This window comes from Streptomyces sp. NPDC016562 (assembly GCF_043076955.1).
Classification (GTDB): domain Bacteria; phylum Actinomycetota; class Actinomycetes; order Streptomycetales; family Streptomycetaceae; genus Streptomyces.
The window spans coordinates 233563-314810 of record NZ_JBIBRZ010000008.1 but is presented as its reverse complement, the minus strand read 5'-3'; the positions used below and the strand labels follow the sequence as shown (position 1 = coordinate 314810).

The 81248-nt window shown below is 71.5% G+C and carries 89 protein-coding genes (1 of these 89 running past the window's edge); 56 read left to right on the top strand and 33 right to left on the bottom strand.

Going from position 1 to position 81248, the window contains the following annotated elements; all coding sequences use genetic code 11:
• Window positions 1–201 precede the first annotated feature (201 nt).
• From ACF059_RS28755 to ACF059_RS28720, 8 genes are all read left to right on the top strand, one after another.
• On the top strand, window positions 202–867 hold the full coding sequence (locus ACF059_RS28755; protein WP_392062542.1) for an HAD family hydrolase: 666 nt from the start codon (window positions 202–204) through the stop codon (window positions 865–867).
• A 43-nt stretch (window positions 868–910) separates the two neighbouring features.
• Window positions 911–2131, top strand: a complete 1221-nt coding sequence (locus tag ACF059_RS28750; RefSeq protein ID WP_392062539.1) for an MFS transporter — start codon at window positions 911–913, stop codon at window positions 2129–2131.
• The gene (locus tag ACF059_RS28745; protein WP_392062536.1) at window positions 2082–3251 is read left to right on the top strand and encodes an acetoin utilization protein AcuC; all 1170 of its coding nucleotides are present in this window, start codon (window positions 2082–2084) and stop codon (window positions 3249–3251) included. Before ACF059_RS28750 ends, ACF059_RS28745 begins: the two co-directional genes overlap by 50 nt.
• 96 nt (window positions 3252–3347) lie before the next feature.
• Window positions 3348–4178: a phosphatase gene (locus ACF059_RS28740; RefSeq protein WP_392062533.1), complete on the top strand. Its 831-nt coding sequence runs from the start codon at window positions 3348–3350 to the stop codon at window positions 4176–4178.
• Window positions 4179–4292: 114 nt separating this feature from the next.
• Entirely contained in the window at window positions 4293–4502 is a 210-nt protein-coding gene (locus ACF059_RS28735; RefSeq protein WP_008738568.1) for a helix-turn-helix domain-containing protein, read from the top strand.
• 143 nt (window positions 4503–4645) lie between these two features.
• Complete coding sequence (locus tag ACF059_RS28730; protein ID WP_003948845.1) at window positions 4646–4744, top strand: 30S ribosomal protein bS22; 99 nt, start codon at window positions 4646–4648, stop codon at window positions 4742–4744.
• A gap of 95 nt (window positions 4745–4839) precedes the next feature.
• Complete coding sequence (locus ACF059_RS28725) at window positions 4840–5931, top strand: NAD-dependent epimerase/dehydratase family protein (RefSeq protein ID WP_392062571.1); 1092 nt, start codon at window positions 4840–4842, stop codon at window positions 5929–5931.
• On the top strand, window positions 5931–6923 hold the full coding sequence (locus tag ACF059_RS28720; RefSeq protein ID WP_392062530.1) for a lysophospholipid acyltransferase family protein: 993 nt from the start codon (window positions 5931–5933) through the stop codon (window positions 6921–6923). Before ACF059_RS28725 ends, ACF059_RS28720 begins: the two co-directional genes overlap by 1 nt.
• 102 nt (window positions 6924–7025) lie before the next feature.
• On the opposite strand, the gene ACF059_RS28715 is transcribed toward ACF059_RS28720, so the two are convergent.
• The 3 genes from ACF059_RS28715 to ACF059_RS28705 form a co-directional block, all read right to left on the bottom strand.
• Entirely contained in the window at window positions 7026–8228 is a 1203-nt protein-coding gene (locus tag ACF059_RS28715; protein ID WP_392062527.1) for a DUF5667 domain-containing protein, read from the bottom strand.
• A gap of 233 nt (window positions 8229–8461) precedes the next feature.
• Complete coding sequence (locus ACF059_RS28710; RefSeq protein ID WP_361947983.1) at window positions 8462–9283, bottom strand: ECF subfamily RNA polymerase sigma factor, BldN family; 822 nt, start codon at window positions 9281–9283, stop codon at window positions 8462–8464.
• Between the two features lie 341 nt (window positions 9284–9624).
• Window positions 9625–10650 (bottom strand): HAD family hydrolase, encoded by a 1026-nt coding sequence (locus tag ACF059_RS28705; protein ID WP_392062523.1) that lies wholly within the window; start codon window positions 10648–10650, stop codon window positions 9625–9627.
• Between the two features lie 80 nt (window positions 10651–10730).
• On the opposite strand from ACF059_RS28705, the gene ACF059_RS28700 reads away from it, so the two are divergent.
• The 6 genes from ACF059_RS28700 (at window position 10731) to hemB (ending at window position 17870) form a co-directional block, all read left to right on the top strand.
• On the top strand, window positions 10731–11009 hold the full coding sequence (locus ACF059_RS28700; RefSeq protein WP_366866007.1) for a glutaredoxin family protein: 279 nt from the start codon (window positions 10731–10733) through the stop codon (window positions 11007–11009).
• A 272-nt stretch (window positions 11010–11281) separates the two neighbouring features.
• On the top strand, window positions 11282–12091 hold the full coding sequence (locus tag ACF059_RS28695) for a redox-sensing transcriptional repressor Rex (RefSeq protein ID WP_360901327.1): 810 nt from the start codon (window positions 11282–11284) through the stop codon (window positions 12089–12091).
• The gene (locus ACF059_RS28690) at window positions 12088–13773 is read left to right on the top strand and encodes a glutamyl-tRNA reductase (RefSeq protein ID WP_392062519.1); all 1686 of its coding nucleotides are present in this window, start codon (window positions 12088–12090) and stop codon (window positions 13771–13773) included. The genes ACF059_RS28695 and ACF059_RS28690 overlap by 4 nt, the downstream gene beginning before the upstream one ends.
• Window positions 13770–14738, top strand: a complete 969-nt coding sequence (gene hemC, locus ACF059_RS28685; RefSeq protein WP_392062516.1) for a hydroxymethylbilane synthase — start codon at window positions 13770–13772, stop codon at window positions 14736–14738. The genes ACF059_RS28690 and hemC overlap by 4 nt, the downstream gene beginning before the upstream one ends.
• Window positions 14735–16402, top strand: coding sequence for a uroporphyrinogen-III synthase (locus tag ACF059_RS28680; protein ID WP_392062513.1), 1668 nt, complete (start codon window positions 14735–14737; stop codon window positions 16400–16402). Before hemC ends, ACF059_RS28680 begins: the two co-directional genes overlap by 4 nt.
• 469 nt (window positions 16403–16871) lie before the next feature.
• Window positions 16872–17870 (top strand): porphobilinogen synthase, encoded by a 999-nt coding sequence (gene hemB, locus ACF059_RS28675; RefSeq protein WP_392062510.1) that lies wholly within the window; start codon window positions 16872–16874, stop codon window positions 17868–17870.
• A gap of 6 nt (window positions 17871–17876) precedes the next feature.
• Here the strand turns inward: hemB and ACF059_RS28670 are convergent, their stop codons facing one another.
• Window positions 17877–18221, bottom strand: coding sequence for a hypothetical protein (locus tag ACF059_RS28670; RefSeq protein ID WP_361948015.1), 345 nt, complete (start codon window positions 18219–18221; stop codon window positions 17877–17879).
• Window positions 18222–18348: 127 nt separating this feature from the next.
• Between ACF059_RS28670 and ACF059_RS28665 the strand changes: the two genes are divergently transcribed.
• The 9 genes from ACF059_RS28665 to ACF059_RS28625 all read left to right on the top strand — a co-directional run bounded on the left by ACF059_RS28665 (window position 18349) and on the right by ACF059_RS28625 (window position 24006).
• A complete protein-coding gene (locus tag ACF059_RS28665; protein WP_361948018.1) occupies window positions 18349–18738 on the top strand; it encodes a WXG100 family type VII secretion target in 390 nt (129 codons plus the stop codon).
• Window positions 18739–18760: 22 nt separating this feature from the next.
• A complete protein-coding gene (locus ACF059_RS28660; protein ID WP_366865996.1) occupies window positions 18761–19066 on the top strand; it encodes a WXG100 family type VII secretion target in 306 nt (101 codons plus the stop codon).
• Window positions 19066–20859 carry an RNase A-like domain-containing protein gene (locus ACF059_RS28655; RefSeq protein WP_392062506.1) on the top strand — a complete coding sequence of 598 codons (1794 nt, stop codon included), beginning with the start codon at window positions 19066–19068 and terminating at the stop codon, window positions 20857–20859. Before ACF059_RS28660 ends, ACF059_RS28655 begins: the two co-directional genes overlap by 1 nt.
• Before the next feature lie 16 nt (window positions 20860–20875).
• Complete coding sequence (locus tag ACF059_RS28650) at window positions 20876–21463, top strand: hypothetical protein (RefSeq protein WP_392062503.1); 588 nt, start codon at window positions 20876–20878, stop codon at window positions 21461–21463.
• A gap of 16 nt (window positions 21464–21479) precedes the next feature.
• Window positions 21480–22067, top strand: coding sequence for a hypothetical protein (locus tag ACF059_RS28645; RefSeq protein WP_392062500.1), 588 nt, complete (start codon window positions 21480–21482; stop codon window positions 22065–22067).
• Between the two features lie 18 nt (window positions 22068–22085).
• Entirely contained in the window at window positions 22086–22661 is a 576-nt protein-coding gene (locus tag ACF059_RS28640) for a hypothetical protein (protein ID WP_392062497.1), read from the top strand.
• 12 nt (window positions 22662–22673) lie between these two features.
• Window positions 22674–22973, top strand: a complete 300-nt coding sequence (locus ACF059_RS28635) for an RNase A-like domain-containing protein (RefSeq protein WP_209470104.1) — start codon at window positions 22674–22676, stop codon at window positions 22971–22973.
• Between the two features lie 13 nt (window positions 22974–22986).
• Complete coding sequence (locus tag ACF059_RS28630; RefSeq protein ID WP_392062494.1) at window positions 22987–23643, top strand: contact-dependent growth inhibition system immunity protein; 657 nt, start codon at window positions 22987–22989, stop codon at window positions 23641–23643.
• A 90-nt stretch (window positions 23644–23733) separates the two neighbouring features.
• Window positions 23734–24006 (top strand): DUF1876 domain-containing protein, encoded by a 273-nt coding sequence (locus ACF059_RS28625; protein WP_392062490.1) that lies wholly within the window; start codon window positions 23734–23736, stop codon window positions 24004–24006.
• Window positions 24007–24077: 71 nt separating this feature from the next.
• Here ACF059_RS28625 and ACF059_RS28620 read toward each other — a convergent pair whose 3' ends face one another.
• Both ACF059_RS28620 and ACF059_RS28615 read right to left on the bottom strand, forming a co-directional pair.
• Window positions 24078–24323 carry a DUF397 domain-containing protein gene (locus ACF059_RS28620; RefSeq protein WP_392062487.1) on the bottom strand — a complete coding sequence of 82 codons (246 nt, stop codon included), beginning with the start codon at window positions 24321–24323 and terminating at the stop codon, window positions 24078–24080.
• Window positions 24320–25144, bottom strand: a complete 825-nt coding sequence (locus ACF059_RS28615; RefSeq protein WP_392062484.1) for a Scr1 family TA system antitoxin-like transcriptional regulator — start codon at window positions 25142–25144, stop codon at window positions 24320–24322. Before ACF059_RS28615 ends, ACF059_RS28620 begins: the two co-directional genes overlap by 4 nt.
• A 140-nt stretch (window positions 25145–25284) precedes the next feature.
• Between ACF059_RS28615 and ACF059_RS28610 the strand changes: the two genes are divergently transcribed.
• Entirely contained in the window at window positions 25285–25644 is a 360-nt protein-coding gene (locus ACF059_RS28610) for an ATP-binding protein (protein WP_392062481.1), read from the top strand.
• A gap of 30 nt (window positions 25645–25674) precedes the next feature.
• On the opposite strand, the gene ACF059_RS28605 is transcribed toward ACF059_RS28610, so the two are convergent.
• The 3 genes from ACF059_RS28605 to argS all read right to left on the bottom strand — a co-directional run bounded on the left by ACF059_RS28605 (window position 25675) and on the right by argS (window position 30052).
• Window positions 25675–26481, bottom strand: a complete 807-nt coding sequence (locus ACF059_RS28605; RefSeq protein WP_392062478.1) for a VOC family protein — start codon at window positions 26479–26481, stop codon at window positions 25675–25677.
• Between the two features lie 190 nt (window positions 26482–26671).
• Window positions 26672–28144, bottom strand: coding sequence for a hypothetical protein (locus ACF059_RS28600; protein ID WP_392062475.1), 1473 nt, complete (start codon window positions 28142–28144; stop codon window positions 26672–26674).
• A gap of 147 nt (window positions 28145–28291) precedes the next feature.
• Window positions 28292–30052, bottom strand: a complete 1761-nt coding sequence (gene argS, locus ACF059_RS28595; RefSeq protein ID WP_392062472.1) for an arginine--tRNA ligase — start codon at window positions 30050–30052, stop codon at window positions 28292–28294.
• A 169-nt stretch (window positions 30053–30221) separates the two neighbouring features.
• On the opposite strand from argS, the gene lysS reads away from it, so the two are divergent.
• Window positions 30222–31949: a lysine--tRNA ligase gene (gene lysS, locus ACF059_RS28590; RefSeq protein ID WP_360901274.1), complete on the top strand. Its 1728-nt coding sequence runs from the start codon at window positions 30222–30224 to the stop codon at window positions 31947–31949.
• A gap of 81 nt (window positions 31950–32030) precedes the next feature.
• Here the strand turns inward: lysS and ACF059_RS28585 are convergent, their stop codons facing one another.
• The 3 genes from ACF059_RS28585 to ACF059_RS28575 form a co-directional block, all read right to left on the bottom strand.
• Entirely contained in the window at window positions 32031–33401 is a 1371-nt protein-coding gene (locus ACF059_RS28585) for a DUF2637 domain-containing protein (protein WP_392062469.1), read from the bottom strand.
• A 139-nt stretch (window positions 33402–33540) separates the two neighbouring features.
• A complete protein-coding gene (locus ACF059_RS28580) occupies window positions 33541–34305 on the bottom strand; it encodes a DUF3558 family protein (RefSeq protein WP_366865980.1) in 765 nt (254 codons plus the stop codon).
• Window positions 34306–34490: 185 nt separating this feature from the next.
• Window positions 34491–35363 carry a DUF3558 domain-containing protein gene (locus ACF059_RS28575; protein ID WP_392062466.1) on the bottom strand — a complete coding sequence of 291 codons (873 nt, stop codon included), beginning with the start codon at window positions 35361–35363 and terminating at the stop codon, window positions 34491–34493.
• Between the two features lie 207 nt (window positions 35364–35570).
• On the opposite strand from ACF059_RS28575, the gene ACF059_RS28570 reads away from it, so the two are divergent.
• The gene (locus ACF059_RS28570; RefSeq protein ID WP_392062463.1) at window positions 35571–36764 is read left to right on the top strand and encodes an RtcB family protein; all 1194 of its coding nucleotides are present in this window, start codon (window positions 35571–35573) and stop codon (window positions 36762–36764) included.
• 86 nt (window positions 36765–36850) lie between these two features.
• Here the strand turns inward: ACF059_RS28570 and ACF059_RS28565 are convergent, their stop codons facing one another.
• Window positions 36851–37741: a hypothetical protein gene (locus tag ACF059_RS28565; RefSeq protein WP_392062460.1), complete on the bottom strand. Its 891-nt coding sequence runs from the start codon at window positions 37739–37741 to the stop codon at window positions 36851–36853.
• Window positions 37742–37750: 9 nt separating this feature from the next.
• Window positions 37751–38305 (bottom strand): SigE family RNA polymerase sigma factor, encoded by a 555-nt coding sequence (locus ACF059_RS28560; RefSeq protein WP_366865977.1) that lies wholly within the window; start codon window positions 38303–38305, stop codon window positions 37751–37753.
• A gap of 203 nt (window positions 38306–38508) precedes the next feature.
• Between ACF059_RS28560 and ACF059_RS28555 the strand changes: the two genes are divergently transcribed.
• The gene (locus ACF059_RS28555) at window positions 38509–38655 is read left to right on the top strand and encodes a hypothetical protein (RefSeq protein ID WP_392062456.1); all 147 of its coding nucleotides are present in this window, start codon (window positions 38509–38511) and stop codon (window positions 38653–38655) included.
• Between the two features lie 15 nt (window positions 38656–38670).
• Here the strand turns inward: ACF059_RS28555 and ACF059_RS28550 are convergent, their stop codons facing one another.
• Both ACF059_RS28550 and ACF059_RS28545 read right to left on the bottom strand, forming a co-directional pair.
• A complete protein-coding gene (locus ACF059_RS28550) occupies window positions 38671–39432 on the bottom strand; it encodes an SDR family oxidoreductase (protein WP_392062453.1) in 762 nt (253 codons plus the stop codon).
• 85 nt (window positions 39433–39517) lie between these two features.
• On the bottom strand, window positions 39518–39853 hold the full coding sequence (locus tag ACF059_RS28545) for a YnfA family protein (protein WP_366865974.1): 336 nt from the start codon (window positions 39851–39853) through the stop codon (window positions 39518–39520).
• 117 nt (window positions 39854–39970) lie between these two features.
• Between ACF059_RS28545 and ACF059_RS28540 the strand changes: the two genes are divergently transcribed.
• Complete coding sequence (locus tag ACF059_RS28540) at window positions 39971–40450, top strand: hypothetical protein (protein ID WP_392062450.1); 480 nt, start codon at window positions 39971–39973, stop codon at window positions 40448–40450.
• Between the two features lie 51 nt (window positions 40451–40501).
• On the opposite strand, the gene ACF059_RS28535 is transcribed toward ACF059_RS28540, so the two are convergent.
• A complete protein-coding gene (locus tag ACF059_RS28535; protein WP_361953911.1) occupies window positions 40502–41230 on the bottom strand; it encodes a Mut7-C RNAse domain-containing protein in 729 nt (242 codons plus the stop codon).
• 55 nt (window positions 41231–41285) lie between these two features.
• Window positions 41286–41702: a helix-turn-helix domain-containing protein gene (locus ACF059_RS28530; protein WP_360901241.1), complete on the bottom strand. Its 417-nt coding sequence runs from the start codon at window positions 41700–41702 to the stop codon at window positions 41286–41288.
• A gap of 145 nt (window positions 41703–41847) precedes the next feature.
• On the opposite strand from ACF059_RS28530, the gene ACF059_RS28525 reads away from it, so the two are divergent.
• The gene (locus tag ACF059_RS28525; RefSeq protein WP_392062568.1) at window positions 41848–42759 is read left to right on the top strand and encodes an NADP-dependent oxidoreductase; all 912 of its coding nucleotides are present in this window, start codon (window positions 41848–41850) and stop codon (window positions 42757–42759) included.
• Window positions 42760–42804: 45 nt separating this feature from the next.
• Here the strand turns inward: ACF059_RS28525 and ACF059_RS28520 are convergent, their stop codons facing one another.
• Both ACF059_RS28520 and ACF059_RS28515 read right to left on the bottom strand, forming a co-directional pair.
• Window positions 42805–43353: a GNAT family N-acetyltransferase gene (locus tag ACF059_RS28520; protein WP_392062446.1), complete on the bottom strand. Its 549-nt coding sequence runs from the start codon at window positions 43351–43353 to the stop codon at window positions 42805–42807.
• A gap of 54 nt (window positions 43354–43407) precedes the next feature.
• On the bottom strand, window positions 43408–43845 hold the full coding sequence (locus ACF059_RS28515; RefSeq protein WP_360901694.1) for a hypothetical protein: 438 nt from the start codon (window positions 43843–43845) through the stop codon (window positions 43408–43410).
• A 304-nt stretch (window positions 43846–44149) separates the two neighbouring features.
• Between ACF059_RS28515 and hemL the strand changes: the two genes are divergently transcribed.
• The 8 genes from hemL (at window position 44150) to ACF059_RS28475 (ending at window position 52469) form a co-directional block, all read left to right on the top strand.
• Complete coding sequence (hemL, locus tag ACF059_RS28510) at window positions 44150–45472, top strand: glutamate-1-semialdehyde 2,1-aminomutase (protein WP_360901600.1); 1323 nt, start codon at window positions 44150–44152, stop codon at window positions 45470–45472.
• Window positions 45469–46167, top strand: coding sequence for a histidine phosphatase family protein (locus ACF059_RS28505; protein ID WP_392062442.1), 699 nt, complete (start codon window positions 45469–45471; stop codon window positions 46165–46167). Before hemL ends, ACF059_RS28505 begins: the two co-directional genes overlap by 4 nt.
• A 191-nt stretch (window positions 46168–46358) precedes the next feature.
• Window positions 46359–47585, top strand: a complete 1227-nt coding sequence (locus ACF059_RS28500) for a hypothetical protein (RefSeq protein ID WP_392062565.1) — start codon at window positions 46359–46361, stop codon at window positions 47583–47585.
• A gap of 78 nt (window positions 47586–47663) precedes the next feature.
• Window positions 47664–48308, top strand: coding sequence for a TlpA family protein disulfide reductase (locus tag ACF059_RS28495; protein WP_392062439.1), 645 nt, complete (start codon window positions 47664–47666; stop codon window positions 48306–48308).
• Window positions 48309–48318: 10 nt separating this feature from the next.
• A complete protein-coding gene (locus ACF059_RS28490; RefSeq protein ID WP_392062436.1) occupies window positions 48319–49056 on the top strand; it encodes a cytochrome c biogenesis CcdA family protein in 738 nt (245 codons plus the stop codon).
• 14 nt (window positions 49057–49070) lie between these two features.
• Complete coding sequence (locus tag ACF059_RS28485; RefSeq protein ID WP_392062433.1) at window positions 49071–50840, top strand: cytochrome c biogenesis protein ResB; 1770 nt, start codon at window positions 49071–49073, stop codon at window positions 50838–50840.
• Entirely contained in the window at window positions 50837–51940 is a 1104-nt protein-coding gene (gene ccsB / locus ACF059_RS28480) for a c-type cytochrome biogenesis protein CcsB (protein WP_392062430.1), read from the top strand. The genes ACF059_RS28485 and ccsB overlap by 4 nt, the downstream gene beginning before the upstream one ends.
• 25 nt (window positions 51941–51965) lie before the next feature.
• Window positions 51966–52469, top strand: a complete 504-nt coding sequence (locus ACF059_RS28475; protein ID WP_392062427.1) for an SRPBCC domain-containing protein — start codon at window positions 51966–51968, stop codon at window positions 52467–52469.
• Between the two features lie 25 nt (window positions 52470–52494).
• Here the strand turns inward: ACF059_RS28475 and ACF059_RS28470 are convergent, their stop codons facing one another.
• Window positions 52495–52959 (bottom strand): MarR family winged helix-turn-helix transcriptional regulator, encoded by a 465-nt coding sequence (locus tag ACF059_RS28470; protein ID WP_392062424.1) that lies wholly within the window; start codon window positions 52957–52959, stop codon window positions 52495–52497.
• Between the two features lie 112 nt (window positions 52960–53071).
• On the opposite strand from ACF059_RS28470, the gene ACF059_RS28465 reads away from it, so the two are divergent.
• Entirely contained in the window at window positions 53072–53437 is a 366-nt protein-coding gene (locus ACF059_RS28465; protein ID WP_392062421.1) for a cupin domain-containing protein, read from the top strand.
• A 24-nt stretch (window positions 53438–53461) separates the two neighbouring features.
• Here the strand turns inward: ACF059_RS28465 and ACF059_RS28460 are convergent, their stop codons facing one another.
• A complete protein-coding gene (locus tag ACF059_RS28460; RefSeq protein ID WP_392062418.1) occupies window positions 53462–53803 on the bottom strand; it encodes a PLD nuclease N-terminal domain-containing protein in 342 nt (113 codons plus the stop codon).
• A gap of 90 nt (window positions 53804–53893) precedes the next feature.
• Here ACF059_RS28460 and ACF059_RS28455 point away from each other — a divergent pair, with 90 nt between their 5' ends.
• From ACF059_RS28455 to ACF059_RS28440, 4 genes are all read left to right on the top strand, one after another.
• Window positions 53894–55351: a menaquinone biosynthesis decarboxylase gene (locus ACF059_RS28455; protein ID WP_392062415.1), complete on the top strand. Its 1458-nt coding sequence runs from the start codon at window positions 53894–53896 to the stop codon at window positions 55349–55351.
• Window positions 55348–55821, top strand: a complete 474-nt coding sequence (locus ACF059_RS28450) for a hypothetical protein (RefSeq protein ID WP_392062412.1) — start codon at window positions 55348–55350, stop codon at window positions 55819–55821. Before ACF059_RS28455 ends, ACF059_RS28450 begins: the two co-directional genes overlap by 4 nt.
• Window positions 55821–56747 (top strand): menaquinone biosynthesis prenyltransferase MqnP, encoded by a 927-nt coding sequence (gene mqnP / locus ACF059_RS28445; RefSeq protein ID WP_392062562.1) that lies wholly within the window; start codon window positions 55821–55823, stop codon window positions 56745–56747. The genes ACF059_RS28450 and mqnP overlap by 1 nt, the downstream gene beginning before the upstream one ends.
• Before the next feature lie 107 nt (window positions 56748–56854).
• Window positions 56855–57547 carry a UbiX family flavin prenyltransferase gene (locus ACF059_RS28440; RefSeq protein ID WP_392062409.1) on the top strand — a complete coding sequence of 231 codons (693 nt, stop codon included), beginning with the start codon at window positions 56855–56857 and terminating at the stop codon, window positions 57545–57547.
• On the opposite strand, the gene ACF059_RS28435 is transcribed toward ACF059_RS28440, so the two are convergent.
• Complete coding sequence (locus tag ACF059_RS28435) at window positions 57544–57678, bottom strand: hypothetical protein (RefSeq protein ID WP_360901709.1); 135 nt, start codon at window positions 57676–57678, stop codon at window positions 57544–57546. The genes ACF059_RS28440 and ACF059_RS28435 overlap by 4 nt on opposite strands.
• A gap of 122 nt (window positions 57679–57800) precedes the next feature.
• On the opposite strand from ACF059_RS28435, the gene ACF059_RS28430 reads away from it, so the two are divergent.
• The 5 genes from ACF059_RS28430 (at window position 57801) to ACF059_RS28410 (ending at window position 62294) form a co-directional block, all read left to right on the top strand.
• Entirely contained in the window at window positions 57801–58256 is a 456-nt protein-coding gene (locus ACF059_RS28430) for an Lrp/AsnC family transcriptional regulator (protein ID WP_030009228.1), read from the top strand.
• 70 nt (window positions 58257–58326) lie between these two features.
• Window positions 58327–59490, top strand: a complete 1164-nt coding sequence (gene mqnE, locus ACF059_RS28425; protein WP_360901644.1) for an aminofutalosine synthase MqnE — start codon at window positions 58327–58329, stop codon at window positions 59488–59490.
• A gap of 95 nt (window positions 59491–59585) precedes the next feature.
• A complete protein-coding gene (locus tag ACF059_RS28420; RefSeq protein ID WP_392062405.1) occupies window positions 59586–60110 on the top strand; it encodes a GNAT family N-acetyltransferase in 525 nt (174 codons plus the stop codon).
• A gap of 139 nt (window positions 60111–60249) precedes the next feature.
• Window positions 60250–60522, top strand: coding sequence for a DUF4229 domain-containing protein (locus tag ACF059_RS28415; RefSeq protein ID WP_392062559.1), 273 nt, complete (start codon window positions 60250–60252; stop codon window positions 60520–60522).
• Window positions 60523–60938: 416 nt separating this feature from the next.
• Entirely contained in the window at window positions 60939–62294 is a 1356-nt protein-coding gene (locus tag ACF059_RS28410; RefSeq protein WP_392062402.1) for a dicarboxylate/amino acid:cation symporter, read from the top strand.
• A gap of 165 nt (window positions 62295–62459) precedes the next feature.
• On the opposite strand, the gene ACF059_RS28405 is transcribed toward ACF059_RS28410, so the two are convergent.
• Complete coding sequence (locus ACF059_RS28405) at window positions 62460–63143, bottom strand: maleylpyruvate isomerase N-terminal domain-containing protein (protein ID WP_392062400.1); 684 nt, start codon at window positions 63141–63143, stop codon at window positions 62460–62462.
• 299 nt (window positions 63144–63442) lie between these two features.
• Here ACF059_RS28405 and ACF059_RS28400 point away from each other — a divergent pair, with 299 nt between their 5' ends.
• A complete protein-coding gene (locus ACF059_RS28400; protein ID WP_392062397.1) occupies window positions 63443–64381 on the top strand; it encodes a MerR family transcriptional regulator in 939 nt (312 codons plus the stop codon).
• A gap of 475 nt (window positions 64382–64856) precedes the next feature.
• Here the strand turns inward: ACF059_RS28400 and ACF059_RS28395 are convergent, their stop codons facing one another.
• Window positions 64857–65192, bottom strand: coding sequence for a hypothetical protein (locus tag ACF059_RS28395; RefSeq protein WP_392062394.1), 336 nt, complete (start codon window positions 65190–65192; stop codon window positions 64857–64859).
• Window positions 65159–66112, bottom strand: coding sequence for an RNA polymerase sigma factor SigJ (sigJ, locus tag ACF059_RS28390; protein WP_392062391.1), 954 nt, complete (start codon window positions 66110–66112; stop codon window positions 65159–65161). Before sigJ ends, ACF059_RS28395 begins: the two co-directional genes overlap by 34 nt.
• 202 nt (window positions 66113–66314) lie before the next feature.
• Here sigJ and ACF059_RS28385 point away from each other — a divergent pair, with 202 nt between their 5' ends.
• Complete coding sequence (locus ACF059_RS28385) at window positions 66315–66716, top strand: hypothetical protein (RefSeq protein ID WP_392062388.1); 402 nt, start codon at window positions 66315–66317, stop codon at window positions 66714–66716.
• Between the two features lie 5 nt (window positions 66717–66721).
• Here ACF059_RS28385 and ACF059_RS28380 read toward each other — a convergent pair whose 3' ends face one another.
• From ACF059_RS28380 to ACF059_RS28370, 3 genes are read right to left on the bottom strand one after another with little or no spacing between them, the layout of a single operon-like run.
• The gene (locus tag ACF059_RS28380) at window positions 66722–66943 is read right to left on the bottom strand and encodes a DUF397 domain-containing protein (RefSeq protein ID WP_392062385.1); all 222 of its coding nucleotides are present in this window, start codon (window positions 66941–66943) and stop codon (window positions 66722–66724) included.
• The gene (locus tag ACF059_RS28375) at window positions 66940–67125 is read right to left on the bottom strand and encodes a DUF397 domain-containing protein (protein ID WP_392062383.1); all 186 of its coding nucleotides are present in this window, start codon (window positions 67123–67125) and stop codon (window positions 66940–66942) included. The genes ACF059_RS28380 and ACF059_RS28375 overlap by 4 nt, the downstream gene beginning before the upstream one ends.
• Window positions 67122–67979, bottom strand: a complete 858-nt coding sequence (locus tag ACF059_RS28370) for a helix-turn-helix domain-containing protein (protein ID WP_392062381.1) — start codon at window positions 67977–67979, stop codon at window positions 67122–67124. Before ACF059_RS28370 ends, ACF059_RS28375 begins: the two co-directional genes overlap by 4 nt.
• 154 nt (window positions 67980–68133) lie before the next feature.
• On the opposite strand from ACF059_RS28370, the gene ACF059_RS28365 reads away from it, so the two are divergent.
• Together ACF059_RS28365 and ACF059_RS28360 are read left to right on the top strand one after the other, a co-directional pair.
• A complete protein-coding gene (locus ACF059_RS28365; RefSeq protein ID WP_392062378.1) occupies window positions 68134–68586 on the top strand; it encodes an ATP-binding protein in 453 nt (150 codons plus the stop codon).
• Window positions 68587–68914: 328 nt separating this feature from the next.
• Entirely contained in the window at window positions 68915–69709 is a 795-nt protein-coding gene (locus ACF059_RS28360; RefSeq protein WP_392062375.1) for a helix-turn-helix domain-containing protein, read from the top strand.
• A gap of 144 nt (window positions 69710–69853) precedes the next feature.
• On the opposite strand, the gene ACF059_RS28355 is transcribed toward ACF059_RS28360, so the two are convergent.
• On the bottom strand, window positions 69854–70138 hold the full coding sequence (locus tag ACF059_RS28355) for an alpha/beta fold hydrolase (RefSeq protein WP_392062372.1): 285 nt from the start codon (window positions 70136–70138) through the stop codon (window positions 69854–69856).
• Window positions 70139–70385: 247 nt separating this feature from the next.
• On the opposite strand from ACF059_RS28355, the gene ACF059_RS28350 reads away from it, so the two are divergent.
• On the top strand, window positions 70386–72290 hold the full coding sequence (locus ACF059_RS28350; protein WP_392062369.1) for an AMP-dependent synthetase/ligase: 1905 nt from the start codon (window positions 70386–70388) through the stop codon (window positions 72288–72290).
• 510 nt (window positions 72291–72800) lie between these two features.
• Window positions 72801–74180, top strand: coding sequence for an alpha/beta hydrolase (locus ACF059_RS28345; protein WP_392062366.1), 1380 nt, complete (start codon window positions 72801–72803; stop codon window positions 74178–74180).
• A gap of 24 nt (window positions 74181–74204) precedes the next feature.
• On the opposite strand, the gene ACF059_RS28340 is transcribed toward ACF059_RS28345, so the two are convergent.
• Together ACF059_RS28340 and ACF059_RS28335 are read right to left on the bottom strand one after the other, a co-directional pair.
• On the bottom strand, window positions 74205–75377 hold the full coding sequence (locus tag ACF059_RS28340) for a lipase family protein (protein WP_392062363.1): 1173 nt from the start codon (window positions 75375–75377) through the stop codon (window positions 74205–74207).
• A 186-nt stretch (window positions 75378–75563) separates the two neighbouring features.
• Window positions 75564–76574 (bottom strand): AraC family transcriptional regulator, encoded by a 1011-nt coding sequence (locus ACF059_RS28335; RefSeq protein WP_392062360.1) that lies wholly within the window; start codon window positions 76572–76574, stop codon window positions 75564–75566.
• A gap of 134 nt (window positions 76575–76708) precedes the next feature.
• Here ACF059_RS28335 and ACF059_RS28330 point away from each other — a divergent pair, with 134 nt between their 5' ends.
• Together ACF059_RS28330 and ACF059_RS28325 are read left to right on the top strand one after the other, a co-directional pair.
• Window positions 76709–78451, top strand: coding sequence for an AMP-dependent synthetase/ligase (locus ACF059_RS28330; protein WP_392062357.1), 1743 nt, complete (start codon window positions 76709–76711; stop codon window positions 78449–78451).
• 91 nt (window positions 78452–78542) lie between these two features.
• Window positions 78543–79091: a hypothetical protein gene (locus ACF059_RS28325; RefSeq protein WP_392062354.1), complete on the top strand. Its 549-nt coding sequence runs from the start codon at window positions 78543–78545 to the stop codon at window positions 79089–79091.
• Window positions 79092–79112: 21 nt separating this feature from the next.
• Here ACF059_RS28325 and ACF059_RS28320 read toward each other — a convergent pair whose 3' ends face one another.
• Complete coding sequence (locus ACF059_RS28320) at window positions 79113–79709, bottom strand: dihydrofolate reductase family protein (protein WP_392062351.1); 597 nt, start codon at window positions 79707–79709, stop codon at window positions 79113–79115.
• Window positions 79710–79983: 274 nt separating this feature from the next.
• Between ACF059_RS28320 and ACF059_RS28315 the strand changes: the two genes are divergently transcribed.
• Window positions 79984–81248, top strand: partial view of a PKD domain-containing protein gene (locus ACF059_RS28315; protein ID WP_392062349.1) — the start only. Its footprint extends 1486 nt past the window's final position; only the first 1265 of its 2751 coding nucleotides appear in the window; it begins with the start codon at window positions 79984–79986; its stop codon lies beyond the right edge, outside the window.

Sequence of the window (81248 nt, the reverse complement as noted above, 5' to 3'; positions counted from 1 at the left end):
GGAGAGTAGGACGCCGCCGAACAATCATTGCGGAAGCCCCGCACCAGCCCCCTTTTCGGGGGGTTCGGTGCGGGGCTTTTCTGCGTTTACCGGCCAGGCCGTCCGTCTGGCCGATCGGGACCGCGCGCGGTCGCCCATGTTCAGCCGATCACCAGCACGCGGCTGCCGGGGAGGCGAGCTGACGGCTCGTAGGGTTGGGTCATGGGCTACGACCTCGTCATCTTCGACAACGACGGCGTGCTGGTGGACAGCGAGCCGCTCGCCAACAGCATCCTCGCCGCCTACCTGACCGAGCTGGGTCACCCCACGACGTCCGAGGAGTCGCTCCGTGACTACCTGGGGGCCGCGGCGCCCCGGGTGCGCGAACTCGTCCTGGAGCGGACCGGGGAGCGGTTGCCCGACGACTTCGAGGCGCAGCTGGACGCGCGGACCTGCGCCGCGTTCGAGCAGGAGCTGCGGCCCGTCCCCGGGGTGGAGGAGGTACTGGGGGCGCTGACCGCCAGTGGGATCGCGTACTGCCTGGTCTCCTCGGCGAGTCATGAGCGGATCCGCGTCGGGCACCGGGTGGCCGGGCTCGACGGGTGGTTCGAGGAGGAGTGGATCTTCAGCGCGCAGGACGTGGGTCAGGGCAAGCCGGCTCCCGATCTGTACCTGCACGCGGCCCGGCAGATGGGGGTCGAACCCGCCCGCTGTGTGGCGGTCGACGACAGCCCGCTGGGCATTGAGGCCGCCGCGGCCGCGGGCATCGACGTGTACGCCTTCACCGCGGTGCTGCCCGCCGGCCGGCTCCCCGGCGCCACCGGGCACTTCGGGGACATGAAGCAGCTCACCGCGATGCTGGGCCTGGAAGCCGGACTGGGTATGTGATCTCTCTACCCACGGGTAGTCCGCGGCCCTACGCTGTGCCGCCATGACGGACGATGTGCGGCTACGGCGCGGGCGCGGCGCCCTGGGGTTCAGCTTCTTCGCGCAGGGTGTGGCCTTCGCGCTCCTCGTGACCCGTATCCCGGGCATCCAGGACCGGTACGGGATATCCGATGCGCTGCTGCCCGTCTTCCTCGCCGCCGTGCCGATCCTCGCGGGCGTGGCGAGCGTGGCCACCGAGCACGTCGTCAAGCGGGTGCCTCCCAGTGTGGTGCTGAGGTGGGCTCAGCCGCTGGTGCTGCTGTCGTTGCTGGGGGTGGGGGCCGGCAGCCGGATGTGGCAGGTGGGGCTGGCCCTGGGGGCGTTCGGGCTTTCCGTCGGGGCGCTGGACGCCTCGATGAACATGCTCGGGGTCAGTCTGCAGCGTGCGTACGGGCGCAGCATCATGCTCGGCTTCCACGCCGCCTACAGCCTCGGGGGGATCGTGGGGGCGTCGGCCGCCTGGGCGGGGGCGCACTGGCATCTGGGGCTGTTCGTCTCCTATCTGCCGGCCGTGGCCGTGCTGGCGCCCCTCGTGCTGCTGGCCAGTCGCCGGTACGTCGACCAGCCTGAGCGGCACGATGCGGTGGCGGGGAAGGGGTTGGGGCCCGGCGGGTTCAAGCTGCTGCTGCCGCTGTGTCTGGTGATGGCGTGCGCGTACATCGGGGACTCGACCGTCGCGAACTGGAGTGCGAAGTACCTCCAGGACGTGCTGGGGAGTTCGGAGCAGCTGGCGACCGTCCCGTACAACGTCTACATGGTGACCACCCTCATCGGGCGGGCCGTCGGGGATCTCGGGGTGCGCCGGTTCGGCGCCGTCGCCGTGGTGCGGGGCGGGTCGGTTGTCGCGGCGGGCGGGTTCGCCGTGGTGGCGGCCGCGCCGGGGGCGTGGGTGGGGATGTTCGGCTTCACCCTGCTGGGGATCGGGTTGTGCGTGATCGTGCCGCAGACCTTCGCGGCCGCCGGGCGGGTCTTTCCGGGCGGGGCCTGCGACACGGCGATCGCCCGGCTCAACATCTTCAACTACGTGGGCTTCCTGATCGGGTCGCCGCTCGTCGGCGGGATCGGGGACGCCTGGAGCTACCGCGGCGCGATGCTCGTGCCGATGGTCCTGGTGCTGGTCACGCTGTTCCATGCCCGCTCGTTCGGACCGCGGGCGGCCCGATACGGTGTCGGGCATGAGCGGCCGCGGGTTGTTGATGTGGGACGAGGCGGTAACGAGGTATGACTTCGGACCGAGCCATCCGATGGACCCGGTGCGCCTGGCGCTGACCATGGGCCTGGTGCGCGCCTTCGGGCTGGACCGGGCGATGGAGGTACGGGCGGCCCGGGGAGCGGGGGACTCGACGCTGCGGCTCGTCCACCGGGAGGACTACGTCGCCGCGGTGCGCGAGGTGTCCGCCGATCCGGGGCTCGCCGACGGCTCGTACGGGCTGGGGACCGTGGACGATCCGGCCTTCCGCGGGATGCACGAGGCGTCCGCGCTGATCGCCGGGCAGTCCGTGGCGGGGGCCGAGGCCGTCTGGCGCGGCGAGGCGGAGCACGCCGTGAACTTCGCCGGCGGGCTGCACCACGCCATGCCGGGCGGGGCGGCCGGTTTCTGCGTCTACAACGACGCGGCGCTGGCCGTGGCGCGGCTGTTGGAGCTGGGGGCCGAGCGGGTGGCGTACGTGGACGTGGACGTCCACCACGGCGACGGGGTGCAGGCGGCGTTCTGGGACGATCCCCGAGTGCTGACGGTCTCGGTGCACGAGCATCCGCGGACGCTGTTCCCGCAGACGGGCTGGCCGCAGGAGACCGGTGGTCCGGCGGCCGAGGGGTCCGCGGTGAACGTGGCGCTGCCCGCCGGGACCGGGGACGAGGGGTGGCTGCGGGCCTTCCACGCGGTGGTGCCGGAGCTGTTGGCGGACTTCCGGCCGCAGGTGCTGGTGACGCAGCACGGGGCCGATACGCATTTCGAGGACCCGCTGGCGCACCTGGCGGTCTCCCTGGACGCCCAGCGGGCCGTCCAGGAGGCCTGTCACGAGCTGGCGCACACCTACGCGGACGGGCGGTGGCTCGCCCTGGGCGGCGGCGGGTACGCGGTGGTGGACGTCGTACCGCGGTCGTGGACGCACCTGGTGGGGATCGCGGCGCACCGGCCGGTGGATCCGCTGGCGCCGGTCCCCGCCGAGTGGCGCGACGAGGTGTACGCGCGGACGCGTCAGCCGGCCCCGGCGCGGATGACGGACGGGCGGACGCCGTCGTGGCGGGAGTGGGAGGCGGGTTACGACCCGGCCGACCGTACGGATCAGGCCGTACTGGCCACCCGGCGGGCGGTGTTCCCGCTGCGCGGCATGCTGACCTGAAGCGGCGCAGGTCACCGCTGAAGCATCGTTACGCCAAGTGTGGGGCTGTTCGGTGGAATCGCTGCCCCGGCAGGTGGGTTGCGGCAGCATCGGAGGGTGTTGAGCACCGGCGCGCTGCGTGCGCATCTGCTGGCCGCCCGGTTGGCCGGGCCCGTCGCCACCTCCCGGGAGGAGAGCCTGCGCAGTTACCGGTTGTTCGCGGCGCGCGATCCCCGGGTGATGCTGGGGCTGGATCCGGAGTGGTGCTGGGGCGAGGGTGATCTGCTGAGGCTGATGGCGCAGAAGTGCGGGGTCTCGGCGGACCCCGCGCACGTCAGCGGGCCGGACGTGATCGATCCCGAGCGGACGGTGGCGGCGCTGGAGGCCTTCGCGGGGCGGCTGCGCGAGGTGGCGCGGGCGCGCTTACCGGTGCTGTTCGGGACCGGGCACCCGCATCGGCTCCTGGACTTCTACGCCGGTTTGGCCGCGGCGATGTCGGCGGCGGGATGTGTTGTCCTCACCCCGGCGCAGGGTGCGCGTGTCGACATGGCGACCCGGTTCGGCGTACGCACGCATCGCATCGCGTACGTACGGGGGGTCGCACTGGTGCGGGAACCCGGCGTGCGGCCGCCGGGGAGTGCCACCGGCGTGCACACCCATTCGCCGCTGCCGGTTCGGATCGCGCTGGGTGCGCTCGCGGAGGCCGGAGAGCCGCTGCCGGAACTGGTGGTGGGGGACCACGGGTGGGTCTGCGGTGCAGGTCAGCTCGGTGTGGAGGCGATCGGGCTGGCGGACACGGACGATCCCGCGCTCTTCGTGGGCGAGGCCGAGGGGCAGGTCTCGGTGGCTGTTCCGCTTGATGACGCGGTGCGCGCGGACTACTACCGGCCCCTCGCCCGGTACGTGCTCGGCCGGGCGAGTCTGACGGGTCGGCAGGAGTGGCCGTAGCTCCTCTTCCCCACTCGTATCACGCGCCCCTACTCTGGGGAGTGAGCGTGCGACGACGAGGAGTAACCGGAGGGGAAGCCGGTGCCCGTCATGCGCGGAAGGTCAAGGTGTGTCATGGCTGCTGGCGAGAGGCCTCTCAGTGAGGTTCAGTTCCTGACCGTGGCGGAGGTTGCCTCGGTGATGCGAGTGTCGAAGATGACCGTGTACCGCCTGGTGCACAACGGTCATCTGCCCGCAATCCGGGTGGGCCGGTCCTTCCGGGTCCCCGAGAACGCGGTTCACGAGTACCTCCGAGAGTCCTATGTGGGGGTGGAGTCGGCCTGAGACTGACAGCTGCGGATGCCCTCGTAACTCCGAGGAGGCACTCGGATTACGGCCTCAGAGCTCGGGCGGGTAGGCTAGGCCGACGTAGGTCGTGTGGGCCCAGACGCCCCGCACCAGTGAAGAAGAAGTGAGCGAGGGTAGTCGTGGGCTCTGTTATCAAGAAGCGGCGCAAGCGGATGGCCAAGAAGAAGCACCGCAAGCTGCTCAAGCGCACCCGCGTCCAGCGCCGTAACAAGAAGTAAACGGCAGCTGTACGTGTTCTCCGCAGCCCCTCCACCATGCTGGTGGGGGGGCTGCGGTGCAGCCGGGGGACTTCTTCGAGGAAGGCGCTGAGCTCGTGGGCAAGGTCGTACTCGTCACCGGGGCAGCCCGGCAGCTGGGCGGCCGCTTCGTGCGCCGGATCCAGCGCGACCCGGAGGTCGAGCGGGTGATCGCGGTGGACGCGGTGACGCCGCCGCACCGGCTCGGGTCCGCGGAGTTCGTCCGTACGGACATCAGGCAGTCGGCCATCGCCCGCGTGCTCGCCGAGCACGCCGTGGACACGGTGGTCCATCTGGCGGTCACCGGGGGCGGTGCGGGAGTGGGCGGCGGTCACAGCGTCGTCAAGGAAACGAACGTCATCGGGACGATGCAGCTCCTCGGGGCGTGCCAGAAATCGCCGACGGTGCGACGGCTCGTGGTGAAGTCCAGTACGAGCGTGTACGGGGGCACTTCCCGGGACCCGGCCGTCTTCACCGAGACCACGCAGCCCAAATCGCTGCCGGCGGGCGGCTTCGCCAAGGACGCCACCGAGGTCGAGGGGTACGTACGGGGCTTCGCGCGCCGGCGGCCCGACGTCGCGGTGTGCGTGCTGCGCTTCGCGAACATCCTGGGGCCCTTCGCGGACTCGGCGCTCGCCGAGTACTTCTCGATGCCCGTGATGCCGACGGTGCTGGGCTACGACCCGCGGCTCCAGTTCGTCCACGAGGACGACGTGCTCGACGTGCTGCGGCTCGCGGCGCGGGCGCCGGAGCCGGGGACGCTGAACAGCGGGACCTTCAACATCGCCGGTGACGGCGTGCTGCTGCTGTCGCAGTGCGCGCGGCGGCTGGGCCGGCCGACGCTGCCGCTGCTGCTGCCCGCGGTGACGTGGGTCGGGCAGGCGCTGCGGGCGGTGGGGGCCACGGACTTCTCGCCGGAGCAGATAAGGCTCCTCACGCACGGCAGGGTCGTGGAGACGACGCAGATGCGCGAGGTCCTCGGCTTCGCGCCGATGTACACGACCGTCGAGACGTTCGCGGACTTCGCGCGCAGCCGGGGGAGCGGTCTGCTTCCACCTGAGCGGGTCGGGCAGGCTGTTGACCGGGTGGCCGCCATGCTCGATGCCGACGGGCGCCGTGCGGACGGACCCGGTAGCGACGGCGACGAGGCTGAAGGAGCGAGGCGATAGTGGCGGACGCCAAGGTCATTCCGTTCGACGAGGACCGGCCGCGCCGGCGGGCGGCGGGACGGCGGGTGCGGGCGGTGCCCGCGCAGGCGCCCGAGCCCGGTCCGGTGGAGGCGGCGCTGGAGCCGGCCGCTCCGGCCCCGGCCCGGGGCGGCGACGGGTGGGACAAGCGGATCGCCGGCGGGCTGGCGTTCCTGCGGCGCCGGGTCACCGGGGAGTACGAGGTCGACGAGTTCGGCTACGACAAGGAACTGACGGACCAGGTCCTCATGTCCCTGATGCGGCCGCTGTTCGACAAGTACTTCCGGGTCGAGGTCAGGGGCATCGAGAACGTCCCCAAGGAGGGCGGCGCGCTGATCGTCGCCAACCACTCGGGGACGCTGCCCCTGGACGGGCTGATGATGCAGGTCGCCGTCCACGACCACCACCCGGCGCAGCGGCACCTGCGGCTGCTGGCGGCGGACCTGGTGTTCATGCTGCCGGTGGTGAACGAGCTGGCGCGCAAGGCGGGCCACACGCTGGCCTGCGCGGAGGACGCGCAGCGGCTACTGGAGTCCGGCGAGTTGGTCGGCGTCATGCCGGAGGGCTTCAAGGGGCTGGGCAAGCCCTTCGGGGAGCGGTACAAGCTCCAGCGGTTCGGGCGGGGCGGCTTCGTCTCGACGGCGCTGCGGGCGGGCGTGCCCATCGTGCCGTGCTCCATCGTGGGCGCGGAGGAGATATACCCGATGGTCGGCAACGCGAAGACGCTCGCGCGGCTGCTGGGGATCCCGTACTTCCCGCTGACGCCGACGTTTCCGTGGCTGGGGCCTCTGGGGGCGCTGCCGCTGCCGACGAAGTGGACGATCCAGTTCGGTGAACCGATCCCGACGGACGGGTATGCGGCGGAGGCGGCCGAGGACCCGATGCTGATGTTCAACCTGACGGATCAGGTGCGGGAGCAGATCCAGCACACGCTGTACAAGCTGCTGGTGCAGCGGCGGTCGGTCTTCTTCTGACCGTGTTCTGACCGTGGAGGTACGGGTGCTGAGTCCGCGCCCGGAACCGCCGAGGGGGGCCGCGCCGTGCGCGGCCCCCCTCGGTGCTCCTGCCCTGTATCCCTACTGCCCTGCGTCCTCCGCGTTCAGGCCCAGGCCCGGGAGGAGGCCTGGGAGCAGCGGCGGGAGGGTGATGTCCGGCTGTGGGGCGTCCGGGGTGCCCGGGGAGGGCGGGGCGGACTGGCCCGCAGGCGGGTTGAGCAGGTCGCCCGTACCGCCCAGGAGGCCGCCGGCCGGGGGCGGGGTGCTGCCCGAGGGCGCCGGTGCCGGGCTGCCGGAGGGGGCGCCCGCCGCGGGGCCGGACTGCTGCTTGCCGCTGGGCGTGCCCGGCTTGGCGGAGGACCCGGACGAGCCGGGGCCGCGGGGCTGCTCCGGAGGCTTCGGGAGCAGGCTCTGCAGCGGCGCCACGTCTTCGTCTATGGCCTGGAAGACCGACTCCACCTGCCCGCCCACGTCGGTGAGCTGCGCCGGGAGCTTCTCGCGGAGCTTGCCCCAGGCGTCGCGGTGGGAGCGGGAGAACGACGACAGCTTCTGGATCGGGCTGAGCGAGCCGTCCCGCTCGTACGCGGCCTGGAGGAGCCGGTGGCCCTCCTGCGCGTCGTGCTTCACGGCCGCCAGGGCGCGGCGGATCTCGCCCAGGGACTCGTGGTCCAGGACGCCCGTCCGGCCGCGCTCCATCAGCCTGCGGGCCTCGGACAGGCGGTTCGAGGCCTGGTCGAGATAGAGCTCGCCCCGGTCCGAATCCTCGTCGGCCATGCCCAGCTTCAGGTCCTCCATGCCCCGTTTCACGGGGTAGAGGTGGTCACCGGGAAGGGCGTCGGAACTGGCAGCGGCCACTCCGCTGAAGGCCCCCGCGGCCACACCCACGGTGAGGCCGCCCGCTGCGATGCCCTTGGACCAGCGGGAGCGGGGCCGCAATTTCCGGAGCGGGGTCGCCCGGTGGGCGCCGCGGCCGGTCCGCTGCTCGGGCACCAGAGGGTCCGAGGCGGCACCGCCCCCCGCCCTCTCCTCCAGCACCATGGCCTCCATGGCGGCAACGAGCTGGGCTCGCTGCACCACTTTGACCTCGGGGTCCAGGGCTGGGCGCGGCATTCTTTCGCCGAGCACGCTCGCCAGGGCCAACAACCGGTCGTGGTCGGCAGGTTCGGCAGGTGCCTCGGACTGCTCGGCCGCCGGGTCCGGTTCTGGAAGGTCGGACGGGGTCCGATCCTCCAGGGCCTGGGCGAAGGCGTTCGCCCGCCGGTGCGGGGTCACGTTCGCGATCACTGGCGGCACCTCCTCTCGTCATGACGATCGACTCCCCAAGGTGTCCGGAAGGTTGCCTTCCTTGAGCGCATCCACCCTTTCGGGTGAGCGGCTTCGGGTGGGGCGTGTCCAAAGGGAGCCTGCATTCCGCACAACGAGCGTCGCGGCACTTGGGTTACGGACGAAGGATGATCGGACCACAGCGTCATCGGGGGGTCACCGCATGTAAGGGGTGGTGTCGTGTCCGGGGGCGGTCAGCGGGCGTCGTCGGGGAGGAGGCGGGCCAGCGTGCGGACCGCCCGGTACTGGAGCGTCTTGATGGCGCCCTCGTTCTTCCCCATCACCCGGGCCGTCTCGGCGACCGAGAGGCCCTGCAGGAAGCGCAGGGTCACGCACTCCTGCTGCTGCGGATTGAGTTTCCGTACGGCCTCCAGCAGGGCCGCGTTGGAGAGGGACTCCAGGACGGAGTCCTCGGGGCTGCGCTCGACCTCGTTCGCGTCGAGCATCTCGCCGGTGGTGACCTCCAGCCGGAAGCGGCTGGACTTGAAGTGGTCCGCCACCAGGTTGCGGGCGATCGTCACGAGCCAGGCGCCGAAGTCACGGCCCTGCCAGGTGAAGGTGGAGATGCGGCGCAGGGCGCGCAGGAAGGTCTCGCTGGTGAGATCCTCCGCGGTCGCCTTGCCGCCGACGCGGTAGTAGATGTAGCGGTAGACCGTGTCGCTGTACTGGTCGTACAGGCGGCCGAAGGCCTCGGCCTCGCCCGCCTGGGCGCGCTCGACCAGGTCCATCATGCGGGCCTGGTCGCTGTCCGCCGTGGGGCGGCGTGGGGTGGGCGTGGCCTGGGTGCTCGTGCCGGCGGCGCCGGTCGAGCCCCCGGACGTGCGGCCTCGTCTGCCCACGGTCGCTCCGCCGTCGGTCAGGGCATAGCAAGGGCCGGCCGGGCCGAGGCCGGCAGGTACCGCGGCGGCGAAGGCGGGGACGGCGTACGCGGTGGGGACGAAGCCACGCAGGTGGTCGAGGACCGTTGCGCGCAGCGTAGCCAGGCCCGAGGCGTCAACCCCGACAGGTGGGTACACGGGACTCCCAGAGGCAGAGCTTCCATCACGTGCAGTGCGGGACCGTTCACCCGTCGTGGCGACAGATGACCGGAGGCATGCGTTTGAGGAGAATAACGCTTCGTACAGGCAGCGCTACACCCAGTTGCTCAAATCACCGGTTCCGACACTTCTGTTGCGTGTCGAGGGCATATTCGGTCGCTGTTGGTGATCGATTCTTGATCACTTGGATGCGCGGAATGGACGCTTCGAAGAGGGCTCACGACCGAGTCGGGCAGGGCGGAGTGCCGCGCCCCGGGCGCGGGTAGAGGTGAGCGAATAGCCGTGGGGCCGGGGGGAGAAGGGCCCCGGGCCTGGCGTTGTTACTTGCGGCGGCGGTGCAGGGCGATGGCGGCGGCCGCGCCGCCCGCGATCGCGCCGACCCCGGCGGCCGCCGGAACGCCGACCTTCACGGCCTTTCGACCGGTCCGATAGTCGCGCAGCCGCCAGTCGTTGCTCCGGGCATGCTTGCGCAGTTTTGTGTCGGGATTGATCGCGTACGGATGTCCGACCAGCGACAGCATCGGGATGTCGTTGTGCGAATCGCTGTACGCGGCGCAGCGCGCGAGGTCCAGGCCCTCGGCGGCGGCCAGCGCGCGGACCGCCTCGGCCTTGGCGGGCCCGTGCAGCGGCTCGCCGACCAGGCGGCCGGTGTAGATCCCGTCGACGGACTCGGCGACGGTGCCCAGGGCCCCGGTCAGGCCCAGTCGGCGGGCGATGATCGTGGCCGTCTCGACGGGGGCGGCGGTGACCAGCCACACCTTCTGGCCGGCGTCGAGGTGGGCCTGGGCCAGGGCGCGGGTGCCGGGCCAGATCCGCTCGGCCATGTACTCGTCGTAGATCTCCTCGCCGATGGCCATCAGTTCGCTGACCTTGTGGCCCTTGACGATGGACAGGGCGCTGTCGCGGGCGTCCTGCATGTGCTCGGGGTCCTCGACCCCGGCGAGCCGGAACCACGCCTGCTGCCAGGCGAACCGGGCGAGCTCGCGGCGCTGGAAGAACTCGCGCTTGTAGAGGCCGCGGCCGAAGTGGAAGATCGCGGCGCCCTGCATCACGGTGTTGTCGAGGTCGAAGAAGGCGGCGGCGAGGTCGTCGCCCGCCACCGGGAACTCGGGCTCGGCGGGTGCCGCTTGCGCGGGCCGCGCGGCCTCGGCCGCGGCTTCCGCCTCGGGCTGCGAGAGCGGTGGGGTGCCGGTGAGAGCGGTCTTGCGGGCGGCCTCCGCGGAGGCCTCGCCCGCCAGCACGCTGCGCGCGGTGGCGGAGCGCCTACGGGGCGTGAGCCATCCCCATGCGGCGCGCGCCCCGGAGGGACTCCTACCGGGGCGGGGGTCGGGCGACGGGCGGGGCATGACGCGAGCATAGCCACTGTGTTCGGGAGTTCCCGAACCGCCGGGAAACGGAGGCGTTAACACTTCGGGAGAATGGAGCCATGAGCCCTTTGCTGCGCCGTAAGGAAAAGAAGCGTCCCGGCGACCGGATGGTGACCCTCATCGGCAAGCCCGGGTGCCACCTGTGCGACGAGGCCGAGGAGGTCGTGGCCCGGATCTGCGCCGAGACGGGTGCCCAGTGGGAGAAGAAGGACATCTCCCAGGACGAGGAGCTCTACCGGCTGCACTGGGAGCAGATCCCGGTGGTGCTGGTGGATGGCGAACAGCACACCTTCTGGCGGGTGAACCCGGAGCGGCTGCGGCGCGCGCTGGTGGGGTGACCGTCCTGGCGGTTGCCGTCATGGGTGATTTGTGGGGTCTGGGGGCGTATCTGTGAGGAGTGTGTACGGGTTTGCCCCCTTTGGGATTTGAACGGGTTCGGCGTCCCGCCGGTTCCCGGTTTGCGTGGCGAGGTTGCGTGACCCCGGTCACTTTGCGCGGACAAAACGGACACAATCTTTGTGCACGCGTTCACAAAGGCATAGCCTGCTGTCGACGGGGCGGTCCTGCGACACGAGGCCGCCTGCAGCCCCGCTCATCCCGCAGGAGCATCGTGGCAACTGGCCGAACTCACCGACCGGCGACCCGCAGCCGAGGTATTCCCGAGGCCACTGTCGCCCGGCTTCCGCTGTACTTGCGTGCCCTCACCGCGCTCTCCGAGCGATCGGTGCCCACGGTGTCCTCCGAGGAGCTCGCGGCCGCCGCCGGAGTGAACTCCGCGAAGCTGCGCAAGGACTTCTCGTACCTGGGTTCCTACGGCACCCGCGGCGTCGGCTACGACGTCGAGTACCTCGTCTACCAGATCTCCCGTGAGCTCGGCCTGACCCAGGACTGGCCGGTCGTCATCGTCGGCATCGGCAACCTCGGCGCGGCGCTCGCCAATTACGGCGGCTTCGCGTCGCGTGGCTTCCGCGTGGCCGCGCTGATCGACGCCGACCCCGCGATGGCGGGCAAGCCGGTCGCCGGGATCCCGGTGCAGCACACCGATGACCTGGAGAAGATCATCGAGGAGAACGGTGTCTCGATCGGTGTCATCGCGACGCCGGCCGGTGCGGCGCAGCAGGTCAGCGAGCGGCTGATCGCGGCGGGTGTCACCTCCATCCTGAACTTCGCGCCGACGGTGCTGTCCGTGCCGGACGGCGTCGACGTGCGCAAGGTCGACCTGTCGATCGAGCTCCAGATCCTCGCGTTCCACGAGCAGCGCAAGGCCGGCGAGGAAGCGGCCGCCGCCGCTGCCGTCGGCGGCTCCTCCGTGGGCGGCGCCGCACCCGCCGCGGCCGTGGTGCCGCCGGCCGGCCGGGGCGCCGCCGAGGCGCGCAAGGGCGGACCCGAGGGCGACGTCCCGGCGGTGATGCCGGCATGAGTCTGCTCGTCGTAGGGCTGAGCCATCGCAGTGCACCCGTGAGCGTGCTGGAGCGCGCCTCGCTGTCCGCCGATGCCAAGGTCAAGCTGCTGCACGACACCCTCGCCGCCGAGCCGGCGACGGAGGCGGCGGTGCTCGCCACGTGCAACCGGATCGAGCTGTACGCCGACGTGGACAAGTTCCACGCCGGTGTGGCCGAGCTGTCCACGCTGCTGGCGCAGCACAGCGGGGTGGCTCTGGAAGAGCTCACTCCGTACCTGTACGTGCACTACGAGGACCGGGCGGTGCACCACCTGTTCTCGGTGGCGTGCGGGCTGGACTCGATGGTCGTGGGCGAGGGGCAGATCCTCGGCCAGATCAAGGACGCGCTGGCGCTGGGGCAGGAGCTGCACACCGCCGGCCGGCTGATCAACGACCTGTTCCAGCAGGCGCTGCGGGTCGGCAAGCGGGCGCACTCGGAGACCGGGATCGACCGGGCGGGCCAGTCGCTGGTGACCTTCGGGCTGGAGCAGCTCGCCGTGCACCTCCCGGTGGGGGAGTGGGCGGCCGGCAAGAGGGCGCTGGTCATCGGCGCCGGGTCGATGTCCTCGCTGGCCGCGGCGACGCTGGCGCGGGTCGGTGTCGCCGAGATCGTGGTGGCCAACCGGACCGCCGACCGGGCGGAGCGGCTCGCCGAGATTCTGGTTGCCTCGGGCACCGGGGTGAAGGCTTCCGCGGTGGCGATGGCTTCGGTGGCGGATGAGCTGGCGCGTGTCGACGTGGTCGTGTCGTGCACGGGTGCGACCGGGCTGGTGCTGAGCGCCGATGACGTGCTGGGCGCCGTGTCCTGGGGCTCCGCCCCAGACCCCGCGCCTCAAACGCCGGCGGGGCTGGATGTGCCCGGGCTGGATTCCGCCGCCGTCGTCGGGCTCGACGCCGCCGTCGTGGCGCGGCTCGTCGCCGCCGCGCGGGACGGGGGGCGGCTGGCCGACGCCGGGGCCGCGCGGACCATCGCCGCTCCGGTCGAGGCCGACGGGTGCCCCGTCGGGCCCGACGGGCGGGCCGCGCTGACCGGGGTGGACGCCAACTCCCTCGAACTGCACGGAACCTGGGCCGATCAGGGCGAGGCCGCCGCTCAGCGGCAGCCCCGGCGCAGCACCCGTACGCAGGCCGACGGGTCCGCCGTACGGCTGGCCCTGCTCGACCTGGCCATGCCCCGCGACATCGACGCCGCCGTGCACCGGATCCCCGGCGTGCGGCTGGTGGACATCGAGAGCCTGGCCGAGGCGTCCGCCGACGCGCCGATGGCCGCCGACGTCGACGCCGTGCGCGGCATCGTCGCCGAGGAAGTGGCCGCCTTCGGCGCGGCCCAGCGGGCCGCGCACATCACGCCCACCGTCGTCGCCCTGCGGGCCATGGCGGCCGAGGTCGTGGCCATGGAGGTGGCGCGGCTCGACGGCCGGGTCCCCGACCTCGACGAGCGGCAGCGGGCCGAGGTTACCCAGACCGTGCGCCGCGTCGTCGACAAACTCCTCCACGCGCCGACCGTGCGCGTGAAGCAGCTCGCGAGCGAGCCCGGCGGCGCCGGGTACGCGGACGCGCTGCGCGAACTCTTCGACCTCGACCCTCAGACGGTTGCTTCCGTCAGCCGGGCGGACGCGGCCGATCCGATGAACGACGACGACCCAGGACGGGCATCATGAACACACGTCCCGACCAGCCGCTGCGGCTCGGTACGCGGCGGAGCAAGCTGGCCATGTCCCAGTCGGGCCACGTCGCCGACGCGGTACGGGCGGTCACCGGCCGACCCGTCGAGCTCGTGGAGATCACGACCTTCGGCGACGTCTCGCGCGAGCACCTGGCGCAGATCGGCGGGACGGGCGTGTTCGTCACGGCCCTGCGCGAAGCGCTGCTGCGCGGCGAGGTCGACTTCGCCGTGCACTCGCTCAAGGACCTGCCGACGGCCCAGCCCGACGACCTCGTGATCGCGGCCATGCCGCTGCGCGAGGACCCCCGGGACGCGCTCGTCGCGCGGGACGGCCTGACCTTCGAGCAGCTGCCCGACGGGTCCCGGATCGGTACCGGTTCGCCCCGCCGGACGGCCCAGCTCAACCACCTGGCGCTGTCCCTGGGCAAGCGGATCGAGACGGTGCCGATCCGCGGCAACGTCGACACCCGGATCGGTTACGTACGCGACGGCGAGCTCGACGCCGTCGTGCTGGCGGCCGCCGGGCTCAACCGGATCGGCCGTGGTGACGAGGCGACGGACCTGCTGTCCGTCGACAGCGTGCTGCCGGCTCCCGGCCAGGGTGCTCTCGCCGTGGAGTGCCTCGCGTCCGATACGGACCTCATCGCCGCGCTCGGCGCACTCGACGACCCCGACACCCGGGCCGCCGTGACCGCCGAGCGTTCCCTGCTCGCCGCCTTGGAGGCCGGCTGCAGCGCACCCGTAGGGGCGTTCGCCGATCTTTTGGACGACGGACAGACTGTCAATGAAATGCGCCTGCGCGGCGTCGTCGGAACCCTCGACGGCACCACGCTCGTGCAGCTGTCCACCACCGGTCCCGTGCCCCAGTCGTACGACGAGGCCATGGCGCTCGGCCGCGAACTCGCGGACGAGATGCTGGCCAAGGGCGCGGCCGGTCTGATGGGGGAGCGATCGCTTTGAACCCCTCAAGTCCGACCACCTCCGCTTTTCCGGCGGTCGCCACCCACGGACGCGTCACCTTCCTCGGTGCCGGCCCGGGCGACCCGGGTCTGCTGACGCTGCGCGCCGTCGAGGCGCTCGCCGCCGCGGACGTACTGATCGCGGAGCCCGAGGTGCTCGAAGTCGTACGGACGCATGCGCGCGCGGGAGTAGACACGCCGCAGCTGACGGTCGCTGACGAAGCGTCAGCAGCCGCCGGGGTCCCGGTGATCCGGGACGCGGCCAATCTTGTCATGGAGGCCGCACGCTCCGGCAGGCGGGTCGTGCGTGCCGTCACGGGCGACCCCGGGCTCGACGGCAACGCCGCCGAGGAGATGCTCGTGTGCGCCTCCGCCGGCATCCCCTTCGAGGTGGTGCCGGGTGTCGCCACCGCGGTGGGTGTACCCGCGTACGCCGGTGTCCCGCTGCGCGACAAGCAGGGCGCGGACGTGCGGTTCGTCGACGCGAAGACCGCCTCGGCGCGCTGCTGGAGCGAGGTGGGCGCGAGCGACGGGATCCTCGTGGTCTCCGCCACGCTGGAGACGGTCTCGGCCGCCGCGGCCGAGCTGGTGGGCGCCGGGCGCAAGCCCGACACCCCGCTGACGGTGACGGTCGCCGGCACCACCACGCGCCAGCGGACCTGGTCCGCGACGCTGGGCACCATCGCCCAGGTGTTCAAGCAGGGCAAGGTGCTCCCCTCGCCCGAGGGCGCCCGGCCGGTCATAGCCGTGGTCGGTGAGCACAGCGCCGCCGCGCGGCGCGAGGACCTGTCCTGGTTCGAGTCGAAGCCGCTGTTCGGGTGGCGGGTGCTCGTCCCGCGTACCAAGGAGCAGGCCGCCTCGCTCTCCGACCAGCTGCGTTCCTACGGCGCGGTGCCGCACGAGGTGCCGACGATCGCCGTGGAGCCGCCGCGCACCCCGCAGCAGATGGAGCGGGCGGTGAAGGGCCTGGTGACGGGCCGCTACGAGTGGATCGCCTTCACCAGCGTGAACGCGGTGAAGGCCGTCCGTGAGAAGTTCGAGGAGTACGGGCTCGACGCGCGTGCCTTCGCGGGGATCAAGGTCGCCGCGGTGGGCGAGCAGACCGCGGCCGCGCTCGTGGAGTTCGGCGTGAAGCCGGACCTGGTGCCGAGCGGGGAGCAGTCCGCGGCCGGACTGCTGGAGGACTGGCCGCCGTACGACCCGGTCTTCGACCCGATCGACCGCGTGTTCCTGCCGCGCGCCGACATCGCGACCGAGACGCTGGTCGCCGGGCTGATCGAGCTCGGGTGGGAGGTCGACGACGTCACGGCCTACCGGACCGTGCGGGCGTCGCCGCCGCCGGCGGACACGCGCGAGGCGATCAAGGGCGGCGGGTTCGACGCCGTGCTGTTCACGTCGTCCTCGACCGTGCGGAACCTGGTCGGCATCGCCGGCAAGCCGCACAACGTGACCGTCATCGCCTGTATCGGGCCGGCGACGGCCAAGACGGCGGAGGAGCACGGGCTGCGGGTGGACGTGCTGTCGCCGGAGCCGTCGGTGTCGAAGCTGGCGGAGGCGCTGGCGGAGTACGGTGCGGCGCGCCGCGAGGCGGCGAAGGAGGCCGGCGAGACGGTGTTCCGGCCGAGCGAGCGGCGGCCGGGGGCGCGGCGGCGTCGTACCACCTAGCGATGGGTTGGGCCGTACGGGCTGAGTGGTGCTTAGGGCGGGGTTCGGTGCGGGTGCGCCGGGCCCCGCGCTTCGTTCCGGGGGCGGGGGCGGGGGCGGGGGCGGGGGCGGGGGCGGGGGCGGTGTGGTGGCCCGGCCGGGCCGGGCGGGTGTGGTGGGGCCGGGCGCGCGCCGGGGGGGGGGGGCCGGGGCCCCCAGGGTGGGGGGGGGGGGGCCGGCGGGGGTGGGCGGGGCCGGGGGTCGCGCCGGGGTGTCGCCGGGGGCGCCGCCCGGTGGGGGGGGGCGGGCGGGGGGGCGGGGGGGGGTTCGGCGCCCTGCGGGGACACCCCGGCACACGCCCGGCCCCGGGGGGCTTCGGGGGCCTGGACGCCCCGGCCCCTCGTGGCTTCGGGCGGTATCGGCTGGACGTGGGTGATGGGGGCCTAGGCTGGTTGGGACTGTTCTCGATGTTCGAAGAGGCGACTGACGAATGAGCGCGTACGGATCCTTCCCCGGCTCGCGGCCCCGGCGGCTGCGGACCACCCCGGCGATGCGGCGGATGGTCGCGGAGAACCGGCTGCACCCCTCGGACCTGATCCTCCCGGCCTTCGTGCGGGAGGGCATCAGCGAGCCCCTGGCGATCTCCGCGATGCCGGGCGTCGTCCAGCACACCCGGGACACGCTGCGCAAGGCCGCCGTGGAGGCGGTCGAGGCGGGGGTCGCCGGGATCATGCTGTTCGGTGTTCCGGCCGACGAGAACAAGGACGCGCGGGGGACGGCGGGCACGGAGCCGGACGGGATCCTCCAGGTCGCGATCCGCGACGTGAGGGCCGAGGTCGGGGACGATCTGGTGATCATGTCGGACCTGTGTCTCGACGAGTTCACCGATCACGGGCACTGCGGCGTGCTGGACGAGCACGGGCGCGTGGACAACGACGCCACGCTGGAGCGGTACGCGGAGATGGCCCAGGTCCAGGCCGACGCGGGCGTCCACGTCGTCGGGCCCAGCGGGATGATGGACGGCCAGGTCGGCGTCATCCGTGACGCGCTGGACGAGACCGGGCACGAGGACGTGTCCATCTTGGCGTACACCGCCAAGTACTCGTCCGCCTTCTACGGGCCCTTCCGGGAGGCCGTCGCCTCTTCGCTCCAGGGCGACCGCAAGACGTACCAGCAGGACCCGGCGAACGCCCGGGAGTCCCTGCGGGAGCTGGCCCTCGACCTGGAGGAGGGCGCCGACATGGTGATGGTCAAGCCGGCCGGTCCCTACCTCGACATCCTGTACCGGGTCGCGCAGGCCGTGGACGTACCAGTGGCGGCGTACCAGATCAGCGGCGAGTTCGCGATGATCGAGGCGGCGGCGGAGAAGGGCTGGATCGAGCGGGACCGGGCCATCCTGGAGACCCTGCTGGGCATCAAGCGCGCGGGCGCCGACACGATCCTCACCTACTGGGCGACCGAGGTCGCGGGCTGGCTGCGCAACGCCTGACCTGCTCTACGGCCAGTCGACGAGGCTGTGGAAGACGAGTACGTCGAGGACGACCGCCGCCGGGGCGATGACGGCGAGCCAGACCCTGGCGGCGGCGTGGCGCCGCTGCCAGGGCAGGCCCCACGCGGCGACCAGCAGGACCAGGACCGCCAGCAGGCCGGTCCCGAAGACGGGGAAGGCCACCTCGTAGGAGGCGTCGAACCGGTCGCTCGCGGCGCCGTCGCACGAGTCGCAGGCCATCGGGGACAGCCCGACGAAGAAGAACGCGACGGCCGCCATCGGCAGCGTGAGCAGGGTGGAGACGAGCGGCGCGACGAACGCGCGCCGGTGCCGTGTGGTGTCCGGGGTCATGGGTCCAGTGAACTCCCCGGGAAGAGCCCGAACATGAGTGCGCGTACTCAGGTGCCCGGCTCGATGACCTGCGAACCTCGTAGGCGTACGTGCGTACTTGGCACGGCAGCGCCGAAGAGAGGTGGACATGCAGGACGGCGATCTCAGGGTCTCGGAGGACGGCCTCACCAAACTCGCGGACGATCTCGATCAGATGCAGGGCCATCTGGAGCGGCAGATCCGCGAGATGGACCGGGTGGTCGACAGCATCGCGGCGGGCTGGCAGGGGCCCACGGCCACCGCGTACCGCGCCCTGCACCGGGGGGCCGCCGAGGACGCCGTGCGGATCCGGCAGGTGCTCTCCCTCCTCGAAGAGGCCACCAGGGCCTCGCGTGACGGCTTCACCGCCCAGGAGCTGGAGGTCCTGGCCGCGTTCAAGCGCGTACAGAGCCGCGAGGACGTGGCCGCGGCCGCCGCCGAGCTGACCGTGCCGGACCCGGCGCCGGCGGCTCCGCACAGCCGACTGCAGGACATCTGAGAGCAGGGGGATCAGCACCACCATGTCGGAAGACGACCGGATCACCGTTGACTTCGCCACCCTGCAGCGCCTGTCGGGGGACCTGGAGGAGATCCTCAAGGACCTCAACGAGAAGCTGGAGCTGCTGTACGGGCGGGCCAAGAAGGCCGTGCTGAGCTGGGACGGCGAGGCCCGCGAGGCCTTCATCGACGAGCTGGACAAATGGGACCGCTCGGCCCAGGACCTCAAAGCCGCGCAGGCGTGGCTGCACGAGGTCGTGGTCAAGGGGCACCTCAACTACGCCGCGGCGAACAAGTCCGTGCTCCAGGGCTGGGGAGGCGGCGCCTGATGGCGGGACCGACCCCGGGCCCCGGCCCGGCGCAGCCGCCCGCGGGAGCCGGCAACATCGACGTCAAGCCGTCGCTCGTCTGGAGCGTCTCCGGCCGGGTCGCGCGGGCGCAGGACCCCATGGTGCGCGGTGGGAACACGCTCGTGAAGGAGCTGCAGGAGTACCCGGACGCCGGCGGGGCGGGTCCTCAGGCCGAGAAGTTCGCGCAGTCCTACAAGAAGATCGGCAACCGCTGGCTGGAGGTGTGGGCCAAGAGCGTGGTCAGCGTCGGCGGCGTCGCCGTCGGCTTCACGGAGACCGCCAACGCCTACACCAAGGCCGACGCGGCGGCCCACCCCAAGCCCGGCAAGGCCCCCGAGCAGCGCCCGTTGCCCACGGTCATCGACAAGGAGCCCAAGTTCGGCAGCGTCCCCGACATCAAGTGGGGTGACGACGACGGTGGCGACGACCTGCTCCGCGGCGCGATGGAGGGCATACCGGAGATCGTCCGCGACGTCCTCCAGCCCGTCGCGAAGAACATCTTCCGCGTCGGCAAGGTGGCGGACGTACACCCCTTCCCGCAGCAGCACTACCTCAACTCCCACTGCCACAGCTGGATGAACGTCTCGACGGTCGTGACCGGCGCGGCGGACGAACTGACCATGGCCGTCGGCCAGATCACCAACCACCAGCGGGCGGACTGGGAGGCCGCCATGCGGACGTTCTGCAGTGCGCTGTGGGGCGGCACGGACTGGGGCCAGTCCCGGCACGGCTACCAGTGGGCGCACACCACCGGTCCGCACGGCGCCAAGGTGGCCACGGGCAGCCAGCCGGTGATGAGCGTGCTGAACGACGTGGCGGTCAAGATCAGCGACTGCCTGCGCGAGTACGCGGAAGCCGCCGTCGAGCTGAACCACGACGTCTTCGAAGAGCTCAAGCGGGCCATGAGGGAGGCCGCCACGAGCATCATCGACGACATCGAGAAGGCCAAGGAGAAGCCCAGCCTCAAGACCATCGTCGGCGCCGTCACCAGCGTGGCCAGCGGCGTCGGCGGGGTCACCGGGATGCTGCTGAAGTTCGACGTCAACACGGTCCTGAAGCTGGACAAGGCCAAGCTGAACCGGATCGTGGACAAGTACACCGGCATCGTGGACGGCCTCACCACGCGCATGGACGCGCTCCAGGACGTCCTGGACGAAGCGCACCGCAGCGCGCCCAAGTTCGAGGCCGGCGTCGCCCGCGCCCACGGCTTCGGCGCCCGCGCCCTGGAGGACTTCAAGACCACCTCGCAGACCTGGCTGAAGATCGACTCGGCCACCGGCAAGTACACGCTCGACCTGGCCGCCAACGAGTACATGGCGGACGGCCACACGCTGGACAAGCACGTGGGCAAGACGGACGAGCAGCTGGCGCAGCGCTTGCGCGACCAGCAGCAGAACGGCCCGACCCAGGCCTGGCCGTACGGCAAGCCGAAGCCGAGCGCCTCCTCGTCCTTCCCGACCTATCAGCGGGCGCAGGAACTAACCCAGTACAACCTCAACCAGAACACCGCAGCGATCGAAGCGTGGATCAAGGGTCCGCCGCCACCGGGCGAGGGGGATGTGGAGCCCTTCACGTCGACGACGCCCAATGGCGAGCCCAGCGGCCGCAGTGTGAGCAAGCAGCCGACCAATCCGGCCGATCCGCTGTCCGGATACAAGACGGGCGGCATCAAAGCCGAGGCGCAGGATGTGACGGGCATCGAGACGAGGCTCAGGTACGACAGCAGCCGCAATCCTCCGTTCACCGTCATGACGTCCATGCCCAGCAAGTGAGAAAGGCTCTTCGAAGATGTCCATCGACCAGGCGTCCTGGGAATCGGCGGTACAGCATCTGTACGAGGACGGGTTCGCGTTCATCGCCACCGGTCCGCGCAGGCACGAGGACTGGCGGGCCGATGTGCTCGCCGTTATGGAACGCGCCGTCCCCGATCCGCGCGGCTGGGCGGGGATCGACCCGGTGGCGCACGAACGCACTGCGGAGCACCCCGCCGTCCCGTTCGGCCGTCCGGCCTTCAGCAACGATCCGTCCCGCCCGCTCACCCCGGCCGACATCGGGGAACGGCTGTACGAGATCGACCGTGCGAGCGCCGAGAATCTCCTGCTCGCACTCACCGACGACGGCTGCACCCTGCGGAACCTCGAAAGGTTCAGTGAGAGCTTCGAAGAGCTGCAGGACATGGCCCGCACCATCCTCGGCCGCTACGGGGACACGTTCACCTGTCACAGCAACCTCGGCCAAGCCAGGCGCACAGGCAGGCTGGACTTCGGGGGGAAACCCATGGGATGGACGCCGATGACCTTCTACGGGGAGGACTGCGGCCTGGTCGTGGTCTCCGACACCGAGGTCGGGCTGTTCTGGGCATTCGGCGACGTCTGAGCTCTGCGAGGAAGAAATGTCCCCTGACCAGACGTCCTGGGAAGCGGCGGTGCGGCACCTCTACGAGGACGCGTTCACGTTCAGTGCCACCGGTCCGCGCACGCACGAGGACTGGCACACCGACGTGCTCGCCGTCATGGAACGCGCCGTCCCCGATCCGCGCGGATGGGCCGGGCTCGACGACAACGCGAACGAGCGCGCGACGGAAGGGCCCGCCTTTCCTTTCTGCCTCCCGGCCTTCAGGGACGATCCGTTGCGCCGGCTCACCCCGGCCGACATCGGGGAACGGCTGCACGAGATCGACCGTGCGAGCGCCGAGAATCTCCTGCTCGCACTGACCGACGGCGGCTGCACCCTGCGGAACCTCGAAAGGTTCAGTGAGAGCTTCGAAGAGCTGCAGGACCTGGCCCGCACCATCCTCGCCCGCTACGGGGACACGTTCACCTGCTACACCAATGTCACCGTCGGTGCGGCCGGGAACGGCACGCTGGACTTCGGGGCGACCCACTGGGGCTATCTCCCGATGACCTGCTACATGGAGGACGCCGGCCTGGTCATCGTCTCCGACACCGAGGTCGGGCTGTTCTGGACCTTCGACTGCTGAGCCTGAGAGGAGGATTCCATGCCGACCCGACCCGCCGAGGCCGCCACCTGGGACGCTGCGCTGCTACGGCTCCTGGAGGACGTCTTCGTCTTCGCCAGGAGCGGTCCGCGGCTGCACGGGGACTGGGCCGAGGACGTCCTCGCCGTCATGGAGCGGTCCGTCGCCGACCCGCGGGGCTGGTTCGCCCTGGATTCGGAGACGTTCCAGGAGGGCTGGGAGGCCGGCTGCCCCGGCTACCCGTTCCGTGTGACGGCCGCCGAGGACCTCCGCGCGGGGCTGCGGCCGATCACGGCCGGCGCCGCCGTCGAGCTGCTCGCCTCGCTCTCGCAGGAGTGGTTCTTCGAGGGCTCCCCGGTCCGGTCGCGGGAGGACCGCGACGCGGTGCTCGCGGACGCCCGGACCGTGCTGGACCGCTTCGGTCCCGAGGCGGCGTTCTGGACCTCCTCCGACCTCGCCCGCACCTGCGACGCGCCCGACTTCCTGGCGGGCGACCTCGAAGGCGGCCATCCCTTCACCGGCTACATGATGGATCTCGGCCTGATCGCGGTGTCCGCGGACGAGGTCGGGGTCTTCTGGTCGTTCAACGCGAATTGAGACAATGATCCGATGCTGACCCGATCCGCCACCTACCCCGACCGGGAGACCGCCCAGTGGGCCACCCAGCAGGTGGTGACCGCCAACGAGCAGGTCATCCACCGCTGGCTCGCCCAGGGGACGCGGGCCCGCCTCACCATCGAGGCCGCCTGGCCGTCCCGTGAGGAGCCCGTCGGGCGGGTGCTGCTGGAGGCGATGCTGCTCGCCGGACAGGAGCCGCTCGACGTCCGCGCCGCGCGCGTCGTCCTGCGGCGGGAGCCCGACAGCCCGTACGGGTTCGTCGTACAGACCACCGTCCCGTTCTACCCGTAGAGGCAGTGCGACCGTGTCCATGAAGCCCCTTGAGCACGACCGCCGCTACGGCGAGCTCGATCAGGTCCTGCGCGCCTACCTCGGCCAGAGCGCCGACGACACCGCCGAGCGGCGCAGCCGAGCCCTGGACGCCTATCTGCGCCACACCTGGCACACCCGGCCCTGGGCCATCGCGGAGGCGGAGCGGCAGCTGCGCGAGTACAGCCGCAACCCCCCGGGACGCCTGCGGATCGACCTCGGCGAGTTCTACGCCGTCCCCGACGTCGGGATCCCGCAGTCCGCGATCGGTGACTGGCTCCTGCTGCTCGCCGACCACCTCAAGCAGAGCGTGGAGGACGGGGAGGTGCCGCCGCCGGCGACCCCGCAGACCCACTGGGAGTGGCACGCGCGGTTCCCGGAGACCGCGCAGCTGCTGGGCGGCTGGTTCTCGCAGGACATCGTCGACGAGTTCCCCGACCACGAGGCGGCCGTCGCGGACTACGCCGCGACCACCGACCCCCAGCTCGTCGCCCGCCTCGTCGGTGAGCTCCACGAGCTGATCGCCCTGCCGCTGGACGAAGGCGACTACGCCTTGGCCGCGGCGGAACTCGGCATGGAGGTCAACCCGCCCGAGCCGTTCTCGTACGGGGCGTGGTTCCTGGCGGTGGCGGCGGCTCTGACCGGCGGCTGAGGGCTCGCGGCCCGGCGGGCGTCCGGCTAGCGCCGCCTGCCCTGCGGGCGCACCCTGGAGGGGAGGGTGACCCCCTGGAGGTGATGCACCATGTCCACGCTGGTCGGGTGGCATGTGGAGCTCGAATTCACCGAGGAGGGCCACCGCACGAGTGCGGCGGCCCTGGTCAGACTCGGGGACGGCTCCGAGATCAGGGCGCGGGGCTATGCCCTGCGTCATCCCTCCGACCCGGAACAGCTGAGGGTCGGGGAAGAGATCGCGGGCGCCCGTGCGCTCATGGATCTCGCGTCGCAGCTGCTACAGAAGGCCCACTCGGAGATCGACGAGGCGACGGGCCGCCACTCCTACCCGCTCAATCGCTGAGCCGGGCGGGTTCGGGCGGCCGGGCGACGACACGGCTGACCCGCTGACGGGCTCCCTCCGCAGGGAGCCCGTCAGCGGGCGGTCCACTCCGTGAGCGCGACCCAGGCGGCGGGCGCCAGACCGAGGACCGGGCCGTCGGTGACCTTGCTGTCCCGCACGTGGACCTGGGTCGCCCCCTCGGCCATCTCCACGCAGGCCCCGCCTTCGTCGCCGCTGTACGAAGACTTCCGCCAGACGAGGGCCACTTCCAGGCAGGCGCCGCCTTCGCTGCCGCTGTAGCTGGACTTGAACCACTTCAGTGCGGTCGTGGCGCTCATGTCTCTCCTAGCAGGCGGTCCAACAGGCCCCGCGTCTGCTCGGTGTTGAGGGCCTGAGTCCGCAGCATTGCATACTTGCGCGCCAGGATGCTGACCTCATCGGCGTCCGAGATGAGCTGGCTGCCGCGCTGTGTTTCGGTGTAGCCGAGGTGCTGGTGATCCGGGGTTTCCAGGAGGATGAACGGCCCGTTGAGGCCCGCGTGTGTGGTGCGGCCCAGGGGCATCACCTGGAGGCTCACGTCCGGCAGATCCGCGCACGCGCGCAGGTGCCGGAGCTGCTCCGCGTACACCTCGTCGCCTCCGAGCCGATCACGCAGGACCGCTTCCGAGACGGCGAAGCTCAAAGTCGGCGGCGTGGTGCGCCGCAGGATCTCCTGCCGGGCGATCCGCGCGGCGGTCAGCGCCTCGACCTCGGCCTCCGGGTGGGCCGGGACGCGGCACCGGAACACGGCCCGGGCGTAGTTCTCCGTCTGGAGCAGACCCGGTACGACCTGGTTGTCGAACCAGGAGATGGCGATCGCCGTGTACTCCAGGTCCATGTACTCCTCCGCCCACGGCGGTGTCGCGTCCACCTCGGGCATGCCCCTGGCCGCCAGGGTCAGCAGGCCCGGCAGGCCGAGATGGTGGTCCATCAGCTCCGCGACGTTCGGCATCAGCGCCCGACGGCCCTGCTCGATCGACGCGATGGTCTCGGCGTCCAGGTTCACCAGCTCTCCGAGCTGCCTCTGGGTCAGGTTCTTGGCGATGCGGGCGGCGGCCACCTGCGAGCCGACCATCTTCATGGTCGTCGCGTTGGGCCGTGCTCGTTTCCTCGGTGGCATGACGGTGAACTCCCCACCCGTGCTCCTGCTTTACCCCGCGCCGACCCGTACTCATCAAGGAGTACGGGTCGGCGCTCAGTCACACGCTAGTCACGGAACGCGACGATCATCCCGTGAATCCAACTATTCAGGCGGCGCTCATGCGCGAGCGTCTTTACCTGCGCTCACCCCGATCCGTCGCAGCTGCACGGCACTTCACACGTGACACCTTGCGGGCATGGGGGGCGACCGAACGCCTCGACGACATGTTGCTCTGCGTGAGCGAACTCGCGACCAACGCGCTGCGGTACGGGGTCCCGCGCGGCCGCGGGTACCTGCTGCGGCTGTTCGGTTTCGAGGACGGGACCGTCCGGGTCGAGGTGCACGACAGCGGGCCCGGGCTGTCGCGGCTGACCGGGCGCCCGCTCGGGCGGGGGCTCACGCTCGTGGCCGGCCTTGCCGACGCCTGGGGGGTGCTGCCCCGGGCGCCGGGCAAGGTGGTGTGGTGCGAGCTGCGCTGAGCGGCGGCGGCCGCCGCCGCGCGGGCTGCGTCAGGCGGGGCGGTCCGGCTCGCGCACCGTGATCACCGCGAACGGCGCGCCCTGCGGGTCGCCCAGGACGGCCATGGGGCCCACCGGCGTGTCGAAGACGGGGGCGATGACCTTGCCGCCCGCCTCGCCGGCCGCGGCCACGGTGGCGTCCACGTCGTCGGTGTGGAAGTACGGCAGCCAGTTCGGGGGCGTGCCCGGCGGCATCCGGTCCAGGCTCATCATCCCGGCCACCACGTGGCCGCCGACCTTGAACTCCGTGTACGGCTGGTCGCCGTCCTCCTCGGAGACGGCCGGGGTCATCGGCAGGACGGCGGAGTAGAACGCTCCGGCGGCCTCGGTGTCGCCGGTGCTGAGCTCGTTCCAGATCAGCGCGCCGTGCTCGTTGACGATGCCCGCGCCGGGGAAGGTGCCCGGCTCCCACAGGCCGAAGACGGCGCCGGTCGGGTCGGCGGCCACGGCCATCCGGCCGAGGTCCATGACGTCGATCGGGCCCATCATGACCTCGCCCCGCTCGGCGGTGACGGACTTGAGGGTGGAGTCGATGCCGTCGGTGGACAGGTACGTCGTCCACACCGTCGGCGGCATCGGGTCGGGGATGCTGCCGTCCGGGTTCATCGCCTTCATGATGCCGGCGACCGGCTTGCCCTTGAGGGTGCAGACGGAGTACCCGCCCTGCTCGGGCGGGCCGATCTCGCCCTGCCAGCCGAAGAGGCCGCAGTAGAAGTCGAGGGCCGCCTGTTGGTCGGGGACCATCAGGTCGATCCAGCACGGGGTGCCGGGCTTGTAGGGGCCGTTCTTGTCGGGCACGGGGGTTCTCCCGTTCGGAGGGGGGAAGGACGGGCCGTCCCCTACCCGTGCCGTACGCACCGAACCGGGCCGTTCGGGTGGACGGTGGGCGTGCGTGCCAGGCCGTCCCTTCCGGATCTTGCCGGGCCTTTGCCGCCCCGCGCCGCGCCTCGCCGCGTTGGCGGGGCGCGGCGCGAGCCGTGGTGTCGGATCAGGCGGTGGCGCGGCGTCGGCGGCCGGTGCCCGCGACCAGCGCGGCGCCCATGGCGAGGGCCAGGCCCGCGCCGCCGAGGGCCCAGGTGGTGGCCGCGTCGGCGCCGGTGGCGGCGAGCTCGCCGCCGGCGTGACCGGTGGTGTCGTCGACGATCGGCTTGGAGCCGCCGTCCGGCTTCGGCTGGTTGCCCTCGTCACCGGTGGCCGGGTCGGCGGCGACGATCTTCGTCAGGCGGGACTGGGAGCGCGACTGCGCCCACGGCTTCGGGGTCTCCGGGCCGACCTGGGACGAGCCCCAGGAGGAGATGCGCAGGTCGCCGAGCGGCGCGTCGGCCGTCAGACGGAGACGGACCTGGACGTCGAAGCTCTGGCCGGCCGCGACGGGGCCGCCCGCGAGGTCGAAGCCGAGGAACACGCCCTCCTCCTCGGACCGGATCTCGGCCTCGTGCCAGCCGGCCTTGCCGTTCTTGTCCTTGCTCAGGACCTCGACCTTGATCTGGGAGCCCTTCATCGGGACCCAGTCCGGGCGGGCGAGGACCAGACCCACGTTGAAGCCGTCCAGGGCCTTCTTGCCGGAGTTGTCGACGTGGACGGACAGGTTGGTCCAGTCGCCGCCGGCCTTGACGGTCTCCGGTACGCCGTTCACGGTCAGCGCGGGTCCCTCGACGAACGGGTCCTCCTCGCCGTCCTCGGCGCCTTCGACCTTGGCGTCGTACCAGCTGCTGGGCCCGTACTTCCAGCCGTCGGCGCTGATGCTCACGGCGTCGGAGGACATGTCGAAGTTGATGCGCGGGGCGTCCGCGGTGAAGCGGATCCGCACGTCGAGGTCATAGCTCGCGCCGCGGCCGAGGGTGCCGACGGTGCCGATGAAGTAGTCGCTCATGCTGCTGTCGTCGGCTGCGCTGCCGAGCGCCGTGGCGGGCGTCCAGTAGCTGCTGCCGTCCGTGCGGACGATGCGGGTCTCGATCGCGTAGTGGCTGGCCTTCAGCTTGCCGCCGGCCTTGTCGACCGAGAGGCGGGGCTGGAGCCCGTTGACCCGGTCGCCACCCGAGTTGTCGACGGTCACCTTCAGCTGGGTCCAGTCGCCGCCCGGCTTGAAGCCCTGCTTCGGGATGCCCGCGACAGTGACGTCGGGGCCCATCATGATGCCGTCGGAAGCGGCGTGCTGCCCGTCCGCGGCGGGCTTGGCGTCCTTCGCGGGCTGCTCGACGGGCGCCGGGGCCGGGGTGGTCGGCGCGGGCGACTCGACGGCGGGCGCCGGCTTGTCCGCGACGGGCTCGTCGGCGCCCGGCTTCTCGGCGACGGGCGTGGTCGGCCCACCGGCGTCGGCGGTGGCGTCGTCCTTGGGCGCCACGTCGGGAACGATCACGGCCGGCTGGTCGGCGGCCATGGCGGGCGTGGCGGTCAGGATGGTCGGTCCGGCCACGGCGACCGCGGCGACCGCGGCCATGCGCTTGATGTTCTTCTTCACTTGTTCCCCCCATACAGTTTTTGAACATGATCAGATTAAGGGGGTCGGGGTGAAAGTTGACCGCTTGAACATCACGAAACGCCAACGACCCCGGCAGGGGCTGCCGGGGTCGTTGACCTTTGGTGCGTTCTGTCCGGAGTCCGGATGTCAGAGCTTCTCGGGGGTCCGGATGCCGAGGAGGGACATGCCCTTGGTGAGGGTGCGGGCGGTCAGGTCGCACAGGAACAGCCGGTTCTCGACCTGCTCGGGGGTCTCGGCCTTCAGGACCGGGCACTCCGAGTAGAAGGTCGTGTAGAACGAGGCCAGCTGGTACAGGTACGCCGCCAGCTTGTGCGGGGCGTACTCCGCGGCCGCCTCGGCGATCAGCTCGCCGAAGTGGTCCAGGTGCAGGCCCAGAGCGCGCTCGGCCGGGGCGAGGGCCAGCTCGGGATGGGCGGCGGGCCGCGCGGCCCCGGCCTTGCGCAGGATGGACTGGATCCGGGCGTACGCGTACTGGAGGTACACGGACGTGTCACCGGTGAGCGAGACCATCTGGTCCAGGTCGAACTTGTAGTCGCGCGCGGCGGAGGTGGACAGGTCCGCGTACTTCACCGCGCCGATGCCGACCTGCTCGGCCCGCTCGGCGATCTCGGCCTCGGACAGGTCCTGGGCCTTCTCCCGCACGACGGCCGCAGCGCGGTCGATGGCCTCGTCCAGCAGGTCCACCAGCCGGACCGTCTCGCCCTCGCGGGTCTTGAACGGCTTGCCGTCCTTGCCGAGGACCGTGCCGAAGGCCAGCTGGACGGCCTTGACGTCGTCGCCCAGCCAGCCCGCCCGGCGGGCCGTCTCGAAGACCATCTTGAAGTGCAGGGACTGCCGCGCGTCGACCACGTAGATCAGCGTGGTCGCGCCCAGGCTGCCCACGCGGTCGCGGATCGCCGACAGGTCGGTGGCCGCGTAGCCGAAGCCGCCGTCCGACTTCTGCACGATCAGCGGGGTCGGGTTGCCGTCCGGGCCCTTGACGTCGTCGAAGAACACGCACAGCGCGCCGTTGGAGCGGACGGCGACGCCCGATTCCTCCAGCAGCTTGCAGGTCTCGACCAGCATGTCGTTGTAGCCGGACTCGCCGATCACGTCGGGGTCCTGGATGTCCATGTCCAGCTTGTTGAAGACCGAGTAGAAGTAGATCTTCGACTCGTCCACGAACCGCTGCCAGAGGGTCAGGGTCTCCGGGTCGCCCGCCTGAAGGTCCACCACCCGGGCCCGGGCCCGCGTCTTGAACTCCTCGTCGGAGTCGAAGAGCGCGCGCGAGGCCTTGTAGAGGCGGTTCAGGTTGGACATGGCCTCCTCGCCGGAGACCTCCGCGTCCGACTTGTGGTCCAGCTCGTGCGGGTGCTCCAGGAGGTACTGGATGAGCATGCCGAACTGGGTGCCCCAGTCGCCGATGTGGTGGCGACGGACCACGTTCTCGCCCGTGAACTCCAGGATCTCGACCATCGCGGCGCCGATCACGGCGGAGCGCAGGTGGCCGACGTGCATCTCCTTGGCGACGTTCGGCTGGGCGTAGTCGATCACCGTGGTGCCCGGGTTCGCGGCGAGCGGGACGCCGAGGCGGTCGTCGCCCGCCCGCGCCGCGAGGGTCTCGATGATCGCCTTGTCGGTGATGGTGATGTTGAGGAAGCCCGGACCCGAGACCTCGATCTCCTGGATCAGGTCACCGGTGGCCATGCCCTCGACCACCGTCGTCGCCAGCTCTCGCGGGTTGGCCTTCGCCTTCTTCGCGAGCGCCAGGATGCCGTTGGCCTGGAAGTCGGCCCGGTCGCTTCGTCGCAGCAGCGGGTCCGCGCCACCGGCCTCCGGCAGGGCGGAGGCAAGGGCGTCCGCGACGCGCTGGTTGACGGAGGAAGCGAGGGAAGGGACCGAGGCCATGAGCTGCCGTTCCTGTGAGGTCGTGCCGGTGGGTGCACTTGGTTGTTCCGACAAGTGCCGAGTATCCCACGTGGGGGCAACCCGTTTCCCGTGCGAAAAGCAACCTCGGAGCGACCCGTTCCGTCTGGGAGAATGGCTGAAGCCAGCATTCGAGATAGAAGGACGTGTCGTGGCTCAGAGCAGCACCGAGACCGACTGGGTCTCCCGTTTCGCGGACGAGGTCATCGCCGAGGCGGAGCGCCGAGCACCCGGCAAACCTGTCGTCGTCGCGTCCGGACTCTCCCCCTCCGGCCCGATCCACCTGGGCAACCTCCGCGAGGTCATGACCCCGCACCTGGTCGCGGACGAGATCCGCCGCCGGGGCTTCGAGGTCCGCCACCTCATCTCCTGGGACGACTACGACCGGTACCGGAAGGTTCCTGCGGGCGTCCCCGGCGTCGACGAGTCGTGGGCCCAGCACATCGGGCGCCCCCTGACCGCCGTGCCCGCCCCGGCCGGATCGGCGTACCCGAACTGGGCCGAGCACTTCAAGGCCGCCATGACCGCGGCCCTGGCCGAGCTGGGCGTCGAGTACGACCCCATCAGCCAGACCGAGCAGTACACGACCGGTGTCTACCGCGAGCAGGTGCTGTTCGCGATGAAGCACCGCGGCGACATCGACGCGATCCTCGACCAGTACCGCACCAAGCAGAAGCCGGGCGGCAAGAAGCCGCAGCAGAAGCCGGTCGACGAGGCCGAGCTGGAGGCCGCCGAGGGCTCCGGCGCCGCCGCCGAGGACGACGGCAGCACCGGCGAGGGCGGGTACTTCCCGTACAAGCCGTACTGCGGCGAGTGCGGCAAGGACTTCACCAAGGTCACCTCGTACGACGACGAGACGACCGAGATGACCTACGTCTGCACCGAGGACGAGTTCACCGAGACGGTCAAGCTCAGCGAGTTCAACCGCGGCAAGCTCGTCTGGAAGGTCGACTGGCCGATGCGCTGGGCCTACGAGGGCGTGATCTTCGAGCCCTCCGGCGTCGACCACTCCTCGCCCGGCTCGTCCTTCCAGGTCGGCGGCCAGATCGTGCACATCTTCGGCGGCGAGCAGCCGATCGGACCGATGTACGCGTTCGTCGGCATCAGCGGCATGGCGAAGATGTCCTCGTCCAAGGGCGGGGTCCCGACCCCGGCCGACGCCCTGAAGATCATGGAGCCGCAGCTGCTGCGCTGGCTGTACGCGCGCCGCCGCCCGAACCAGTCCTTCAAGATCGCCTTCGACCAGGAGATCCAGCGGCTCTACGACGAGTGGGACAAGCTGGAGGCCAAGGTCGCCGACGGCTCCGTCCTGCCCGCCGACGCCGCCGCGCACAGCCGCGCCGTGCGCACCGCGGCCGGCGAGCTGCCGCGCACCCCGCGGCCGATGCCGTACCGCACGCTCGCCTCGGTCGTGGACATCACCGCCGGGCACGACGAGCAGACCCTGCGGATCCTCAGCGACCTGGAGCCGGAGAAGCCGCTCACCTCGCTCGACGAGGTACGGCCGCGCCTGGACCGCGCGGAGAACTGGATCACCACCCAGGTCCCCGCCGACCAGCGGACCCTCGTACGCGAGGAGCCGGACACGGAGCTCCTGTCGTCCCTGGACGACGAGGGCCGCGAGTCGCTGCGCCTGCTCCTCGAAGGCCTCGACTCCCACTGGTCCCTCGACGGGCTGACCACGCTCGTCTACGGCGTGCCGAAGGTCATGGCCGGGCTGGAGCCCGACGCCAAGCCGACGCCGGAGCTCAAGGTCGCGCAGCGGACGTTCTTCGCGCTGCTGTACCGGCTGCTCGTGACCCGGGAGACCGGTCCGCGCCTGCCCACGCTGCTGCTGGCGGTCGGCGCCGACCGGGTGCGCAAGCTGCTCGCGGTCTGAGTCGCGTAAAGCACTTACGTCAAAGGGCCCGCACCCCTCGGGGGTGCGGGCCCTTCCACGTACCGGCTGCCGGCGCCGCTGCTACGCGATGTGCTCGGCCTCGCGGTCCTTGTTGTAGCGCTGCTTGAACGACGGGATCATCCGGCGGAGCAGGGAACCGCTGCGCGGGTGGGTCACGCCGTAGCCGTCCGAGAGGTGTATGTCGAGGGCCTCGACCGACGGCCAGTCCTGCTTCTCGTCGGCCAGCGCGCAGAACACCTTGTAGGCCACCTCGGCGAACTCGGCCTCGTCCGGGGTCGCCGGACCCTCCTCCGGGGCCTCGGGGGCGCCGGCCTGCTGGGCCTGGGCCTGCGCACCAAGGTCCGGCTGGGCGTGCTCCTGGCGGGGAGCCGGGATCGGGACGTCGGGCTGCACCTGCTGCTGCTCCTCCGGGCCCATCGGGGGCAGCACCGGGGTCGGCTCCAGACCCTCGACGTACTGGGGGTTGTAACCGCCCTCGTACGCCGCCTGCGGCGCCAGCGGCGCCGCGAACCAGGCGCTGTTGTGGGCCGCGGGCATCGCCGTCGGCTCCACCGCGAAGGGCGGCGGCGCGTGCGTCGCGGCGGCCGGCGGGACCAGGGGCCCCGACGCGGACCCGGACGGCGACGGCGACGGGGACCCCGACGGGAACGGGGACTGCGCGGGCTGCTGGGCGAGCTCCAAGGCGCCCGGGGCGGGGCCCGAGGCGGCCGGGTCCTGCCGCGCGAGCGGCGCCAGTACCGCCGGCTCGATGCCCGTCACCGCGAGCGCCTCCGGAGCCGTCTCCTTCAGCGGCACGCCGATCCGGGCCAGCTTCAGCGGCATCAGCGCCTCCACCGGCGCCTTCCGCCGCCAGAAGCGCCCGTACCGCGCCTGCAGGCGGGCCTGGTAGATCAGCCGGTCCTGCTCCATGGCCACCGCCTGCTCGTACGAGCGCAGCTCCCACAGCTTCATCCGGCGCCACAGCTTGAACGTGGGGAGCGGGGACAGCAGCCACCGCGTGATGCGCACGCCCTCCATGTGCCGGTCCGCGGTGATGTCCGCGATCCGGCCGACCGCGTGCCGGGCGGCCTCGACCGTCACCACGAACAGGATCGGGATCACGGCGTGCATGCCGACGCCCAGCGGGTCCGGCCAGGACGCCGCACCGTTGAACGCGATCGTCGCCGCCGTCAGCAGCCACGCCGTCTGACGCAGCAGGGGGAAGGGGATGCGCATCCACGTCAACAGCAGGTCGAGCGCCAGCAGCACGCAGATGCCCGCGTCGATACCGATGGGGAACACCAGCGAGAAGTTGCCGAAGCCCTTCTGCTCCGCGAGGGTGCGCACCGCGGCGTACGAGCCGGCGAAGCCGATGCCCGCGATGATCACGGCTCCCGCGACGACGACGCCGATGAGTATTCGGTGCGTACGAGTCAGCTGCATCGCGGCCACCCGCGATCCCCTCCCCTTGCTGAGTACTGCGTGCTGGCGCTGCGCTGCTTGCTTACCGAGCCTTTACCAAGCCGCAGCAGGCACAGCGTACGGGTGACTGGATGTCAGGGTTCCAGGAGGTCCCGCCGTGGAGCCGCCGTCACTGCTGGGGCTGCGGCGACTGCGGCTGCTCGGCCGGCTTCTGGTTGGCGGCGTCGACCGAGGCCACGACTTCCTTCGCCGCCGTGATCGCGTCCTGGAGCAGCTTGGCCTGGTCGGGAGCGCCCGCGCCCTCGTACGCCGCACCGTTGTAGTCGAGCGTGACCACCACGTTCTGGGTGCGCGCCACGATCGTCGTGTTGAAGAAGTCCGCGTCCTTCTTGGCCGTGTAGACGACCGACGTGCCCTGGTCGCCGATGCCGCCCGCCGGCTCGGCCTTCACGTCCTGCGCGCCCTCGGTGGCCTTCGCCGCCTCCAGCTGCTTGTTGTACTGCTCCTCGGCGCGCTTGTTGGCGCCGCCGAGGGAGGCGTGCGAGTCGGAGCGGAAGAGGGAGATCGAGAGCCAGCGGTACTGCGAGCCCTTCAGACCGTCCTCGTCCAGACCGTTCCACGAGCAGCTGGCGCGCGTGGTCAGGTCGTTCGACTTCATCGCCGAGCCGTTCTTGTCCTTCGCCTCCGGGACGAGGCTTTCTATCGTCGCCGTCTGGACCGACTTGCAGGGGTCCGGCAGCGTGGCGAACGCCGCCTTTTCCAGCGCGGCGGAGGACTTCGCGTTGGGCTTGGCCGAAGAGGAGGAATCGGACTTCTTGCCGCTGTTCGAGCCCGAGTCCTTGCCCGAGTCGGACGAGCACCCGGCGACGGTGAGGATCACCGGGACGGCTGCGCAGGCGAGGACGCGAGTGAGGCGCGAGGCTGATCGGTGCATGATTCCTTCGGTACGTTCGTGGGTCTGGTGCGGACCCTGCTTCGGGCGGTCATTCGGAGCCCGTTCGGACGCCGTCTGGGGCGCCGTCTCGGGCGCTGTTTCGGGCGCGGGACCCTGGCAACGGTAGCCCGAGCGGGCGTGCGCGTGCTGTGCGCGCCGTCACGCCGGGGCGCGGCGCGCCCCGCTCACTCGTTGAAACGCTCGACCAGCGCCTGTGCCAACTGCCGTGCCCTGTCCTGGGTTTCGGCGCTCGGAGGGACCGTACCGGGCAGGGCGGGCTGCACGCTGTACTCGACCGTGACGATGACATTCGAGGTGCGGAACACAATCCGCACGGTCCGGGTCTGCGCCGCGGTGGCCCCGGCGGGGCTCAGCTTGTCCTCGATGAAGGCCTGGGTGCCGAGGTCCTCCAGCACGCGGGATCCGAGCTCGACCGGCGGCGCCGGGCTCGTGCTCGTGCTCGGGGAGGGTGCGCCGGGGGAGGGCGCGCCGGGCGAGGGCGTACCGGCGGCGGGCGGGGCCGCGGGCGGCGGAGTGGTGGCGCCGGCGGGGGTGGGGGTCGGGCTCCCGGTGGGGCCGGGGAAGGGCAGGTGCGCGTCGGTGAGCCGGCGCACGTAGACCTGCTTGGCCTTGTCGTCGTCGCTGGAGGCGGCCCGGTCGTACGAGACCACGCGCTCGAAGCCGACCGACAGCAGCCGGGTCTCCTCGGGCGTCTGCGCGGTCCAGCGGCAGCCGACGTGCCGGTCGCCGTCGTACGAGGCGTCCGCGACGCCGGCGTACAGCTGGTCGCGCTGCTCGGGGGTGAGGGTCGGCGCGGCGGGGAGCATGGCCTTGAGCTTCTTGCTGTCGAAACCGGCCTTGCAGGGCGCGGGCAGGCTGCGGTACTTCCCGGGCTGGGCCGGCGCGGGCGTGCTGCCGCCCACCTTCGAGTCGCTGGGGCTGCCGCCGCCGCTCCCGCCGGTGCACCCGGTCAGACCGGCCGCCCCGGCCGCGAGCGCGACCAGCACCGCGATGCCTGGCAGGACCCGCGATCCTCGCCGTACCGCCTTGCGCTGCACGTCCACTGGCTCCCTTCGACCGGCGGACCCCCGACGGTCAGGAAAATGCGTTGCCGCGACTTGGGCGCGGATGGACACAATGTCTATCGCACACGCTGGTGCTGGCGCCGGTCCCCTGTCGTATTTGGGATCAAGAGCGAGGCTTTTGCGTAATCTGAACTTAGTGAGCTTTCCGAGCTTCGTGTGGTTTCCGGGGGATTGATCCGTATGACGTATGTAGAGGTGCCCGGGGCGAACGTCCCGATCCGGATGTGGACCGACCCCGCGTCGGTCGAGGACGGCGCGATGCAGCAGCTGCGCAACGTCGCCACGCTCCCGTGGATCAAGGGCCTGGCCGTCATGCCGGACGTCCACTACGGCAAGGGCGCCACGGTCGGCTCGGTGATCGCCATGAAGGACGCGGTCTGCCCGGCGGCGGTGGGCGTGGACATCGGCTGCGGCATGTCGGCGGTGAAGACGTCCCTGACGGCCAACGACCTCCCGGGCGACCTGTCCAAGCTCCGCTCGAAGATCGAGCAGGCGATTCCGGTGGGCGCGGGCCTGCACCAGGAGGCCGTGGACCCGTCGCGCCTGTACGGCTTCTCGGTCGACGGGTACGAGAGGCTCTGGGAGCGCTTCGACTACCTGACCGATGCGGTCAAGTTCCGTCAGGAACGTGCCACGAAGCAGATCGGAACGCTCGGTTCCGGTAATCATTTCATCGAGTTCTGTCTGGATGAGTCCGGTTCGGTCTGGTTGATGCTGCACTCCGGCTCCCGGAACATCGGCAACGAGCTCGCGGCGCACCACATCTCCGTGGCCCGGAGCCTGGACCACAACCAGGGCCTGGTCGACCGCGACCTGGCGGTGTTCCTGGCGGCGACCCCGGAGATGGACGCCTACCGCAACGACCTCTTCTGGGCGCAGGAGTACGCCAAGTACAACCGCGCGGCGATGATGAGCCTGTACAAGGAGGTCGTCCGGCGGGAGTTCCGCAAGGCGAAGGTCTCCTTCGACCGGGAGATCAGCTGCCACCACAACTACGTGGCGGAGGAGCGGTACGACGGCATGGACCTGCTGGTCACGCGCAAGGGCGCGATCCGGGCCGGCAGCGGTGACTACGGGATCATCCCCGGCTCCATGGGGACGGGCTCGTACATCGTGAAGGGCCTCGGCAACGAGAAGTCCTTCAACTCGGCCTCGCACGGCGCGGGCCGGAAGATGAGCCGGACGGCGGCGAAGAAGAAGTTCTCGGCGCGGGACCTGGCGGAGCAGACCAAGGGCGTGGAGTGCCGTAAGGACTCCGGCGTGGTGGACGAGATCCCGGGCGCGTACAAGTCCATCGAGCAGGTCATCGACCAGCAGACCGACCTCGTGCAGGTCGTGGCGAAGCTGAAGCAGGTCATCTGCGTCAAGGGCTGACGCCCGCGTGCGGTTGTTCGGGGGAGTGGAGGAGCCCGGGCCGATCCCGATCGGTCCGGGCTCCTGCGCACCGGGGTGCGGATCCGTCAGCCCAGGGGGACGGCTTTCTGTTCCTTCTGCACCGGGTTGGCGTCGGCGGCCTTGACCAGGTCGAGGAAAGCGGGGGCCTTGGCGACGTCCAGGAGCTGGTCGTTGGTGACCGGTGCCGAGGTGTTCGACTCGTCGTGCGGGTTGATGACCAGGGAGACGGTGCTCTTGCCGTAGCGGAAGTGGAGCCGGGTCTCGGTGACGTTGCCGTTGTTGATCGGCGAGGTGGCGGACATGGCCTCGATGCCACCGGGCAGGGTGGCGCTCTTGCAGACCTGGCCCTTCGTCGTCACGCAGTCCGGGCCCTTCCCGGAGGTGTCCGGACCCGCCGGACGGACCGAGAAGATGATGGTGAAGGTCTTGCCGTCCTTGCTGCCCTGGTACATGTTCACGCTGAGGTCGGTCCGCTGGACCGTGCCGATCGTCGCCGGTAGCAGGCTCTGGAGCACGGGTACGGCCTGGTTCTGGAAGTTCTCCTGCTTGGCCCGCTGGGCCGGGGGCAGGTCGGCCATCGAGTCGCCGCCCGGGGATGGTTCGAGGTGCACCGGCGGCAGCGGCCCGCTGCTCGACGGCGAGGACGACGGCGAGGACGACGGCGACGGCGGAGGCGCGGCCACGTTCACCTGCCCGGAGCCCTGCGGGCCGCTCTCGTCGGCCGGCAGGGCCACGGCTCCGGCCACGCCGAGCGCGGCCACGGTGAGCACCGCCCCGCCGATCGCGAACCGGGCGCGCGCCCGGCGGCGCCGGCCCTGGGTGCGGGCGGCGCCCACGAGGTCGGGGAGCGGGGGGAGGTCCGAGGTCGTACGGTCCATCGCGTCCCGGACCAGCATGACGGCCCTGTCCTCGGGGACTTCGTGGAGGCCTGCGTGGAGGTCTTCGTTGGTGCCCATGACGTCTCCTCAGTTCTCGGTGGCGTAGAGGTGGGCCTCGCCGAGCTGCGTGCGCAGCCTCGCCAGGGCGCGTGAGCACTGGCTCTTGACCGTTCCCTCGCTGCACCGCAGCAGTTCGGCGACCGTGCCGACGCTGAGGTCCTCCCAGTAGCGCAGGACGACCATGGCGCGGGCGCGCGGCGGCAGCTCGGCGAGTGCGGCGAGCAGGGTGACGCGCAGCTCGGCGTGTTCGGGCAGCGGCGGCCGGTCGGCGTGCCGGTGGGCCAGGAGGTCCCGCAGCCGGCGTCGCCGTTCGGCGAGGAACGTGCGGGTCAGTACGGTCCTGGCGTACGCGTCGGGACTCTCGGCGGCGGATGCCTTCCGCCAGTGCTGGAACAGCTTGGCGAGGGTCGTCTGGGTCAGATCGCGTGCGCCGTCGGCGTTCCCGCACAGCAGGTACGCGGTCCGGTACAGCTTGCGCTGACTGGCCCGGGCGAAGGCCTCGAAATCGAGGTCCTGGCCCGCCCCGGGCCTGAAGCCGTGTCTGACGTCTTGCCCGGAGTCGTGCTCGGTGCCTGGCGGCATCAGCCTCCCCTTCACTCGTGTCTGTCGCCTGTCCTGAGTGCTGCCGCCGGCAAAAGGTTGAACACGAATTTTTCATGGGGGACTGAAACGGATCCGGTCCTCTGTCTGGTGAGCGCCCCCGCTGGTGATCACGCAGGCTGAAGGTGCAAGTGGCGGAGGAGCCGGAGCTCAAGGGGCTGGCCCGGTAGACGTTCGCGCACGAGGTGACCGGTCCGCAGCTGCCCGTGCTGAAGCTCGACGACGGCAGGTCGCTGGTCCGGCCGGCCGGCGCCCCCGGGCCGGCCGAGGTGGCGGCCTGCAACTGTGGCCGGCCGCAGCTGTTGGAGGCCACGGGGGTGCGCGCCTACTGATCCGCCAGGCAGCCTCTAGAGCTCGCGGTGGACCTTCGTGTTCGAGGCCTGGGCGCGGGGGCGGACCACCAGGAGGTCGATGTTCACGTGGCTGGGGCGGGTCACCGCCCAGGTGATGGTGTCGGCCACGTCGTCGGCGGAGAGGGGGTTCGCGACGCCCGCGTAGACCTTTTCGGCCTTCTCGATGTCCCCGCGGAAGCGGGTGGTGGCGAACTCCTCGGTCTTGACCATGCCCGGGGCGATCTCGATGACGCGTACGGGCTGGCCGACGATCTCCAGGCGGAGGGTCTCGGCGAGGACGCGGGCGCCGTTCTTGGCGGCGACGTAGCCCGCGCCGCCCTCGTACGTGGAGTGGCCCGCGGTGGAGGAGAGGACGACGACCGTGCCGTCGCCGGAGGCGGTGAGGGCCGGGAGCAGGGCCTGGGTGACGTTGAGGGTGCCGATGACGTTGACCTCGTACATCGTGCGCCAGTCGGCGGGGTCGCCGGTGGCGACGGGCTCGGCTCCGATGGCGCCGCCCGCGTTGTTGATCAGTACGTCGCAGCGGCCGAGGGAGGACGCGAAGGCGTCGACGGCGGCGCGGTCGGTGACGTCGAGGGCGTGGGCGGTGGCCTGCCGGCCCGCTGCGGTGAGCTCGGCGGCGAGGGCCTCGATGCGGTCCTTGCGACGGGCGGTGAGGACGACGTGGTAGCCGGCCGCGGCGAGCTGTCGGGCGGTGGCGGCGCCGATGCCGCTGCTCGCTCCGGTGACGACGGCGGTCTTGGTGGCCGTGCTCATGTGCGGGGCTCCTCGGTCGTGCGCGGGTCGGTCGTGCGCGGGTCGGTCGTTCGTACGGGCGATTCCCCGCCAGCATAGGCGGGGCTCAGCGGCCGCGCGGGGCGTACATGATCACGGCCATTCCGGCGAGGCAGACGAGGGCGCCGGCGATGTCCCAGCGGTCGGGGCGGTAGCCGTCGGCGACGGCGCCCCAGGCGAGGGATCCGGCGACGAAGACCCCGCCGTAGGCGGCGAGGACCCGGGCGAAGTCGCCTTGGGGCTGGAGGGTGGCGACGAATCCGTAGAGGCCGAGTGCGAGGACTCCGCCGCCGATCCAGGCCCAGCCCTTGTGCTCGCGGACGCCCTGCCAGACCAGCCAGGCACCGCCGATCTCCAGAAGGGCGGCGAGGGTGAACAGGGCGGCGGAGCGGGCGATCAGCATGGCTCAAAGGTACGTACGGACGGCGCGGCGGATGGGGGTGGGCGCGCCCTCGTTCGTGTGATGGTCCGACTGGTCGGGGACGGTGGTGGCTAAGGTCCGCGCGAGGAGGTGGTGTCGGTGCGCCGTGGTGCCGTACGTGGTGTGGTGGTGGCGGGAGTGCTGGCGCTCGGCGCGGGTACGCCCGCGTGGGGGTCGGGGTGGGAGACGGCCGGGCCGGAGGCCGATGTGGCGTACCACGGCCGGGTGGCCCTGACCGGATCGCAGCTGCGGATCTGGATGGTCCCGGAGAACGACGGACCGGCCGCCCTGCCGAACGCGACGGTGCGGGTGCGGCTGTCGGCCGAGCTCGGGGACCGCCAGCAGCTGGCGGAGGGCTGTGCGCGGGCCGGTCTGCGCGAGGTGGTCTGCGAGACGGGCCCGCTGCCGCTGCACGGGCGGGGCCGGCACATCGGGATGGTGCTGGAGCTGCGGGAGAGGCCGTCGGAGGTGGTGGTGCGCGTCGACACGTGGTGGAACGGCGGGGCGACGGACCGCAACCACGCCAACAACGAGCACGTGGTGCTGGCGTTGGACACGGGGGACGCCTACGCCTTCTGAGCTCGGCCGCCTGTGAGGCCGCCCCCGGCTTCAAGGCTCAGCTGGTACGGCTCAGGTGGTGCCGAACTCCATGACCGCCTCGTCCACGATCCGCTCCAGGCGGGCGTGGTGGGCGCCGCGCCAGTAGACGCGCTGGCACGCGGCGCACTGGGCGAAGACGTCGTAGGAGCGGTGCGTGCCGTGTTCCAGCAGGTCGCCGACGCTCTCCTTGTCGGCTTCGTGGAGCGGCCCGTTGCAGGCGGTGCAGCGGGTCCACGGCGCGAGGGCCGGCGCGAACCGGCTGAGGACGTCGCGCAGTTGCTCGTCCGGGTTGTCGCTGTAGACGTACGCGCCGGCGAAGAGCTCGCGGCGGCGCAGCAGGCCGCGGTCGCGCGAGAGCAGGACGCGCCGCTCGGTGGCGGAACGGGTGGCGAGGGCGGGATCGCCGATGTCCTCGTTCTCGTAGGCGGCGTCGACGCCGAGCAGGCGCAGGCGGCGGGCGAGGGTGCCGAGGTGGACGTCGAGCAGGAAGCGCAGCGGCGCGCCGGTGACGCGTTGGGGGCGGTCGACCCCGAACACCTCGACGTTCTGGCCTTCTTGGGGCACGTACGAGACGGGCACCTCGTGACCGTCGACGAGGAGGCGGCCGACTTCGGTGAGCGGGACGCCGACGGACTCGACGACGTGGCCGAGGCTGGAGGCGCCGTCGGTCGCGGTCGGTACGCGCTCGGCGCGCCGGCTGGGCGGGGCGAAGAGGCGCAGTTCGGGGGCGAGGGTGAGCTGAATGCCGGGTCCGTTCACCCTGTCAGCATGCCATTGCAGGGCTGGTGGCCGCGCCGGGTTTACGAGGGTGCGCTCACGAGGTCGCGGCGGTCTCGTCGTAGCTCTGGCGGTGGGCGCTGACCTCGTCGAAGTGGTTCTCGGCCCAGAGCTTCACGGAGGACAGGAGGCAGCCGAGGCTGCTGCCGAGGTCCGTGAGGCGGTAGTCGACGCGGACGGGGACGGTGGGGGTGACGGTGCGGGTGACCAGGCCGTCACGTTCGAGTGCGCGCAGGGTCTGGGTGAGCATCTTCTGGCTGACGCCGGGGATGCGTCGGCCGAGGTCGCTGTAGCGCATGGTGCGGTCCTCGGCCTGGCCCAGCGCGCTGACGATGAGGCCGACCCACTTGTCGCTGATGCGGGCCAGGAGCTGGCTGGTGGGGCACTCCTTGAGGAAGGCGTCGTAGGCGGCGCGGGCGTCCTCGCGGCGGGCTGCGGCGGTGCTGGTGGCCATGGCGCCTACCTCCGGGTCGGGTACGCACTTCCGAGTGCGTACTTACGAAAAGATAGTACCTCTCTTTACGTTAGTGCCATCGGAAACGCGACAAGGTGCGCGACGGCAACTGGCAGTAGGAGACGGTGACATGAGCGAGCAGACGATGCAGGCGGCAGTGGTGACGGAGTTCGGCGGACCGGAGCGGGTGGAACTGGCCCGGGTCCCGGTGCCGCGGCCGGCGGCGGGCCAGGTCCGCGTCCGGGTCCGGGCCGCCGGGGTCAACCCGGTGGACGGAGCGGTCCGCGCGGGCGTCTTCGGCGGCGCCGGCCAGCGGATCGGCCTCGGCTGGGACGTGGCCGGGGAGATCGACGCGGTCGGCGCGGACGTGGCCGGCTGGGCGGTCGGGCAGCGGGTCGTCGGGCTGCACTACGGGGCGGTGAAGCCGGCCGGGACGCACGCGCAGTACGTGGTCCTCGACGCCACCGCCATCGCCGCCGCGCCCTCCACGGTGGACGAGGTGAGCGCGGCGGCCCTCCCGCTGAGCGGGCTGACCGCGGCCCGCGCCGTGGAGCAGCTGGGGCTCGCGCCCGGCTCCTCGGTCCTGATCACCGGCGCGGCGGGCGTGGTCGGCGGCCTCGCGGTCCAGCTCGCGGTGCGGGCCGGGCTGGTGGTGACGGCGCTGGCGGGTGCGGAGGACGAGGACTTCGTACGCTCGCTGGGCGCGGCCGGCTTCGTCGCGCGGGACGCGGTGGGGGACGGGCCGGTGGACGGGGTCCTGGACGGGGTCCTGGACGCGGCCGTACTGGGGGAGCCGGCGCTGGGCTTCGTCCGCGACGGCGGGGTGTACGTCGGGCTGATCCCGAACCACGCTCCGGCGGGGGTGCGGGGGGTTCGCGTGCGGGAGCAGGAGGTGGCGCCGGACGGGGCGCTGCTGGGCCGGCTGGTGTCGCTGGTCGACGGGGGTGAGCTCACGCTCCGGGTGGCGGACACCTTCCCGCTGGCGGATGCGGTGAAGGCGCATGAGCGGCTTGCGGTGCCGGGGACGCGGGGGCGGGTCGTGCTGACGGTCGCGTGAGGGTGCGGCGCCGTCGCGGGGGCTCCGCCCCCGGCCCCCCGCGCCTCAAACGCCGGCGGGGCTGGGGGGTGCGGCGGGGCTGGAAGGGTGGAGGTCGTAGCGCCAGTCGTAGCTCGGGTGGGGGACGCCGGGTGGGTATTCGAAGGCGACCTCGCCGAGGCATTCGAATCCTGCTCGGCGGCAGACGCCGTTGGAGGCCGTGTGGGTCGTGCCCGGGAAGGCGTGGACCGTGGTGCGGGTGCCGTGGGTGCGGGCGTACGTGAGGAGCTCGGTCAGTGCGGCCACCGCCAGGCCCCGGCCCTGGAACTCGGGCAGGATGCCCCAGCCCGCTTCGTAGACCGGCTCGTCCTGCCACTCCCGCTCCCAGAAGCCGACCGTGCCCACGCTCTCCCCGGAGGGTTCCAGCACCACCCGGAACATCCGCCCGGCGGTGGGCTCCCGCACGCTCATGGCCTCGTAACGGCACTGCCGGTCGGCCAGCCGCTCCGCGGACTCGGGGCCGCCCAGGTGCTCGGTCATCGCGGGCTCGTTGTTGCGCTCCAGGAGCCAGAAGTCCCCGGCCCCCCACGGCTCCAGCCGCACAGACGTCTGCATCCGGCTCACGTTATGCGATCCATGCGACCTGTGTGACGGCCCGCCGGGAACCGGTCAGGGCCAGACCAGGCAGTACGGCTGGTGGCCCGCCTCGTGGAGGCGGTGGGAGAAGTCCTGCCACTCGTGGAGCAGCTGGTAGACGTTGAAGGCGTCGCGCGGGCCGCCGCGGTCCGGGACCGTGGACCAGATGAAGGCCGCCGCGCCCACCGATTCCTCGCCGACGCCGCGCAGCGGGTCGACCACCGTCATCGGGAGCTTGACCACCGCGTAGTCGGGGTGGAGGACGACCAGTTCCAGCGGGGGCACTTCGTGGAGGGGTATGCCCTCGATGCCGGTGAGGACCATCGCGGCCATCGTCTCCGGCTTGATCTTGGTGAAGAGGCCGCCCATGCCGAGCTCGTCGCCGCCGAGCTCCTCCGGGCGCATCGTGACCGGGACCCGGGCCGCCGTGGCGCCGTCCGGGGCGCCGAAGTACTTGTACGTCACTCCCATGCCGCGGCCCCTGGGCAGGTCGTCCGCCGGTGTCGTGGGCGCGGGGACGGCGTCGGCCGCCTCGGTGGAGCGGCGGCGGTGCCTGCCCCGGCGGCGGGCCTCGCGGGATTCGCGGGCGCGCTGCGGATCGAGGCCGTCCGTACCCTCGCCCGGTCCACCACCGCGTTGCATATCTCCACCCGACTGGTCTTACTCGCCCCGGCCCCGTGACCCCCGCCACGCAGCCTGATCATCATGGCAGTGACCTCCCCCGCGGCGACGCGGTGAAACGCCCGCCCGCAAGTCTGTCGCGGCCTCTGAGACCATGGCTGGTGTGAGCTACCCGTACCCGTATGAAGCCCCAGTTTCGCAGACGCTCTTCGAGCGCGCCTCCCTCGTGACCCCCGGCGGCGTGAACTCTCCCGTGCGCGCCTTCCGCGCCGTGGGCGGTACGCCCCGGTTCATGGTGTCCGGGACCGGTCCGTACCTCACCGACGCCGACGGTCGCGAATACGTCGACCTCGTGTGTTCGTGGGGGCCGATGATCCTCGGCCACTCCCACCCCGAGGTGATCGCGGCCGTCCAGGCGGCCGTCGCCCGCGGCACCTCCTTCGGCACGCCCGGCGAGGGCGAGGTGGCGCTCGCGGAGGAGATCGTGGCGCGCATCGAGCCCGTCGAGCAGGTGCGGCTCGTCTCCTCCGGGACCGAGGCCACCATGTCGGCCATCCGCCTGGCGCGCGGCTTCACCGGCCGCGCCAAGATCGTGAAGTTCGCCGGCTGCTACCACGGCCACGTGGACGCGCTGCTGGCCGCCGCCGGTTCGGGGCTCGCGACCTTCGCGCTGCCGGACACCCCCGGTGTGACGGGCGCGCAGGCCGGCGACACGATCGTGCTCCCCTACAACGACATCGAGGCGGTACGGGCGGCCTTCGCCGCGCACCCCGGCGAGATCGCCTGCGTGATCACCGAGGCCGCGCCCGGCAACATGGGCGTGGTGACCCCCGCCGAGGGCTTCAACCAGGGGCTGGCTGAAATCTGCCGTCAGAACGGCGCCCTGTACATCTCCGACGAGGTGATGACGGGCTTCCGCACCTCCCGCGCGGGCTGGTACGGCGTCGACGGGGTCAAGCCCGACCTGATGACCTTCGGCAAGGTCATGGGCGGCGGCTTCCCGGCCGCGGCCTTCGGCGGCCGGGCGGACGTGATGGGCCACCTGGCCCCCGCCGGTCCCGTCTACCAGGCGGGCACGCTCTCCGGTAACCCGATCGCCACCGCCGCCGGTCTCGCGCAGCTGCGCCTGCTGGACGAAGCCGCGTACGAGACGGTCGACGCGGTGTCGCTGCAGATCCAGGGCCTGGTCACCGAGGCGCTGACCAAGGAGGGCGTGGCGCACCGGCTCCAGACCGCGTCCAACATGTTCTCCGTCTTCTTCACGGAGGACGAGGTCAGGAACTACGACGACGCCAAGAAGCAGGAAGGCTTCCGCTTCAACGGCTTCTTCCACTCGATGCTGGCGCAGGGCGTCTACCTGCCGCCGTCCGCCTTCGAGTCCTGGTTCGTGTCCACCGCCCACGACGAGAAGGCGATCGAGCGCATCGCGGCGGCACTGCCGGCCGCCGCCCGAGCCGCCGCGGAGGCCACCGCATGAGCAACGACGCCACCCCCGCCACCCCCGAACTGACCGTCGTGCACCTGGTGCGCCACGGCGAGGTGCACAACCCGGACGGGGTCCTGTACGGGCGCCGCGAGGGCTACCACCTCTCCGAGCTGGGCCGCCGGATGGCGGACCGGGTCGCCGAGCACCTCAAGAGCCGGGACATCGCCTACGTGGTGTCCTCCCCGCTGGAGCGGGCGCAGGAGACGGCGGAGCCGATCGCCAAGGTGCACGGCTTGGACCTGGCGACGGACGCGCGGCTGCTGGAAGCGGAGAACGTCTTCGAGGGCAAGACCTTCGGCGTCGGTGACGGCGCGCTGCGCAAGCCGGCCAACTGGAAGCACCTGACGAACCCGTTCAAGCCGTCCTGGGGCGAGCCGTACGTGGAGCAGGTGGTCCGGATGATGAGCGCGCTGGAGGCGGCACGCGACGCGGCCCGCGGCCGTGAGGCGGTGGCGGTCAGCCACCAGCTGCCGATCTGGATCGTGCGCAGCTTCGCGGAGAAGCGCCGGCTGTGGCACGACCCCCGCCGCCGCCAGTGCACGCTCGCCTCGCTGACGTCCTTCACCTTCCAGGGCGACAAGCTGGTGTCGGTGGGCTACAGCGAGCCGGCCCGGGACCTGGTCCCGGCGCACCTGCTGGCGGGGGCGAAGCCGGTGAAGGGTGCGTCGAAGGCGTTCGGCGCCTGACGGACTGTTACGAACCGTTACAGCTTTACCTAAATAAATACAAGTCGCGCCGGGAATCACCGTTCCAGTGCCGCACGTCCCGACCAATTGTCCGTTTATATGGGCGATGGCATGGGCTGGGCCAGTGATGACGGGACGGTGCGATGCGCGACTTCAGTCAGGTCACTCAGACCGGTCAGGTCAGCGGCCGGATCGGCGGGATCAGCCGCAGGGGCGTGCTGGGGCTCGGGCTCGGGGCCGCCGCCGCGGTGGGAATCGCGGGCTGCGGCTCACCGGGCGCGTCCGGTCCCGGCGCTCCGGGCGCCGTGAAGAACCCCAAGCCCGGCGGGAAGCCGGTCGCCACGCCCCTCGGCGACGGCTCCACCGCCGACACCGGCCCCCAGCCGAACCAGCCGGCCGCGCCCGTGCCCCTCCAGCCGGGCGAGACCCCGCCGCAGTTCGTCGTCTTCAGCTGGGACGGCGCGGGGGAGATCGGGAATGGTCTCTTCCCGCGCTTCCTCAAGCTCGCCAAGGACCACGGCGCGGCCATGACCTTCTTCCTCTCGGGCATCTACCTCCTGCCCGAGTCGAAGCGCGGCCTCTACCGGCCGCCGAACAACCCCGTCGGGGCCTCGGACATCGGATACCTCAAGGACGAGAACATCCGCTCGACCCTGAAGTACGTCCGCGAGGCCTGGCTCGACGGGCACGAGATAGGCACACACTTCAACGGCCACTTCTGCGCCGGCTCCGGCTCCGTCGCCCGGTGGAGCCCGGAGGACTGGCGCAGCGAGATCGACCAGGCCGTGTCGTTCGTCACGAACTGGCGCACCCACACCGGCTTCACCGACGTCGAAGCCCTCCCCTTCGACTACCGCCGGGAACTGACGGGCGCCCGCACCCCCTGCCTGCTCGGCCGGGACGGCCTGCTCGCGACCGCCCGCGAGCTGGGCTGGCGCTACGACTCCAGCTCGCCCGGCGGGCTCCAGGTGTGGCCGGTGAAGAAGGAGGGCCTCTGGGACCTGCCGCTGCAGTCCCTGCCCTTCCCCGGGCACTCCTTCGAGGTGCTGAGCATGGATTACAACATCTTGGCCAATCAATCCAAGAACACCACGAAAGGGGTGCCCGCCCACTACCCGAACTGGCGCGCCCAGGCCACGGCCACCTACCTCGGCGGGTTCAGGCGGGCGTACGAGACCAACCGCGCGCCGCTCTTCATCGGCAACCACTTCGAGGAGTGGAACGGCGGCATCTACATGGACGCCGTGGAGGAGGCACTCAAGGGCATGGCGGACAAAAGGGACGTACGACTCGTTTCCTTCCGGCAGTTCGCCGACTGGCTGGACGTCCAGGACCCCCGGGTGCTCGCCAAGCTCCGCTCGCTGGGCCCGGGCCAGTCGCCGGCCGGGGGCTGGAGCGCTTACACGACCCCGCTCTGACCAGCCGTTCGTCCAGGACGCGGGCAGCCGCGCGGGGGGCGCGGTAGATCCGCGAATTGCTCATGCGAAACTTTTCACATGAGCCTTAGCCGCGCCCGTGTCCGTAGAAGTAGCCGCCGCTCGACCAGCGGCCGCGCCCTCATGATGACCGCGGTGACCCTTGCGAGCGCCCTGACCCTGACGGCGTGCGGGGACTCCGACGGGGGCGGCAAGGCCAACGGCAGCGCCGGCGGCAACTACGTCACGGGCACGACCGGCATCTCCCGCGTCGCCCAGGGCGAGCGCGCCGAGGCCCCCAAGCTCGACGGCGAGACCGTCGACGGCAGCACCCTCGACACCACCACCCTCAAGGGCAAGGTCGTCGTCCTCAACGTGTGGGGCTCCTGGTGCCCGCCGTGCCGCCAGGAGGCCCCGTACTTCGCGAAGGTCGCCAAGGAGCTCGGCGACGGCGCCGGGGACGTGGCCTTCGTCGGCATCAACACCCGCGACAACAGCAAGCAGAACGCGGCCGCCTTCGAGGCGGACTTCGGCATCACCTACCCGAGCTTCTACGACCCCCACGGCAAGCTGATGCTCCGCTTCCCCAAGGGCACGCTCAACCCGCAGGCCATCCCCTCCACGATCGTCCTCGACAAGGAGGGCAGGATCGCCGCCCGCGCGCTGGTCGCGGTCGACGAGGCGACCCTGCGCTCCATGATCGACCCGATCCTCGCGGAGAAGTGAGCCGGCCGGCGTGAACACCACGGTCCTCAACGGCGCCCTGCTGCTCGCCCTGCCCATCTCGGTCCTGGCCGGGCTGGTCTCCTTCTTCTCGCCGTGCGTGCTCCCGCTCGTCCCCGGCTACCTCTCCTACGTGACCGGCGTCAGCGGCGCCGACCTCGCCGAGGCGCGGCGGGGGCGGATGCTGGCCGGCGCGAGCCTGTTCATCGCGGGCTTCACCGCCGTCTTCGTCTCCACCGGCGCCCTCTTCGGCTACTTCGGCGCGAGCCTCCAGGACAACAAGGCGATCATCTCCCGGGTCCTCGGCGCCCTGGTGATCGTCCTCGGCCTGTTCTTCATGGGGCTGATCCCGGGGCTGACGATGCGGGAGTTCCGCTTCCACAAGAAGCCGACGGCGGGACTCCTCGGCGCGCCCGTGCTCGGCGTCCTGTTCGGCGTCGGCTGGACCCCCTGCATGGGCCCGACCCTCGCCGCCGTCAACACGCTCTCCATCGACCAGGCGAGCGCGGGCCGGGGGGCGCTGCTGACCGTCGCCTACTGCCTCGGACTCGGCCTGCCCTTCATCCTCGCCGCGATCGCCTTCCGCAAGGCACTCGGGGCATTCGGCTGGGTGAAGAAGCACTATGCGTGGGTGATGCGCATCGGTGGCGGCATGCTGGTCCTCACCGGTCTGCTGCTCGTCACAGGTTTGTGGGACAGCATCGTCAGCGACATGCAGAGCTGGACCCAAGGCTTCACGGTGGGGATCTGAGGACTGACACGGACATGAGTACGACTGACAAGGCACCCACCGAGGCGTCCCCCGAGCCCGCATCCGGCGCCGCACCTTCTGCGGCGGCGGACCTGACCGACGCCGCGGCCGGAGCCCAGCTCTCCACCGCCCCCGTCGAGGACAGCGCTCCCGTCGGCATCGGCGTGATCGGCTGGATCCGCTGGTTCTGGCGGCAGCTCACCTCCATGCGGGTCGCGCTGATCCTGCTCTTCCTGCTGTCCCTGGGCGCCATCCCCGGCTCCCTCATCCCGCAGACCTCCGTCGACGCGACGAAGGTCGCCCTCTGGAAGAGGGACAACCCCTCCTGGGTGACCGTCGCCGAGAAGCTCCAGCTCTTCGACGTCTACAGCTCGGTGTGGTTCTCCGCGATCTACCTGCTGTTGTTCATCTCGCTGATCGGCTGCATCCTGCCGCGCTCCTGGCAGTTCGTCGGCCAGCTCCGCGGCCGCCCGCCGGGCGCCCCCAAGCGGCTGGACCGGCTGCCCGCCCACACCACCTGGCGCACGGACAAGACCCCGGACGAGGTCCTCTCGTACGCGAAGGCGCTGCTCGGGGCGAACCGCTTCCGTACCGAGAGCGGCACGGACCACGTCGCCGCCGAGAAGGGCTACCTCCGCGAGGCCGGGAACCTGATCTTCCACGTCGCGCTGATCGTGATGCTGGTGGCCTTCGCCTGGGGCCAGTACTTCAAGTCCGAGGGCGGCAAGCTGGTCCTGCGCGGCAGCGGCTTCTCCAACACCCTCACCCAGTACGACGACTTCAAGTCCGGCGCCCTCTTCGACCCGGACGACCTGCCGCCGTTCAGCTTCACGCTGGACCAGTTCGACGCGACGTACGAGATGACCGGCCCGCAGAAGGGCACGCCGCGCGACTTCAAGGCGTACGTCACCTACACCAAGGGCGCCGACGGCACGCCACAGAAGCGTGAGATCCAGGTCAACAAGCCCCTGGTCGTCGACGGCTCCAAGGTCTACCTGCTGGGCCACGGCTACGCGCCGGTCCTCTCGGTCACCGACCCCACCGGCAAGGTGATCTTCAAGGACGCCGTGCCGATGCTTCCGCAGGACTCCAACCTCACCTCGACCGGAGCCGTCAAGGTCACCGACGGCTACAAGGACAAGGACGGCAAGAAGGAGCAGCTCGGCTTCAACGCCGTCTTCGTGCCGACCTTCGCCGGCGAGGGTCAGGGCACGATGTTCTCGCAGTTCCCGGCGCTGATCCAGCCGCGGCTCATGCTCAACGCCTGGCACGGCAGCCTCGGCGTGGACTCGGGCCTGCCGCAGAACGTGTACCAGCTCGACACGTCCAAGATGCAGTCCTTCAAGGACGAGACGGGCCAGCCGTTCAAGCAGAAGCTGAAGCCGGGCGACACGATGACCCTGCCGGACGGCGCGGGCATCGTGAAGTTCGAGGGCATCGAGCGGTGGGCCACCTTCTCCGTCACCCACCAGCCCGGCAGCGGGCTCGCCCTGGCGGGCGCGATCGCCGCCATCGGGGGCCTGGCCGGATCGCTGTTCATCCAGCGCCGCCGGATCTGGGTCCGCGCGGTGCGCGGCCGCGACGGGGTGACCGTCGTCGAGATGGCGGGCCTCGGCCGCAGCGAGTCCGCCCGGCTCCCGCAGGAGCTCTCGGACCTCGCCGCCACACTGCACGAGCAGGCGCCGAGCGCGCCGGCCCAGCCGGCCGCACCTGCCGAATCCGCCGAACCAGCCGCACCCGTCGAACCCCGTGTGGAAGAAACCCCTGAAGGAGAGCGCGGATGACGCCGCTCGCAGCCGCAGCCAACGAGAGTCTGGCTGAGATCAGCAACTACCTGATCTATTCGTCGATGGCGGTCTACACGCTCGCCTTCCTCGCGCACATCGCCGAGTGGACCTTCGGCAGCCGCAGCAAGGTGGCCCGTACGGCCGCCGCGCTGACCGGCGCCCGCGGCGCCGACGGCGTCCAGGACGCCCGGAGCGGCCCCGCCGTGCAGGTCAAGGGCAAGAACGGCGCCACCGCCGTCCTCGACCGGCCCAAGGTCACCACCCGCTCCGCCGCGGGCACCCGCGACGTCCCGGACGGCCCCGGCGCCTCCGGCGGCACCGTGCAGGGCGACCTGTACGGGCGGATCGCGATCTCGCTGACCGCGCTCGCCTTCCTCATCGAGGCGGCCGGCGTCGTCTCCCGCGCGCTGTCGGTCGAGAGGGCCCCCTGGGGCAACATGTACGAGTTCTCGATCACCTTCTCCACGGTGGCCGTCGGCGCGTACCTGGTCCTGCTGGCCTTCAAGAAGAACGTGCGCTGGCTCGGCCTGCTCCTGGTCACCACCGTCCTGCTGGACCTCGGCATCGCCGTGACCTGGCTCTACACCGACAGCGACCAGCTCGTCCCGGCCCTGCACTCGTACTGGCTGTGGATCCACGTCTCCACCGCGATCTTCTGCGGCGCCGTCTTCTACATCGGAGCGGCCGGAGCGGTCCTCTACCTCTTCCGCGACTCCTACGAGGGTCACCTGGAGGCCGGCCGCACGCCCGGCCGGTTCCGCTCCTCGGTGATGGAGCGGCTGCCCTCCGCGGCCTCGCTCGACAAGTTCTCCTACCGCATCAACGCGGCCGTCTTCCCGCTGTGGACCTTCACGATCATCGCGGGCGCGATCTGGGCCGGCGACGCCTGGGGCCGCTACTGGGGCTGGGACCCCAAGGAGGTCTGGTCCTTCGTGACCTGGGTGGCGTACGCCGCCTACCTGCACGCCCGCGCCACCGCCGGGTGGAAGGGCCGCAAGGCCGCCTACCTGGCGCTCTTCGCCTTCGCCTGCTGGATCTGGAACTACTACGGCGTCAACATCCTGCTCAGCGGCAAGCACTCCTACGCGGGCGTCTGACCGCCCGGAGTGGGACCCTGGTGGCATGTCTCTCGTGAGCCATGCCACCAGCGAGCGCCGCGGCGAGGACCGCTGGCTGCTCCGCTTCGAGCTGCACCTGCCCTACGCCTACGAGACGCTCTGGCCCGCCCTGACCACGACGGAGGGGCTGCTCGGCTGGCTGGCCGCGGCGGACGTACTGGAGCGCCGGCTCGGCGGGGCGGTGACGCTGCGCTGGCTGAACACCGGGACGGTGGCGACCGGCCGGGTCACCGCCTGGGACGTGGAGCGGGTCGCGGAGTACACGCTCACCGAGCACGGGCGGCTGCGCTTCCACCTGGAGGCGGTCGGCACCGACTCGACGGTGCTCCGGTTCGTCAACGAGCGGGGCGGATCGCAGGACGACCGCCTGGACTGCCTCGCGGGCTGGCACGAGCACTTCGAACTGCTGGAAGCGGCGCTGGCCGGACGTCCGGCGAACTGGTCCGCGTGGACCGACACCCGCTGGGCCGAACTGCGCGAGGCCTACGCCTCCCTCTCCCCGGCCTGACGCCCGCGCGCGGCCGCGCTCACGCTCACCACACGGGCCGCAGCGGCGGCAGGCCCTCCTCCCCGTGAAGCGCGCCGACCAGCCGCCCGAGCTCCCCGCGCAGTGCGCCGAGGTCGACGGCGCCGCCGAGCTCGGCCTCCAGCTCGTGCAGGACCCGGCCCGCGACGGCGAGGTGCGCGGTGGCCGCCGGGGTGAGGACGACCAGCTTGCGGCGGCCGCCCTCGGGGTGCGGCTCGCGGCGGACGTAGCCGCGCTTCTCCAGGTCGTCGACGATCTGTCCGGCGGCCTGTTTGGTCACCCCGAGCCGGTCGGCCAGCTCGGTGCCGGTCGCGCCGGCGCCCTTGAGGGCCTGGAAGGCCATGCCGTGCACGGGCCGCAGGTCGCCGTACCCGGCCTCGGCGAGCCGGCGCGTGAACTCGCCCAGCAGCAGCTGGAAGCCCAGGCCGAGCAGGAAGGCGAGCTCGGGGCCGTCGGTGTCTTGTCTCGTCACGTAAATATGGTGACACGGTCGAGTCAAGCTGCTTTACTCAGTGCGAGTAAAGCTGCTTGACCAACTCGACCCCTCACCCATGCGACCGAGAAGACGAGGATCCGCCTTGCACGTGATCACCACCGCCCCCGAGCACGTCACCGTCACCCCGAACGCCACCATGACCGGCCTCGCCGCCCCCAGCCGGGGCAGCGCCGAGCTCAGCACCTGGCACGTCGACATGCCCGCCGGAAACACGGGCCCCGAGCACACGGTCAGCCGCGAGCAGGTGTGGACGCTCACCTCCGGCTCGCTGGAGATCACCTGCGACGGCCGCACCGAGACGGTCCGCGCCGGCCAGACCCTGGTCCTGCCGGCCGACGTACCGCGCCGCGTCCACGCCCCCGAGCGCTGCGAGGCGTACGTGGTCATGCGGTGCGACGGGGTCGTCTCCGTCGCGGGCACCGAGGGCACCCGCATCCTGCCCTGGGCCGCGTAACCCCTGGGGCACCCCTGGTCCGGGCTAGGGCTGCTCGCCGTCCTTCTTGCCCTCGCCCTTGCCCTTGTTCTTGTCCTCGCCCGTGTCCTCGTCGTCGGCCCGCTCCTGGCGCAGCGACCGCAGGAACTCCGGATTGTCGTCCGGCGCCACCCACCGGGTCCTCGCCGGGCGGGCGCCCCCCACGGCGGACCGCTTCTTGCCCGCGAACAGCCAGACCACCGGGCCGACGATCGAGAAGAGCAGGATGATGATCACCCAGATCACCTTCGGGAGGTGCTTGACCTCCTCCTCCGGCGTGTTCAGGCAGTCGATGAAGGCGTAGATGGTCAGCGCGATGATCAGCAGGAACGGCAGATAGCGCAGCACGGTGTGGGACCGACTCCCGGGCAGTGGCGGCGGGGCCGCACAGGGCCCCGGTGACACTCCCAGCGTAGTTGGTGGCGGATACTGGGCCCCATGGCTTACGACGATCTCCGCTCGCTGCTCCGGGCTCTGGAGCGGGAGGGCGACCTCAAGCGCATCAAGGCCGAAGTCGACCCGTATCTGGAGATCGGGGAGATCGTCGACAGAGTGAACAAGGCGGGGGGCCCGGCGCTCCTCTTCGAGAACGTCAAGGGCTCGGCGATGCCGCTGGCCATGAACGTCTTCGGCACCGACCGCCGCCTGCTCAAGGCCCTCGGCCTGAAGTCCTACGGCGAGATCAGCGAGAAAATCGGCGGCCTGCTCAAGCCCGAACTGCCCCAGGGCTTCATCGGCGTCCGCGAGGCCTTCGGCAAGCTCGGCTCGATGGTCCACGTGCCGCCGAAGAAGGTGAAGGGCGATTCCGCGCCCGTCCAGGAGGTCGTCCTCACCGGCGACGACGTGGACCTCGACCAGCTGCCGGCCCTCTTCACCTGGCCCAAGGACGGCGGCTCCTTCTTCAACCTGGGCCTGACCCACACCAAGCACCCCGAGACCGGCGTGCGCAACCTCGGCCTCTACCGCCTCCAGCGCCACGACAAGCGCACCATCGGCATGCACTGGCAGATCCACAAGGACAGCCGCAACCACTACGCGGTAGCCGCCAAGCGCGGCGAGCGGCTGCCGGTCGCCATCGCCTTCGGCTGCCCGCCCGCCGTGACGTACGCGTCCACCGCGCCGCTGCCGGGCGACATCGACGAGTACCTCTTCGCCGGGTTCGTGGCGGGCAAGCGGATCGAGATGGTCGACTGCAAGACGGTCCCGCTCCAGGTCCCGGCCCACGCCGAGGTCGTCATCGAGGGCTGGCTGGAGCCGGGGGAGATGCTCCCCGAGGGTCCCTTCGGCGACCACACCGGCTTCTACACCCCGCAGGAACCGTTCCCCGCGCTGAAGATCGACTGCGTGACGATGCGGAAGCGTCCGCTGCTCCAGTCGATCGTCGTCGGCCGGCCGCCGACGGAGGACGGCCCGCTGGGCCGCGCGACGGAGCGTTTCTTCCTGCCGCTGCTGAAGATCATCGTGCCGGACATCGTGGACTACCACCTGCCGGAGTCGGGCGGCTTCCACAACTGCGCGATCGTCTCGATCGACAAGAAGTACCCGAAGCACGCGCAGAAGGTCATGCACGCCATCTGGGGCGCGCACATGATGTCGCTGACCAAGCTGATCATCGTGGTCGACGCCGACTGCGACGTGCACGACCTGCACGAGGTCTCCTGGCGGGCGCTGGGCAACACGGACTACTCCCGCGACCTGACGGTGGTGGAGGGCCCGGTCGACCACCTGGACCACGCCTCGTACCAGCAGTTCTGGGGCGGCAAGGCGGGCATCGACGCGACGAAGAAGCTCCCCGAGGAGGGCTACACCCGCGACGGCGGCTGGCCCGACATGGTGGAGTCCGACCCCGCGACGGCCGCCCTCGTGGACCGGCGCTGGAAGGAGTACGGACTGTGAGCCCGATCGCAGTGGGAGGCCCGGAGCTCTTCCTGGGCACCGAGGCGTCGTACGTGGCCCTGGCGCGGCCCGAGATCGACCCGACGCAGCCCGGTGTGGTCCACGCCGCACAGGAGGCGGGGGTGAGCCCCGAGGAGTTCGCGGGGACCGGAGACACCTGGGCCGTCATGTACGACGGGGACTTCGACGAGGACGACGAGGGCGGCTTCGAGCTGCCCGGCGCGCGGGACGTCGAGGCGGACGACTTCGCCGAGCGGCTCCAGCAGGCCCTGGCGGCCGGTGAGCCGTTCACCGTCGAGGCCGGGAACTTCCTGCGCCTCGACGGCCGCCCGGCCGGCGCGGCCTGGGTGATCACCGCCCACGTCACCCCTCCGGAGGAGGGAGCCGCGGCGCGGACCCTGGAGCTCGGCGCGCTCCCGGCGGCGGAACTGCAGGCCGGCCTGGAGACGTTCCGCGGGAGCCTCGCATGATGACCACCGCCGACGACGTCCTGGGACCCGGCTCCGGCCCCGCGCCGCAGGCCACCGGCAAGGTCAAGGCCTTCCTGCGGCTCGTGATGATCGAGCACTCGGTCTTCGCGCTGCCCTTCGCCTACATCGCCGCGCTCACCGCCATGTTCCAGCTCGACCGGAACGTGCACTGGGTCAAGCTGCTGCTCGTCACCGTCTGCATGGTCGGGCTGCGCACCTTCGCGATGGCCGCCAACCGGATCATCGACCGCGAGATCGACTCCCGTAACCCGCGCACGGCCGGCCGCGAACTGGTCACCGGCGCGGTGTCCGTCCGCTCGGCCTGGACCGGGGCCGCGATCGCCGTCGCCGTCTTCCTCGGCTCGGCGGCGCTGCTGAACCCGCTGTGCCTGGCGCTGGCGCCCGTCGCGGTGATCCCGATGGTGGTCTACCCGTACGGCAAGCGCTTCACGAACTTCCCGCACGCCATCCTGGGCCTGGCCCAGGCGATCGGCCCGGTCGGCGCCTGGCTGGCCGTCACCGGCGAGTGGTCGTGGGACGCGGTGATCCTGGGCCTCGCGGTGGGCGTGTGGATCGGCGGCTTCGACCTGATCTTCGGCTCCCAGGACGTGGCCGCGGACCGCGCCGAGGGCGTCAAGTCCGTCCCGGCCCGCTTCGGCGTCCCGGCCGCCCTGTGGGGGGCCCGCGGCGCGCACGTCGTGACGACGGCCCTGCTGGTCTGGTACGCCCTCGCCACGGACGCGGGCGCGCTGTTCTGGTCCGGCCTCGCGATCGTCGCCGTCGCCTTCTGCTACGAGCACACCATCGTCAAGCCGCACGACCTGTCCCGCCTGAACCGCGCCTTCTTCACGGTCAACGGCTTCATCGGCATCGCCCTCTTCGTGTGCGCGCTGGCCGACCTGGCGGCCCGGGGCCTGACCTTCTAGCGGGCGCCATGGGCAACCCGGGCCCGGAGGGGGTGTCCCGGCGGCCCGTGCACCCGAGCGAGACCTGACCCGCCCCTGCCCGGGCGTGGCCGGATAGTCTCGGAGGTATGACTGAGCGCAAGCGCACCCCTTGGGTGGTAGGGGTTTCCGGGGCGTCCGGGACGCCGTACGCGGCGGCGGTGCTCCGCGGGCTGCTCACCGCGGGGGAGAGCGTCGACCTGGTGGTCAGCCGGGCCTCGCGGCTCACCCTGCTGGACGAGACGGGGATCGCCTTCCGCGACGGGCACTGGCGCGACGACCTCGCGCAGTGGCTGGCGCGCGGCGCCGACGGCAAGCCGGGGACGTTTCCCGGTGTCATGGAGGACGCGGACGTCCGGTACTGGGGCGCCGGGGACCTGGCGGCCGGCCCGAGCTCGGGCTCGTACCCCGTCAAGGGGATGCTGATCGTCCCCGCGTCCACGGCGTGCGTGGCGGGGGTGGCGCTCGGGCTGTCGAAGGACCTGCTCCAGCGCGCGGCGAGCGTGACGCTCAAGGAACGGCGCCGGCTGGTGGTCGCGGTGCGGGAGACCCCGCTGAACGGGCAGACGCTGAAGCATCTGGTGACGCTGGACGAGGCGGGCGCGGTCGTGCTGCCCGCCTCTCCGGCGTTCTACGCGGGTGCGACGCACATCCAGGATCTGGTGGACTTCGTCGCGGGGCGGGTGCTGGACGCGGCAGGGGTGCCGCACCGGCTGTACCGCCGTTGGGACGGGGAGCTGGGAGGCTCCCGTGCTCCCCTGGGGGCAAGCGGCGGTGACTAGGCCTTCTTGCGGCCCAGCGGCTTGCGGATCTTGTCGATGCGGTGGGCGGCGGCGGGCTGGTGGGCACGGGATCGGTTGGCCAGCTCCTGGAGCTGTCGCATGTGCGCGTAGGCCATCTCGATCGTGTACACGGTGAACCACTCCTGAAGATCGTCATTGATCTGATGAAAGATTTCACAGGGTGTTGACCCTGTGTGCCTTAGATTCTATACCTAAACTTGCAGGATCGCCGAATAATGGAAGGCTCCACGTAATGGACACGGTGGACAGGCAGCTCATCCAGGCACTCCGGGAAAACGGTCGTGCCTCGTACGCGGAGCTGGGCCGTCTCGTGGGCCTCTCCGGCCCCAGCGTCACCGACCGCATCAACCGGCTGGAAACCGCCGGCGTCATCACCGGCTACCGGGCCACGGTGGACTCGGCCTCCCTCGGCCTCGGCGTCACGGCGCTGATCGGCATCTCGCTCTCCGACGCCGCGGACCACGAGGACGTGGCCCGCCGGCTGCGCGACCTCGCGGAGATCGAGGACTGCTGGTTCATCGCGGGCGACGACTCCTTCATGCTGAAGGTGCGCGCCAACGACGTGGACGGCCTGGAGAAGATCATCCGCAAGCTCTCCGGCACCAAGGGCGTCTCGCGTACCCGCACCACCATCGTGCTCTCCACGAAGTGGGAGAACCGGGTCGGGGAACTGCCCGAGGAAGCCTGAGAGTACGGTGGGTCAGGGCTTGCAGGACCGTGCAGGACAGGCAGAGGCATCTAGAGGAGGCGACCGGCACATGGACGCTGGGCTCAAGCGTGAGCTGGAGGAGAAGGTCCGCTCCGGCGAGCGGCTGACCCGTGAGGACGGCATCGCCCTCTACGAGTCGGACGACCTGGCCTGGCTCGGCGGCCTCGCCCACGAGGTGCGCACGCGCAAGAACGGCGACGTCGTCCACTTCAACGTCAACCGTCACCTCAACATGACGAACGTGTGCACCGCCTCCTGCGCGTACTGCTCGTTCCAGCGCAAGCCGGGCGAGAAGGACGCGTACACGATGCGCATCGAGGAAGCCGTCCGCCTGGCCAAGGCCATGGAGAACGACAACCTCACCGAGCTGCACATCGTCAACGGCCTGCACCCGAACCTGCCGTGGCGCTACTACCCGCGCTCGCTGTCCGAGCTGAAGAAGGCGCTGCCGAACGTCTCGCTGAAGGCGTTCACGGCGACCGAGATCCACCACTTCGAGACGATCTCCGGCATGTCGGCCTCCGACATCCTGGACGAGCTGATCGAGGCCGGTCTGGAGTCGCTCACGGGCGGCGGCGCGGAGATCTTCGACTGGGAGGTCCGCCAGCACATCGTCGACCACCGCACCCACTGGGAAGACTGGTCGCGCATCCACCGCCTGGCGCACTCCAAGGGCCTCAAGACACCCTCGACGATGCTCTACGGGCACATCGAGGAGCCGCGCCACCGCGTGGACCACGTGCTGCGGCTGCGGGAGCTCCAGGACGAGACCGGCGGTTTCCAGGTCTTCATCCCGCTGCGCTACCAGCACGACTTCGTGGACATGAAGGACGGCAAGGTACGCAACAAGCTCCAGGCGCGGACGACGATGGCGACGGGCGCGGAGGCCCTGAAGACCTTCGCCGTCTCCCGTCTGCTCTTCGACAACGTGCCGCACGTGAAGGTCTTCTGGGTCATGCACGGCGTGCAGACCGCCCAGCTCGCGCTCCAGCACGGCGCGGACGACATGGACGGCTCGGTCGTCGAGTACAAGATCACGCACGACGCCGACAACTACGGCACCCCGAACAAGCTGGGCCGCGAGGACCTGCTGGAGCTGATCCGCGAGGCGGGCTTCCGCCCGGTCGAGCGCAACACGCGCTACGAGATCATCCGCGAGTACCCCGGTCCGGACGCGGGGCTGCGCGAGACCCCGCAGGCGATGCGCGTCTGACGCGCCACCAGTCGCACACCGGAGCCCCGGCCGCCCTGCGGACCGGGGCTCCTTTGTCTGTTGGCGCCCGCCAGGGTAATGACTAAGATGCAGCCGTGCCTCTTACCTTCACGCTTGACCCCGTGGTCGACTCGGCCCTGCACGCCGGAATCCTCAGCCTGTGGACGGATGTGTCCAACGCGGGCGGCGCGGTGGGCTTCGTGCCCCCCGTCACCCCCGACGACATCCGCCCGTCCCTGGTCAAGCAGCTCGCCGCGGTCGCCGACGGGGGCAGCCGGCTGGTCGTCGGGCACGACGAGGACGGGGCGGTCGCCGCCACCGCCTTCCTGACCCACAACACGCACCACCTCCAGCTCCACTGGGTGTGGGCGTACACGGTGATGGTCCATCCCCGCCACCAGGGCAAGGGTGGCGGGCGCGCGCTGATGGCCGCGGTGGCGGACGCGGCCCGCTCGATCGAGGGCATCGAGGCGATCCGCCTCGGCGCCCGCGGCGGTCAGGGCCTGGAGCGCTTCTACGCGTCCTGCGGCTACCGCGAGGTCGGACGCGTCCCCGGCGCGATCCGGGTCGCCCCGGGCGACGACCGCGACGACGTGACGATGCTGCTGCCGCTGCGCTAGGCGCGCCCCTCCAGGGGCCCGGCTGGCCGGGGTGCGGTGCGGGCGTGCTTCACTGGACGGGAACGCACCGACACAGGACGACGAGAGAGAAGGGGTCACCGTGTCCCTCAAGACGAGCGCAACGATCCGCTACACCGCGATGCGCCTGGGCATCTTCGTCGGATGCCTCGTCGTCGTCGCCGTCCTGGTGCGGCTCGGCTGGGTGCCCGCCGGGCTCGGGGACGCCAACCTCGCCTGGGTCGCGCTGCTCGCGCTGGTGATCTCCGCCCCGCTCTCCTTCGTCCTCCTGCGCAAGCAGCGCGACGAGATGTCCGCGCAGATCTCCGGACGCGTCGAGGGCGCGAAGCAGAAGCTGGCCGCGAACCGCAGCCAGGAGGACCAGGCCGACGACGCGGCGCGCGTGAGCTCGTGAGTTCGTAGGCTTATCGCGGACGCATCGAACCGCCCCAGCACCGGGTAACCACCCCCGCGTGCTGGGGCGTTCGCGTTTTCCGGGGTGGCGCGGGAGAGGCCGCGCGCTCCCGACTCAAAGAGTCCCTTTGAGATTCTCAAAGGAGAAGTGTTAGCGTGTTCAACATGTCGACCACAGCTGCGCACCCGATGACCACGAGCGTTCCGCTCGTGGCGCGCCTGCACGTCGACCTCTGCCGCCGCGCGTCCGCGGCCTGTTGCTGTTGAGCTGAATCGATACAGCAGCGGTCCTCGCGTCCCGGCCGGCCCTTTCCGGCTCCTGCCGCGCCGCGTCACACCGCGCCCCACCGCGTTCCCTCGCAGAACTTCCCCCCGTTCGTTCCCCGTTCTTTGTGCGCCCCTCACCGGAGAGTGTCCGTGTCCGCGACATCCGCGTCCCCCCAGGCCCCCGCCCCGGCCCCGGCCCCGGCCAAGGCCTCGTTCAAGTTCCCCTTCTGGGCCCAGATCGTCGCCGGTCTCGCGCTCGGCGTCCTCTTCGGGTGGATAGCCCGCAGCCAGGACGTCAGCTGGCTCGGGACCACCCTGGAGAAGACCGGCGACATCTTCATCCAGCTGCTGAAGCTCGCCATCGCCCCGCTCGTCTTCTTCGCGATCCTGGTGTCGATCACCAACCTGCGGAAGGTGAACAACGCCGCGCGGCTCGCCTCCCGGACGCTGCTCTGGTTCATGATCACCTCGCTGATCGCGGTCGGCATCGGCATCGCGATCGGCCTGCTGACCGACCCGGGCTCCGGCACCGGCCTCACCGCCGCCGACGGCAAGGACCCGAAGAAGACCGGCTCCTGGATCGACTTCCTGACCGGGATCGTCCCGACGGACATCGTCACGCCGTTCACCCAGCTGAAGGTCCTCCAGATCGTCTTCCTGGCCGTCGTCGCCGGCATCGCCGCCCTCCAGATCGGCGCCAAGGCCAAGCCGGTCCTCGACCTCGCCGAGTCCGCGCTGGAGCTCCTCCAGAAGGCCCTGTGGTGGGTCATCCGCCTGGCCCCGATCGGCACCATCGGCCTGATCGGCACCGCGATCGCCACGTACGGCTGGGACCTGATCGGCAAGTACGCCACCTTCACCGCCGACATCTACATCGGCTGCGCCCTCGTGATGTTCGTCGTCTACCCGCTGCTGCTCGCGACGGTCGCCAAGGTCAGCCCGCTGCAGTTCTTCAAGGGCGCCTGGCCGGCCATCCAGCTGGCCTTCGTCTCCCGCTCCTCGGTCGGCACGATGCCGGTCACCCAGAAGGTCACCGAGCGGCTCGGCGTCCCGAAGGAATACGCGTCGTTCGCCGTCCCGTTCGGCGCCACCACCAAGATGGACGGCTGCGCCGCGATCTACCCGGCGCTCGCCGCGATCTTCATCGCGCAGATCTTCGACGTGCAGCTGGGCATCAAGGAGTACCTGCTCATCGTCTTCGTCTCGGTCATCGGCTCGGCCGCCACGGCCGGTCTGACCGGCGCCACCGTCATGCTGACGCTGACCCTCTCCACGCTGGGCCTGCCGCTGGCGGGCGTCGGCCTGCTGATGGCGATCGACCCGATCCTGGACATGATCCGCACCGCCACCAACGTGGCCGGCCAGGCCTTGGTCCCCGTCATCGTCTCGGCCCGCGAGGGAATCCTGGACAAGGAGGCCTACGCCTCCGCCTCGGTCTCCGCCCTGGACGAGCCGACCCCGTCGGCCGCACCGGCCACGCAGGAGCCGGTGGCCGTCGCAGCCTGACCGCCGCGTCCGCACCGGACCCGCCCGCAGCCCCCGCCCCCGTCCGGGCGGGGGCTGCGGTGCGTCTTACTGATCGTTTCAGAATGAGTTGATTCGCAGGTCCGCCACATGACCGGCCACCACTACCTCGGCGCGGTTTCGACCCAGACCGGTTGTGCACGGAGATCAGCCCAGGGCGAGCCAGCGGATGCCGAGCCGTTCGACCTGCGCGGCCTCCGGCTCGGTCAGCGGCTCCCGGCCGGTGGCCTTGCGCAGGAAGCGGGGACGGCTCCACTCCAGCTTGTCGGCCGCCGGGGCGTGCTCCGGGCCGAGGAGCAGCTCCGTCACGGCGTCACCGGCCGCCGGGGTGAGCCAGGCTTCGCGTCCGAGTGCGTCGGCCAGGTCGAGGCCGTGGACGGCGACTTCCACGACGCGGGTGAGGAGGAACTCCGACAGGAGCATGGCGTCGCCATGGCGTGTCCGCACGGTCCGACCGCCCGCTTGGGCCCGGCACAGCCGGTCAGCCCGCCGCCACGTCGCGGCGAAGTCCTCGGCGCAGGCAGCTCCGTCGGCTGGCTCCGCCGCACGGTCCTGGGCCAGGGCGATCCGCTTGCCGTTGGTCTGCGATGAGAAGCGGTCGTCCGGGCGGTAGTACTCCACTGCGGAGATCTCCGCCTCGCCTGGTTCTGGCGCGTCCAGCATGGCCGGAAGCCAGTCGATCACCACGCATACGTGCCCGAGCAGGTCGCGTACGGTCCAGGGAGTGCAGCGTGTCGGGAGGTTCCACTCGGCTGCGGACAGTCCGGCCACGGCGTCGCCGACGGCTGTGCATTCCTGCTGAAACGCTTCGAGAACCTGATCGTGGTCCACGCCGTGTCACCTTCCGTCCGTTCGCTGTCCCGTGCTCACTTCGCCGCCCCACCGGTTCCGCTCCGCGCGCTTCTCAGATCATCGACACGCACGCCGAAGCGGTGCCGGTTGCAGACCGCAGGAAGAAGATCGCCGAGCAGCAGCCAGTCTTCTCCGTCAATCGCTGCTCATGGGGCGTGAACCTGGAACGCCCGGCCCCGCGCGGTGTACTACCCCACGGAGTGGTGGCACTAAGTGGTTGTCTGCCGGCAGGCGAAGGGACTTGTGTCTCCCGTAGGGGGAGACCCAAAGGTGGGGACATGAACGGCGACACGCTCTACTCGATCGGCGAACTTGCTCGACGGACCGGTCTCACGGTCAAGACCATTCGGTTCTACTCCGATCGCGGAATCGTGGCGCCGACCGACCGCAGCCCGGCCGGCTACCGCCTCTACGGCATCGACGCCGTCGCACGCCTGGACCTCGTGCGTACCCTGCGCGAGCTGGGACTGGACCTTCCCACGATCCGCAAGGTCGTGGACCACGAGCTCTCGCTTCCCGAGGTCGCCGCAGCGCACGCCGAAGCACTGACGGTGCAGATCCGCGTCCTGCGCCTGCGGCGCGCGGTGCTGACGGCGGTGGCCGAGCGCGGGTCCACACCTGAGGAGACAGAACGCATGCACCAGCTGGCACGGCTTTCCGAGGACGAACGCAGCCGTCTGATCGGCGATTTCCTCGACACCGTCTTCGGCGGCCTTGACGCCGCCCCCGCATTCGCGGGGGCCATGCGCTCGATGACCCCCGAGTTGCCTGACAACCCGGAGGCAGAGCAGGTCCAGGCGTGGGTGGAACTGGCCGAAATGTCCCTGGATCCGGGTTTCCGCGCCGTCATGCGGCGGATGGTCGAGGACCAGGCGGCCGAGCAGACCCGAAGCGACGTGACGGCCCCGCGCCGCGACATTGCCGCAGCCGTCCGTGACCAGGTCGGCCCGGCCCTGACCGCCGGCATCGCCCCGGCCTCACCCCAGGCCGATCCGATCGTCGCGCAGTTCACGGCGTACTACGCGCACCTCCTCGGCCGCCCCGACGACATCGAGCTTCGCCGCCGGCTGGCGACTCGACTGGAGAGCGTGAACGACCCCCGCAGGGAGCGGTACCTCCAGCTGCTCGCAGTGGTCAACGGCTGGCCGGCCCCGGAGAGCCTGGCTCCAGTGTTCGACTGGTCCGTCCACGCTCTGCGCACCCGGACACAGCAATGACGGGGCGGTCACAAGGCAGCATCGGGCGGACGCGGCTGGCATCGGAGGAGAACGCCGCCACACATGATCGGCTGATGAGTGTCCCGGTCGTACTTCAGGTGGCCCCGTCGCCGGTCTCTCCCGCTCTCGTTCTTCGCCCCTGGCGCATGGAAGACGTCGCCGCATTGGTCGAGGTGAGCCGGGATCGGACACTGCGCCAGTGGGCGAGCTCTGTCGTGGACACCGATGCCGACGGGACACGCTGGGTGCAGGCTCAGCAGCAGGGCTGGGCAGCGGGGGACCGGACTTCGACACCATCCTGCCCGCGGCACCGCCCTCCTTCCCCTGCGATGGCCACCTGCACATACGGCGCGCGAGTGCCTGAGATCCTCCCGGCTTCTGCGGATCGGCTGAGGCTGCTCACGCCGAGAGGGGCTCGGGGCGTTCGACGAGGTGGCCGCGTTCGCACCGCGCCCCAGCACGGACCAGAGCGACGTTAGACGGTCTGCGCGCGGGCGTACGCGAGCGCCGCCAGCAGGAAGGGCAGGGCGAACCACCATCGGCCCAGGGTCCTGCGGAACACCGGGGTGAGGGTGATCAGCAGCCCCACCAGACACAGGAAGACGCAGACCCCGGCCATGAAGCGGACGTCCTCCCGCACCTGGTCGTGCGGTGACTGCGGCTGCATGACCAGGGCGAGGTAGCAGGACAAGGACGCGGGGAGGTAGACGAGGGCGGCGAGCGGGACGCCCAGCACCCACCGCAGGCAGCCGCGGTCCCCCGGCAGGTCGAGCTCGCTCATCGCACCGCGTCCGGTGCGCTGCGCGGCCACGCCTGGAGCTTGTCCGGGTTGCGGACCGCCCAGATCCGGGCGACGCGGTCGCCGGCGAGGTCGAACGCGGCCACGGTCACCGTGACCCCGCCGTGCTGGGCGACCAGCCCGGGCCGGCCGTTGACCGTCCGCTCCAGCAGGGTCAGTCCGGGGGCCTTGTCGGCGATGTGGATCAGGTACGCGGCGATGTCCTCGCTGCCTTCGACCGGGTGCAGGACGGTACCGACCAGGCCCCCGCCGTCGGCGTTCATCGTGGCACCGGGGTCGAGGAGGCCGACGAGGGCTTCGATGTCCCGCGCCTCCCACGCCTCCTTGAAGTGCCGTACCAGCGCGGCCTGCCCGGCCGCCGGAGCCGCGGGGGCCTGCGCGGCGCCGGCACGCCGGCGTGCCGAGGACGCCAGCTGCCGACAGGCCGCCGGCGTCCGGCCGACGACGTCGGCGATCTCGGCGAAGGGGTAGCGGAAGACGTCGTGCAGGACGAACGCCACGCGTTCCGCCGGTGTCATCGATTCCAGTACGACGAGGAAGGCCATGTTCACCGACTCGTCCAGGGTGATCCGGTCGGCGGGGTCGGTCCGCGCGTCGACCGCCCGCCCGCTGATCCACTCCGTGTGGTCGGGCAGCGGCTCGGGTATCCAGGTGCCGACGTAGCGCTCGCGCCGGGCGCGCGCCGAGCCGAGCACGTCGAGACAGACGCGGCCCGCGACCTTGGTCAGCCAGGCGGCGGGCGACTCGATGGCCTCCTGCTGCCGACGCGTCATGGCGTACCAGCGGGTGTACGTCTCCTGCACCGCGTCCTCGGCCTCGGCCAGCGAACCGAGCAGCCGGTAGGCGAGGTTGAGCAGCCGACGCCGCTCGCTGAGGAGCGCGCTCAGGCCCGGCTCGGGCCGGTCGTGCGCAGGCTCGGGCGTCGTACTCATGGGCGTGGCCGCTCCTTGGCTCATCTCATCCGCGTCCGCTCGCGCTGCCGGGGCCGGATCGCCGCACGTGACGGTGAGGTCGACAGGCCGCCCGCCTCACAACGCCAGCTCACAACGCCGCCTCACATTTCGCGGGCCTGCGTCGTCGGACTGTCGAGAGACTACCGATCCACCGCCGCGAGGCAGAAGAGGGGGCCGTTCCATGGCCGTTCAGACGACCGCAGTGCCGGGCAGATTCACTTTCGTACGTGTAGCGATCGCCTTGCAGACGATGGCCCTGTTCTTCCAGGCGGCCACCGCCGGGGTGCTGTTGACCTCGTCCCACGGGTACGCGCTGCACGACGCCGGCTCGAAGGTCATGTACGGGGCGTCGATGGTGTACGTCCTCGCCGCAATCCTGGCCTGGCGGCCGGGCGGCGGCTCACCCCGCCCCATCCTGCACGCGTCCGGCTTCCTCGCCCTCGCCTCGGTGCAGGTGGTCCTGGGCGTCGCGCACGTGAAGTCGCTCCACGTCCCCCTGGGTATCACGATGTTCGGCCTGAGCATGCTGGCCCTGGGCCAGGCCCTGTCGAGCGCCCGCGCCGCCCGCGCCGCCCGGACCTGAGGGGATCAGGCCGATGTCGTCGGCACGCCTGCGGTGTACGGGGGGCAGGCGTGCGAGACGAATCCGGCCCAGGCGGCGGGGGTGAAGGTGAGGTGGGGGCCCTGGCGGACCTTGGAGTCGCGGACGTGCACGGTGGCGGGGGCGGTGGCCACCTCGACGCAGGAGTCGCCCTCGCTGCCGTCGCTGTAGCTGCTCTTGAACCAGTCCAGCTCGGGATGGTCGATCACGACGCTCCCGCCACGAATCCGGCCCACGCCACCGGGGAGAAGGTGATGCCGGGGCTCTGGAGCACCTTGGAGTCGCGGACGTGCACCGTGGTGGGAGTGGTGGCCACTTCAACGCAGTCGTCGCCTTCGCTACTGTCGCTGTAGCTGCTCTTGAACCAGTCCAGCTCGGGGTTGTGGATCACGTTTCTCCCAGCAGTTCCTCGATGAAGGCCAGCGACTCTCGTGGCGTGAGCGCCTGAGCTCGGATGATGCCATAGCGCAGTTCAAGGATCCGGAGCTGTTTCGGGTCGGAGACCGGCCGTCCGTGGAACGCCCCGTCCGATCGGCCGACCGCCGTACCGTCTTCGAACTTCAGCACCTGGATGCGACCTCCCATGCCCGCATGCTCCTCGACGTCCGTCGGCATGACCTGGAACTCCACGTTCGGCAACTGAGTGACTTCCAGCAGGTGTTCGAGCTGAGCGCGCAGCACCATTGTGCCTCCGATCCGGCGGCGGAGAGTGACCTCTTCCTGGACAAAGGTGAGGGTGGGACCGGGAGTCCGCTCGAAGATCGAGCGTCGGGCCATGCGCGCGGCCAGGACCTGGTCCAGCTCGTCCTGGGAGTACGCAGGGCGCCGCATCCTGAACAGTGCCGCCGCATACTCCGGCGTCTGTAGGAGCCCGTGGATGTTGTGACTGCCGTACGCCCCGATCTCGACGGCCCTGGCCTCCAGCTTTGCCAGGTCCCGGACCTTCTTCGGGTAGCGGACCTGTTCCATGTCGGCCTTCATCGCCGCGATGCGTCCGCCCGCCCGCAGTACCTCGTCCGCCTTGTCCAGGTACTCGGGGCGGGGGATCCGCTTGCCCGCTTCGACCTTGCGGACCAGGTCTTCGCCGTAGCCGACCGCAGTGCCGAAGTCGGCGGCCCGGATACCCGCTTCCTCGCGCCACGCGCGAAGCTGGCGGCCGAGCGCCGCCAGGACCGCGACTCCCTGTTCGTCCTCGGGGTCGACGTCCCAGCCCGCGTCTTCCGTACCGTCACTGTCCACGCTCATGCGCGCCCGCTTCCGACGTACCGATGTCCTCAACACCCCCTGCCCCACGGCGGTTCAGGACAGCCGGGACAGCACCGGACAGGCGCCGGACAAAGGCCGGACGCACTGGCGTTGCCGCTTCTCACGGTACGCACGCGGCACCACGCTGAGTGACGTGACTACGCATATCTGGTACTCGGCAGGCCGATTCGGCGCCCAGCTCGCCGCCACTCCGCGCGGCGCCCGCCAGGCGCGGCAGCTCGCCGTCGAAAGGATCTCCGAATGGGGTCTGCCGACGGACGGGCCCGCTCTCGTCGTCGCCGAGTTGGCGGCCAACGCCGTGACCCATGGCCGGGTCCCCGGGCGGGACTTTCGGCTCGGTCTCACCCTGGGCGGCGGAGTGCTGCGGATCGAGGTGGTGGACACCCGTGGCGACCGGATCCCGGATTTCCGCGACGCGGCCGAGGGAGACGAGGCGGGACGGGGCCTGGTGCTGGTGGAGGCGATCGCGGACCGCTGGGGGGTGGATCGGGGGCCGGCGCCGTGTAAGGCGGTGTGGGCGGAGCTCGACGTGCCCGGAGAGTGCGGCGAAACCGGGTCGCGGGGAGCCGGGTCCCGGTGGGCCTAGACGCATAAGGAGCCCAAGAACCGGAGGAAAGAACCAACCAACCCAACCAAACCGGGCGCACGTCGCTCGGATGGGTGAAAGGTGCCAACTGGGCTGGATTTCGGCCCGGTTGGCGGGCATATGCTCGCCCCGACAACCACAGACATGATTCGGCCCCCGGCGGGACTGCCATCCCGGTCGAGGGCCTGACCAACTAGGAAGCAAGACCTTCCCGATGGCTCTTGAGTACCCTAGCGCGCCCTCGCGCGCCTCGTCCCGCGTTCCCTCCGGGACCCCCCGATCCGGTGTCATCCACGTCAACACGTCGCACGCGCGTCACTTCACCGTGGTGGGCAACCATCTGCTCCAGCACCCCCACCTGTCCGCGATGGCGATCGGCGTCGCGGCGTACATCCAGTCGCTGCCGGACGGGGTCCCCGTCGGCATCAAGGCCCTGGCCTGCCGTTTCCCGGAGGGTGAGGTGCGGATCGCCTCCGCCCTGCGGGAGTTGGAGCAGCACGGCTACCTGGAGAGGCGGCGGGAGCGGCTGGAGGGCGGGCGGGTGGTGACCCGGACGTACTCGCACAACAGGCCGGGGGCCGTCGGCCCGGACGGCCCGCCGTCCCCGGAGCCTGCGCCGTCCCCGCTGCCGGTACGGGAGCCCGTACGGGAGGCCGTACCGGAGCCCGTACCGGAACCCGTGCCGGAGGAGGCTTCCCCGCCTGCGGCGGAGCCCCCCGCAACCCCGTCTGCGGAGCCGATCCCGCACCCTGGGGCCGTCGGTCTGCTCGCCGGGCTGCGGCGGTACGACCCCCGGCTCCTGCTGTCCGAGCGAGACGTGCAGCGGCTCGCGCCGCGCGCTGCGGCCTGGCTGGAGCGCGGGCTCGACCCGGACGCGGTCGCGCGGGCCCTGGTCGCGAACCTGCCCGACCTCATGCACCATCCCGCCGCCGTGCTCGCGTACCGCCTCACCGCGCTGCTTCCGCCGATCCTGCCGCCCGCCCCGCCCGCCCCGGCGGCGACGGCGGTCCGGGCGGACAGGCGGCCGGACCCGTTCCAGACCTGCGACGGCTGTGAACGCGCCTTCCGGGCCCCGCATCCGGGTCGCTGCCGTAGCTGTCCGGCCGAGGCGCCCGCCGCCTGAGCGACCGGGCGGCCGGCTCAATCACCCGGACGCCCGGGATCAGGCGTCGCGCGCGGGCCTCGGCGCGGCGGGAGTCCATGACGCGGTCGGCGCCGCCGAAGAGGACGAGGGTGGGTGCGGTGATCGAGCGCAGCTCGTCATCGGTCATGGGCTGGGGCTGCGGCAGCCGGATCCGGAAGCCGCGCATCGCCTCCAGCGACAGGCGCAACTCCGACCGATGAGGTGTACGCGGTCCAGGCCCAGCTCGGTGAGGGCCTCCTCCAGCCATGCGGCCGTGTCGGCGGCGTCCCCGATCTCGCGGGTCTGCGTGCTGTATCCGGGCTCGCCCACGCGGTCGAGGGCCAGTACGCGGCGGCCGTCCTCGGCCAACCCGCCTACGTGCGGGCCCCATTCGGCGGGTGTCGCGCTCTGGCCGTGCAGGAGCACCACGGGTATGCGCTCGCCCGTACCGAAGGTGTGGACGCGGGTGCTTCCGAAGCCGGTCGGGACGTCCCGTTCCTCGGAGGGGTGGGTTCGGTGGGGCGGGAGGGCCGTGAGGGTGCGGGGGGCGGTCGGTGCGGGGCGTGTGGAGGAGTCGCGTGGGTTCGAGCTCGCGTGGCCGGAGGGGTGGTCAGCCGGGTTACCCGTCCGTAGATTACCGGCGGTAACTCCAGAGTCGAGCCGAGGAGACCCCGCCGTGGAAGCCGAGCTGAGGCCGGTCAAGTCCGTCGACGCCGTCAAGCCCGTCGACACCGTCGAGCCCGTGACGAGGGTCGTGGACGGGGTGGTGCGCGAGGTGCGGGTCCCCGCGCTCGCGCCGGTCCCGCAGCAGGGATCCCTCGGGGACATCCCCTTCCAGAACGCCCGGGAGGCCCCCGGCGAGGCGGTGCTCGCCCGCAAGGAGCAGGACGGGACCTGGCGCGACGTCACGGCCGCCGAGTTCGCGGCCGAGGTGCTCGCCGTCGCCAAGGGGCTCATCGCGGAAGGGCTGCGCGAGGGTGACCGGCTGGCCATCATGGCCCGTACGACCTACGACTGGACCCTGCTCGACTTCGCCGGATGGGCCGCGGGGCTGGTCACCGTACCCATCTACCCGACCTCCTCCGCCCTCCAGGCGCGCTGGATCATCCAGGACTCCGGCGCCGTGGCCTGCGCCGTCGAGGACACTGCGCAGGCGCGGATGATCAGCAACGAGCGGGCCAACCTGCCCTGGCTGGCGCACCTGTGGGAATTCGACACCGGCGCCGTCGGCCGGCTGGTCAGGGCCGGGGAGCACCTGCCCGACGCGGTGGTGCAGGCGCGCCGGGCCGCCCGTACGCCCGACTCCGTCGCGACCCTCATCTACACCTCCGGCACCACCGGGCAGCCCAAGGGGTGCGTGATCACCCACGCCAACTTCTTCGCCCAGGTGGACAATGCGGTGGAGCTGCTGCACCCCGTCTTCAGATCCGTCAGTACGGATCCGGCCTCCACCCTGCTGTTCCTGCCCCTGAGCCACGTCTTCGGGCGGATGGTCGCCGTCGGGTGCATGCGGGCGCGGGTGAAGCTGGGGCACGCGCCCAGCATCCGTACCGAGGACCTGCTCGCCGACCTCACCGGCTTCCGGCCGACCTTCCTGCTGGCCATCCCCTACGTCCTGGAGAAGGTCTACAACACCGCCCGCGCCACCGCCGAGAAGATGGGCCGGGCCTCTTCCTTCGACCGGGCCGCCCGCATCGCGCAGCGCGTCGGGGAGGCGGCGGAGGGCAGGGGCCCTGGCCTCGGGCTGCGGGCCGCGCGGGCCCTGTACGACCCGCTCGTCTACCGGCGGATCCGGGCCGCGCTCGGCGGGCGGGTCCGCTACGTGCTGAGCGGCGGCTCGCCGCTGGGTCGCCGGCTCGCGGCGTTCTACACCGGCGCGGGCATCGAGGTGTTCGAGGGCTACGGCCTCACGGAGACGACCGGCGCGAGCACCGTGACCCATCCGCTGCGGCCCCGGCTCGGCACGGTGGGGTGGCCGCTGCCGGGCACCGCCGTACGGATCGCGGACGACGGGGAGGTGCTGCTGGGTGGCGGGCACGTGTTCGCCGGGTACTGGAACAGCGGGCATGCGCTGCCGGCCGGCAGCTGGCTGGCCACCGGTGACATCGGCGAGCTCGACGCCGAGGGGTACCTCACCATCACCGGGCGCAAGAAGGACCTGATCATCACCTCCGGCGGCAAGAACGTGGCGCCCGCTCCGCTGGAGGACTGGCTGCGGGCCCATCCGCTGGTCGGCCAGTGCATGGTGGTAGGCGACAACCGGCCGTACATCGCCGCGCTGATCACGCTGGAGCCGGACGGGCTCGCGCACTGGCGGCAGATGCACAAGAAGCAGGGCGTGCCGATGCGGGAGCTGGTGCGCGACGAGGAACTGCTGGCGGACCTCCAGCGGGCGGTCGACGAGGCGAACCGGCTCGTGTCGCGGCCGGAGTCGATCCGGCGCTTCGCGGTTCTGCCGGGGGAGTTCACGGAGGCGCGCGGCCATGTGACTGCGTCGCTGAAGCTGAGGCGGGGGGCGATCGCGCGGGACTACGCGGACCGCATCGACGCCCTCTACCGCACGCCTGGCGAGCCGAACTGACGGGCGGGCCGAGCCGTGGCCGGGCCGAGCCGGCCGAGCCGGGCCGAGCCGTGGCCGGACCGGGGCGGGGCAGGCCCGGCGCGGGCGGGGCCGGTGTCGGCGGGGTCGGGTGTGTGCCGGGGTGTCTCCTCGGGCGTCGAACGGTTCGGGGGGTCGGGGGGTGCGGCGGGGGTGCGTTCGACGCCCTGCGGGGACACCCCGCCCCACACCCGACCCCGGGCGGGCTTCGGCCGAATGAGGGCGGGGGTCCGGCCGGGGCCGTTACGCGCGGTGGGCGCTGGGCGGGCGCAGGGTTGGGGGGCGGTTTATCGTGGGCTGATGGCTCCGGGGGGTCACCCCGAGGAGGGTGCCGTGCACCGTTCCCGTGCCTTCGTTGCGCTTGCCGCCTGTGCGCTCGTGGCCTCGTTGGCCGCTGCGCCCGCGGACGGGGATCCGTTGGCGCGGTTTCACGGGCAGCGGGTTCGGTGGGGGGACTGTGCGGTGGGGCCCGGGGAGCGTGTGCCCCGGGGGATGCGGTGCGGGACCGTTGAGGTACCGCTCGACTACGCCGCTCCCGCCAAGGGGACGATCACACTGGCGCTCGCGCGGATACCGGCCAGTGACCGCGCGCGGCGCCTCGGGTCCCTGCTGCTGAACTTCGGCGGGCCCGGCAGCCCCGGCGTGGCCGGGCTGGCCGCCGATCCCAAGGCCTTCGCCACGCTCGGTGAGCGGTACGACCTCGTCGCCTTCGACCCGCGCGGGGTGGGCCGCAGCGGGCCGATCTCCTGCGGGGGCTCCCAGCAGACCGCACAGGAGCCGGGCGGCGAGGACGCCGCCGCGCAGCTGGCCGCCCTGCGCGCCGTGGCCAGGCGCTGCGAGCTCGCCTCCGGCCCCGTGCTCCCGTACGTCGGCACCGTCAACGTCTCCCGCGACATGGACGTGATGCGCCGCGTCCTCGGCGACAGGAAGCTCAACTACCTGGGCTTCTCCTACGGGACCCGGCTCGGCGCCGTGTACGCCGCGCAGTTCCCCCGCGACACCGGCCGCATGGTCCTCGACGGGGTCGACACCCTCACCGAACCGCTGGCCGAGCAGGCACCCGTGTCGGCGCGCGGCCAGCAGCGGGCCCTCGAACGCTTCCTGGCCTGGTGCACCCACCGGAAGAGCTGTGTGTACGGGACCAACGTCCGCAGCGCCAAAGAGGAGGTCGGCGCCCTGGTGGCGCGGCTCGACAGGGAGCCGCTGGTGGGTCACGACGGCTCGTTCGTGACCGGGCAGGACGCCGTCGCCGCGATCTCGCTGGCGCTGTACGCGAAGAGCATGTGGCCCGCGCTCGCCGACGCGCTGGCCATGGCCGAGCGGGACGGCGATCCGGTGGGGCTGATGCAGCTCGGCGGTCCGGCAGCGCCGTCCGACAGCCGCCGCGAGGGCGCTCGGCGGGCCGCCGGTCCTGTGCCCGTGCCCGCCGACAACGGTGAGGCCGCGCTCGTCGCCGTGAACTGCGCCGACGATCCGGACCGTTCCGACGACCGGGCCACCCCGGCCGCCGTGGAGAAGGAACTCGCCGCCCTGGAGGGCGAGTTCCTCCAGGCGTCGAAGATCTTCGGGCCGAGCCAGCTGAGGACCGTGCTCGCCTGCTACGGGCGCCCCGCCGGCACCGACTTCATCCGGAAGATCGACCACCCGGGCGCCCCGCGGATGCTGCTGATCGGCACCCGCGGCGACCCGGCGACCCCGTACGAGTGGACGGAGGAGACGGCGAAGCGGCTGGGCTCCGCGGTGGTCGTGGACTACAAGGGCGACGGGCACACCGGCTACGCGGCCTCCGCGTGCGTACGGGAGTACGCGGACCGCTTCCTGATCGACGGGCTGCTGCCGTCCGGGACGCGGTCCTGCCCCGCCGGAGAGTGAGGAGCCGAGAACGGCTTGGTGCCTTCAGCAGTTCGCGTGGGTCGGACGGCCCGCGAAGCGGTCCGCGAGCCAGTTCCCGGCCGCCGGCGCTTGCGTGATCACGCCGCTGACGTGCTCCCCGACCCAGATGGTGTCGAACTCGACGTTCGCGCCCCGCGCGCACCAGTCGGAGCGCAGCCCGCGGCCCACCCCGTACGGGATCAACTCGTCGCCCAGCGCGTGGTACTGGTACACCGGCGCGGCCGGGGCGGTGCGCCCGAGCCTGCTCCCGTTCAGGCGGGCCTGCCAGTCGGGCTGGGCGAGGGGGTCGCGCGTGGTGAGGTCGGAGATCCGCTTGAAGGAGCCCGCGATCGCGTCGATCGCCACGCAGTTCTCCTTCATGCCGGAGACCAGCAGCCGGCCCGCCGGGTTGAGGTAGGAGTCCAGGTCCAGCTCCGGGAAGGCCGCGTCCTGTCCGGCGGCCGCCATGAAGATGAGCCCGGCGCCGTAGGAGCCGTTGTTGAACTCGGCCACCTTCAGCAGGTCGGCGGGGACCCCGCCGGTCGCCGTGCCCTTCACCTGGAGCTCCGGGGCGTACGAGCCGTGCAGTTCGGCGGCCCAGCTGCTGGCCTGACCGCCCTGTGAGTAGCCCATGATGCCGACCGGGCCGGACGGCGACAGCCCCGCCTCCGGCAGGCGCTGGGCGGCGCGCGCGGCGTCGAGGACGGCGTGCCCGGCGGAGGGGCCCACGGTGTAGGTGTGGACGCCCGGCGTGCCGAGGCCCTCGTAGTCCGTGACGACCACGGCCCAGCCGCGCTGGGTCAGCTGCTGGATGAGGTTGGCCTCCATGGCGGTGCCGTACGGGAGGTTGTTGCTCGGCGCGCAGGAGTCGCCGAGGCCGACCGTGCCGACGGCGTACGTGATCAGGGGGCGCGGGCCGGTGCGGCCGTCCTGCGGGACGATCACGGTGCCGGAGACGACGTTGGGGGCGCCGTCGGCGGTGGTGGAGCGGTAGTGGATCTTCCAGGCCTTGGTGCCGGTCGGCTGGCCGGGCAGCGGGTGGAAGGCGGAGGGCGCGCTGCTGACGACGTCGCCGGGCGCGAGCCCGGCCGTGTCGGCGGCCGGGGCGGTGGCCGCGGCGGCGCTGGTGGTGGCTGGGACGCCGGCCGAGAAGGCCAGGGCGGTCACGGCTGCGAGGGCGGTGCTGCGCAAACGCATGGGCGGTTCTCCCAGAGGCTCGATGCGTGCGGGGGGTAGGTGAGGTGAAGGTAGTGACCGACCGGTAGGGAGGTCGCTGACCGTGCAGCTCACCTTTCCTGGCCCGGAGTCGCATCCTGCCCGGGCCCGCCCGCGCGGCGCCGCTCCCACGCCAGGGCAGGCCGGGCCCAGGGCAGGCCGGGCGGCTCAGCCGCCCGAAGCGATCCGGTACGCCCCCGGCGTCGTCCCCGTCCAGCGCCGGAACGCCCGGTGGAAGGCGGTGTCCTCCGAGAAGCCCAGCCGCGCGGCGAGTTCGGCGATCGGCTCGCCGCTCTCCGCCAGGCCCGCGATCGCCGCATCGCGCCGCACGTGGTCCTTCAGCTCCTGGAAGGACGTGCCCTCCTGCCGCAGCCGGCGCCGCAGCGTCGCCGGGGACACCGCCAGGCGGGCCGCCACCTCCCCGAGCGCGGGCAGCCGCGGCGACGTGCGCAGCCGCTGGGTCAGGGTCCGGCGCACCTGCTCGGCGACCGTGGTCCCGTACTCCGGACGCGACAGCAGGTCGAAGGGGGCGCGGCGCAGCATCGCGTCGAGCGCGGCCTCGTCCCGTACGAGCGGCGCGGTCAGCCAGTGCGCGTCGAAGGCGGCGCCCGTACGGTCCTGCCCGAAGCGGACCGGGCAGTCGAAGAGGACCTCGTACTCGTCCTCGTACGGCGGCGGGGGACAGGCGAAGGCGGCGTGCGCGAGCGGGATGCGGCGCCCGATCAGCCAGCTGCTCAGCCGGTGCCAGATCGCCAGCACGCACTCGGCCAGGAACCGGTCCTCGTCCCGCGCGAACGCGTTGCGCACGGTGAAGCGGGCCTCGCCGCCCTCGACTTCGAGCGCCAGCTCGGGGCCGCCGGGGAACAGCCCGTAGAAGACGGCCGCACGCTCCATGGCCGCGCCCAGATCGGCGCAGCCCAGCGAGGCGTAACACATCATCGCGAAGGTGCCGGGGCGGCTCGGGACCGGGCTCAGCGCGAGGAACTCGTCCTGCGTGGTCCGGTACAGCGCCCGGAAGAGGCGGGCGAACTGCGCGGGCGTGATCCGCGCCCGGTCGTCGCCCAGCAGCAGCGGAGGGATCTGCGCCTCCTGGAGCAGCGGCACGGTGTCGATGCCGCCGGCGCGGGCGCCCGCGAGCAGGGCGCGCACATGGTGCACGGTGATCGTCCGCCTTCCCATGGCTCCGACGGTAGCCCCAATGAGCGCTGCGGTCAGCGGGGGTGACGCTTCCGGTCATGCCGCCGGGCCCTGCGGCTGCCTAGCGTCGGACCGGACGGGGCTCATCGGGGTCACCCATACCGGGAGGGCGGGCGATGGACGGTCGACCGAGCACGCTGGCGGTGTTCACCCAGTGGACGCAGGAGCGGTACGGGCCGCAGAGCGCCCTGCGGTTCCGCGCGCACGACGGCGCGGACGCGCCCTGGCGGACCCGTACGTACGAGGAACTGGGCGCGGAGGTCCGGGCCGTCGGGCGCGCGCTGATCGGCCTGGGCGTGGCTGCCGGGGAACGGGTCGCCGTACTGGCGCAGACCCGGCCGCAGTGGACGTACACGCACTTCGGGCTGCTGGCGGCGGGGGCGGTCCTGGTCCCCGTGTACCCGACGGCGGGGGAGGCGGAGGTCGCCTGGGTCCTGTCCGACTCGGAGTCGGTGGTCGTGGTCTGCGACGACGGAGCGCAGGCGGAACGGGTCGAGGCGCTGCGCGGCGCCGGCAGGCTGCCCGCGCTGCGCGCGGTCGTGCTGATGGACGAGCTGGCCGCCGGGCCGAAGGGGCCCGAGTCCGAACTCCTCGCGCGGGCCGCGGCCGTGACCCCCGACGCGGACGCGGCGATCGTCTACACCTCGGGCACGACGGGCCTGCCGAAGGGCTGCCGCCTCACCCACGGGAACCTGGGCGCGATCCAGGACGCCACCCTCCCGCTGATGACGGGCGGGCCGGGGGACAGGACGTACCTGTACCTGCCGCTCGCCCACATGCTCGCCCAGATGATCCAGTACACGACGCTGCTCCAGGGCGGGGAGCTGTGCTACTTCGGCGGCCGGATCGAGGACGTGCTCGCGGAGCTGACCGTCGTCTCGCCGACCCATCTCCCGTCCGTGCCACGGCTGTTCGAGAAGTTGCACGCGGTGGTGCTCGCGCTGGCGGAGTCCGAGGAGGGCGGACGCGAGCGTTTCGAGGAGGCGGTACGGGTGGGGGTGCTGGCGGCGGACGGGCGGCTGCCGGACGCCCTGCGGCCGGACTGGGAGGCGGCGGAGAAGGCCCTCTACGCGCCCGTCCGGGAGGCGTTCGGGGGCCGGCTGACGTGGGCGCTCACCGGCGGCGCCCCGATCGCCCCGGCCACCCTGGACTTCCTGCGGGCCTGTGGGATCGCCGTGTTCGAGGGGTACGGGATGACGGAGTCGGGCGGCGTCATCTCCCTCAACCACCCCGGCGCGGTGCGCTACGGGTCGGTGGGCCGGCCGATCGAGGGCTGCGAGGTGCGGATCGCGCAGGACGGGGAGGTGCTGGCGCGGGGGCCGATGGTGTTCCCGGGCTACCACGCGAACGCGGCGGCGACGGCGGAGGTCCTGGACGGGGAGGGCTGGCTGCACACCGGGGACCTGGGAAGGCTGGACGGCGACGGCTTCCTGCACATCACCGGCCGCAAGAAGGAACTGATCATCACCTCGGCGGGCAAGAACCTCACCCCGACCGAGGTCGAGTTCGCCCTCCAGCAGTCGCGCTACGTCTCCCGCGCGGTGATGATCGGCGACCGCCGCCCCTACCCGGTCGCCCTGATCACCCTGGACGCGGAGGAGATCGCCGCCTGGGCCGAGCGCGAGGGCCTCGACCCGGGTCCCGCCCCGGCCGCGCACCCGGCGGTCCGCGCCCTGATCGAAACGGCGGTCGAGCGCGCCAACGCCACCGTCTCCCGCCCGGCCCGCGTCCGCGCCTTCCACATCCTCCCGGAGGACCTCACGATCGCGGCGGGCACACTGACCCCGACGCTGAAACTGCGGCGGGGCGCGGTGGCGGAGCGGTACGCGACGGAGATCGCGGGGCTGTACGGCGGGTAGGCCGCACACCCCTGCGGCCCGCGCCCCGCGCCCCGCGCCGCCGTTAGGCCCGTCGCGCCCAGGGGTATCGGCAGCAGGGAAGGGGGCCGTGATGCGCGGTGGGGTGCGGAAGCTGGGGCGCGGGGCGGCCGCGGCGGGGGCGGTGGTGACGCTCGGGGTGGCCGGATGGCTGACGTGGCTGCTGCCCGGACCGCAGATCGCCGCCGTGGTGGGGGTGGGGGCCGTGGACGGGGTCGTCTCGGTGCACGAGTGCCACGAGGGGACGGACGCCGAGGGGTACACGACCGGGACGGACTGCACCGGTTGGTACACGCCCCGGCGCCCCGGCGAGGCGGAGCGCGAGATCGTACTGGCCACCGCGGCCGAGGACTACCGGCCGGGGGCCCGGGTGGAGGTGCGGACCGCGCGGGGCCGGGCGTACGAGCTGTCCGGCACCGCCGTGGCCAACTTCGGTACCGGCGCGGGGCTGCTCCTCGTACCGTTCCTGACGCTGTCCGCCTGGCTGACGGCCTGCGCGCGGCACGGGCGCGTCGAGAACGGCGAGGGGTACTTCTTCGCCGCGCTGGCCGCGATGGTCGCCGTCCTCGTCCTGGGTATGGCGGCCGGCGCCCTCGTCGGGATCGGCACGTTCGTCTTCTGACCGGCTGGTGCGCGGGGCCGTTCAGGCCTGGGCGGCCGGCCGGTAGGTGCAGACGTGGACGCCCGTGGAGCTGGTGGTCGTGGAGACCAGTTCGAGGGTGCGCAGCCCGCCGTCCTCCGGGAAGATCGACTTACCGCCGCCGAGCAGCACCGGGATGATCATCAGGTTGAGCTCGTCGACGAGGCCCTCGGTGAGCAGGGTGCGTACGAGGGTGGGGCTGCCCATGACCGCCAGGTCGCCGCCCTCGCGCTCGCGCAGCTCGCGGATGCGGGCGAGGGCCTGGTCGCCGGGGATGCGGGTGGTGTTGTTCCACGTCAGGTCCTCGTCGCCCAGGGTGCCGGTCACGACGTACTTCCGGATCGAGTTCATGTGGTCGGCGAAGGGGTCGCCGGCCCGCTCGGGCCAGGCCGCGGCCATCGTCTGCCAGGTGCGGCGCCCGAACAGCAGGGCCTCGGTCTTCTTCGTCGCCTCGCTGATGGCACCGCCCATCACCTCCGGGTCGAAGAAGGGGTGCGACCAGCCGCCGTGCGCGAAGCCGCCGTCCCGGTCCTCGTCGGGGCCGCCCGGGGCCTGGACGACGCCGTCGAGGCTGATGAACTCGCTGATGACGATGCGCATGTGAATGTTCCTCCGGTCCGTTGCGGTGTGTACGCACAGAAGACCGCCGGGCTCCCCGGAAGTCATCGGTGCTCCCCGGCCGTGTCGCGGTGAGGTGGATCACATTGCTTCCGGTGCCCACCGTGTCCGCCGTGGCCGGTTTCCGGTGGATGATGATCCAAGCCGCGGCGGGTCGCGGGCGCCCGACTGTCGCTGGGGGAACAGGACGTCTACCAGTCGTGCGGCGCCGCTCCCGTCGTGGCCGCCCGTCACTTCTGGCTGAAGGAAACCCCTGTTGCGTCCCACTCGTGCGACGGTCCTGCTCACCGCAGGTCTCGTCACCCTCCTCGGTGTTCCGGCAGCCGCGGCCGCCGACGCGCCGACCAGCCTGTACGTCAACCGCACCCAAGGCTCCAACTGCACGGACAGCGGCGCCGGCTCGCAGGCCGCGCCCTTCTGCACGATCTCGGCCGCGGCCAAGGTCGTACAGCCGGGCCAGACCGTGCGGATCAAGCCGTCCGTCTACAACGAGGCCGTCACCGTCAGCCGTTCTGGGCAGCCTGGCAAGCCGATCGCCTTCGTCGCCGACGGAGCGGCGGCCTCCGAGCAGGCGGAGCTGGGCACCGACAAGGCCCTGACCATCACCGGCGCTTCCCACGTGGTGGTCCGCGGACTGCGCACCCACGCTGGCGTCAAGGTCACCGGGTCCGCCGACATCGAGCTGGACCGGATGTTCTCCTCCGGTCCGTACATCGCCGTCTCGATCGACGGCGGCAGCACGGACGTACGCCTCACCCGGAGCCGGGTGAACACCACCGTCCAGATCGAAGGCGGGGCGCGCGGCACCGTGCTGAGCCGCAACTGGCTCAACGGCTACATCGAAGGCGCGGTCGCCGCGTACGACGCACCCGGCACGATCGTCACCAACAACACGATCTACCTCGACTGCGAGGCGGCCGTCTCGCTCGACGGCGCGTCATCCGGCTCCGGCGTGTTCAACAACGTGATCTCCGCCCGGGCCACGGCCGCGTGCCCGTCCCTCGACCCGCGCCACGGCATCGCGGTGGCGCAGAGCGCGACGGCGGGCACCCGCGTCGACTACAACCTGTACGCCGGCCCCTCCGAGGGTGACCTGACGGCGTACAAGTGGGCCGGCACCGCCTACGCGACCCAGGCGGCCTTCCTCGCCGCCACGGGCCAGGGCGCGCACGACCTCCTGGTCCCGACGCTCGCGCAGCAGGACGGGGAGCTGCCCGGCCAGGCCCTCATCGACTCCGGCGACCCGACGGCGCCCGGCGTCCTGCCCACCGACTACAGCGGGCAGCCCATCGCGGACGACCCGCGCGTGCCCAACACCGGCAAGGACGGCGGGTACATCGACCGCGGTCACATGGAGACCCAGGACGACCTGCGCGGCGTGCGGCTGGAGCTGGAGCAGGACTGGGCGCCGGTCGGCACCACGGTGAAGGCGACGGCCTTCGCGGACAGCACCTGGCGCGCCGGGCTCACCTACCACTACGACTTCGGCGACGGGACGGCCCCGGTCGTCACCGCGCAGCC

Excerpts from the sequence above, each read along its gene's own strand:
- hemC (WP_392062516.1), top strand. The coding sequence starts at position 13,770 with ATGAACACACGTCCCGACCAGCCGCTGCGGCTCGGTACGCGGCGGAGC.
- argS (WP_392062472.1), bottom strand. The coding sequence starts at position 30,052 with ATGGCCTCGGTCCCTTCCCTCGCTTCCTCCGTCAACCAGCGCGTCGCG.
- ACF059_RS28580 (WP_366865980.1), bottom strand. The coding sequence starts at position 34,305 with ATGCACCGATCAGCCTCGCGCCTCACTCGCGTCCTCGCCTGCGCAGCC.
- ACF059_RS28625 (WP_392062490.1), top strand. The coding sequence starts at position 23,734 with ATGTCCACGCTGGTCGGGTGGCATGTGGAGCTCGAATTCACCGAGGAG.
- ACF059_RS28340 (WP_392062363.1), bottom strand. The coding sequence starts at position 75,377 with ATGCGTTTGCGCAGCACCGCCCTCGCAGCCGTGACCGCCCTGGCCTTC.
- ACF059_RS28530 (WP_360901241.1), bottom strand. The coding sequence starts at position 41,702 with ATGGCCACCAGCACCGCCGCAGCCCGCCGCGAGGACGCCCGCGCCGCC.
- ACF059_RS28495 (WP_392062439.1), top strand. The coding sequence starts at position 47,664 with ATGAGCCTTAGCCGCGCCCGTGTCCGTAGAAGTAGCCGCCGCTCGACC.
- ACF059_RS28565 (WP_392062460.1), bottom strand. The coding sequence starts at position 37,741 with ATGGGCACCAACGAAGACCTCCACGCAGGCCTCCACGAAGTCCCCGAG.
- ACF059_RS28440 (WP_392062409.1), top strand. The coding sequence starts at position 56,855 with ATGACTGAGCGCAAGCGCACCCCTTGGGTGGTAGGGGTTTCCGGGGCG.
- ACF059_RS28570 (WP_392062463.1), top strand. The coding sequence starts at position 35,571 with ATGACGTATGTAGAGGTGCCCGGGGCGAACGTCCCGATCCGGATGTGG.
- mqnE (WP_360901644.1), top strand. The coding sequence starts at position 58,327 with ATGGACGCTGGGCTCAAGCGTGAGCTGGAGGAGAAGGTCCGCTCCGGC.
- ACF059_RS28610 (WP_392062481.1), top strand. The coding sequence starts at position 25,285 with ATGCGCGAGCGTCTTTACCTGCGCTCACCCCGATCCGTCGCAGCTGCA.
- ACF059_RS28485 (WP_392062433.1), top strand. The coding sequence starts at position 49,071 with ATGAGTACGACTGACAAGGCACCCACCGAGGCGTCCCCCGAGCCCGCA.
- ACF059_RS28370 (WP_392062381.1), bottom strand. The coding sequence starts at position 67,979 with ATGAGCGTGGACAGTGACGGTACGGAAGACGCGGGCTGGGACGTCGAC.
- ACF059_RS28735 (WP_008738568.1), top strand. The coding sequence starts at position 4,293 with ATGGCTGCTGGCGAGAGGCCTCTCAGTGAGGTTCAGTTCCTGACCGTG.
- ACF059_RS28455 (WP_392062415.1), top strand. The coding sequence starts at position 53,894 with ATGGCTTACGACGATCTCCGCTCGCTGCTCCGGGCTCTGGAGCGGGAG.
- ACF059_RS28615 (WP_392062484.1), bottom strand. The coding sequence starts at position 25,144 with ATGCCACCGAGGAAACGAGCACGGCCCAACGCGACGACCATGAAGATG.
- ACF059_RS28325 (WP_392062354.1), top strand. The coding sequence starts at position 78,543 with ATGCGCGGTGGGGTGCGGAAGCTGGGGCGCGGGGCGGCCGCGGCGGGG.
- ACF059_RS28400 (WP_392062397.1), top strand. The coding sequence starts at position 63,443 with ATGAACGGCGACACGCTCTACTCGATCGGCGAACTTGCTCGACGGACC.
- ACF059_RS28660 (WP_366865996.1), top strand. The coding sequence starts at position 18,761 with ATGTCGGAAGACGACCGGATCACCGTTGACTTCGCCACCCTGCAGCGC.
- ACF059_RS28655 (WP_392062506.1), top strand. The coding sequence starts at position 19,066 with ATGGCGGGACCGACCCCGGGCCCCGGCCCGGCGCAGCCGCCCGCGGGA.
- ACF059_RS28515 (WP_360901694.1), bottom strand. The coding sequence starts at position 43,845 with ATGGGAGTGACGTACAAGTACTTCGGCGCCCCGGACGGCGCCACGGCG.
- ACF059_RS28700 (WP_366866007.1), top strand. The coding sequence starts at position 10,731 with ATGAGCCCTTTGCTGCGCCGTAAGGAAAAGAAGCGTCCCGGCGACCGG.
- ACF059_RS28620 (WP_392062487.1), bottom strand. The coding sequence starts at position 24,323 with ATGAGCGCCACGACCGCACTGAAGTGGTTCAAGTCCAGCTACAGCGGC.
- ACF059_RS28385 (WP_392062388.1), top strand. The coding sequence starts at position 66,315 with ATGGCCGTTCAGACGACCGCAGTGCCGGGCAGATTCACTTTCGTACGT.
- ACF059_RS28690 (WP_392062519.1), top strand. The coding sequence starts at position 12,088 with ATGAGTCTGCTCGTCGTAGGGCTGAGCCATCGCAGTGCACCCGTGAGC.
- ACF059_RS28635 (WP_209470104.1), top strand. The coding sequence starts at position 22,674 with ATGCTGACCCGATCCGCCACCTACCCCGACCGGGAGACCGCCCAGTGG.
- ACF059_RS28330 (WP_392062357.1), top strand. The coding sequence starts at position 76,709 with ATGGACGGTCGACCGAGCACGCTGGCGGTGTTCACCCAGTGGACGCAG.
- mqnP (WP_392062562.1), top strand. The coding sequence starts at position 55,821 with ATGACCACCGCCGACGACGTCCTGGGACCCGGCTCCGGCCCCGCGCCG.
- sigJ (WP_392062391.1), bottom strand. The coding sequence starts at position 66,112 with ATGAGTACGACGCCCGAGCCTGCGCACGACCGGCCCGAGCCGGGCCTG.
- ACF059_RS28650 (WP_392062503.1), top strand. The coding sequence starts at position 20,876 with ATGTCCATCGACCAGGCGTCCTGGGAATCGGCGGTACAGCATCTGTAC.
- ACF059_RS28750 (WP_392062539.1), top strand. The coding sequence starts at position 911 with ATGACGGACGATGTGCGGCTACGGCGCGGGCGCGGCGCCCTGGGGTTC.
- ACF059_RS28415 (WP_392062559.1), top strand. The coding sequence starts at position 60,250 with ATGCGCCTGGGCATCTTCGTCGGATGCCTCGTCGTCGTCGCCGTCCTG.
- ACF059_RS28755 (WP_392062542.1), top strand. The coding sequence starts at position 202 with ATGGGCTACGACCTCGTCATCTTCGACAACGACGGCGTGCTGGTGGAC.
- ACF059_RS28665 (WP_361948018.1), top strand. The coding sequence starts at position 18,349 with ATGCAGGACGGCGATCTCAGGGTCTCGGAGGACGGCCTCACCAAACTC.
- ACF059_RS28430 (WP_030009228.1), top strand. The coding sequence starts at position 57,801 with ATGGACACGGTGGACAGGCAGCTCATCCAGGCACTCCGGGAAAACGGT.
- ACF059_RS28475 (WP_392062427.1), top strand. The coding sequence starts at position 51,966 with ATGTCTCTCGTGAGCCATGCCACCAGCGAGCGCCGCGGCGAGGACCGC.
- ACF059_RS28320 (WP_392062351.1), bottom strand. The coding sequence starts at position 79,709 with ATGCGCATCGTCATCAGCGAGTTCATCAGCCTCGACGGCGTCGTCCAG.
- ccsB (WP_392062430.1), top strand. The coding sequence starts at position 50,837 with ATGACGCCGCTCGCAGCCGCAGCCAACGAGAGTCTGGCTGAGATCAGC.
- ACF059_RS28545 (WP_366865974.1), bottom strand. The coding sequence starts at position 39,853 with ATGCTGATCGCCCGCTCCGCCGCCCTGTTCACCCTCGCCGCCCTTCTG.
- ACF059_RS28645 (WP_392062500.1), top strand. The coding sequence starts at position 21,480 with ATGTCCCCTGACCAGACGTCCTGGGAAGCGGCGGTGCGGCACCTCTAC.
- ACF059_RS28550 (WP_392062453.1), bottom strand. The coding sequence starts at position 39,432 with ATGAGCACGGCCACCAAGACCGCCGTCGTCACCGGAGCGAGCAGCGGC.
- ACF059_RS28520 (WP_392062446.1), bottom strand. The coding sequence starts at position 43,353 with ATGCAGACGTCTGTGCGGCTGGAGCCGTGGGGGGCCGGGGACTTCTGG.
- ACF059_RS28640 (WP_392062497.1), top strand. The coding sequence starts at position 22,086 with ATGCCGACCCGACCCGCCGAGGCCGCCACCTGGGACGCTGCGCTGCTA.
- ACF059_RS28505 (WP_392062442.1), top strand. The coding sequence starts at position 45,469 with ATGAGCAACGACGCCACCCCCGCCACCCCCGAACTGACCGTCGTGCAC.
- ACF059_RS28745 (WP_392062536.1), top strand. The coding sequence starts at position 2,082 with ATGAGCGGCCGCGGGTTGTTGATGTGGGACGAGGCGGTAACGAGGTAT.
- hemB (WP_392062510.1), top strand. The coding sequence starts at position 16,872 with ATGAGCGCGTACGGATCCTTCCCCGGCTCGCGGCCCCGGCGGCTGCGG.
- ACF059_RS28345 (WP_392062366.1), top strand. The coding sequence starts at position 72,801 with ATGCGGTGCGGGACCGTTGAGGTACCGCTCGACTACGCCGCTCCCGCC.
- ACF059_RS28670 (WP_361948015.1), bottom strand. The coding sequence starts at position 18,221 with ATGACCCCGGACACCACACGGCACCGGCGCGCGTTCGTCGCGCCGCTC.
- ACF059_RS28705 (WP_392062523.1), bottom strand. The coding sequence starts at position 10,650 with ATGCCCCGCCCGTCGCCCGACCCCCGCCCCGGTAGGAGTCCCTCCGGG.
- hemL (WP_360901600.1), top strand. The coding sequence starts at position 44,150 with ATGGCTGGTGTGAGCTACCCGTACCCGTATGAAGCCCCAGTTTCGCAG.
- ACF059_RS28525 (WP_392062568.1), top strand. The coding sequence starts at position 41,848 with ATGCAGGCGGCAGTGGTGACGGAGTTCGGCGGACCGGAGCGGGTGGAA.
- ACF059_RS28560 (WP_366865977.1), bottom strand. The coding sequence starts at position 38,305 with ATGCCGCCAGGCACCGAGCACGACTCCGGGCAAGACGTCAGACACGGC.
- ACF059_RS28335 (WP_392062360.1), bottom strand. The coding sequence starts at position 76,574 with ATGGGAAGGCGGACGATCACCGTGCACCATGTGCGCGCCCTGCTCGCG.